The organism is Acidocella aromatica (genome assembly GCF_014201825.1).
GTDB lineage: Bacteria > Pseudomonadota > Alphaproteobacteria > Acetobacterales > Acetobacteraceae > Acidocella > Acidocella aromatica.
Genome location: NZ_JACHFJ010000009.1, coordinates 1 through 111,280 on the forward strand (window position 1 = coordinate 1; position 111,280 = coordinate 111,280).

The window sequence follows — 111,280 nt, forward strand, 5'->3', positions numbered from 1 at the left end:
GCCTTGTACGAGCACCGCATCTTCACCGAGGCCGCCATCTGGAACATCAACGCTTTCGACCAATGGGGCGTCGAGTTGGGTAAGGAACTGGCGACCCAGCTGAGTCCGGTGGTGGCGGGCAAGGTGGATGCCAGCGGGCAGGATTCGTCCACGGTGGCCATCATTAATTTTATGCAATCGGTGCGCTAGCTCTTCCATTGCTTCCCACCGAAGGGAATTTAGAACCTTCGGTAGAATGTAGAGTAATGGGGAGATTGCGTAGATGCCGCCGGATGTATCAGGTCAACCCGATCCTCTGGCACGGTTTGCCGGGCATGTCGCGCATGACCTCAACAATCTCCTCACGGCCATTCTCGGTAATTTGGAGCTTCTGCAAAGCCGCGCCCGGCGCAACGGCGTTTCGGAGTTCGATGGTTTTATCGAGAGTGCGAACCGCGCTGGAGGCCGCGCCGTGCAATTGGTGCATCGTCTGACGGTATTCTCCGGCGGCGATGCGCAGGAACCGTCACTGCAATTCCTTGGGCAGCTGATCCAAGGGCTGGAGGAACACGCGCGTAGCGGGAACATCAAAGTCACGTTCCGGGTCGCCAATACGGATGCGCTCCTCCTGTGTGATCCTGCCCGGGCTAATATTGCCTTGGTGGAACTGCTCAACAATGCCGCCGATGCGATTGCCGAGGGAGGAGAGATTTCCGTCGAGGCCGGCGCGCCGGATGGGCTGGTCTTCATCCGCGTGCGGGATACGGGCCGTGGCATGGCGCCTGAGACGCTGGCCAAAGCAGGGGAGGTGTTTTTCACCACCCAGCCCAGCCGGGCCGGCAGAGGGCTGGGGCTGCCGATCGTCGCGCGATTCGCGGCGGAGACCGGGGGCAGGATGGAGATTGCGAGTGAGCTTGGCCGGGGTTGTCAGGTAACGCTTAGCTTGCCGCGGGCGGGCGCGTAAATTTGGCTGGGACGGGAGGATTCGAACCTCCGTATGGCGGAATCAAAATCCGCTGCCTTACCGCTTGGCGACGTCCCAAAACGCTGGCGCACTCATAGGTCCGGTTGGGTCTGCTCGTAAAGCCCCCCACCCCAGCGCCACCAGCCGGGATGGCTGATTACCGCCGCAGCCGCAGCAGCTTCGGCCGGGGTGGCGAAGATGGCGAAGCAGGTGGCGCCCGAGCCGCTCATGCGGGCGAGCTTGGCGCCGGGCAGGGCGGTCAGCGTGTCCAGCACCTCGCCGATGACCGGCTGGATGCCGATCGCCGCCGTTTGGAGGTCGTTGGTGCAGTTCAGTAGGTCGGTCACCATGGCGTCCACGCTGGTCCAGGCCTTGGGCAGGTTGGCTGCGGGGGTGAAGCCGCCCTGGCGGGCCTTGAATACGGCGGGGGTTGGCACCGCCACGCCCGGATTGACCAGCACCATGCCGAATTCCGGCAGGCGCGGCACCGTGGCCAGGATCTCGCCGATGCCCTGCATGCGCGCGGGGCGGGAGGCGAGGCAGACGGGCACGTCGGCCCCCAGTTGCAGCGCCAAGGGCGGCAGCTCGGCGTTCAGGGCCCAAAGCTGGCTCAAGGCGCGCAGCGCCGCCGCGGCATCCGCCGAGCCGCCGCCGATGCCGGAGGCGACGGGCAGGTTTTTTTCCAGATGCAGCGCCGCTCCCCGCCCCGGCGCCAGAAGCCTGGCGGCGCGTAGCAGCAGATTGTCTGCTTCGGCTTGCAGCACGGCGCCGAACGGGCCGGAAATCTCCAGTGACAATGCGGCGGCGTCCTCGACCCGCACATTGTCTCCCACGGCGGGGAACACGGCTAGGCTGTCGAGCAGATGGTAGCCGTCTTCCCGTTTGGCGGTGACGTGCAGGTACAGATTGACCTTGGCCGGCGCGAACAGGCTGATCATCAGGGCGTGGTTCCGAAATGCTGCTGGATCTTGGCGTTCAGCTCGGCGGCGAGCTTGTCGTCCGGGTGCAGGGAAAGTGCCCGTTGCCACTGATAGGCCGCCTGCAACGGCTGGCCGTTCTGCCAGAAGGCGTCGCCCAGATGCCCGTTCACTTCCGGGTCATCGGCGGAGAGCTGCACGGCCTTGAGCAGCAGGGCCAGCGCGTCCTTGGTGTTGCCTTGCTTGAGTTCGATATAGCCGAGCGAGTCGATCAGCGCGCCGTCATTCGGGTCCAGGCTGAGGGCGCGTTGCAGCATCGCCTTGGCTTCGGGCAGCTTCTCGTTGTTCAGGGCCCAGCTATAGCCGACGTAATTCAGCACATAAGGCTGGTTGGGCGAGAGTTTCAGCGCCTGCAGCATGTCCGGCTCGGCGGAGGCCCAGCCGCTGGTTTCGTCTTCGCAGATGCCGCGGTCAAAGAACAAGCTCCAGGCGTCCGTTGGGGCTGGCTGGCCGACGGCGTTCAGTGCCTGATTGTAATAGGTCATCGCCGCCGGACATTGATCGGCGTTGCGCAGAATGTCGCCGGTGGCGCCGAGCAGTCCGGGATTACCGGGATTGGCTGCGATCAGCCCTTGCATCAGCGCCACGGCCTGGTCCGGCTGTTTGAGGGAGGAGAGCAGCGCCGCTTCCTGCACGGTCGCCGGGCCGTAGAGGGGATCGGTTTTCTGGATTGGCTGCAGCGTCGTCAGGGCGTTCCGCATCTGCACGGGTGTGGGGGTGAAGCTGGGATCGTCGCTGCCAGTCTGCGTGTTGGCCAGCAGCAGCCGGGCGGCGGCGAGGTCCGGGCGCAGTTGCAGGGCGAAGCGCAGCAGGATGGTGCGTAGGAAGGCCTCCTGCGGCTGGTTCAGCGAGCCGGCGAGGGTGAGGTATGCCTCGGCCATGCCATCGGCCGCCGTGGTGATAACGGGCTTGGAGATCTGCGCTTGGAGCTGCGGCAGGGCGATCTGCAAATCGGGGTGCGCCGAGATCAGCGTGTTCAGCGTGGTGTTGGCCTGGGCGAGTTGCCCCTGCCGCGCCTGCCAGCTGGCCAGGATCTGCGCGAGGCGCAGGTTCGGCTGCGAGGTATCGACATTAGCGTAAAGCTGGGCGGCGGATTTGGTGTCGCCCGCCGCATCGGCGATCAGCGCCGCGTTGAGCACATAGACCGGGCCGAAGGCGGGGTCGGTGAAATAGCCGCCGAGGCCGGTCAGCGCGGCCTGCTCGTTCCCTTCCCCCAGTTGGGCCCAGGCATAGAGCAGCGGCTTGATCAGCCCGGCCAGATTGTCCTGCGGCAGGGCGTGAAAAAGCTGCTTGGCCTGGTCGAAATTGCCCGAGAGCGCCGCCTGGTTGGCGAGCAGCAGCGTGGCCAATGTGTTGTTCGGCAGCTTCGGGGCGAGTTGGACGGCTTCGGGGTTGCCGGCGAGGAGGCCGGCGAGGAAGCCCTCGGCGATCAGTTCCTGGTTGTTGCCCTGATCCTGCAGGGCGCGGGCATAGAATTTGGAGGCCGAGGCAGGGTCGCTCTGCGCCGCGGCGTAGCGCGCGGCCAGAAAAGCGCCGTAGGTGCTGTTCACATCCGGGGAGTCGGTGGCGCCGCTTGGTCCGGCGGCGCAGGCCGAGAGCATAATGCACACGGCGACGGCGCCACGGCGGCCAAACAGCGAGGTCATCTTCATGCCTACCGTGTAGCAGCGCGTTTCAACCTCGGCAAAACCCAAAATTGGCCTTGCCCGGATGCGCTTGTGGCCCCTGCGGGGCTGCGTTACGCTCAGCCTTATGCGCCCAGGCTTTATGGCAACCACCCATGACATCACGGTTGAGGTCCAGGTTTTCTACCTGGCCGATCAATCCAAGCCGGATTCGGGCGAGTTCTTCTGGGCGTATCAGATCACTATCGTCAATAACGGCCGCTTCGCCGTGCAGCTTCTGCGCCGCAGCTGGCGGATTACCGACGCGCATGGCCGCCTGCAAACCGTGCATGGCGAGGGCGTGGTGGGCGAGCAGCCGGTGATTCAGCCAGGGGAGGCGTTTGAGTACACCTCCGGCGTGCCGCTTTCCACGCCGTCGGGCTTCATGGCCGGGCAGTACCATATGCGGGCCATACCGTCCGGCGCGCAGTTCGATATCGAGATTCCGGCCTTCAGCCTCGACAGCCCGTACCAGAACACAAGGCTGCATTAATTTTCTGAAAGGTTGCGGCGCGCGCCGCGTCACCCATATCAACCCGAAACAAGCCGCTTTGCCACGGAGACCGCTTTGAACGTTCACACCCCCGCCGACAAGCTCGCCAAGACCGAGAGCGGCCCCGAGAAGCCCAGCCGCGCCGAGGCCGAGGCCGCGATCCGCACCCTGCTGCTGTGGGCGGGCGAGGACCCGGAGCGCGAAGGGCTGAAGGATACCCCGGCCCGCGTCGCCCGCGCGTATGAGGAGTTCTTCAAGGGCTATGCCGAGGACCCGGTGGCGCTGCTGACCCGCACCTTCGAGGAGATCGAGGGTTATGACGAGATGGTGGTGCTGCGCGATATCCGAATCGAGAGCCATTGCGAGCATCACATGGTGCCCATCATCGGCCGGGCGCATGTGGCCTATCTGCCGGGCACGCGCGTCGTCGGCATCTCCAAGCTGGCCCGGGTGGTGGACGCCTATGCGCGGCGATTCCAGATCCAGGAGAAGCTGACCGCGCAGATCGCCAACACCATTCAGGACGTGCTGCAGCCGCGCGGCGTGGCGGTGGTCATCGAGGCCAACCACCAGTGCATGTCCACCCGCGGCGTGCATAAGCCCGGTGCCAGCATGGTGACGAGCCGCATGCTTGGCGCGTTCCGCGATGATCCCTCCACCCGTAAGGAGTTCCTGGCGATCATCTCGCCGCGCAATTGCGGCCCGGTCGAGGCGTGAGCGCACACGACGATTTCATGCGCCGGGCTATTGCCCTGGCGCGCCAGGGCATGGCGGGCGGGCATGGCGGGCCGTTCGGCGCGGTGATCGTGCGCGAGGGCAGGATCGTCGGCGAGGGGCATAACCGCGTGCTCTCCGCCTGCGACCCCACGGCCCATGCCGAGGTAACGGCGATCCGCGATGCGGCGGGCAAGGAGCAGACATTCGATCTCTCCGGCACCACGATCTACGTGAACGGCATGCCCTGCCCGATGTGCATGGCCGCGATTTTCTGGGCCCGCATCGACTGCGTGTACTATGCCTGCGGCCCGGAAGACGCCGAGGCGATTGGCTTCGATGACGATGAATTCTACCGCCAGCTGGCGAAGCCGCCCGGGGAGCGCTCGGTTCCGGCGATCCAGATGCCCGAATTCGTCGAGGAGGCGCGGGGCGCCTATGCCGCCTGGGCCGCGCTGCCGGCAAAGGTTCCTTACTGAGGGCGCTCTGGTGATTTTGCCCCAGCCGCTATATCCCCTCGGGCGATAGGAGCCAAAAATGCCGCAAAACACCGCTGCCAGCCCGCAGAACCGCAAGCTTGTCGCCACTTGGCTGTTTGTCCTGGCCGGGATGATCTGGGTCATGGTCGGCATTGGCGGCTATACGCGTGATTCCGGCTCGGGGCTGTCCATCATGGATTGGGACCCGATCATCGGCGCGCTGCCGCCGATGTCGGCCGATGCCTGGAACAAGCTGTTCGCGCTTTATAAGACCATCCCGCAATACCAGCTCCTGCACCAGGGCATGGACCTTGACGGGTTCAAGCAGCTTTTCTGGCCGGAATATATCCACCGGCTCTGGGGGCGGCTGATGGGCCTCGTGCTGCTGCTGCCGCTGGTTGGCTTCGCTCTCACCGGGCGCATTGAGAAGCGGCTGATCCCCTGGCTGGCGCTGCTTTTCGCGCTCGGCGGGCTGCAAGGGTTCATTGGCTGGTTCATGGTCTCCTCCGGCTTCTTCCCTAACTCCACCGCCGTGGAGCCGTGGCGCCTCAGCTTGCATTTCTTCGCCGCCATGTTCCTGCTCGGCGCGGTGCTGTGGACGGCTCTGACCGTGCAGGCCCCGGAACCGGCGCGCCCGGCTGGCTGCAAGGGGCTGAAGCGCCTGACGTTGGCAGCCTTCGTGCTGCTGCTGCTGGCCATGTTCGGTGGCACCTTCGTGTCGGGCATCCACGGCATCACGGCGTTCGATCCGGCGAATGGCATCGGCACCGGGCAGCCGCCCGCGGGCTGGCCGATGAGCGGCATCTTCACCGACACCGCGACCATCATCTTCGACCACCAGCTCCTGGCCACGCTGGCCACCATCGCCATCCTGGCCGTCACGGTGCAGACCATCCGCCACGAGCCCCCCGCCCCGGTGCGGGACGCGGCGGCGCTGATCGGGCTGCTGGTGATCCTGCAATTCGTGCTGGGAGTGACGGCGCTGGTCTCGCAAATGATCGACATTGGCGTCATCCACCAGATGAACGCGGTGCTGCTGCTGGGCGGGCTGCTCAACCTGCTGCACCGGCTGCGCGGGGCGACCGCATGAAGCCAGACAAGGCGCTCGGCACCTGGGTTCTCATCCTCGCCTGCATGGTGTTCGGCATGACGGTGGGGGGCGGACATGCCCGCACCATCGGGGCCGGGTTCACCATTCAGGTCTGGAAGCCGTTCACCGGCTGGATACCCCCGCACAGCGCCGCCGACTGGGCCTATCTCTTCGGCCTGTTCCAGAAGACCGCGCTCTACCAATCCCACCCGATCAGCCTGGACCAATACAAGGCCCTGTTCTGGCCGATGTTCCTCGACCGCTGCTGGGGGCGGTTGATGGCGCTGGTGTTCCTTATCCCCTTCACGGTGTTCCTCATCCAGGGGCGGCTGCGGGGGAAAAAGGCGCTGTGGATGGGGTTCATCTTCCTTTGCGGCGCGGGGCAGGCAGCCTTTGGCTGGTACATGGTGCAGACCGGCATGCAGCCGGGCGTGCTCTCGCCGCCGCCGCTCTGGGGTGGGCCGCATCTGGCCACCGCCATGCTCATCTTCGCCCTGCTGGTCTGGACCGGGCTGACCTTCCGCACACCCGAGCCTGTTGCCGTGCCGGGGGCGGCGCATCTGCGGAGCCTCGCCACCGCGAGCGTGGGGCTGATCTGGCTGACCATGGGCTTTGGCGCGCTGGTCGCCACCTCCAACGCCATCACCGTGTTCAACAGCTTTCCCACCATGGATGGCGCCTGGGTGCCGCCGGGGATGTTGGACCTGCACCCGCTGGCGCTGAACTTCGTGCAGAACAAGGCGACCGTGCAGTTCTGCCACCGCCTGCTGGCCACGGTGACGGCGCTGACCGTGCTGGCCACCGCCGCGACGGGCCTGCGCATGAAGCTCTCTCCCGCCTTACGAGATAATTTTCTGCTGCTCGCCGGTTTCGTGGCGTTGCAATACCTGCTGGGCATAACCACCATCGTGTTGGGCAGCGCCAATCTCGGCTATGTGCACGAGTTGAACGCCGTGCTGCTGTTTGCCACTGCCCTGGCGGCGCGGCACAAGCTGCGCGGCGCTTTGCCCGCGCCGGGGGCGCAGAGTCTACCCGCCGCGGCGGAATGAGGAGATGAGAGAGATGACCGAGGCTTTGCAGACCGCCAGCACGCTGTTCCATGGCGCCGAGGGCCTCGACCCGGATACCGCCGTGCGGCTGATGAGCCCGGCGCTGGACGGCACCGATGATGGCGAGCTGTTCCTGGAATATCGCGAGTCCGAGTCCGTCTCGCTCGATGACGGGCGCATCCGTGCCGCGAGCTTCGACACGCGCCGGGGCTTCGGCCTACGCGCCGTACTGGGCGAGGCGGCGTATTTCGCCCACGCCGGGGAGATTTCCGAGCCTGCTCTGGCCCGTGCGGCCGAGACCATCCGCGCCGCCAAGGCGTTGGAGCATTCCCTGACCGCCGCCGGCCCCGCCGTGGCGAGCAAGCCGCTTTACGCCGGGCTGAACCCGCTGGCCGAAGCGCCCTTCGCCGCGCGCGCCGAGCTGTTGCAGCAGATCGACGCCTTCGCCCGCGCCGCCGACCCGCGCGTGGTGCAGGTGATGGCGAGCATCGCCGGGGAGTGGCAGGTGATCGAGATCATCCGCGCCGATGGCTCCCGCGTGGCGGATCTGCGCCCGCTGGTGCGGCTGAATGTGTCGGTGGTGATGGAGCAGAATGGCCGCCGCGAGTCCGGTGGGCATGGCGCGGGCGGGCGTACGGGTTACGGGCCCATCGTCGCGTCGGAGTTCTGGCAGGCGGCGGTGCGCGAGGCGATCCGCCAAGCCGAGGTAAATCTGGAGAGCATCCCCGCCCCGGCGGGTGAGATGGAAGTAGTGCTGGGGCCGGGCTGGCCGGGTATTCTTCTGCATGAGGCGATCGGCCACGGGTTGGAAGGTGATTTCAACCGCAAGCAGACTTCCGCTTTCGCGGGGTTGATGGGCAGCCGCGTCGCGGCGAAGGGTGTTACCGTGGTCGATGACGGTACCATCCCCAATCGCCGTGGCTCGCTCACAATCGACGACGAGGGCACGCCAACCTCACGCACGACACTCATTGAGGATGGCATCCTCGTTGGTTTTCTGCAGGACCGGCAGAACGCGCGGCTGATGAACATGCGCGCGACCGGCAATGGCCGCCGCCAATCCTATGCCCACGCGCCGATGCCGCGCATGACCAATACCATTATGCTGGGCGGCGAGGCCTCGAAGGAGGACATGATCCGCTCGGTGAAGCGCGGGCTGTATGCGGTGAATTTCGGCGGCGGGCAGGTGGATATCACCTCCGGCAAGTTCGTCTTCACCGCCGCCGAGGCTTACCTGATCGAGGATGGCAAGGTCACCGCGCCGGTGAAGGGCGCGACGTTGATCGGCAACGGGCCGGATGCGCTGACCAAGGTGGAGATGATCGGCAATGATCTGGAACTTGACCCCGGCATCGGCACCTGTGGCAAGAACGGGCAAGGCGTGCCGGTGGGCGTCGGCCAGCCGACGATCAAGCTGTCCAGCCTGACCATCGGCGGGACTGCGGCGTAACCGCACAAAAGGAATGCCGCCTTTTTGGAAAAAGGCGGCACCCAAAAACGTTTAAAACGTGAGATCCGGGTAGGTTACTCGGACTTGAGGTGCGCGATGAGGCGCTCGATGGCGGTCGCCTTGTCGATCTGTTCGAGCGCCGCGTATTCCGCCGCCAGGCGGTCCAGGGCGGATTCATAGATCTGCCGCTCGGAGAAGCTCTGGTCGGGCTGGCCGGCATTGCGGTGCAGGTCGCGCACCACCTCGGCGATGGCCGCCGGGTCGCCGGAGTTGATCTTCGCCTCGTATTCCTGGGCGCGGCGGGACCACATGGTGCGCTTGATGCGCGCACGGCCCTTGAGCACGGCGAGCACGTCGTCGAACTGCTTCTTCGAGGCGAGTTTGCGCAGACCGGCGGTGCGGGCCTTGTTGGTCGGCACGCGCAGGGTCATGCGGTTTTCGTCGAAGGTGATGTGGATCAGTTCCAGCGTATGGCCCGCGATCTCCTCGACCGCGATGCGCTCCACCTTGCCCACTCCGTGGGTCGGGTAAACGACATAGTCGCCCTGCTGGAAGTTCTCCGCTTTGGCCGGGGCGCGGGGCGGGGAGAGCGGGCGGATCGGCCCGGCGGGGACGCCGCCATGCATCACCGGCGCGGGGGCTGCGGGGGCGGTTGCGGGTTCAACCTGCTCTTCACCTTCCGCGCGCTTGGGCTTTGGCGCTTTGTCGGTGGCTTTGGCCGTCAGGTTCGTCTCGTCTGCCGCCTCGGCCGCAGACTTGGCCGGCTTCTTCGCCACAACGGATTTCTGCTTCTCGCTCATCGCCACTCCAACCACCAAAAACCGGGTGCGGTCGATCCGCCCCCGGCTCATATAGGTGCTCTGTAACAGATTTTTCGCCCCCCGTCACCCAGGGGGCGGCCCAGCTCAGGGCTGGCCCGGCTCCAGGGAGAGCAGCGACTCCTTGCCGGGCTTGCCCTTCCACTCCTCGGCGTCGGCCGGCGGGGTACCCTTGCGGGTGATGTTCGGCCAGGACTTGGCGAGGTCGCGGTTGCGCTCGGCCCAGGCGGCGGCGCGGTCGTCGCTATCCGGGAAGATGGCTTCCGCCGGGCATTCCGGCTCGCAGACGCCGCAATCGATGCACTCGTCCGGGTTGATCACCAGAAAGTTCTCGCCAACATAGAAGCAGTCCACCGGGCAGACTTCCACGCAGTCCATAAATTTGCACTTGATGCAGTTTTCGGTGACCACGTAGGTCATCAGGCACTCCTAGATAAACAAGGCTGGATTCTTAGTTTCCCTATGCGCGCAAGGGCGAGTTTGTGCAAGTTATCCGGTACCGATCTCCCGGTAAAACGCTTGAGCTTCGGGCGCGGGGCCGCGTTTTGCGGGCAGGCCCAGAACCTCCACCACCCTTACCCCGCCGGATAAGGCGAGTGTCAGCACATCGCCAGGATGCAGCTTGGCGTGGGGCTTGTCCGTGCTCTGGCGGTTAATGCGCACGGCGCCTTTTTCCACCAGGGCGGTGGCGACTGAGCGGGTTTTGCAGAAACGCGCGAAGACGAGGAACTTATCCAGCCGCAGCCAGTCCTGCTCCTCGTCCGCCATGCGTCAGCGGCGCGCGGTTTTCTTCAGCGCTGCCAGGGCGGCGAAGGGGCTGTCCGCCAGCGCTGCGGGTTCCGGCTCCGGCGCCTGGGCGGCGGGGGCGTGGTGCGGGCGGTGCGGCTCCATCTTGCGCCGGGCCAGCATGGCGGGCGCTGCCGGGCCGTAATGCTTGGGCCCGAGCGTGCCAGTGGGGATGAGGCGAAAGCCCAGCACGTGCAGCGTGGGGGCGAGCTGGTCCGGCTTGAGCCCCATGCGCGAGCCGATATTCGGTGGCAGCAGGATGGGGTGCTTGCGCAGCAGGTAATGCAGCTCGCGGGCGACGCGCTCCACCACGTCCAGGCGGATCATCAGCTCACCGGCCTGGACCCAGCCCATGACCAGGGCAAAATCCGCCCCCCAGTTCTTGGGCATCGGCGCGCTCACCAACCCGGCGGCGGGCAGCGGGGGCGGGTTGCGGTCGTGCCAGACGCCCCAGAACAACGCGCGCAACCGGGCAGCGCCGGGCTTGAGGGCCGCGGGCAGGTAGATGGCGAAGCGACCGAGATCGATACCGAAGGTCTTGGCTTCCTGCCGTAGCTCCTGCGCCACGGGCTCGGGCGGCAGTACGCCGCCGGACTCGCTGAGCCGGTGCACGATGCCGCGCAGTGGGGCGGGTGGGTTTTCCATCGCCTTCAGCAGCGCGCCAAGGCGCTTTTCCGTCTCGGTGGCGAGCCATGTGGCGAGGCGGGCGCGCAGGCGCTCACGGGCCAGGCCGTCCAGAAACTCGGAATGGATGATATCCACGGCGGGTTTGAGGAAGGTCTCGCTCTTCTTCAGCTTGGCGATCTTCGCGCCTTCCCACTCGATGAAGCGGTCATCGGTGAGGGTGAAGGCGTCATCGGCGGCGGTTTCGGCGCGGATGATGCGCCGGGGCATCTCCTGCGCCAAAGCGCGGCGGGCGGCGCGCAGCACCAGCTTCTTCTCGGACCCCTGGGTTGAAGGATCGGGGTGGAACTGGAACCCCTCCACATGCCCGACCTCATGGCCTTCCACCAGTACTTGGCCGTTATTGGCCACGACCGCCTGCAGCTCTGCCGCCTCGGCGTCTTCCAATCGTCTCGTCAAATGTGCTGCCCTCTTATCAACAAACCGCGCCATCAGTTTTACGTGTAGCGTATCCGAAAGCCTATCCTCCACCGCGCGGGCCCGCATGGCCCAGGTGTCGGCGTCGCGCATCCAATCCGCTCTGGCGGTTATATACGCCCAAACGCGCACATCCGTCAGCCTTTGCATAAGCGTATCGATATCGCCGTCGATTTTGTCGAGGTTTTCGATCTCGCGGCGGACCCAATCCTCGGGCAGCTTCTCCGCCGCGCGCAGATGGTTGAACACCCGGCCGCAGAGTTTCACGTGCGCATCGGTGGCGAGCTTGCGGAAATCCGGGATCTGGCAGGCTTCCCAGAGCAGCTTCACCGCGTTGCGGCCCTGGGCGGCTTTGCGGATCTCGGAATCGTGGTTCAGCGCGGCCAGGGTAAGCACATCCGCCGCGTCCTGCCCGCGCACGAGGCCGGGGCGGTCTGGCGGCGCAGTCAGGCTGTCGAGCAGCGTGTCCACCGAGCGGAAATCAAGCGCCGCGTTGCGCCAGCAGAGCTGTTCCAGCGGCTCGAACTGGTGCGCTTCCACGGCCTCGGCCAGCTCTTCGCCCAGAGGTTGGCAATCCGCCGTCACACCAAACGTGCCATCGCGCATGCCGCGCCCCGCGCGCCCGGCGATCTGCCCGACCTCCGGCGCGTAGAGCAGGCGGGGCTTGTGGCCGTCGAATTTCTGCACCCCGGCGAAGGCGACATGGTTCACATCCATGTTCAGCCCCATGCCGATGGCGTCCGTTGCCACCAGGAAGTCCACTTCCTTGTCCTGGTACAGGGCCACCTGGGCGTTGCGGGTGCGGGGGCTCAGGCGGCCCATGACCACGGCGCAGCCGCCACGGCGGCGGCGCACGGCCTCGGCGATGGCATAGACCTCGGCGGCGGAGAAGGCGACGATGGCCGAGCGCGGCGGAAGGCGGGAGAGTTTCACCGGCCCGGCATAGGTGAGCTGGGAGAGGCGGGGGCGGGTCTCGATTTCCACGCCCGGCACCAGCCGCTTGAGCAGCGGCTTGATCGTTTCGGCCCCCAGGAACATGGTTTCCACCAAGCCGCGCGCGTTGAGCAGACGGTCGGTGAAGATATGGCCGCGATCCGGGTCGGCGCAGAGCTGGATCTCGTCCACGGCGAGGAATTCCACCTTGCGGTCGAGCGGCATGGCCTCCACCGTGCAGGAGAACCAGCGCGCCCCGGGGGGCACGATCTTCTCCTCGCCGGTGATGAGGGCGACGTTGCGGATGCCCTTGGCCGCCACCATGCGGTCGTAATTCTCGCGCGCCAGCAGCCGCAGCGGAAAGCCGATGATCCCGGAGGAATGGCTCAGCAGGCGCTCGATGGCGAGATGGGTTTTGCCCGTGTTGGTGGGGCCGAGAACGGCCTTCACCCGGGGCTGGAATGCTGACATGCTGCGGACTTAGGTGGGAACCGGCCTGTGCTTTACAAGCGCAGTGCCGCCAAAGCGGCGGTATGCAGGGCGGGGTTGGCGGAGGCGACGACGTCCCCCGCGGCGCCCAGGCGCAAAGGCTGCCCGGCCCAGTCCGTCACCACGCCGCCGGCGGCTTCCACCACCGGGGCCAGGGCGGCCCAGTCCCAGAGCTTGAGGCTGCATTCGGCCACCACGTCGATCTGCCCCAGGGCGAGCAGCCCGTAGGCATAGGCGTCGCCACCCCAATAGACGCGCTTGGCCGCTGCTTGCAGCTTGGCGAAGCGGGCCGCTTGTTCGGGGGAGAACATCTCCGGCGCGGTGGATGACAGCTCTGCTTCGGCCAGGGTGACGCTCTGGCGGGTGCCGATTGTGCCGCCGAAACCGCCCTTGAAGCGGGCGGGAACGCCGCGTCCGCCGATCCAGCGCTCGCCGGTGATCGGCTGGTCGATGAAGCCCAGCACCGGGGCGCCGTCTTCCAGCAGCCCGAGCAGGGTGCAGAAGGTGGTGCGGCCGGTGATGAAGGCGCGCGTGCCGTCGATGGGGTCGATCACCCAGGTATATTTGGCGTCCGGCCGGTGGGCGGGGAATTCCTCGCCGATGATCCCGAAATCGGGGAAGGCGGCCAGCAGATGCTCGCGCAGAGTCTCCTCGGCTTGGCGGTCGGCCACCGTGACGGGGCTTTCGTCGGATTTGTCGTCCGCCGAGAGGCCGACCCGGAAATGCGGGCGGATGGCGGCACCGGCGGCGTCGAGCGCCGCCTCGGCCGCGGCCACCAGGGCCTCAAGGGAGTTTGGCTGGAGAGTCGGAATTGTGGTTGAGGTAAGCAATGACATCAGCCCGTGTCTGGTCGTTCTTGATTCCGGCGAACGACATGGCCGTACCAGATGCGTAGCTGTTAGGCGCTTTCAGCCAGTCACTCAAGCTATCCGGGGTCCAGGGCTGGCCCGCCTTGGCCTGTACGGCGCTGGAATAGGTGAATCCTGGGGCCGAGAACGCCTTGGCGCCGACGATGCCGTACAGATCGGGGCCGACGCCATTGGGCCCACCTTTGGCGATGCTGTGGCAGGCACTGCATTGCTGCTGGAATACCGCCTGGCCCTTGGCTGTGTCCGCGCTGGCGAACAGGGCGTCGATACCCGGGGCGACAGCGGCGGCGGGGGCGGCAGCCTGGGCCGGCGCGGCGCTTGCGGGGGGCGCGGCGGGGATGGGCAGCGGGCTGGCGGCCAGGGTGCGCAGATAGGCAAGCACGTCGGCGCGGGTCTGGGGGTTATGGATCCCGGCATAGGACATGCCGGTGCCGGAGGCGAAGCTGCTAGGCGAGGTCAGCCAGGCGTTCATGCTGGCGTAATCCCAATTGCCTTTGGCCTTGGCCTTCACAGCATCGGAATAGGAGAAGCCGGCATGGGCGAACATCGGTCCGCCCAGAACGCCATAGAGATTGGGGCCGACGCCATTCGCCCCACCTTGGTTAAGGGTATGGCAGGCGGCGCATTGCTGCTGCACGAAGGCTTGGCCCTTGGCGGCGTCGGCGCTGGCGAGCAGGGGGATGATCGATTCCTGCCCGCCGCTGGGGGCGGCTATGGGGGCGGCGGGGGTTAGCCCGGCAAGTTGGATGGCCGGTTTTTCCGGCGCTTCGTCGGGGATGAAGATATGGGCGATGCGGTTCGCGCCCCAGAGGATGAGTCCCGCCGTTAACACGCCTGCGGCAATCTTGTTACCGAGCAGGCTGTCCTTGCCAGATTTGCCCATGGTTCCCCCAAACATCTTTAGTAATGTGATTGCACTGGACCCTAGAGCGTTTTAGGCAGGCGCGACAAGCAGGATAGAGGTCAGGCTTACGTGACACCGATTATTCTCATCCCCGCCCGGCTCGGTTCCACCCGTTTGCCGGGGAAGGTGCTGGCGGATATCGCCGGGCAGCCGATGATCGTGCATGTGCTGCGCCGCGCGCAGGAGGCGGCTCTTGGCCCCGTGGCCGTGGCCTGTTGCGAGGCCGAGGTGGCCGAGGCCGTGGAGCGCGCGGGTGGTATCGCCGTGATGACCGAGCCCGATTTGCCCTCCGGCTCCGACCGTATCCACGCCGCGCTGCATACGCTGGACCCGGCCGGCCGGCATGATGTGGTGATCAACCTGCAAGGCGATCTGCCGGCGATCGACCCGGCTTATCTCGACAAGGTTCTACGCCCGCTGGAGCTGGGTTATGATATCGGCACGCTCGTCGCCCCCGTGACCAGCGCGGAGGAGGCGCTTTCGCCATCCGTGGTCAAATGCGTGTGCGCCTTCCCCGAGGGGGTGGAGGTCGCTCCGGCGCTGTATTTCTCACGCAACCCGGTGCCTGGAGGCGAGGGGCCGTTGTGGCACCATATTGGCATCTATGCTTACCGGCGCGAGGCACTGGGGCAGTTCGTCTCGCTGCCGCCCTCGGCGTTGGAGCAGCGCGAGAAGCTGGAGCAGCTCCGCGCCCTGGAGGCGGGGATGCGCATCGGCGTGGTCCGCGTGCCGGGCGCGCCGTTTGGGGTGGATACGCCCGCCGACCTTGAACATGCCCGCCGCCTGCTGGGAACCACGCCATGACGATCATCGCCTTCCAGGGCCAGCCCGGCGCTTATTCCGACCTTGCCTGCCGCAACGCTTATCCCGGCGCGCAGACCCTGCCTTGCGAGACCTTCGAGGGGGCGATGGAGGCCGTGCGCGAGGGGCGGGCCGATCTGGCCATGCTGCCGCCGGAGAATTCCATCGCGGGGCGTGTGTCGGACATGCACGCTCTGCTGCCGGAGAGCGGGCTGTCGATCATCGGGGAGAAATTCCTGCGCATCGAACATTGCCTGCTCGCCCCGCCGGGGGCGACGATCGAGGGCATCAAGCGCATCCACTCCCACCCGGTGGCGCTGGGGCAGGTGCGTAAGCTGATCGCCGAACTTGGGGCGACGGCGGTGGTGGAGTACGATACGGCTGGTTCGGCTGAGATCGTCGAGAAGCTGAACAACCCGGAGGATGCGGCGGTGGCGTCGTCCTTGGCCGGGGAACTGCATCATTTGCAAATCCTGCGCCGCAATGTCGAGGATTTCGAGCACAACACCACGCGCTTCTACGTGATGGCGCGGGAGCCCCTGCATCTGGCCCCGGACACGCCGGACCTGATGACGACCTTCGTGTTCAATGTGCGCAACGTGCCGGCGGCGCTATACAAGGCGATGGGCGGGTTCGCGACCAATGGCGTGAACATGACCAAGCTGGAGAGCTACATGCTCAACGGCAGCTTCACCGCCACGCAGTTTCTGGCCGAGGTGGATGGGCACCCAGACCAGCCCGCGATGCGCCACGCCTTCGAGGAGCTGGCCTTCTTCTCCACCGAGATCAAGATCCTGGGTACCTATCCGGCGGATCCCTACCGGCTTAAGCAGCGCCGGAAGAACGGTTAAGCGCTCTCCCGCCGCAGGGCGGCGCCTATGCTGGCGCCGATGATGGAGGCTGCGAGCGTTACGGCGAAGCCCGCCACGTAGCGCAGCCACATTTTCTGCCATGCCAGGGCGAGCATGCCATTGACGAAGCCGCTCTGCCCGCCGATGGCGGCGGCGAAGGCGATGAAGCCCAGATAATACAGCACGTAGAAGCCATAGGGGGTCAAGGCGTTGAGCGTGCCGACCAGCGCGCCACGCCGCCTTGCGATGGCTCCGGCGACGAACCCTGAAACCAGCCCGACAGCCAGCGCCTTGCCGCCGCCCATCATTGTCAGCGTATGGTATTGGAAGCCCGGTGGTCTGTCCGGCAGGTCCTGGAAGGCCAGGAGCTGGATGAGGTGAAACAGTTTTACCCCGAGCTGCACCACCAGCCCGGCCAGAACGGCGGCGGTGAGGCGCCAAGCGGTATTTGTAGAGCGTAAATCCTGGGTCATGTGTGCGGTATAAACGCAAAGGGCCGGGAAATCTCCCGGCCCTATCCGATCAGGTGTTCATCGCGTCGAAGAAATCGGCGTTGCTCTTGGAGTATTTCAGCTTGTCCAGCAGGAACTCCATGGCGTCGGTCGTGCCCATCGGGTTGAGGATGCGGCGCAGCACCCACATCTTGGAGAGCACGGACTTGTCCACCAGCAGCTCCTCCTTACGGGTGCCGGACTTGGTGATGTCGATGGCCGGGAAGGTGCGCTTGTCGGAGAGCTTGCGGTCAAGGATCAGCTCGGCATTGCCGGTGCCCTTGAACTCTTCGAAGATCACCTCGTCCATGCGGCTGCCGGTATCGATCAGCGCCGTGGCGATGATGGTCAGCGAGCCGCCTTCCTCGATGTTACGCGCGGCGCCGAAGAAGCGCTTGGGGCGCTGCAGGGCGTTGGCGTCCACACCGCCGGTGAGCACCTTGCCGGACGACGGCACAACAGTGTTGTAGGCGCGGGCGAGGCGGGTGATGGAGTCGAGCAGGATCACCACGTCGCGCTTATGCTCGACGAGGCGCTTGGCCTTCTCCAGCACCATCTCGGTCACCTGCACATGGCGGGTTGCTGGTTCGTCGAAGGTGGAAGCCACGACCTCGCCGCGCACGGAGCGGGACATGTCGGTGACTTCCTCGGGGCGCTCGTCGATCAGCAGCACCATCAGGAACACTTCCGGGTGGTTGGCGGTGATCGAGGCGGCGATGTTCTGGAGCATCACCGTCTTGCCGGTACGCGGCGGGGCGACCACCAGGGCGCGCTGACCCTTGCCGATGGGGGCGACCAGATCGATGACGCGGGAGGTGTAGTCCTTCTGCTGGCCCTTCACGGTCGGCTCGGCGATCTCCACTTCCATCTTCAGGCGGGAGGTGGGGTAGAGCGGCGTGAGGTTGTCGAAGTTGATGCGGTGTTTCACCGCCTCGGGGGACTCGAAATTAATCTTGTCGACCATCACGAGGCTGAAATAGCGCTCGCCTTCCTTGGGCGCGCGGATCTCGCCATCGACCGTGTCGCCCGTGCGCAGGCCGTAGCGGCGCACCTGGGCGGGGGAGACGTAGATGTCCTCGGGGCCGGGGAGGAAGTTGGCTTCCGGGTTGCGCAGGAAGCCGAAGCCGTCGGGCAGGATTTCGAGCGTGCCATCGCCGTGGATGGCTTGGTCGTTCTCGGCGAAGGCCTTCAGGATGGCGAACATCATGTCCTGCTTGCGCAGCGAGGACGCGTTCTCAACCTCAAGCTCCTCGGCGAGGTTGAGCAGATCAGTCGGGGTTTTTGCCTTTAATTCGGCGAGATGCATGGGGATCCAATCGATGGATTCGCCGCGGCAGAACTGCCGCAACACGGATAGGAGTGTGAGAAAATGCGCCAACCCTGGACGATGGGCGGCACTCGGCACGGACGGCCTGACACTCTAATGGTGCTTTCCCTCAAAAACGTCAAGACGGGGTAGGGTTACAGTCAGTAAGGGAGGGGGCGTGCCCCCTCGGTTAGCTGGCGATGATGAACTCCGCTTGGGTCTGTTCGCGGATCTGCTCAATGGTCACATCCGGCGCGTGTTCCACCAGCACGAGGCCTGGTGAGCTGTCCTTCACCACGTCGAACACGGCGAGGTCGGTGATGATCTTGCTGACCACGCCCTTGCCGGTGAGCGGCAAGGTGCATTGCTTGAGGATTTTCGGCTCGCCCTTGGCGGTGTGCTCCATAAGCACCACCACGCGCGGCACGCCCGCCACGAGGTCCATGGCGCCGCCCATGCCCTTCACCATCTTGCCCGGAACCATCCAGTTGGCGAGGTCGCCGTTTTCGGCCACCTGCAGCGCGCCGAGGATGGAGATGTTGATATGCCCGCCGCGGATCATGGCGAAGCTGGCGGCGGAGTCGAAGAAGCTGGTGGTCGGCAGTTCCGTCACCGTCTGCTTGCCGGCGTTGATGAGGTCGGCATCCTCCTCGCCCTCATAGGGGAAGGGGCCCATGCCCAGCATGCCATTCTCGGACTGGAGCTGGATGGTCATGCCCGGGGGGATATGGTTGGCCACCAGCGTGGGAATGCCGATGCCGAGATTGACATAGAACCCGTCCTGCAGCTCGGCGGCGGCCTTGGCGGCCATCTGGTCGCGTGTCCAGGGCATGATTACGCCTCCTTCTTGCGCACGGTGCGCTGTTCAATGCGTTTCTCGACATGGTCGAGCTTGACGAGGCGTTTGACGAAGATGCCCGGGGTGATGATGTGATCCGGGTCGATCTCGCCCGGCTCGACCAGATGCTCGACCTCGGCGACCGTCATTTTCGCGGCGGTGGCCATCATCGGGTTAAAGTTGCGGGCAGTCTTGCGGTAGATCAGGTTGCCCTCGGTATCGGCCTTATAGGCGTGGACGATGGCGAGATCCGCGAACAGGCCGGTTTCCATCACGTAATGGCGGCCGTTGAACTCGCGGGTCTCCTTGCCCTCGGCGATGGCCGTGCCGTAGCCGGTGGCGGTGAAGAAGGCGGGGATACCCGCACCACCGGCGCGGATGCGCTCGGCCAGCGTGCCCTGCGGGTTGAACTCGATCTCCAACTCGCCGGAGAGGTATTGCTTGGCGAAGGTGGCGTTCTCGCCCACATAGGAGGAGATCATCTTGCGGATCTGCCTGGTTTCCAGCAGCACGCCAAGGCCAACGCCGTCGATGCCCGCATTGTTGGAGATGACGGTGAGGTCCTTCACGCCGGACTCCCTGATCGCGCCGATCAGCGTCTCGGGGATGCCGCATAGACCAAACCCGCCGGACATGATCGTCATGCCGTCGCGCAGCAGCCCGGAAAGGGCTGTAGTGGCGTTGGGGTAAACTTTACTTACGGCCATGTTTCCTCGCTTGTTGCGTGGTTTGCCTCAACGGATCGCCACGGCTTTCATCCCCGCGAAGGGGTGTGGCTGTCAAGCCGCCGCTACGGCAAAGAAAAAGCCCGGAACCGTTGCCGGTTCCGGGCTCAATCAGGCTAGAAGCGGCTTAGCGCTTAACTAGGCAGGCGAGCGTTACCGCTCGACGCACATGGCAACGCCCATGCCGCCGCCGATGCACAGCGTGGCGAGGCCCTTCTTGGCGTCGCGGCGCTTCATCTCGTGCAGCAGGGTGGTGAGGATGCGCGCGCCCGAGGCGCCGATCGGGTGGCCGATGGCGATGGCGCCGCCGTTCACGTTCACCTTCGCGGGGTCGAGGCCGAGATCCTTGTTCACGGCGCAGGCCTGGGCGGCGAAGGCCTCGTTGGCCTCGACCAGGTCGAGATCGGCGACCGACCAGCCAGCGCGGGCCAGGGCCTTCTTGGAGGACGGGATCGGGCCGGAGCCCATCACCGCCGGGTCCACGCCCGCGGTGGCGAAGCTGGCGATGCGGGCCAGCGGGGTGAGGCCGCGGGCGGCGGCTTCCTTGGCGCTCATCACCAGCAGCACGGCCGCGCCGTCGTTGATGCCGGAGGCGTTGCCGGCGGTCACGGTGCCGTCCTTGGTGAAGGCGGGCTTGAGCTTGGCCATGGTCTCGGTGGAGGCGTCGTGGCGGATGTACTCGTCCTGGTCCACCACGACATCACCCTTGCGGGTGGTCAGGGTCACCGGGGCGATCTCGTCCTTGAACTTGCCGGCCTTCTGCGCGGCGGAGGCCTTCTGCTGCGAGGCCAGGGCCAGGGCGTCCTGCTCATCGCGGCTGATCTGCCAGTGTTTGGCCACGTTCTCGGCGGTGACGCCCATGTGATAGCCGTTGAAAGCGTCCCACAGGCCGTCCTTGATCATGGTGTCGATCAGGTTGGTGTCGCCCATCTTGGTGCCGGAGCGCAGATAGGTGGCGTGCGGCGAGAGGCTCATGCTCTCCTGCCCACCGGCGGCGACGATCTTGGACTCGCCGGAGAGCACCTGCTGGGCCGCCAGCGCCACGGCGCGCAGGCCCGAGCCGCAAACCTGGTTGATGCCGAAGGCGGTCTTGTCGTCCGGGATGCCGGCGAGGCGGGCGGTCTGGCGGGCGGGGTTCTGGCCCTGGGCGGTGCTCAGCACCTGGCCGAGAATGACTTCGTCGATATCGGCGGGGGAAAGCCCGGCACGCTCGATGGCGGCCTTGAGCGCGACGCTGCCGAGGACATGCGCGGGGGTGGAGCCGAAGGCGCCGTTGAAGCTGCCGACGGCGGTGCGGGCAGCCGAGACGATGACGATGTCTTCCATTATTTGTTCCTTCTGGTTGGCACTCGTTGCGCGGGCACTCTTTGCGCTAGCGGATCATAGGCTGTGGACCCAGTCAGCGAAAGGTCGCCAGAGTGAAGTTTCCGATGCGGAGCCCGCGACCATGCCTATATGCCCAGCCTTGGGTTGGAGGATAGTGGCTTGGGGAAGCCGCGCCGCCAAGGCCTGGGCGGAGACGGCGGGAACCAGCCTGTCCCGCGCCGGAATGGCGCAAAAGGCGGGCAGGGCGAGCTGGGCAGGGTCCACCACCTGGCCGGCCACGCGCCATTGGTTGCGCACGGTGTTGTTGGCCACGTACCAGCCGCCAAGCGTCTCGCGCGCCACCGGGGCGGCCAGGGGCACGCCGTCGGCCAGCCAGTCCTCCATGGCCACGAAGCGCTGTGCCCGGGGCAGGGTTTTGTCCTGCGCGGCGAAGTCCCGGTATTTGTCGCCCACGCCGTAGGGATCGACCATGGCGAACAGGGTGTTCAGGGCGTCGATGGGCAGGGTGCTGGAGAATTGCAGCATCATCTCGATGGCGGGCATCGCCTCGCTGATGCGCTTGGGCAGGGTGGCGTCGGCGGCGTGGAAATCCCACGGCGTGGCGAGCAGGGCCAGCGCGCGGACTTTGCCGGTGCCGGATTGCTGGGCGCGGAGCGCCGAGGCCAGGGCCAGCAGCCCGCCCATGCAGTATCCGGCCAGAATGACCGGACCGGGAATGGCCGCCAAGGCGCGTTCAAGCCGTCCGGCGATGTAGTCGGTCAGGGAGAACTGGCGCTCGACTTGGCCTGGCCAGCCCCAGTCCAGCAGATAGGGGTGCAGGTTCTGGGTGCCGAGGAAGCGCAGCATGGAGCCGCCTTCCATCAGGTCCAGGATGTAGGCGCGGTTGATCAGGCTGGGGACGAACAGTACGGAGGGGCCTGTGCCGCCGTAATCCAGCAGCTGGGTTTCCTCCTCCTCCCAGATGGCCGGCGGGGGGCGCAGCTCACGCATATAAGGGGCGCTGCGATACGCGGCGATGCCCGCGATCAGCGCCCGGTCCCGGCGCAGGATCTCCTCAAGAGTTGTCTGCTGGGCCGCCGGGTTGGGGGGATTGTCTGGCCAGGAATTCGCCCAGACGCTGTTCCAGTTCAGCGACGCGGCGCTTGAGCTGCTCGACCTCATCCACGCCAGGCTGAGATGCAGCATCAGTGGCCGAGGCCCGCGCCGGCTGAGCGGCGCTGGGGCTTCCGGACGGCGAGTGGTCATGCGGCAAATACGCAGCGGCAGCGTTTGCCGCCTGCGCCCATAACGCCAAGGTCGAGGCCCAGGTCTCGCGCAGTTCCCGGTCCGCCGCCATGGCGGTTAGCTCGCTCTGCCATAGGACTATGAAATCCCTGGCAAGGTTGTCGTCCATCGTACATTCGGCCCCTGCATGCCCGCCGGCGACTCCTAGCGCGGCCTGGAAAAATCCGCCATAAGTGTAATGCGCCAGTACACTGTGCAACGCACAAATTTCGTGTTTGAATAAAAACGTCTCGCCGCAAACCGGCGAAAATGGGATGGAAGAAAAAAATTCATGACCGAAAGCGCCGATTCCAAGACACAGCCCGTGGTTGTTAAAAAATACGCCAATCGGCGGCTCTATAACACCGAAAGTTCAAGCTATATAACCTTGGACAATCTGGCGGAAATGGTCCGCAAGGACCGTGATTTCGTGGTTTACGACGCGAAATCCGGCGAGGATATCACCCGCAGCGTGCTGACTCAGATCATCGTGGAAGAAGAGGGTAAGGGCAACGCCCTGATGCCGACGAACTTCCTGCGCCAGCTGATCGGTGTTTACGGCAGCAACGTTCCCAACATGTTGCCACGCTATTTCGAGCAGGCGATGGAGAACCTCGCCCGCCAGCAGGAGAGCGTGCGCGCCACGGTGAGCAAGACCTTTGGGCCCTTCATGCCGCCGGGGATCGAGGAAGTCGGCCGCAAGAACATGGAGATGATGGAGCGCGCCATGGCGCTGTTCTCTCCGTTCTACCGGGAAGGCGAGGCAAAACAGGCCCAAACCCCGGCGGCGAAAGCCCCCCAGGAGGCGCAGGAGGAAATCACCAACCTGCGCGCCGAGGTGGAGCGGCTGCAGCAGGAATTGGCGGCCCTGCGCGGCCAGAACAAATAAGGTTTACCCTGGCCCCGGGGCCGCATGGACGGCCCTGGGAGCATCGGCTAGAGAATCTGAGTATGAGACATTTTCGTTCTACGGCCCTCGGTCTGGTCCTGTGTTTGGGGGCCGGACCTGCTTTGGCGCAGATATCGATGGGCGGCGGCGGCGCGCCTCAGCCGCAGGCTCGCACCCCGGATATCGCGCCCCCCGCAGTGCCGGGTGCCGGTGCCGGAGCGCCTCTGGCCACGGGGCCGAAAATGCAGCAGCCAGCCTCGGGCGACCCGACGGCCGCGCTGTTCACCGCGATCAACAAGGGCGACTATAGCGGCGCGCAGGATGCGCTGGGCCGTGGCGCGGACCTGAACGCGAAGAACCAGTTCGGGGAAACGCCGCTTGATCTGTCGATTTCTTTGAATCGTAATACGATCACCTTCCTCTTGCTGCAGACTCGCAACGAGATGGGCGGGATGTCTGGCCCGGTGGGGCCGACTTGGACCCTAGGCAACCCCGCGCCGGCGCCGGTGCATAAGGGGAAGACGAAGGAAGCGAACCCCGCTCCCGCCCCCCATGCCGTGGCGCCTAAGCCGGTGCCGCATCATGCGGCTCCCGCCGCGATAGGGAACAAGGGCACGCCCAATCCGCAGGCAGGCTTCCTGGGTTTCGACCCGAAGAACTGAGCCAACGGCTCAGCTTTCGGGTGTCCAGCGTGAGACCTCGATTTCGCCTTCCCGTATGGGAGGTGGGGTCGGCTTTGTGCCGCCCTGCGAGCGCCAGCGCTGCATGCGCCACACATAGGCCAGAACCTCGGCGCAGGCGCGGTACAGCGCCACCGGCACATGCTCGCCGGGTTCCACATGCCGGTACACGGCGCGGGCCAGAGGCGGAGCCTCCACCACCGGAATACCTAGCCCCCGGCCGCGTGAGACGATCTCTTGCGCCAGCAGCCCCACGCCCTTGGCAAGCAGCATCGGGGCTTTGTCCGACCCTCGGCGGTAGCGGATGGCGCAGGCGTAATGCGTGGGGTTGGTGACGATGACCGACGCCTCGGGGATGCGCTTCATCTGCCGGGCGCGGGCCATCTTCCGCGCCAGCTGGCGTTGGCGGCCCTTTACATGCGGGTTGCCAGCGGCTTCCTTCATTTCCTCGCGGATCTCGGTGTCCGACATCTTCAGCTTTTGCCGGTGCAGCCAGTATTGCAGCCCCAGATCGCCCGCCGCGAACAATGCCAGCACCATGCAGATGGCGGTGATAACCTGTAACGTGATGCCGATGACCGGCCCGGCATTGGGGAAGGGCAAAAAGCCGAGGCCGACGAAGTCATCCTCACGCAGCCAGATGGACAGCGCTCCCACCCCGCCGATGACAACAAATTTGACGATGGATTTGCCGGTTTCGACAAAGCTGGATTTGGAGATGATCTGACCCAGCCCGGTCTGGGGCATGAGCTTCGAGGCGTCGAACTTGAGCAATTGCAGCGCGAAGACCCAGCCGCCGGAGGCCAGGCTGGTGGCGAGCGCGATGGCGGCGATGAGCGCCAGCAGCGGGAAGATGGCGCTGAACATTTCGCCGCTCCAGCTGGCGGCGGCGGCGGGGCTGGAGGTGCCGGCACTAGCGAGCCAGGCAGCGCAGTCATCTTGCAGATGCGCGCCGATGTCCGCCGCGGCGCCCAGTGTCAGCAACGTGATGACGACGACCCCCGCGGCCTTGGGCAGATCCGCTGAGCGGCGGACGTCACCGCGTTCGGCGGCCTGGGCGAGGCGGCGCTCGGTTGGGGCGTGGTGTTTGTCGCCGCTGTCTTCAGCCATGGGGCAGCAGCGCGGTCACCGCGTCCATACAGGTGGTGGTGAGGTGCGCCGCCGCCGGGCCGATGGCCGGAAGGCTGGCGGTGGTGACCCAGAGCCCGGCTAGGATGAGCAGCGGGAAGCCGATGGAGAGCAGATTCATGCTCGGGGCGAAAATGGTGGTGAGGCCCACGGTGAGGTTGACGCAGAGCGATACAGCCACCACCGGCAGCGCCAGCCCCAGTGCCGCGCTGAACAATGTGCCCCCCAGCCCGGCGAGGCTGGCCCAGGAGGAGAGCGGCGCCACGCCGATGCCATGTGCGAAGGAATGGGCCAGGGCGGAGAACAGCCAGAGCGGACCACCCGCCGCCATGAAGCCGAGCAGCCCGGCCCAGAGCATGACGTCGTAAAGGACCGGCGTGATGCCGGAGGATTCGCGGAATTGAAGTTCGGCGAAGGAGAGACCCATGGAGAGGCCAGCGATTTCGCCCGCGCAGGCGATGGCGGTGACGACGATCTGCATCACCATGCCCAGTAGCGCGCCATAGGCGATCTGTACGATGCCCGCGTAAATTGCGCTGAACGGATCGGCCGGGAAGGGCGGCAGGTCGGGCAGCCACATGGCCAGAGCAGCGGCATATGCGGCGGCGAGGATGGACTTCACCATGGAGGGAATCATGGCAGAGCCGTACAGCGGTGCGGTGAGGAACAAGCCAGTGATACGCAAGAACGGCCACAGGAAATGGCCGAGCCAAAGCATGATCTGGGCTTGGTCTAGTACCATGACTGTCGCACCAGCGTCGGGGCGTGAGTGATGAAAAGCGTAGCCATGGTCTCGAATATATTGAGCGCACCAAAACCGCCGGTGAGTGCGAGGATGATTAAGGCAAAGGTTTTGGGCAGCAAGGCGAAGGTGGCGTCCTCGATCTGCAACGCGCCTTGCAGCAGCGAGGTGATAAGGCCCACCAACACTAGAATCAGGATGAGCGGCGCCGTGGCATTGAAGGCGGTGCCCATCGCCTCATGCAGCAGCTTAATGTAGAGCGGCATGGTTAATGCCCTCCCACGAAACTGTTGGCGAGTGTGCCCAGAACCAGAACCCAGCCATGGATGGAGACGAACATCAGCAGCTTCAGTGGCAGCGAGATTAGGGTCGGCGAGACCATGATCATGCCGAGCGACATGAGGATGGAGGCAACAGCAAGATCGATGAGGACGAAGGGGATGTAGATGAGGAAGGAAATCTGAAATGCGGTTTCCAGCTCGGAGGTGGCGAAGGCCGGAACCAGCACGGTGAACGGAACGGATTTCGGGTCCGCGTAATGCCCACCGGAAAGATCCACGAAAAGATGCAGCGGTGCCTTGCGGGTTTGCGCGAGCATGAAATCCTGGATCGGCGGTTCGGCAGCGGTAACAGCCTGGGAGAAGGTGATTTGCCCGGAGAGATAGGGGTTGAGTGCCTTATCCTGCTCCTGCTGAATAACGCCGCGCATCACGAAGACGGTCATCGCCAGCGCCAGCGCGGCCAACACCATGTTAGGCGGCGTGGTCTGCATCCCCAAGGCCTGACGGAGCACCGAGAGTACGATGATGATGCGGGTGAACGAGGTCATCAACAGGATCAGCCCCGGCAGAAAGGCCAGTGTGGTGATGACCAGTAGGCTCTGCACGTTGAGCGAGTAGGACTCGCCCCCGTTGGCGGCCAGGGCATTGACGATGGTGAGCGCGGCGGGGCTAGTCATGGCCACAGAGTCTCCCGATGGCGGTGATACCGCCGCGGCTGACACCGATGAGGAAGCGCTGCCCTTCGGCTTCGGCGATAACGAGGCTGTGCTGAGCGCCGAGCTGGCGGGTGGCCAGCACGCTGATGGGCTGGGTGGCCGCGTTGAGTTTTTGCCCCCATGCCGTACCGCGCAGCCGCCGCAGCAGGAACGCAGCCCCAACCAGCACGAAGAGGATGACGAGCAATGCCGCGATGCTGGAGGCGGCGCTGCTCAGGCTTGCCGTGTCCATCGGTTCAGTTCTGCTCGACCAAGTTGGTGATGTAGGCGGCGGTGAACGGGTTGGGCGGGGTGTAGTTGGCGGCGCTGTTCAGTACCGTATTGGCAATGTCGAGACAGTTTTTGCTCAACGCGTCATGCGTGCTGGGGTCGGTAAGAGATTTTGCCGTCTGCGACATGAGCAGGTTGATGACCTGCGCCTTGATGATGGGCTGCAGATTGGTGAAGGTGGTGACGGCATTCTGGTCGAAGGTTGAGAATTGCAGTGTGATCTGGATGTAGCTGCTGGCCGGATCATTGCTGTCTGCGGGAACGCTTACGACGACATCATTCAACTGAGCGAAATAGATCGGCTTGGGCGGTGCTGGGGCGGCTGGGGTTGCTGCGTTGTGATGGTGGCCTAGGGTAAGAAAGGCGACCGTGCCGCCAATACCTCCGGCCAGCAACACCACAGCCCCAGCAGCGATGAGGATGATTTTTTTCATGATGAAACCTTAGACGGATTGAAGCAGGGAATCGAACATCGTGCGCGCGGCGCTGATGACCTGGGCCGCGGCTTGGTAGGCTTGCTGGTAATTGGTCAGGGTTACGGCCTGTTGGTCTGTATTCACCCCGGCCACGGTCTGCAGGTTGGTGGTGGCGGTGGAAACTTGCGTGGAGGTGGCGGTAGCCAGATTCTGCGCGGCGGAGGCATTGGCGCCTAGCCCAGTGGATAGACCAACAAAGGCCTGCTCCAGCGTACCAGCGGTGGTGGCGCTCGGTGTACTCCAGAGTGTGGCCATGCGCTGGGCATTGCTGCCGCTGGAGCTGTCGCCGGGGGTAAGGGTAAGGGTGTCGCCGCTGGCGGGCGTGCCGGTGATGGGCAACTGCCAATACTGGCCCGATGCCGCGCCGGAGTTGGGGTAGGTGATGGCGATATTGCCGCCATTGCTGCCCAGCGTGCCGCTGGCGATGGCGGGGGTGGTATTGCCAGCGACGCTCACCGTGTAGCTGGTGGATGAGGTGAAGTTGAGTTGCAGATTCTGCCCGTAATAGCTGGCGGGAATCACTGCTGCGTTGCTGGCCGGGGTGCTGGTTACGGTGTCGGTGCCGGTGGTGATTGTGCCGGCATTGCTGTTGGTAATCGAGCCATCGCTTTGCAGCACGCCGGTCGTGGGCACATAGGGGTCGGCGGCGGCGATACCGCCGGCCTGGGTGGCGGCAACGCTGATGCCCGCGGCGGCATTGGGCGAGGGGTTGAGCGTGTATTGGTCGCCATTGGCTGGGGTGCCGGTGATGGTGAGAGCCATGCCGGCGAGCGTCGGCGGGGTGCCGCTGGCGCTGTAGCTCTGGCCGCTGGCTTGGTCGGTTGCCGCCCAGCCATTGGCCGTGGTGTAGCTGAGCAGGAAAGGCCCGCCATCGATGGGCAGGGCGCTGCTATCGCTGATGGCGGCGCTGACTGTGGCGGTGCCGGTGTTGCTGCTGCTGGCGGCCACGCTGGGGGCGGGAACCGAGAACAGCGCCTGGCCTTGCGCGCCGCTGGGCGTAAGGCCCTCGGCCTGCGAGGTGTTCACCTTACCGGCAAAGACGGCCGCCAGCGTGTCCAGGGATTGCAATGCCGCATTGCCGGACTGGATGTTGCCGATGGCGGCGCCTAGGCTGCCGTCATTTTCGGTGAGGGTGACGGGTACCGCATTGGTGCCGGCGGTAATGGTGGGCGTGCCGGAGTTTGTGGTGCTGGTGACTAAGGCCTGGGGGCCACTCTGGTCGAGCAGCACCGTGCCGCCGGTGGTGACGATCATCGAACCATTGCTTTGCGGCAAGGTAGTCACGGGCAGGAATTGCGAGAGTGAGTTCAGTGCCGATTGCTGCTGGTCGAGCAGGGAGGGATCATGGGGTGTCTGCGTCAGCCCTTTGTTGATGGTGGCAAGCTTGTTGAGCAGATTGTTGGCCGAGGTGACGCCGGTGGAGAGAGATTCGTTCGCCGATGCGTTGGCGGTGGCGATATTCTGCGCTGCGCTCTGGAAGGAGCTGGTCACGGTTTGGGCGTCGGAGAGTACGGTCTGGCGCTGCGCGGTGCTGGTGGGGTTGGAAGCCAGCGTGCTGACATTCTCGAAGAACTGGTTGGTGGCGGCTTGTACGTCGCCGTTATTGGTTAGCGCGTTGGAGAGGCTGGTGAGCGCCGTGGATTGCGACGAGGCGGCGGCATTGGCGCTGTTGGCGTTGCGCAGCTGCGCCGCGGCAAAGCCGCTGGCGGCGCGCACGATCTGTGCCGTCTGCACGCCGCTGCCCGGCTGATTGGGCGCGCCCACCGCGGTGGTGGCGTTCAAGCTCTCCGCCGCATAGCCGGAGGTGGTGGAATTGGCGATGTTGTTGGAGACCGTGGAAATGCCGGCCTCGAACAGATCGAGTCCCGAAAGGGCGGTGGAGATGGCGCTGTTGATGCCGGTCATGGTTTGCCTGCCGTGCTTGCGATTGAGGAAGTGCCGCCAATGGCTTGCAGAACCTGAGCCATGAGCGGGGATTGTGCGATGTTGACGATCTTGGAGGCGTAATTCGTGTCGGTCGCGTAGCCGCCGGATTGCAGCGCCTGGGCGAAGCCGGCGACCGTGTTTTGCCCAGTGGCGGTGGAGAAACCGGATTGGATGAGCCCGACATAATCGGAAATACTGTCGGCAAGGTCTGAATAATTACGGAAGCTAGCGGTTTGCGGTGTCAGCACGCCGTCGATCACCTCATGCGTGGCGCGCATGGTGCCGGACTCGCCACCGCTCGCCTTCACGCCGAAGATGTTGTTGCCCGGCGCGGCGGCACCCCAGCCGGTTTCCAGCGCCGTTTGCGCCAGCACCGCTACCGGCGGCACGCCCAGAGCCTGCGCCGCCTGGGTGATTTGCGGCCAAACGGATTTGGCGAAGTTCTTGGCTTGGGTCACCAGATCCGTGGCGGGCTGTGTGACTTCCGGTGCCGCTTCCAGGGCTTCCGTTTGGATGGTGGCGTTGACCGTTCCGGTTCCGGCGCTGGGCAGCGCGGTGGCAAGCGGCATGGGTGCGGCGGATACGGTGGCGGGAGCCTCGCTGGCGCCGCCGCCGATCTGGCGCGTGGTGGCGGTCAGCAGGCCGTTGTCGTATTTGCTGAAATCGTTCTGGGCGAGATTCCATAGGAACATGCTCTGGAAATCGCCACCGCCCGCGCCCAAGGCATCGGGCGACATGCCGTTCTCGTTCATGGAGGAGAGCATCTCGTACCACAGCATGCCAGCCACATGCTCCACCGTGGTGGAGAAGCTTGGCTTTTGCGGTGTGGCGTTGCCAAAAGCATGTGGTGCGGAGAGGAGCATCTCAGATTACCTTGATGTTGCCGTTGATCGCGCCAGCCTGCTTCAGCGCCTCGATGATGGCGATGAGATCGGACGGCGAGGCACCGACCGCGTTCAGTGCCGCCGCCACATCTTGCAGCGTGGCCGCATGCGGTAGGTTGATGACCTGGGCCTTGCCTTGCTTGGCACTAACCACGGTGTTCTGCACACCAACCGTGACGCCGTTGCTGAACGGCCCAGGCTGGCTCACGGCATTCTGCGTCTGGATGTTCACGGTCAGGTCGCCGTGGCTGACCACGGCGGGGCCGAGGCTCACGCCTGCGTTCATCACGATGGTGCCGCTCTGGGCATCCACGATGATGGTTGGCGGTTGCTGTGGCGTGGTGATCGGCAGGGACAGGACATTGGCCATGAAGCGCATAGGGTTTTGGCCATTGGCATTAATATCGACCTCGCCGGGCGAGGCCGCCGAGGCCGCATTGCCACCATAGGCAGCGTTGATGACATCGCTGATGCGCTGGGCTGTCTCGAAGCTTGGCGTATCCAGCAGCAGGGCCGAGTTGCCGTTGATATTGTAATTTGCCTGTATGGTATTGGAGAGAATCGCGCCGCCGGGCAGATTGCCTACCGTTGGTACGTTCACGCTGGTGGTATTGCCGCCAGCCGAGGTGGCGAAACCGCTGACCAGAAGAGGCCCCTGCGCTTGGGCATAGACTTGCCCATTGCCGCCCCGCAACGGCGTGGGCAGCAGCACGCCGCCGGCAATGGAGGTTGCGTTGCCGATGGCGGAGACCGTGACATCGACATGCTGTCCGGCATGGGCGAAGGCCGGAACCTCGGCCGTGACCATCACCGAGGCAACGTCATAGGGCTGCATGGTGGTCACGTTGGTCATGGAGATGCCCATGTTGCGCAGCATGTTCAGGATGGTCTGCTGCGTGTACGGCACCTGGGTTGTCTGGTCCCCCGTACCCGCCAGGCCCACGACGAGACCGTAGCCGTAAAGCTGGTTGGTGGGCGCACCCGCCACGGTGACGAGCTGGCCGATGGTGGTGCTGTCAGCCAAAGCCACTGGTGCCGCCAGGGCCAATCCGCAAAACGCCGCTGTGCAGGCAAGGAGGAGAATGTGCGGTTTCAAAATGGAGAGACCTTATTGAGGATCTGGTGAAGCCAGGGGACGTCGTGCGCACCGTTGATCGGCCCATTGCCGACATATTGCACGTTCATGTCGGCCACCTGATTTGAACTGATGGTGGCGTTGGCGGTGATGTCCTCGGGACTGGCATAGCCGGTGACGACAATGCTGATGACATTGCCATTGATGTTCACATTGGTCCTGCCCGAAAGCGCGAGTGTGCCGTTGGGATCAACCTGGGTGATGACGGCTTCCACTTGGCCGCTGATGTTGTTGGCGGCTGTGTTGGTCCCGGCACCGGTATATTCCTGGTCGGAATTGGCGTTGACCTCGGGCTCCAGGCTGCCGCCGTTGATATGGCCGAAGCTCATAGGCACGCCCATGAAGCTGGTCATGGAATCGGCGAGTTTGCCGGTGCGCTTCAGCGCGGCGTCATCAACATTATTGGCGGTACTGCTGGTGACGATGTTGATGGTGACGAGATTACCCACTCGCCAGTCGCGCCGGGGTTCGTAGAGCGAACCGGAGGTGGCGACCGGGAAAACCGACCCGTCGGTAACCTGCTGTTGTGGCTGTACGTCCACGGGGAACGAGGCCGGGGCCACCAGCGCTGGCGGACCCGGCGGCTTGGTGGCACAGGCGGCAAGTGCCAGCAGGGCGACGAGGGTGGGCAGGGGCTTCATGCGCCGGCGGCGGCCTGAGCCAGGTAGTTGAGCTGGTTGTCGATGGCGCTGGCGGCCTGCGTGCCAAGCTGATAGGCGCGCTCGGCCGAGATCATGTTCACCATGCTCTGTACCACGTCCACATTCGAGGATTCGAGATAGCTCTGGTTGACGGAGCCCAGCCCGTTGCTCTGCGGCGAACCGGTGATGGCGTTGCCGGAGGAGGTGGTGTAGGCGAACAGATTGCCGCCCAACGGTTGCAGGCCCTGCGGATTAACGAAGCTGGCGAGCTGGATCTGGCCGATCTGTGTAGCGGTGGAGGAGCCCGGCGTGGTGACGGAGACCGTGCCGTCGGTACCGATGGTGACCGAGGTGGCGTTGGATGGGACGGTAACGCCGGGGATAACCTGATAGCCAGAGGAGGTGACGAGCTGGCCGGACTGGTTGAGCTGGAAGGAGCCGTCGCGCGTATAGGCCGTCTGGCCATTGGGCTGTAGCACCTGGAAATAGCCGGTGCCGTTGATGGCGAGGTCCAGCGGGTTGCCGGTGCTGGTGAGCGTGCCCTGGGTCAGCGTGTCCTTGATCGAGGCGACCTTCACGCCGGTGCCGAGTTCCAGCCCCGAGGGATAAACGGTCTGGCTGGTGGAGTTGGCGCCGGGCTGGATTCCGTCCTGGTACAGCAGGGTCTGGAATTCCGGTGTCTCGGACTTGAAGCCCGTGGTGTTCACGTTCGAGAGGTTGTCGGCGATCGTGTCCATCATCGTCTGGCTCGCGGTCAGGCCGGTGGCGATCGTATCCAGCGCGTGGTTCATGCGGTTGCTCCGTTGGCAAAGATGGCGGGCATGGTTTTGGTCATCCCTGCGCCAGCAAGGTGTTCAGTCCTTGGGCTGCGCTGGACTGGGTTTTCATCATGTCCGTTTGCAGCTGGTAGGAGCGGCTAGAGTCGATCATTTCGATCATGCTCTGCGTTGGGTCGGCGTTGCTGTCGTTCAGATAGCCCTGATGCAGGGTACCGTTGGTCGAGGGCGTGAGCGTGACACCTGCGGGCGGGCTGTAGAGTGAGCCTGAGAGTGGGGTGAGCGTGCCGGACGGCGTGGAGACCAAGCCGATCTGCCCGTAAGTCTGCGCTGGGCCGGAGGGGTTGGAGAGCGGTACGCCGGACACGGTGCCATCCATGCCGATCTCCAGCTTGGAGAGTTGCGGTAGGCTGATGGGTTGCCCGCCGGTGCTAAGGATCGGGTTACCGGCGGAGTCGGTCAGGATACCGTCGGACGAGACTTGCATCGTGCCGTTGCGTGTCAGCGCCGTGCCGTTGCCGGTTTGCACCTGCAGCCAGGAATCGCCGCTGAGCGCCACGTTCATGGGGTCGCCTGTGCGGTTTAGTGCGCCTTGGGTGAGGTCTGGTCCGGGGGTGAGGGCGGTGGCGTCCCCGCCCGCCGGGGCATTTGTCCCCTGGTAGAGAGAGGCCTCCGTCATCGCCTGCACCGCGGCGTAACCGGGGGTTTGCGCGTTGGCCAGGTTGCTGGCCATCGCCTGCATGCGCGCGGTGATGGATTGCAGCCCGGCCATGCCGGTGTAGAGGGAGTCCGTCTGCATGGGTTAGATCTGCACCAGGCGCTGGGCGTCGCTCTGCTCGGTCTGGATAACCGAGGTATTGGCCTGGTACGCCTGCTGATACTGGATGAGAGACACGAGCAGCGAGGAGGTGGAGGCGTTGGAGGATTCCAACTCGCCGCCGGCAAGTGTGCCAGCCAGCCCGGTGCCCGGCGTGTTGACCACGGGCTGCCCCGAGGTGGAGGACGCCGTATACAGATTGCCGGTGGCCGGGGTCAGGCCCTCGGCATTGATGAAATTGGCGAGGGCCAGCTTGCCTGCACTCACCGTCTGGCCGTTGGAGTAGGTGGATTTGATCGAGCCGTTGCTGGAGATGGTGGTGCCGCTGTAGCTGCCGGCGGCGTAGCCGTCATTGGTCAGGCCGGCCACCGAGAAGCTTTGCGCCGCCAGCGTACTGCCAGTGAAGTTCATGTTGACGTTGGAGGCGGCGGAACCATTGCCCCAGTTCGCGCTGAGTGTCGCCGGGCTGCCGGAGGATAGCGCACCGGATGAGGTGAAGTTCAGGGTTGTCAGCGTCTGCGGTGTGCCAACACTGGTGCCGTTGGCCAGTTGGGGCTGAGCGTATACCGTCCACTGGTTGGAGCCGTTGTTTGCGAAATAAAGCTGCGTCTTGTTGGCGTTGCCGAGTGAGTCATATGTGACCACCGAAGTGGTTTCGTTATAGCTCGACGGGTCCGACGCGCTGAAGGGTGTGGTTGTGGGCGTGGTGTCCCCGGAGTTGAGGCTGAGCGTGACGCCCAGATTGCTCGTGGCGTTAGCGGCCATCGAGCCGGTGTTGATGGTGACGGGGCCCAGTGTGCCGGAAAGCGCACCGCCGGTGGTGGCGGCATAACCCTGCACGGTGGCGCCGTTCAGCGTCTCCAGCGTGCCGTTGGAGCTGAGCTGGAATGCACCGTCACGCGTGTATTGCTGCGTGCCGTTATTACTGACGATGAAATAACCATTGCCCTGGATCGCCGCATCCAGCGAGTTGCCAGTGGCGGTGAGATTGCCCTGGGTTAGGTCGGAGGAGATACCCTCGGTGGCAGTGCCGATGCCCGGCATGTTGGTGGCATTGGCGGGGTATACGTCCTCGAATAGAGCCGTCTGGCTCTTGAACGCGGTGGTGCTGGCATTGGCAAGGTCGTTGGAAACGGTGTTGAGGCCGGTTTGCGCGCCAAGCAGACCTGACAGGGCGGTTTGCATAGTCATGAGGAGGCTCCAAGAACGGTTTGAACAGAGGAAACGGGAATGGTGGTCGCGGAACCAGCCACGTTGAGCGTGGGCGAGGTGCTGGAGAGATTCACGCCCTGCACGGTGTAAACAGTATATGGCGTGGTGGTGACGGCGGCGCCGGTGCTGTCTGATGCCGTAACATTGTAGGTATAGCTGGTGCCAGCCGTGCCGCCGCTCCAAGAGAAATCCTGCTGTCCGGCGGAGAGCGCGCCAAGGTTCAGCGTGGTGGCGATGCTGCCATCGGAATTCATGATTGTGACGGTGGTGTTCTTGGTGGCGCCGGCTAGGTTGAACGCACCGTCGGCGGTACCATTCGTTCCGGAAATGAGTGTGTTGCCCGTAACCGCCACCTGTTTGCCCACCAGCGATGAGGCCTGCGCGATTTGGGCAGCGCCCGTGCTGGTGGAGAGGTTGGAAAGTTTGGTATTGAGCGAGTCGATGCCGTTGACCGTGGAGATGGCTGCGAATTCGGAGGCCATCTGCGTCGGGTCCGCCGGGGATGTGGGGGATTGATACTTCAACTGCGCAGTCAGCAATTGCAGGAAATCCGATTGCGTCAGGCTGGCCGCGGAGCCGGAGTTGGATGTGGAGGCGGTGGTTGAGGCTGCGACCGAAGCCGTTGTGGTAGCATTGGTTGTAGACAGATTGGTCATGTCACGACACCTGGAAGCTGGAGATCATTTGCTGGTCGATGCGGCTGGTTTGCTCCAGCATGGCTACCGAGGCTGAATAGGAGTTTGTGCTGTCGATCAGGTTGACCATTTCATCAACCTGCGAAACATTTGAGCCGGTGACGTAGCCTTGCGCATTTGCATACGGATTGCCGGGATCGTATTTCTGCACGGGGTTGGCGTTGCTCTGCACTGTGTTTGCCACCTGTACGCCGAGATCGGCGCTATCTGTTCCTTCGGCAAGGTCGGTGCCGGTGCCGTTATAGTCGCTACCTGCCAAGGGGGCGGCGGAGAATACCAGCTCGTGTGCGCGATAGGGCTGCTGCCCGGGCGGGGTGATGGAGTCGACATTGGCCAGGTTGGACGCAATGGCCCCCATGCGCATGTTCTGGGCATCAAGGGCGCTGCCGACGATGCTGAAAATATCTGAGCTCATGCGTTATGCCTTTGCGCGTTCAGATGCCGGAGGGGTTGGGGCGCAGCGCCATCACCAAGTCGGCTGTGGATTGGTGGAGAAAAGTGGAGGACGCCTGCATTGCCTCGCCATTGGCGGCGGCTTCAACACGTTCCGTATCCAGAGAGACATCGTTACCGTTCATCCCGACTACGCCATCTGTCCGGTATTGCGGGGCTGTGCTGTTGTCCTCGTGTCCCAGTTCGGCGTTCAGCGCTGAGTCGAAGGGAACGTCCACGGCCAGATAGTTCGGCGTGTCCGCATTGGCGATGTTATTGGCGATCAAATCTGAGCGCTCCTGCCGGACATTCAGTACGCCGCTGTAGAAATCCAGAAATCCGATCTGCATGACCACTCTACGCCTCTCGCTGCGGTCCCAGCCGCATTGTTTACATGTGGAGGTTGTAGAGTAGCGATGTTAAAAACTCGTAAATGAAAACATGAATAACTCGGCGGGAGTGGGAGAATTAAATTCATGCTTTTTGGCAGATTCTCAAGGGTTTCGACGGTGCCGCTGAGATGGAAGCTGATTAAAAACAAGTTCTAAGAGAAGTATTTTTACCACGCATTAACCATGTCGGATGTGAGGATATCTTTAAAAATGGACGCCAAAACTTAAGAGCTGCAATGTCGCGGTGATATCAAGAAAAGACAAGAATACCAACGCATATGAGCCCGGATACGTGGCGTATCGCGGGCTTGTGTACGGCGGTGTTATGGAAGCGCAGTTATAAGCGGTGTGGAACTTTAATTCTGCCTGCGCCTGATGGCGTCATCGTGCAGCTTGCCTTGTTCATCGCTCGTATAAAGCCAAGTCCGGTAAGGCAAGGAGCTTATCGATCCGCCTTCTACCGGGGGCAGAGTTGTTTGACGACGGAGAGAAGCTGGTTGGGCTCAGCCGGCTTGGTCAGCCAGCCGGAGGCGCCAGCGGCACGAGCCTCGTCGCGCTTGCGACCGCTGGCTTCCGTGGTGAGCACAATGATCGGTGTAGAGCGCATGGCAGGGATTTTACGGGCCTCCTTGATAAAGCCGATACCATCCAGCTCTGGCATGTTAAGGTCGGTGAGAACGACGGAAGGCTTCACGCCATCGGTTAGTTTGGTGATGCCCTCCCGGCCATTCGCACCAGTTTCGACGTCGTAGCCAGCGCCTTTCAGGACAAGCGACAGACTCATGACCATTGTGGGTGAGTCGTCGAGAACAAGGATGGTCGGCATTTATACAGGCTCCATTCGGCTAATTTTTGCGCGGGCTTCCTCTATGGTGCCGGGTAAAAGTTGAAATATGGTTAAAGTGACAAGATGGAGAGTATATCTCAACGATTTCCAGGGAGCGATTCTCATTTAATATATTAACATTGCGCCGCCCCCTGTCCGTTTTTAATGATTTGTTAGAGGCTGCCGCGTTATTCGTGGCTCATGCCGGAAGTTTTCCTCTGGCCGTAAGTTTTTTGAATTTTTTGTCCGAAAGCAAGGTACGGCGGCCTGTTTGGTAAACGGCATTAAAACTTTATTAACGGATGAATGGCAAATGAAAATGAGTCTGGTTGGAGGCGCAAAGTGTGAAAGCAGAAGCGCCGTGTTAATGGATACATCGGTATGTTAACGAATATGGCGGTGCAAGCGGCTGGTGTGGCTGCTGGCGCGGTGGTTGGCGCTGGGAATGCTTCTGCGACAACCGCGCCGAAAAGCAATTTTCTGGACTTGGTTAATACCGCTTTGCAGGGTGTCAGCGCTACGCAGAGCAGTGCCACCGCGGCCGAGGCCGGATATGCGGCTGGCGCGCCGGGTGCCACGCTGGGCAAGGCTCTGGTGGCGAGTGACAGGGCAGAAGTGGCGTGGAACGCAACCGTGGCTGTGCGTAACGAGGTTGTCTCGGCGTATCAGTCGATCATGAACATGCAGTTCTAAGATGCAGGACTGGCGGCAACATCTGGCCCGGCTGCGAGAGTGGGCGGCAAAGCTGCCCAAGATTCTTTGGGTGGCGGCGGCGGTTATCCTGGTTTCGCTCGGGGCGGTGTTGTGGCTGGAAATGTCCGGCCCGCCTTATGCCGTGCTGAGCGAAGGACTTTCTCCCGCCGATGGCGGCAAGGTGATCGCGCAGCTGCAGAAGCTCGGCATACCGTATCAGCTCCAGGCGGCGGGCAACATCATTCTCGTGCCCGCTCCGCAGCTGGCGCAGGCGAGGCTGCAACTGGGCCAAGCGCAGGTGCCGGGTTCGGATGTGCAGACTGCGTGGTCGCAGCTTGAGAACGCACCGATGACGGCGTCCGATTTGGCGCAGTCCACCATGGCGATGCAGGCGCTGCAATTATCATTGCAGCAATCCATACAAAGCATGAGCGGTATCCGCAGCGCCCAGGTGTTTCTCGCCATGCCGCCGGATACCCCCTTCCTGGCCGATCAGCCGAAACCCACCGGGTCTGTGGTTATCGACGCCGATGCAGCGACGGCGCAGGCCCAGGGGGAAGCCATCGCCAATCTTGTGGCGGGGGCCGTGCCCGGCTTGGCTGCCAATAGCGTGACGGTCGAGACAACCTCCGGCGTTACGGTATTCCCGGTGAGTGGCGCCATGGCCACTGGTGCACAGCTTGCGACCCAGGCACAGGTGGAGGCTCAGGCGACGGCACGTATCGCTGGTTTGCTGATTCCGTTGGTGGGCGCTGGTAATTTTCAGGCGAATGTGTCCGCGAACCTGGATTTCACCCAGGAGCATATTCACCAGATCGCCTATGGGCCGGGACATCTCGTCGAGCACCAGACGAGTTCGCAATCCACGCAATATGGCAGCCACAATGCCGCCATCGGGATTCCCGGCGCATTGTCGAACGAACCGCCGTCTCCCACCACGGCATCGGCCAGCGCCGCGCCGGCGCAACCCACCACGGGCTCCAGCACAGGCGGTAGTTCTCCCTCCGCGCCGCAGCAGCCCTCGCAGAGTAACTCCAACCTCGACCAGAGCTATGTTGTCGACCAGAGCGAGAATGACATCACGAATCCAGATTGGTCCGTGAAGTCCGTCGCCGTTTCGGTGGTGGTGAACAAGGCGGCGCTGGGAAATGCGGTAACTGTCGATCAGGTGAAGGCGGCTATCGCTGGGGCGTTCGCCTATCCCAACGTGACCGTGAACGTGCTTGAAGCCTCGTTCCAGAAACCGGCGACAGGCATCGCCAGTGCGCCCTTAGTCGCGGCGGCCAATCCGCTGACTCGTGCACTGCTTGAGGTAATGGCAGCCGCAGCCTTGCTCTTTGGTTTGGCGCTGCCCGTGGGTAGGCGGTTGGCGAATGTGAATATCCAGGAACTCCTGCCGCCGCCGCCCCCGCGCCCGATACCGGTGGTGCTGCCTCCGCGGGACTTCTCGGAGCTGCGTGATCAGGCGGCCGAAAACATCCCTGGTGTGGCTCGTTTGCTCCAGAGCTGGGTTGAAGAAAATGAGTGAGACGCAGAAGCAATTGCCAGCACCTGGTACGGGGCAGCTGAGCGGACCGGAACGGGCGGCGATGGTGCTGCGCGAACTGGGCGAGGAAACCGCTGCCGCCGTGCTGCGGGAGATGGATGAAGCCACCGTCAACCGTGTTTCGGCGGCGATGACCGCACTCAAAATCGTGCCGCCACAGGTGCGCGAGGATGTGATGCTGTCCTTCGCCAGCGACCTGGGGCTGACCGGCATTGGTGGTGACAGCATAAAATTCCTCAACCGCGTGCTGGTCTCGGCACTGGGCGAGACGCAGGCGAAGGAGATCCTCGATCGGCTGACCCGTGTGGAGCGCCGCTCGGCTTTTCAACTCCCGCCCAATACCGATGCCCGCACCCTGGCCATGCAGATGGCCAATGAGCGGCCACAAACCATTGCGCTGCTGCTGGCGCATATCCCGCACGAGCTGGGGGCGAATATGTTGACTTTTCTGCCTGAGACACTGGCGACCGAGGCGCTGTACCGCTTCTCCACGCTCGATGTTGTTTCACCCAATGTGGTAACCGAGCTGCGCGACATGCTGGAGGAAATGACCAGCGCCACCGGTACCACCGTGCGGCGTGTAACCAATCTTGGTGGCGCGAAGCAGGCAGCTGATATTCTCAACCATTTTCAGACTGGCATGTCCGATACGGTTCTCAGCGCGATCGATACGCGGGACGCCAAGACGGCGGAGAAAATCCGCGAGAATCTCTTCACCTTTATCGATCTGGGCAAGCTCACCGACCGCTCTCTGCAGATACTGCTGCGCGAGGTGCCGGGCGAGAAGCTGGCCCCGGCGCTGCGCCTGGTGGACGAAACGCTGCGCAACAGGTTCTTCCAGAACCTCTCCGCGCGGCAGGTGGAAATCCTCAAGGAGGAGCTACGTTCAGGCCCGCCTATTCGCCGTGCCGACGCGTTGGTGGCCCAGAGCGATATCGTCGATGTGGCGCTCAAGCTCTCCGGCGAAGGACGGATCACAATCAGCGCGACAGAGGAGATGGTCTGATGGCCCTTTCCGTAATCACTTCTGTTACGCAGGCGACCACTCCGAAAGCTAACAGCACCACGCAGCCCGATCCGGCGACATGGTCCAGCGCTATGGCCGCGGCCGATGCCCCGCCCCAGGCTCAGCAGATCAACGCGCCAGCCAGCGCCAAGACGGACGCCAGCGTTACTGACACGGGCGTGGCGTCCAACGCCACCAGCCAGGACAGCACCACCGCCGATACCACCACAGGAACATCGGCGGAGAAAAAGCCCGTAAAGCGCACGGGCTTGGTCGACGCTTCGCAGAGTGATGATGCGCCGCAGGCAGACGGCACCGGCAACAGCCAACAGAACGTAAGCCCGTTTGCCGCCATGCTGCTGAGTCAAGCCGCCAAGCCGGACCAAGCTGCGCCAGTCGTCACCACAGCTGGATCGGCACAGCTCGATACCCAGACGGGGAAAACTGCCAAGGCGCAAACGGTGACCAATGCCGTACCGGAGCCAACCAAGCCGCAGGTGGTGGCGATAGCCGCCGCTCAGCCCGCAACCGCGGATATTACCGCGACACCAGAGAGTTCGGCCGCGAATGGCGCTGCCACGGTCTCGGCCACCAGCATTAAAGCCAAGGCAACGGAAGCAGCCAGCACGCAGGACGCGGCGACATCAGTAGCGCCATCAGCCACCGCCCCGGCGCAGGTGGCAGGCATTACTATCCAGCCTGCCCAGGCTGAGGTAACTGGCACAGCCTCAGCCGCCAACAATGCCACCCAGGGCACGCAGGCATCGGCGGCGGTCGCGGCCTCGGGGGCTCCCGCATCGTCCAAAGCTACGTCCAGCACGGCGGCAAGCCTGCTGGCGCGCAACGCCGCGCAACAGGCTGTGGCGACGGAGGCCGGTAACGGCAGCAATAACACACGGGCTTCGCAACAGATTGATGTCTCGTCGATCAGCGCTGTTGCGCAGGTGAGTGCTGCCGCGCCAGCCAGCACCACGGCACCGGAGGCTTCCACGGGCACAGTGGCGGCAACGCCCGGTACGGTGGATAGCGGCAGCGTGACGGCCTGCTCGGCTTCGGCCCTGGCTGCTACCGTCACGGCCATGCATCAGGCTGGGCAGAGCGGCGCGGTGCTGCGGCTCGATCCGCCAGGGCTGGGCAATCTCTCGGTGCATGTGGGGCTGGGTCCGCAAGGCCAAGTGAATGTGTTGTTCGTGCCGGATTCGTCGCTTGGCGCGCAGGCGTTGCAATCCGGGCTGAGCGGGTTGTCGCAGGCCATGGCGCAGTCCGGGCTCACGCTAGGCCAGGCGCAGGTGGGCGGGCAGTTCGGCCATGGCGCCGGGCGGGGCGGCCAGCACTCCCAGGGCTGGAGCGGCGGCGGCACGAGCACGCCGCAGCGCAACACAACGGAAACCTTGCGCCAGGATAATAGCGGGGTGAGCGCTTATGCTTGAGGACCAGATGGAAGCGGAGGCACTTGACCTGCTCGACCCCATGCGCGCGCCCCAGCTGCGGTCGTTGCTCATGGAGAATCTGTCTGACCGCTTCATGCGGCAGATCGCCTTTGCGCTGTTCCAGCGTATGCGGCATTCAGTGCAGTTGCTCTCCTGCATTAACAACGTCATCAGCCACGAGGCCGCGATGTCCTCGCTGCCGGAGGTGATGCTGGCCGGTATTTCCGAGCTTGCCCCCTTGCGCGGGCGCATGTTGCTGGCCATCGACGGCGATCTCATCGGCGCGGTGGTGGATGCGCTGTGCGGCGCCACGACGGCGCAGCCATTCGAGCGCTACGAGCTTTCGATGCTGGAGACGCGCATCGGCAAGCAGATGATCGATCTCTCGCTCTCCACCATCGCCGAGACGCTGAATCCGCTGGCACAGCTCGATCTCACGCCCATCGCCTATGAGAACGCCACCGGCATGCTCGCCATCGCCGATGGCCAGGACTGGATGATCGCCGTTACCGGTATTTTCGAAACCGCGCTCGGCTCTGGCACCATCAAGCTCATCGCGCCTTATGCGGGGTTCGAGCCGCTGGAAGCCAAGGTTGCCTCGCAATCGGGCCTGCTCGGCGGGCGCGGCGAGGATACGGGCTGGATCACCGCCATCGAGTCCCTGGCCGAGACGACGCAGGTGGATCTGCGTTTCGAGGTCGCGCGCGCCGTGGTGCCGCTGGCGGTGTTCGAGGGCGTGACAACGGGCAGCATCCTGCCCCTGTCGCTATGGCCGGAGGCCGTGGCTGTTTCTGGCGAAGTGGATTTGTTCTGGGCCGATTACGGCCAGGACAGCGGTCATGTCTGCTGCCGTGTGAAGGCAATGGACGAGGAAGGAGATGCAAGCATGTCTGAACAGAAAACCCGCATCGGCGTGGCCGATAGGCTGGCGGAGCCGGAGCGCATCGAGCTGGAGCGCATCCAGGGCCAGCCGCGTGGCGTGCCGGTTCTCACAGCCCGTAATGTGCTGGACAAGGTGCAGGTCGCACTCTCGGTGGAGCTGGGCCGCACACAGATCGCCGTGAAAGACCTGCGCGCTTTGCGCCACGGGCAGATCCTGGCGCTGGACCAGGCGGTGGGCGATCCGCTGACCATCTTCGCCAATGGCCAGAAGATGGCCTATGGCGAAGTGGTGGCCGTGGCCAATGACCGTTACGGCGTGCGCGTGACGGCGCTGGTGGAGGATGCCGAACAGGAATCCGGAGGTGCCGCATGAGTCCGGCTGGGGTGAGCGTGGGCGCCTGGGTGGCGTTTGCCGAGCTCGCCGCGCCGGTCATGCTGCTCATGTTGGTCATCGGCCTGGCTGTTGGCATTTTGCAAACAGCCACGCAGGTGAAGGAAGCGTCCATCCCCTTCGTGCTGAAGCTGGCTGGGCTGGCGGCGCTCAGCACCGCCGCCGGGCGGCTGATGCTGGGCGGGGTGGAAAGCTACGCCACGCGCCTGTTCCTGGCCATTCCGGGGTTGATTCATGGCTGAAGCCGCCGCCTTGCCGCGCCCCGGCGCGCTCAGCCTCACGCAGCTCTCTGGCCCTATCGTCATCCTGCTGGTGTTGGTGATGCTGGTTATGCCGCTTCCCCCGGCATGCATCTCCTTTCTGTTCGCGCTCAACATCTCCGCCGGGCTCGTGATTCTTGGAGCGTCGCTCTACATCCCTTCACCGGCCGAGTTCTCCTCCTTTCCCTCTGTGCTGCTGGCCACCACGCTCATGCGTCTGGCTCTCAACGTCGCCACCGCGCGCGCCATTCTGCTCAACGGCTATGCCGGACCGGGAGCGGCGGGCAAGGTCATCGAATCCTTTGGCCAGTTCGCGGTTGGCGGCAATTATGTTGTCGGCGGCATCATCTTCGTTATCCTCATCATCATCAACTTCGTGGTGGTGACGAAGGGCGCCTCCCGCGTGGCCGAGGTGTCCGCGCGCTTCATGCTGGACAGTTTGCCAGGGCGGCAGATGGCTATTGATGCCGAGATCAATGCCGGCATCCTCTCGCCCCAGGCGGCGGAGCGGCGGCGCGACATGCTCCGGCGCGAGGCGGATTTTTTTGGCGCCATGGATGGTGCTTCCAAATTCGTGCGCGGCGACGTGGTGGCGGCGATGATCATCCTCGTTGTCAACATGCTGGGTGGGCTCATCATCGGCACGCTGCAATACGGCCTGCCGCTGGCCGATGCCGCGCGCACCTACACGCTGCTCACGGTGGGCGACGGTCTGGCCGCGCAGATCCCCTCGCTCACCATCTCCGTCGCCGCCGGTCTGGTGGTGACGCGCGTGGCCACGGGCGAGGATATCGGCGGGCAGATCAAGTCCCAGCTCTCCAAATATCCGCAGGCGCTGGCCATTGCCGCTGGGCTGACCGGTGCCATCGGGCTGATCCCCGAGATGGCGCATATCCCCTTCCTCGTGCTGGCTGCCGCGATGGGCACGGCTGCCTGGCGGCTCTCCCGTGCCGCCAACGCGTCCGAGGCCGCCACCGAGGCTGGCAAGGTAGCCGGAGCCGAGGGCAAGCCCGCCGAGCCGAAAGTGGATTCGCTGGTGGATGTCACCGGCGTCGATCCGCTGGGCATGAATATCGGCTTTGCCCTCACGCCGCTGGTGGGGGCAGGCGAGGGGCGTCTGCTCAACCGCCTGACAGCCGTGCGCCAGCGCTATGGCCGAGCCATGGGATTTCTGGTGCCCGCTGTGCATATCCGCGATTCATCGGAGCTGAGCGCCCATGGCTACCGCTTTACCCTGCGCGGAGCGGCCATTGGCGGCGGCGAGGCTTGGCCCGGCCAATGGCTTGCGATCGAGGGGCCCATGGTGGCCGAAAAGCTGACCGTGGGCCGGGCGGTGAAGGACCCTGCCTTCGGCCAGGCGGCGGTGTGGATTCCGCAGGGCGCGATCCCGGCCGCCGAGGAACTGGGCTACACGGTGGTGGACGCTCCCTCGGCCATTGCCACGCATTTTGCCGAGATCCTCAAGCGCCACGGCGCCGAGTTGCTTGGCCGCCCGCAGGTGGAGGGGTTGATGACCCGTCTGGCCGAGACCACGCCGCGTCTGGCCGAGGATCTGCGTACGAATCTGTCTATTGGGTTGGTGCGCCAGGTGTTGCAGGGGCTGCTGGCCGAGGAAGTCCCAATCCGCGACTTTGAGCGGATCGCCGAGGCGCTGGTGGAATCGGCCGATGGCGGCGTGAAGGACCCGGAGAAGCTGCTCGCCGCCACCCGTCTGCGGCTGGGGCGCTTTATCGTTAGCCAGCTTGTGGGCACTGAATCGACGCTGCGCGTGGCCGTGCTGCCGCCCAAGCTGGAGGAGTTGGTCGGCAAGTCCCTGCGCACCGCCAAGGATGGCGGCATCGGCGCCGAGGTGGAGGCCGAGACGGCGCAGCATCTGCGCGACGCGGCGGTACAGGCGGCGCGGACCATGCGCGCGAAGGGGGCAAAGCCGGTGCTGGTGGTGCAAGCCGCCATGCGCCGCGCCGTGGCACGCACCGTGCCGGGGATCATTCCAGTGATCGCGCTGGAGGAAATCCCGGAGACCACGCCGCTGCAAGTCATCACAACCGCCGAGCCGGGAGCCGCCAATGCTTGAGGTTGCCTCCCGCACCGATGACGCATCCCTGACCGCGCTCTATGGCAACTGGATCAAGCGCATGGCGCTGCTGCTTAGGGCGCGCATGCCATGGGCCGAGCTGGACGAGCTGCTGCAATGGGGCGCGATCGGCATGATGGAGGCGACACAGCGCTTCGACCCGAGCCTGGGGGTGGAGTTCCAGGCCTTCGCATCCCGGCGCATCCGCGGCGCGATGATCGACGGACTGCGGCGCGACGGTGCGCGCCGCCGGGGCGAGGCCTCGTTCGAGCCCGAGGACGTGGAGGTGGCGGCCCTGGAAAGCGGTCTCGCGCCCGAAGATCCGCTGGCAGTATTGCAGCGCGAGGATAACCGCACTCTTCTAGTGGCGGCGCTAAAAACCCTGCCGCAGCAGGAATACCAAGTGCTGGCCATGCATTTCTTCAACGACATGAATAATCGTGAGATCGCCGCGGTGCTGGAGATCAGCGAAGGGTATGCCTCGCGTATCCGCAAGCGCGCGTTGGAGAGCCTCGCCATCTACATCAAAACCGCAGCCAAGGGAGAAACAGTGCCATGACGAGTGTATTGGGCCTGGTGGCCGGGTTTCTGTGCATCATCGGTGGCGCGTTGGCGGATCATGTGCCGCTCAGTTCTCTAGTGAACCTCACCGCCTTCATCATCGTGCTGTGCGGGTCGTTCTCCGCCGTCACGCTGCAGTTTGGTTTGGGTAACATGGTCGCTGGCCTCAAGGCGTTCATGTGGTTGCTCAAGCCGCCTTCCATCGACCTGCATAAGTTTATCGATCAGGTCACCGAATGGTCGTCCCTGGCGCGCAGCCAGGGAACGCTGGCGCTGGAGAGCGTGCTGCCCGATGTCGCAGATCCGTTCCAGAAGCAGGGCCTGCAGATGATCGTGGACAATACCTCGCCCGAGGATTTCGCCATCATCTTGAGCGCCTCTGCCGAAAGCGCGGTACACCACCAGCATGTTCCGTCGGAGGTGTGGGAGGCGATCGGCGGTTATTCCCCCACCATTGGCGTGATGGGTGCGGTGCTGGGGTTGATCCATGTGATGATGCGGCTCGATCATCCAGATGAGCTTGGTGAAGGCATTGCCACCGCCTTTATTGCCACCGTGTATGGCGTGGGCTTCGCCAATCTCGTGGCGCTGCCCCTGGGCAACCGGCTGAAGCAGCTGGCCAAGCAGATGGAGCGCGAGCGCGACGTGGTGATGCAGGGCTTCTTGCTGCTGGCCGAGGGTAAGCCCGGTATCATAATTAGGCAGAATCTCAGCTCCTTCCTCGATGACCATGGCAAGAAGAAGAGCAAAGGCGGGGCCGAAGCCGAGCCGGCTGGCGCCACCGCCGTGGCGGAATAGAAAACATGGCAACCCTGCCGAAGAAAAAACCAAAGCCGCATAAGCCGGAGAACCATGAGCGCTGGGTTATCTCTTATGCCGACTTGCTGACCTTGCTGCTGGCCACCTTCGTGGTCCTGTACGCGTCATCGCAGCATGACAGGCACAAGGAGGACGAGGTCGCCCAGTCCTTCATCAAGGCTTTTCACGGTATGCCACCGCAGGTCATGACGCCCACGCCCACAGGCTCGCGAGGCGTGTTGCAGCATCAGGATTCCGCCGTGCCCAAGCCGGAGGAAACGCCTGCCGCCTCCAAATTGCCCAAGAGCATGGCGCACCAGCTCTCCGATTCGATGCAGACCCTGCAGGCGATGCAGCTGAAATTGTCCGCACTGTTTCAGCCGATGATCGAGAAGCACCAGGTAACGGTGACGAGTGAGCCGCTGACCCTCATCGTGCAGCTCGATGCTTCGGTGCTGTTCCCCTCGGGTGAGGCGGATTTGAAGCCGGAAGGTGCCGCGTTGCTGAAACAGGTGGCTGCGGGCTTCGTCAATCTGCCTGCAGGCTTCCGTATTGTGGTGCAGGGCTATACCGACAACCAGCCAATAGCCACGGCGCAATTCCCGTCTAACTGGTCGCTGTCGGCCGAACGCGCGGTTACGGTTGTTGCATTGTTTGTTTCGTCGGGCGTTGCGGGTAAGCAGCTTGCGGCTGAAGGCTTCGGCGAGTTCTCGCCACTGGCTGATAACGGTACTGATGCCGGACGCGCCCAGAACCGCCGCGTGGTTGTGGTGGTGCATGCACCGGATCCATCACAGAAATAAGGAGGGCGGTTAATGGCCAAAGCGGGAAAGACGCAGAAACTTCTCAAGCCAACGATGGTGACCATTGCCGCGGCGGCGGCCTGGGCGGCCACGCATGAGCCTGAGTCGTTAACTCCCGCCAGTGCTGGCGTGTGGGGGTTGGAGGTTCTGGCCGTGGCGCTGCTGGTGCGGGCCGTGCTGGCCCTGTTTACCCCGGCGGTTGCGCTGGGTATCGTGCTGCTCCGCGCCGCCATGCAGCAGGCGAGCGGCAAGGAAGCTGAATCGTGAGCTTTGTTACGGTTTCGGACGTTCGTAACAAGGCGTTCGTGCAAACGGTACTGGCCCAGGATACGGCCGATCTGGCGGCGCAGGAAGCCGAGATCGCCCGCCGGGTGCGCCAGGAAGTCACCAAGCTGCGCGAGAAGGCCGAGGTTGAGGCCCGCGAGGCGGGGCTGCTGGCGGCCCGCGCGGAAATGGCCCCGCTCAAGGATGCACTGGCCTCCGCCGAGACCGCATTGCAAACCGCCGCTGCTCAGCTGTCCGAGCCGTTGGCAAAGAAAGAGCGCGATCTGGCCGGGCTGGTAACGGAGCTGGCCTTTCTGCTGGCCCGGCACATCATCGGCGCCGAGGCGGGCAGCAATATAGAGGGCCTGCACATACTGGTGACCACGCTGCTGGAGGAAGCCGCCGCCGAGCGCGGTCCACGCCAAACTCTGCAACTGCGGCTCAATCCCGCTGACCACGCCCAGATCGCGCCGCTCATCGAGACACAGACCGTGCAGCTGATCGCGGACGAGAAGATTGCCCCTGGCGGTGCCGTGGCCGAACTCAGCAGCCCCGAAGGCGATCCGCTGAACAAGATCGAGTGGGACGCCACGCTACAGGGCCGGGCGGACGCCATCCGCGACGCGCTCGGCCTGCCCGAGGACATGCCGTGATCGACATGGACAATATCCGCGCCCAGGCGCGCGAGCGTGTCCGTGGCGCGTTGGCGGTGGACCCAGTGCGCCGCTTCGGTCGCATTGTGCGCACCAGCGGCGATGTGCTGCACGCCAGCGGCATACGTGCGCCCATCGGTGCGCGTTGCCTTATCGACATGGAGGATGCCGCCCCGCTGCCCGCTGAAATTGTAGGGTTCCAAGAGGGCGGATTGCTGCTGATGCCCGAACAAGGCGCACGCGGCGTGATGCGCGGTGCGCGCGTGCATGTGGAGGGCGGTACGCATGCCCCTCTGGTGGGGCCGGAACTGCTCGGCCGCGTGCTGGACGCACGGGGCGCGCCGCTCGACGGTCTGCCCCAGCCCGGGCTGTCGCAGTCCTGGCCGCTGATGGGCGTGAGCGTGAACCCTATGACCCGCGCCCGGCTGGAGCAGCCGTTTGACGTGGGCGTGCGCGCCATCAATGCCCTGGCCACGTTCGGGCGTGGCATGCGCGTGGGGCTGTTCGCGGGCTCGGGCGTGGGCAAGACCACGCTGATGGGCATGCTCTCCCGCCACGTCCAGGCCGATGTGGTGGTGGTGGCGATGATCGGCGAGCGCGGGCGCGAGATCCGCGAGTTCATCGAGGATCATCTGGGCCATGCCCGCGCGCGCAGCGTGGTGGTGGCCTCCCCTGCCGATGACACGGCCCTGAGCCGGGTGCACGGGGCCTACCGGGCGGCGGCCATTGCCGAATATTTCCGTGACCAGGGCAAGCATGTGCTGCTGGTGGTGGACAGCCTCACCCGCCTGGCCATGGCGCTGCGCGAGATCGGTCTGGCCGTGGGCGAGCCGCCCGCCACCAAGGGTTATCCGCCTTCGGTGTTCGGGGCCATCGCCGCCTATGTGGAGCGCGCGGGCAATGGCGCGGAAGGGCAGGGGAGCATCACCGCGCTCTACACCGTGCTGGTGGAGGGGGACGACCATGTGGGTGACCCGGTGGGCGACACCGCGCGCTCGGTGCTCGATGGCCATATCGTGCTCTCCCGCGCCTTGGTCGAGGCCGCCATCTACCCGCCCATCGACATCACCGCCTCGCTCTCCCGCCCCATGCCGGGGTTGGTGAACCCTGAGCATATGCGTCTGGCCTCGCGCTTCCGGGCGCTTTGGGCGCGTAAGCAGGAGAAGCAGGATTTCATCGATCTGGGCGCCTATGCCCCAGGGCGGGACAAGCTGCTGGACGAAGCCATCCAGCGCGCCCCGGCCATGGAGGCGCTACTACGCCAGGACAAGGATGCAGGCGTGACACTGGCCGAGAGCGTGGCGGCCCTTCGCGCGGCGTTGGGTGAGGCCGTGTGAAGCCTGAGACGCTCGCCCGGCTGGACCTGCTGGCGGCGCAGCGCGAGACCAAGCTGCTGGAAACCATACGCCGCCAGAACGCGGCCTTGGAGCAGGCGGCCTATCAACGCGGCATGCTGCTCTCGTACCGGGATCGTCTGGCCGCAAGCTGGCAGAGCGGCGTGGTGGTGAGTGCCGCGCAGGCGAGCCGGGCGGGGCAATTCGCCGCCGGGGCGCTGGGGGCGGAGAGCCAGATCGTCGAAACCGAAGCCCGGGCCAAGGAACAGCTGGAGTCGGCCATTTCCGATCTGGCCCGCCTCAAGGCGCACCGGCGCAAATTGGCGGAGCGGTTGCGCGTGACGCGGCGCCGTGCCCAGGCGACGGCGGAGCTGAAGGCAGCGCAGGATCTGCCCTGGCGCCGCCTTGTTAGCGACGTTTCGTAATCAAACGCTAAGATTTACCCCGCCATATGGTCTGAAAGGAGGCCAAAATGGACTTGTCGCTTTTTACCAGCTTCACCAACTCGCTTGCCGCGCAGGAAGCGCAGATCAACCAGCTGCAGCAGCAGATTTCCACCGGCCTGGCGGTGCAGACGCCGGATCAGAACCCTGCCGCTTACGAGACCGGTGTGCTGGGCACCAACATGGTGAACCAGTTGAATAACGACAACACCACCCAGGCCCAGGTCCAGACCCAGCTCGGCAGCGTGAGTAGCGCCTATACCTCGATGAGCACGTTGTTCGATAATGTGCAGAGTATCGTCGAACAGGCGCTGAATGGCACCACCAGTGCTGCGAACATGAATGCCCTGGCCGGGCAGGTTAAGTCGGCATCGCAACAATTGCTCAGTATCGGCAACACCACGGCCTCGAACGGCACGTATTTGTTCGGCGGTTCGCGCGGGGGGCTGACGCCGTTCCAGGCCAATGCCAATGGCGATATCGTCTATTTCGGCGATGGCGGAAATTCCCAGGCGACCATTGCTCCGGGCCAGACGGCCAGCACCATCGCCAATGGCGATGTGTTCGTTTCCAGCCTGAGCGGCGACGGCATTTCCAATGTCACCGCCAGTACCAGCAACACCGGCAGCGGGCAGATCCTGCAACAGGGCGTGGTCAACGCCGCCACAGCCAATGCATTCCAGCAGGGGAGTTCGGCCATCACCGTCAGCTTCGGCACCGGCAACACCTATACTGCCACGCAGGGGGGCAGCACCATCGCCAGCGGCACGCTGTCCACCAGTAGCAGCGGCACTTCGCTTCAGCTTGCCGGGGTGGATTACCAGATCACCGGCAGCCCGGCGAATGGCGACAGCTTCACCATCTCTCCCGCGCGTCCGCAATCGGCCTTTGCACTGCTGCAGAACGTCTATAACGCCCTGGCCAATGCCAACAGCACGCCCTCGCAGGTGGCGCAGACCAACCAGATCCTCAACCAGAGTCTCGCGGGTTTGGCGCAGTACCAGCAGGCCACTCTGACCGCGCAGGCCCAGAACGGCGTGACCTTGCAGGCCATTTCCGCCGCCTCGACCAGCAACACCGGCCAAGCCACCGAGGCGCAGACCAATGTGGACAACGCCACTGCCGTGAACACGCCGGTGGCCATCGCCAGCCTGACCCAGACCATGACCGCCTTGCAGGCCGCGATGAAAACTTTCGGTACCGTGCAGAGCCTCAGCCTGTTCAACTATCTCTAAGGACGCCGCAATGTCGGATACGATTTTCATCGTCGGTTATTACCGCAGCGGCACTTCGGCGCTTTCCGGCGCCCTGACCCGCGCGGGTGTAAAATTTTATAACGATGCCGACCCAAATGAGCATAACCCGCTAGGCTTCTACGAGATTCCAGAACTGATCCAGTACGACGTGGATTTGTTCGCGCGCCTGGGCGTGGATTGGACGGATGTGCGCGGCCTGCCCCCGGGCTGGACGGAGCGCGCCGATCTCAGCGCCTATTGGTCACGGCTGGAGGAAATCATCCGCCGCCGCTTTACCCAGGCGGATAAGCTCTGGGGCCTGAAGCACCCGCATTTGTGCCGTACCTTGCCAGCCTATGAGCGTGCCGCCCGCCAAGCCGGGCACAAGCCGCATGTGGTGCATATCTTCCGCGACCCATGGACAGCCGCCGCCAGCCAACAGCGCAAGAACGGGCTGAGCCGCGCTCACGCCTTGCTGTTGTGGATGACCTACGCCACCTCCGGCGAGCGATTGGCGCGGCATCTGCCGCGCAGTTGGACCACCTACCAGGATTTGCTGGGCGAACCCGAGGCGCAGCTGCGCCGGATCGTCGAGGAGCTGGACCTGCCCATCGCCGAGCGCGGGCTGAAGGATGCCGCAGGCTACCTCACCACCCAGCTCAACCGCAGCGAGCCGCTGCCGCGAGAAGGGCTGTGCCGCCCGCTGGACGACCTGGTCTCCCGCACCTGGGAGGCGATCTTGGCGCGGGATTTCTTGCCCGAAATCTGGGACGGTTTTGCCGAAAAGGCGGCGGATCTGGTTGGTTTCCTCACCGAGATCGGCGCCAGCCGTGGGCGGGCCTTCCCCGCCATGGGCGGCTCCTTCACCCAGGTGGTCGGGCAGGCCAAGGCTGGTGGGAGCGTTACCGCGCTCCGTCCGCCCGAACGCAGCGATGATGGCGCGCGGATCCGCCTCCAAAGCTTGAAGGAGGCGGCTGGTACATTGCCGCGTCTGGCCGTGGTTATCGCCGCGCCAAGCGGCCGCGCCCATGCGGTGAACGACACGCTGGCGGCGCTGGACGAACAATGGGAAAAGCCTGCCAGCATCGTCATTCTAGCCGCCGAGACGCTGGAGCTTGAGGGCCGCAGTGTGACCGCCGTGGCCCAGGAGCCGGAGGCGATGACCCGCGCCATCTGCGCCGCGTTGAACGAGGCGGCGGCCGATTACGTCGCCGTGCTCAATGCGGGTGATACAATCTCCCCCGATGCCTGCCTGCGCTTCGCCCTGCACGCCGCCGCCACGGGGGCGGAGATGCTGTATTGCGATGAGATCGTGCCCCGCGAGAACGGCCATTGGGTACGGCACAAGCCCAGCTGGGACATCACGCGCCTGCGTCAGGCCGCTTATCTGGGCGATTGGGTGTGGTACGGCGCCCGTACGGTGCAGCGCCTGGGCGGGTTCGACCCGGCGCGTGCCGGGGCGGAGGAGTTCGACTTCCAGCTCCGCATCGCCGAGGCCGGCGCCAAGGTGGAGCGCGTGCCGGAAGCCCTGTTCACCCGCAGTCCGCAGAGCCGGCGCGACGATATCCGCGCCGATGTGTTCTGCGCCCGCGCGGCCGCGGCGGTGCAGGAGCATCTGCAGCGCGCCGGGCTGCCTGCCGAGGTGCAGAACCGCCAGCATATGGGGCTGTTCCATCACATGCGCATGGTGGCCGACCCTGGCACCAGCATCATCATGCTGTGTGATGATGGAGAGATCCCGGCGCTCGACCGCTGGCTCACAACGCTGCTCAGCGGCCAGCCGCTCACCGGCCCGGTGATCCTAGCCGGAGCGGCGCTGAGTACCGGGCTGCAAACCTACCTCACCGAGGTATCCCGCCAGACCGAGGCGCTGGAGGGCAAGGTGCTGGCGGTGCCGCCCGTGCCCGGCCTCACCCAGGCCGAGGCGCTGCGCCAAGCTCTGGCCCTGGTGACCACGCCCCATGTGGCGGTGCTGGATGTGCGGGCAGAGACGGCAATGCCGCATTGGTTGTCGGCGTTGCGCATGCGTCTGGCCGACCCCGGCGTGGCGCTGGTGGCGGCGCGCTCGCTGATGCCGCTGGAGGGGGGAAATAAAGCCTTCGCCATGGTGCAGGGCCCCATCGTCATCGGCGCCGATACGCGGCTCGGTACCGGGCATATGGCGGAAGATCTGGGCCCTGGCGGTTGGCTGTTGGTGGACCAGGAGGCGAGCGCGCTCGCTCCGCCCGGCCTGCTGGTTCGCACCGCCGCTCTGGCTGCTTGTGAGTTTCCGGCCCTGAACGGCGATGCGCTGTGGATCGATCTTGGCGCACAGCTCCGCGCTCAGGGGGCGCGGCTGGTATGGACGCCTGATGTCTCCTTCGTCATGCCCACCGGCACGGTGCATGTGGATGCGGCATCGCAATTCCGCCAGGGCTCGGAGGTGGCGCGGGCGCTGCCCTGGGCCGACCCGTATCACCATCCGGCGCTCTCTCTGCATGGCGATCTGCTGGCCGATGAAGCCCGTGCCGGTCTGGTGCCCGCCACCCCCGCCGATCCGCTGGACCTGCTGGTGACCGGCGAGCCAGGGCCGGGTGCCGCGGTGCTGAATACGGCGCGGACGCTGCGGCGGGATGGCATGTGCTCGGCCGATTGGGCGCCCGAGCGGCCCAATGCCGCCGAGCTTGGCCGTCGTGCCCCAGCCGCCTGGGTGCGGGTGAACCCGGCCGTGCCGGCGGCCATTCATAGCCAAGCCTATACCGCGCTCTACACCGCCATGCCCGCGGATCTGGAAGCGGCAAGGCCGGTTCTGGCCGAAGCCGCTGGTGTTTATGCCACCTCTCCGGCGCTGGTGGCGCAGTTGCGCAGCCTGGGCCGCCCCGGTCAAACCGTGGAATTGTGGCGTCCGGCCTTGTCGCGCCATGTTTGGTCCGGCCTGCAACCCGCCACGGGCCTGAACACCAAGCCGCGCGTGCTGTGGGTGGATGAGGGCAACACCCCGCAATGGTTCCAGGAGCTGATTTCTTCCACGCTAGAGAACGCATCCTGGATCGTGGTCGAGCGCCCTGGCGAAACCTATGCCGGTGCCATGGCACGCCTGACACCGCCGGAAACCGAAGCCGCCTGGGCGAATGCCATGGTCGAGCTGGGACCGCAGATCATGGTCCGCCCGGCCAATACGGAGGCTTATGCCGACCATTATCCCGTACTGCTGGCGGCGGCGGCGGGATGCCATGTTCTGGCGGACGAGCGCTTCGACATTCCGCCCAGCCTCGGGGCGGCGCGGCTGAAGAACCGTCTGTCGGCGTGGAAGGAGGCGTTGAGTGGCGCCATTGCCGACCTGACGGCTACTCTGGAGCATGGCCGCAAGGCCCGCCAAGCGGCTTTGGCTCTTCCCGCGAGCGAGGATGCTCTGCCCCCCTGGGTGGATTTCAGCGCGGGCCTCCCTGAGCTGCGGAGTGCGGCGGAATGAGCCGCCCGGCGCGCCGCGCCATGGTTTGCGTGCTAGCCGCCTGGCCCGGTTTGGCTTTGCCGGGTTGGGCCTGGGCCGGGCAGGACCCGGATGCGGTAAGCGCCGCGGTGCGTCAGGCGGCGCAAATGGTAACGCCGCCCGACGCCACGATCAGCTTGGGGCCGGTGAACGGGGCGAAATACATGCAGGCCTGCACCGCTCCGCTTGGCGTGAACATCAGCGGTGTGGCCCCCTATGAGCAGGCGGCGGTGCATTGTCCCGCGCCGGGCTGGACGCTCTATGTCTCCGTCACCGTGGCGCAGAGCGAGGCTGTGGTGGTGACGGCGCATCCGGTGGTGGCGGGGCAAACCCTGGCCGCCGGAGACCTCGTCATGCGGCGCGAGCCGGTGCAACTCTTCGCCGGGCGGCAGATCTACGCGGACCCGGCCCAACTCGTGGGCGCCAGTGTGATGATGTCTCTGGCCGCGGGCATGGTCATCACCCAGGATTCGGTACAGGCTCCGCTCGTCATCAAGGCCGGGCAGACCGTGACGGTGCAGGTTATCAGCGGCGGCGTGCTGCTGTCCGTCAACGCCGTGGCGCAGCAAGCCGGGCGCATTGGCGATACGGTTCTGCTTACCAACCCCTCCTCCGGGCGGCGCTTCTCCGCTGAGGTTACGGCACATGGGCCGGTGGTGCAGCTGCAGTAAGGTGACATGATTTTTCGTGGTCTAAAATTTAAAGTTGCAAAAACAGGAAAACTTAGCGCGGCGGACGCGAATTAAGGGGTACGGCAACCCCAACCCAAGGAGATCACCATGTCGGCCGTAGGTTCCATTATGACCAATACCGGTGCACTGTCCGCGCTCAACTCCATCTCGAACACCACCACGACCAACAACAACCTGGAAAGCCAGCTTTCCAGCGGCCTGTCCATCAACTCTCCGTCTAACAACCCGGCCGGCTACATCACCGCGCAGGGCTTCACCTCCCAGCTGAACGGCCTGACGCAGGCTGTGTCCAACGCCAACCAGGGCGTCTCCCTGCTACAGACGGCGCAGGGCGCCATCACCCAGCAGGTCAGCGTTGTGCAGCAGCTCAACTCCATTTCCGTGCAGGCCGCCAACGGCACGCAGACCGCCGCTGAATCGCAGTCCCTGCAGACCCTGGCCAGCCAGCTGACCAGCCAAGTCTCCACCATCGCCAAGCAGACGCAGTTCAACAATATCAGCCTGCTCGACGGCTCTTTCCAGGGTGTGCAGTTCCAGGTTGGCGCCAATGAGGGGCAGACGATGAGCCTCTCTATTTCCAACACCAATGCCAGCGCCATCGGCATGTGGCATTCCTCGGCCGGTGCCAATTACAAGGGCACCAATGGCACGGCCACGAATGGTAAGACGGGCAGCGCCGCCATCACGCTGGGGGCGCCGGCTTCCACGCTGGGGGCTTTTACGGCGGGTACCGCCACCATCACCGGCGCCAATGGCCAGACCGAGGCGGTGACCTCCAAGGCTGGTGAATCCGCCGCGTCTTTGGCTTCGGCGATCAACAACCTGTCCAGCCAGGCTGGTGTGCAGGCTCAGGCTCATACCCAGGCCACCTTCCAGCTGAAAGCAGGCGGCAGCGGCCAGTATAAGTTCAGCATCCAGGCCGCGAGCAGCGGCGCCACCACGATCGGCGGCAAGCAGAACATCGTTGCCTCCTCGGCGGCGGGTGTGGTGTCCGAGATCAACAGCCAGTCCTCGACCAGCGGTATCGCCGCCTCGCTCGACAAGAACGGCAACCTCGTGCTGACTCAGTCCGCTGGCGAGAACATCAACATCACTGGCGCCAGCTCCGGCTCGCTGACGGCGGTGGATTCCACCGGCACCGCCACGGGTGCGGTGATCAAGACTGGCGCTGCTTCCGCGGTTATCCAGGGCCAGCTGCAGCTGCAGTCCTCTGGTGCGTTCTCGGTCACCAGTGGTTCGGCCATTGGTGTGAAGGGCACTTCGAGCCTCGCAGATCTGGGCGATATCAACGTGTCCAGCACCAGCGGCGCCAATGCCGCGATCAATGTCGTGAAGTACGCGCTGGCCACGCTGAACAACCAGGGCGGCACGCTGGGTGCCGTGCAGCAGAGCCTTACCGCCAACATTAACAACATGAACACCACCAGCCAGAATCTCACCACCGCCCTGGGCGTGGTGCAGGATGCCAACATCCCGGCTGTCAGCACTCAGCTGACCCAGTCGCAGATCCAGGCGCAGGCTGGTGTTGCGGCGCTCAAGGCTTCCACCCAGCTGCAGCAGTCGTACACCTCGCTGCTGCCGTAAATTCAACCATGAGGCCGGAGCATCAAGCTCCGGCCTTCCCATTCCGTCTTTGCAATAGGTGATCCATGACGTCCTCGGTTAGCTCGCTCAGTTCATCGGCTATTTCTTCCGAGATCAGCACCTATGCGACCAAGCTGCAGGCGCCGATCACTCCGTTGCAGTCCCAGGTTACGACCGAAAAGGCCCAGATTTCCGCCTGGGGCAGTATCAGCGGCGCGATCTCGACGCTGTCGCAATCGCTGTCGAACATCAAAGACCTGAGCACCATCAACAACAAAAGCACCAACAGCTCGGACAAGTCCGTGGCCACCATCACTGCCAGTAATTCGGCATCGTCGGGAACATATAATCTTACTAATGTCCAGTTGGCGAAACCGCAGGAAATCTATTCCTCTCTGCTTGGCTCTGGCAATTCTACGCTCTCGGGCGGCAAGGGTTCTCTTGTATTCACGCTGGGAGGCGGCAAAAGCGAGACTGTCTCCATCGGCTCCGGTAGCCTGACGCTGAACGATGTCGCGGCGGCCATTAATAAGGAGGCCGGCGGTGTTCAGGCCAGTGTCATCGGTACATCAGCCGGCGCCCGCCTGGTGCTGGAAAGCAGCGGGACCGGAAGTTCCGCGGCGTTCACGGTGTCAGGTACCGGCGCTCTGTCCCAGTTCGATTTCAACCCAAGTTCCAGCACGGCCAATAGCGGAGAAATCTTGGCGCAAACGGCAAAGGATGCCTCTTTCACACTCAATGGCGTGCCGATCGTCAGTGCCTCCAATACCCTTGCCAGTACCATCTCCGGCGTCACGATCACTCTTGCCGGTTCTGGCACAACATCGCTCTCGGTCAGCTCTTCCCCGGCTAATCTGTCCACTTCCGTGCAAGGCGTGGCCACAAGTCTTAATGCCGCCATTTCGGCAATTGCCGCGCAAACAAAATATGTTCCGGCCAGCTCAGCCGGTGGGTCCGCTCAGGCTGGTGTGCTGCTGGGGAATTTCTCAGCCACGGAGCTAAAGAGCGAGCTGATGACATCGGTCAGCAGCCTCGTCGCCAGCGGTGTGAGTGCGGGAGCCGCTGGCTTGTCCATTAGCAGCTCTGGTGTGATCAGCTTCAATTCAACCAGTTTTGCCAGCGAATATGCCAAGAACCCGACCGCCGTCGAAAAGCTGGTCGGCAACCTCTATCAAAAGCTCCATACAGTTTCCGTTGGTGCGATTGGCGGCTCCGCCAGTTCGGCGGCAAGCTCCGGGGGCACGGAAAAGACAACTGGCTTTATCTCGGCGCAGACAACGTCTCTTAACGGCATCATTACCTCGATCGACAGCCAGATCACGCAGTTCACCAAGCAAGGTTCGGCAGCGTTGAAGCGCATGGAAGCGCTTTATACAACGGCTGAAACCAAGGCCAGCTCGGCGTCGATTACCCAGTCCTACCTGAGCATCTTCAACAACTCATCCTCTTCAAGTAGCTAACCGGAAACGACGTTATGGATATGATCAACGAATACCGGGCATCGATCTTCGACGGTAAGGCGGATGTGAATTGGCTGCATCACGGATGGCGCGGGCTTCGTTTGTACGGCCGTAGGGCTAAAGCCGCCATTGAGGCCGAGGATATGGCCACCAAGGCCATAATGCTTGCCCGTGCGGACGAGCTGCTGACCCTGATGAGCGGGATTCTCGATACCAGCGATGGCAGCAAGCTCGGTCCGGCGCTCATGACCATCTACTCCGCCTTGCGTTTTACGCTGCTCCGGGCCAATACGGAGAACAGCAAACCGGCGCTCGACGATTTCGAAGCGGCGCTAGCGATTCTGGATCGCGACATGGCTAAAGTGTCTGAAGGTGCGTTAGTGGCATGACCAACACCATCCCCTCCCTGCCGACGGTATCTTCATCGGCTGTCATGAATGACTCTTCAACCGCGCCCACGAGCACCAAGCCGAATGCCGCGGCTGAGACCGCGCCACAAACCGAGGCCGTGACATTGAGCGACGCCGCACAGACCACCACCAAGCTGCTCTCCGCCGCACAGCAGTCGAACGGGGTGGACCAGACGACAGTTGCCCGCATTCGCAATGCGCTTGCCTCGGGCAGTTATAATGTGGCGCCGGAGGATTTGGCGCAGGCGATGGCCACAGTACTGAAGGCGACGGGCAAATGAGCATCACCGGCCAATTCCGTTCCCTGGATATTAAGCTGGAAGCGCAGCCGATTTCTGACATGCTGGCCCATGGCCTGGAACTGGCCGAGAACCTTGGCCGCAAGCTTCATAACCTTGACGATTTGATGCTCACTGGCAGGCCAAATGAAATCTCGGATGCCGCCGCCGCAGTGGAGTGGGCGCTCAAGGATGCTTCTCCCACCTTTGCGGAGATCGCCGAAACCGTGAGCAGGCTCGGTGCCTCCAACTTGATGACAGCGGCGGAACAGCTGCGGAGGATCCAGGAAGAGGATGCCGCCGGGCTGGCCGAGGCGCTGCGCGGCGCACTGGCCCGGTTCGCCAAGCGGTCGTTCAGCGCCAATAAGCGGGCGCAGCAATTCAACAGGGGGTTGAGTGCCGCGCTTCAATCCCTCCAGGCACTTGGCATGCAGGAGGGCGGCAGGCTGATCGCGGAAGCCTGAAAAGCTCTGCTGCGCCGCACAAAACCATTTCAGGGCAGGCAAAATCCCTCCTGAACAGACGAGGGCATTGCATTATGCTGCTTGTTTGTCTTATGGACAGCATCTCGGCTGTTGATAATATTCATCAGCATCATGTCGCCGGACAAAAAAGTATAAAACCTGAAGGGTTAAAACATGACTGCAATCACCCGGAGCGGAGAACGCCTCCAGAGGGATAGCCTCGGCCTCTCTCAGATCGTCGCCGCCACGCTGGCCAACATTGCGCCGGCCATGAGCTTCTTCTTTGGTTTTGGTCTCATCGCCTCGGGTGCTGGCGTCGGTGCGCCGCTCACCATTCTCACGGCGATGGTGGTTGTGCTCTTCCTCACGAACACCCTGGCGGAATTTTCCAAGTACCGCCCCAGCACGGGTTCCTTCGTGACCTTCATTGGCATGGGTTTCGGGCCGTCGGCCGGTGCTGCCGCCTCGCTCTTCGTTGTCACCGGCTACTGCATCGCCGCTGCCTCCGTGGTGGTCATTTCCGGTGGTTGGGCCGCGAGCACGCTGCAGATTTTCCTGGGCATCAATATCCCCTGGCAGGTGCTGAGCGTCGCCGTCACCGTCATCGTTGGCGTTCTGGTGTCACGCGGCATCAGCCTGTCCACCACCTGGGCGGCGATTTTCTTCTATTTCGAGTTGGGTCTGCTGCTCATCGGCGCCGTGATCATGCTCGTGGTTAATCGGCATGATATCTCCATGGCCCCGCTGATGCTTTCCAGCGTCACCGGCGGCTGGAAGGGCATCGGCCTTGGCTTCCCGCTGGCCATCTACCTCTTCATCGGCTGGGAAAACTCTGCGATGCTGGCTGAGGAAACCACCAACCCGCGCCGCAACGTTCCCCGCGCGCTTGTGATTGGCACTCTCTCTATCGGTATTCTCTACATGTTCCTGGCCTTCGCCACGGAAACCGCGTTCCACAACAATCTGCAGGCGATCACCTCGTCCTCCATCCCGTTTGTCGACGCGTTCAAGGTTTCCGCCGCGGGCCTGCTGCTCATCGCCTATCTTGCCGGTGTCACCAGCATTTTCTCCTCGCTCATCGGTCTGACGAATGCGCAAGCGCGCATCCTGTTCAGCTCCTCGCGCGAGGGCCTGCTGCCGCCGTTCTTTGGCAAGATCCATCCGCAGCACAAGACGCCGCATGCCGCGATGTGGGTTTACATCCTGGCCGCGCTCGCGATCGTCCTGGTGTTCGGCTACATCTACGACATCGACCCGGTGACCTTGTTCGGTGACACGGGCACCCTGGGCACCATCCCGGTCGTGGTGACGTACCTCCTCACCAACCTCGCGCTGCCTATCTACATGTACCGCTACCACCGTGAGGATTTCAGCGCTGTGCGCCATTTCATCGTGCCGCTGGTTGGTACAGGCCTGATGCTGTTCCCGCTCTGGGGCCTGGTTGAGCCCGGTCAGCCCTATCCGTTCAGCCTGTATCCTAAGCTGGCCATTGGTCTGTTCGTGTTCTCGCTGGTTTACGGCATCATCCTGGCCAAGCGTAACCCGGATCTGGTGCACCGCATCGGCTCCTACGTGGCCGACGAAGAGTACTAAGCCAAAACAGCAAGGGCGGCACTCCGGTGCCGCCCTTGGTCGTTTCAGGGGAGCATCAGCTCCTTCACCCGCCCTCCGGCCTGGATGTGCTTTTCCAGCACTTCATCCACGGCCTCAAACGAATCCAGCTTGTACCACACCCCCTCGGGGTACAGCACGGCGCAGGGGCCAAGCTCGCAGCGGTCCAGGCACCCGGCCTGATTCACCCGCACGCCCTCGATGCCCAGTTCCTTCACCCGCGCCTTCATGTAGTCGCGGATCTTCTCGCTGCCCTTGCTGGCGCAGCATCCGCGCTGATGCCCCTCAGGCCGCCGGTTTCCGCACACAAACACATGGGTGGAAAAATAAAGCGCCGGATCGTCGTCGTGCCTCGTGCCCAAGTCTGTTGCTCCTTGCCGTTTGTGCCTATCTAAGCTGCAAACTGGGGAGCAGGCAAAATGCGGAACATGCTGGACGAGGCCTCCTCGCCCTATTTGCTGCAGCACAAGGACAACCCTGTGCATTGGCAGCTTTGGTCGCCCGAGACGCTGGCTTTGGCCGCCCAGCTCAACCGCCCGATCTTGCTCTCCATCGGCTACGCCGCCTGCCATTGGTGCCATGTGATGGCGCATGAGAGCTTCGAGAACCCGGAAACAGCGGCGCTGATGAACAGCCATTTCATCAACATCAAACTGGACCGCGAGGAGCGCCCGGATCTCGACCAGATCTTCATGTCCGCCCTGCACGCCATGGGCGAGCAAGGCGGCTGGCCGCTGACCATGGTGCTTACCCCGCAGGGCGAGCCCTTCTGGGGCGGCACCTATTTCCCGCCCACCCCGCGCTTCGGCCGGCCGAGCTTCCGCCAGATTCTCACCGCTCTGGCCAATGCCTGGGCGACCGACCGTGAGCGCATCGGCCGCTCAGTCTCCGCCCTGCAACGCGCCTTGGTGGCGCAATCCGCGCCAAAGCCCGGCGACCCGCCAGGCCCGGCGACGCTGGACACGGTCCGCAGCGCCTTTCTGCGCGCCATGGACTGGCAGCTCGGCGGCATCGGCCATGCGCCGAAATTCCCCAACATTCCCATCTTCCGTTTCCTCTGGCAGGAGAGCTTCCGCACTGGCGATGCCCGCGCGGCCCAGGCGGTGGAGCTGCTGCTGGAGCGCATCTCCCAGGGCGGCATCTACGATCATCTCGGCGGCGGCTATGCCCGCTACGCCACCGACGATGCCTGGCTGATCCCGCATTTCGAGAAGATGCTCTACGACAACGCCCTGATCCTAGACTTGCTGGCCCTGGCTTATGCCCGTGTGCCCAACCCCCTTTACGCCGCCCGCGCGCGGGAGACGGTGGGCTGGCTGACGCGGGACATGAGGGCTGAAGGCGCCTTCGCCGCCGCCGAGGATGCGGATTCCGAGGGCGAGGAAGGCAAGTTCTACGTCTGGACCCGTGCCGAGCTGATTGAACTCTTGGGCCCTGAATCCGTTTATTTTTTTAATCACTACCCGGCACCCGAGGGCGGCAATTGGGAGGGTAAAATCATCCTCGAACGCCGCACGCCCTTCGGCGAGGAGGACCGTCTCGCCCCGCTGCGGTCCAAGCTGCTCGCCCGGCGCGATACCCGCATCCGTCCAGGCCGGGACGACAAGATCCTCGCCGATTGGAACGCCCTCACCATCACGGCCCTGGTCCGCGCCAGCGCGGTCTTCGCCGAGCCAAGCTGGCTGATCCTGGCCGAGGAAGTGTTCGCCACCATCCTCGCCGATCTCGCGGAGCCCGAGGGCAGTATCGCCCACGCCTACCGCCACGGCAAAATCTCCGCGCCGGGTCTTCTGGAGGATCAGGCCACCATGCTCCGCGCCGCCCTGGCGCTGTACCAAGCCACGGCCAAACCCGACTACCTCGCCACGGCACTGCGTTTGCTGACCGTCACCGAGCGTAAGTTTGGCGATGGCGCGGGGGCGTTCTTCATGTCCGCCGATGCGGCGCAGAACTTTGCCCCCCGCTTGCGCAATGTGCAGGATGGCCCGGCCCCTTCAGGTATTGGCGTGATGGCCGAAAACTACGCCCTGCTGCACGCCCTTACCGGCGAGGCCGAGCATCGCGCCAAGGCCGAGGCGCTGCTCGCCGCCTTCGCGGGCGGTACCGACCGCCTGACCGGATCTCCGGTGCTGCTGGCGGCGGCGGATTTGCTGGAAAACGCGGCTTGCGTCGTCATCACCGGCAATGCGGCGGATTTGGCCCGGGCCGCGCTCGCGGCGCCCGACCCGGCCGTGGTTGTACTGCACGCCGCGGCCGGCCTGCCCCCCGGCCATCCGGCTTACGGCCAAACAACCAACCAGCCAGCCGCCTTCATCTGCCGCGGCGGCGTGTGTTCCCTGCCCGTGGCAACGCCCGACGCGGTGCGTGCCGCGCTCCGCCGTGGCGGAGATCCCGCGCCATGACCCGCCGGGACCTGCTCGCCGCCAGCGCTCTCGCCCTGATCTCCCGGTCCGCCGCCGCATACGAGGTCTCGCATACCGATGCCGAGTGGCGGCATATCCTCACCCCGGCACAGTATTCCGTGCTGCGGCGGCAGGGTACCGAGGCGGCATTCTCTTCCCCGCTGCTGAACGAACATCGCAACGGCATCTTCGCCTGCGCTGGCTGTGCGCTGCCCCTGTTTTCCAGCAAGGCGAAATTCGACTCCGGCACTGGCTGGCCAAGCTTTTACGCCCCGCTGCCAAACGCCGTGCTCACCGCCGATGACCACTCCTTCGGCATGATACGCACCGAGGTGCATTGCCGCCGCTGTGGCGGCCATCTCGGCCATGTATTTCCGGACGGTCCACCGCCAACCGGGCTGCGCTATTGCATGAACGGCGTGGCGTTGACCTTCACTCCCGCCTGAAGCCGTTTCAGGCTTTTTCCCGGTGGTAGCAGAATGAGGCGTTGATCATGTCCAGCAGATGCTGCCCGGCGGTGGTCGGCTTGTATTTCGGCGTCTCGCCGGGGCGCAGGCAGGTTGGCAGGCACTCCACCGGCGCGTAGAAATCCGGGTCGAAGAAAAATGGAAGGGAATACCGCTCCCTGCCCGAGAGGTTGATCACCCGGTGCTGGTTGGACTGGAACACGCCATTGGTCCAGCGCTCCATCATGTCCCCGATATTCACCACAAAGCTTCCCGGCACGGGCGGCGCATCAATCCACACGCCGTCCCTCCGCCTTACCTGCAACCCGCCCGACATATCCTGGTGCAGCAGGGTCAGGCAGCCGTAATCGGTGTGTGCGCCCGCGCCGAGCTGCGCCTCGGTCACTCGCCCTTTCTGCGGCGGGTAGTGCAGGGGGCCGAGCGTCGTCATGGTGATGCCGAGCCAGGGGGCGAAGAAATCCTCATCCAACCCCAGCGCCAGAGCGAACGCGCCGATCATCTTTCGCCCCAGCTCCACCATCTCATCGTAATAGCCCTGCATCACCTCCCGCCAGCCGGGGAGGAAATCGGGCCACTGGTTCGGCCCGTGCAGCGGCACGCCCGCCAGCACGCGCGGATGGTCCAGAGGCAAATCCCGCCCGACCTTGTAGCCTTCCTTCAAATCGCCCTGTGCCTGCTTGGCGGGGGCGAGATTCTCGCCTCCCATGCGGAACCAGCCCCGATGGCAGGAGGAATGCTCGATCGCCACCTTCTCCTTCTCGGCCTCGGGCAGGGCGAAGAAGCGCTTCGCCTCGGCATAAACCCGCGCGATCATTTCCTCCTTCACGCCATGGTTCACGGCGTAGAAGAAGCCGATCTCCCGGCAGGCGCGGCTGATCTGCTCCACCATCTCCGCCTTGCCCGGCGCGCCGCGCAGGGGCGAGACGTCGATAATCGGGATCTGCGTCAGCGGCATTTGCGCGGTGCGCAGCGAAGGGGCGAGCTGTATGGTGTCCGGCATGGCGCGGATGCTAGTCTCGCCCAGCATTGGATTCCAGGGCAAAAACATTGGCAAAATACCTTCTCGGCATAGATCTCGGGGCCGGCAGCCTCAAAGCCACGATCATCGACGATGCCGGGCATATTTTGGGTGAGGCGAGCCATCCGGTCACAACCTCGGTGCGGCAATTCGGCTGGTCTGAGCAGGACCCGGCCGAGTGGTTTGCCGCCCTTTGCGCCGCCGTGCCCCGAGCCATCGAGGCGGCCAGGATCCCCGCCAGCGCCATCGCGGGCATTGGCGTTTCGGCGGGCGCGCATATCCCGGTACTCACCGATGCTGAAGACAATGTCCTCCGCCCGGCCATCATGTGGAACGACCAGCGCGCCGCCGCCGAGGCCGCCGCCCTGCATGAGCGCGCGGGCGAGCGGATCATCGCCACCTCGCTCAACCGGGTGAACCCGACCTGGACGCTCGCCATGCTTGCCTGGCTGAAGGACCACGAGCCGGAGGTGATGGCCAAAACCAAGCGCCTCTATCTGGCCAAGGATTACCTGCGCTCGCGCCTCACCGGCACGTGGGAGACGGATTTCTCCGACGCCATCGGCGCGCTGATGGCCGACAATGCCACCAAGAGCTGGTCCCCCGAGCTCTGCGCCCTGATCGGGCTGGACGAAGCCCTGCTCCCCCCGGTCAAACCCGCCGAGGCTGTGGTTGGCACGGTGACACCCGAAGCCGCCGCCCGCACCGGGCTGGCGGCGGGTACGCCGGTGGTCTGCGGCTCCAACGACACCACGGTGGAATTCTTCGGCGTCGGCGCCACCACGCCGGGTATCGGCGGCGTGAAGCTGGCCACGGCGGGGGTGCTGTACCTCGCCACCCAGGGGCCGAGCGTGAATCCGCCCATCTCCTGCTACCCGCACATCATGCCGGGCATGTATTACACCGCCACGGGCACCAATTCCTGCGCCTCTGCGCATCGCTGGCTGCGGGATTTGATGTTCACCGAGGACGGGTTCGAGGGCATGGACGCCCTGGCCGAAACCGCCCCGCGCGGCGCCCGTGGGCTGCTTTTCCACCCCTATCTGCAAGGCGAGCGCGCGCCTTACTGGGATCCGCTGCTGCGCGCCGATTTCATCGGCCTCACCATCTCCCACGGTAAGCCGGAGTTCGCCCGCGCTTTGTATGAAGGTCTCGCCTTCTCCATCCGCGACCTGCTCCAGGCCGCGCAGGGGCTGGGGCTGTCCTTCGGGCGCATCCGGCTGATGGGCGGCGGGGCGCGCAGCGCCTGCTGGCGGCAGATCATCGCCGACGCCACCGGCCTCACCGTGGAGCGTACCGAGTCGGCGGATGCGTCTTACGGCTCAGCGCTGGTGGCTGGCGTGGGGGCGGGAGTGTTCGCCAGCCCGGAAGACGCCGTGGCCCGCTGCGTGCGCTTGTTGGACACCACAACGCCCGATGCCGAGGCGCATGAATTCTACACCCAGCTTTTTGGTATTTATAAGGACGCGCAGGCGGCGCTGGCTGGGCTCAACCACCGCCTGCACGCGCTGTTCAGTTGAAGATGTAGGAGTCCATCCGCAGGAAGCCGAACTCCACCGAGCGGTGCAGCAGCTCGGCTTTCGGGGCCGGTCCCGCCGCGCCGATCGCCACATGCAGCGGCAGCAGGTGCTCGTCCGTGGGGTGCTCATCCTGGGCGTAAGGGGCGAGCTTGCGGTAATTCGCCAGCGCCGCCAGATCCCCGGCCATGATCTTCTGGTGCATCCAGTCGGAGAATTCCGTCACGTCTTTGGTTTCCGGCGCATCGAACACCCGCGCGCCGCGGAACCGGCGCAGATCATGCGTATAGCTGCCGCTGCCGATGATCAGCACGCCTTCCTCGCGCAGCGGGGCCAGCGCCGCGCCGAGCGCCAGATGATAGCCCGCGCCAAGCTGGGTCTGGATGGAAAGCTGCACCACGGGGATATCCATCTCAGGATAAGCCAGCAGCAGCGGCACCCAGGCGCCATGGTCCAACCCGCGCGAGGCATCCGTCTCGCACCCCAGCCCCGCCGCCCGCAGCAGAGCCGCCGTGCGCTCCGCCAGCCAGGGGGAGGCTGGTGCGTCGTAGCGCAGCTCGTAAAGCGGTCGGGGAAAGCCGTAGAAATCATGGATCGTCGTGTTCCGCGCCGGTGTGTTCACGGTCGGCAGGGCGGTTTCCCAATGCGCGGAGGCGATGAGAATGGCCTTCGGCCGGGGAACAAGGCCGCCCAGCGCGCGGAGGAAACGATGCGCCGGGGTGTCTTCCGCGGCGGTCATTGGCGAGCCGTGGCTCAGGAACAAGGTTGGCAGCATGCCCGAAGCTTGCCCGAGCAGCCCTTACCCCGCAAGCGGCTTCCCCTGGCCCCCTTGTCATACCGCGAAAAACAGCCAATTTAGGTGGGTTATCAGGACTGTTTTTGTCCGCTTTTGTGGGGAGCCACCATGTTTATCGAGACCGAGGGCACGCCGAACCCGGCGACGCTGAAATTCCTGCCGGGGCGGGACATTCTGGGCGACAAGACCGCCGACTTCGCCGATGCCGACGCGGCGCTGATCTCGCCTCTGGCCGAGGCGCTGTTCGGCCTGCCCGGCGTGGCCCGCGTGTTCCTGGGCGCGGATTTCGTGACCGTGACCAAGACCCCGGACACCGACTGGCAAGCGCTCAAGCCCCAGGTGCTGGGGCTGCTCATGGACCATCTGGTCAGCAACCGCCCCATCCTGCGCGAGAACGTGACGCTGGACGCCGAGGACGTGGACCCGGCCGATGCCGAAATCGTGGCGCAGATCAAGGAGCTGCTGGACACGCGCATTCGCCCCGCGGTGGCCGGCGATGGCGGGGACATCATCTTCCGCGGCTTCCGCGATGGCGTGGTCAGCCTGAAGATGCAGGGCTCCTGCGCGGGTTGCCCATCCTCCACCGCCACGCTCAAGCACGGCATCGAGAACATGCTGAAGCACTATATTCCCGAGGTGGTCTCGGTTACACAGGCGGCCTGAGCTTCAGGAGAGAGACCAGATGGCATTGGATGACGCGGCGCTCGACGTGTTGTTCCGCAACGCGCGGACACAGTGGGAGTTCGCCGACGAACCCGTCACCGATGACGATCTGAGGGCCATCTACGAGCTGGCGAAGTTGGGGCCGACCTCGGCCAATTCCTCGCCAGCCCGGTTTCTCTTCGTGCGCGGTCCGGAGGCCAAGGAGCGGCTGAAAGCCTCGCTGAGCCTGGGCAATATCGAGAAGGTGCTGGCCGCGCCGGTCACGGTGGTCATCGCCTACGATCCGCATTTCTATCTCAAGCTCCCGCAGCTTTACCCGGCGTCCGACGTGAAAGGCTGGTTCTCCGCCAACCCGGACCTCGCCGAGGAAACCGCCTTCCGCAATTCCACGCTGCAAGGCGCGTATTTCATGCAGGCGGCGCGGGCGCTGGGCTTCGCCTGCGGCCCGATGTCCGGCTTCGACCGCGCCAAGCTGGACCGGGCCTTCTTCTTCCAGAATAGCTGGAAGTCCAATTTTCTGCTCAATCTCGGCCGTCCCAAGGATGTTGAACTACCCCCGCGCCTGCCCCGGCTAGGCTTCGACGAGGCGGCGCAGTTCGCGTGAGCTGGCTGGCGATCGATGCGTCCGGCGGCCATGCCGGGCTTGCCGTGGTCGGCGAGGATGGCGCCACGCGGCACAAGATATTCGCGCCACTGCGTCCAGGGCTGATTGAAACCCTGCCGGTGCTGCTGGCCGAGGCGGTGCGGGGTGGCGGCATCACCCATGTCGCCGTCACCACCGGGCCGGGCAGCTTTACCGGGCTGCGCACCTCTATAGCCCTTGCCCAGGGCTATGCCGCCGCCGCCGGGCTGCCGCTCTGGGGCATTGGCGTGGCTCCGGCCTATCACGTCCCGTTCCCGCAACTGCATCATCCACTCTGGGTGGCGGTGCGCGCCCGCCGTGGCCGCGTCTTCCTGCTGCGCGACGGCGTGGCGGAGGCCTTCGCCGACGAGGACCTGCCGCTCCCCCGAACCCTGATTGCCCTGGCCGGTGACGCGGCGAATGATGCCGCCTCCCGCCTTGCCGCGCGCGGGGCGGATGTGCTGCTGACCAACGCCAAATCCATCGACCCGGTCTGGGTGGCCAAGGCCGCGATGGTCCAGCGTGCCGCCGGGCTTGCACCTGCTCCCGCCCAGCCGCTTTACGTGGACCCGCCGGAAGCCAAACTCCCCGCCGCCGGGTTGCGTCCGGCCCCGGTATGATCCGCGCCGGACTGCCTCACGCGGCGCTTCTGGCCGCGATGCACGCGCGGGCTTTCCCCCGGGACCCATGGGACGAGGCCAGCTTCGTCTCGCTGCTCGGCATGCCGGGCATCATCGGCCTCATCGACGAGCGCGGCGGCTTCCTGCTCCTGCGCATTGTGCTGGACGAAGCCGAGATCATCACCATCGGCGTGACAACGCCGCGCCAGGGCATCGGGCGGGACCTGATGCGCGAAGGGCTGGATCTTGCTACCGCCTATGCGGTGAAGGTGATGCATCTGGAAGTCGCCGCCACCAACACCCCGGCCCAGGCGCTCTACGCCAAGCTCGGCTTCACCCAAGTGGGCCGCCGCAAGGGCTATTACCCCGATGGCGACGACGCCCTGACATTGCATCTGGTTTTGGCCTAGAATGGCGCATGGATATTTTCACGGAAAATTATCTATCGCCCCAAATTCCTTCGGTGGAGAGTAGGCTATGGACCAGATGATCTCCTCGCCGACCCAACAGGCCCTGCGCCGCGCGGTTGTCGACCTGGGCTCCAACTCCGTCCGCCTCGTCATCTACGAGGGCGAGGGGCGCAACCCGCTGCAGATCTTTAACGAGAAGGCGGTGCTGCGTCTGGCCAGGGGCATGACCAAGACCGGCCGTCTCGATGACGCCGCCATGACCCAGACCGAGACGGTGCTGCACCGCTACGCCGCCATTGCCCGCGCCATGGGGGCCGTGCCGTTCGACGTTCTGGCCACCTCCGCCGTGCGTGACGCCGCGAATGGCGCCGAATTCGTGCAAAAGATGATGGCGCTCATCCCGGAGATGCGGATCAAGATTCTCTCCGGCGAGCAGGAGGCCGAACTCTCCGCCGAGGGCGTGCTCTGCGGCATCCCCGGCGCCGAGGGCATCCTGGCCGATCTCGGCGGCGGCTCGCTGGAGCTCATCCGCCTGGATGCCGGCAAGGTGGGGCGGGCGATAACCCTGCCCGTGGGCGTCATCCGCTTGGCTGACCGCTCGGGCGAGGATCTGGTGAAAGCCCGCGCCATCGTCACAGCGGAGCTGGAGACGGTTCCCTTCGCCAATGAGGCCGCGGGCAAGGATCTCTACGTGTCCGGTGGCGCCTTCCGCGCGCTCGCGCGCATCCACATCGCCCAGACGGGCTACCCGCTGAACATGGTGCATCACTACACCATTGGCCGGGAGGAAGCCCGCGATCTCGCCGGCGTGGTCAGCGAGGCTGGGCGCAAGCTGATCGAGCGCATGCCCGGCGTGCCGCGCCGGCGCATCGAGGATCTGCCCTTCGCCGCCGTTATCCTGCGCCGCCTGCTGCGCGCCACGGGGGCCGCGCGGGTGGTTTTCTCGGCCAATGGCCTGCGCGAGGGCTGGTTCATCCGCATGCTGCCCGAGCATATCCGTGCCGAGGACCCGCTGCTCGCCGCCGGGCGCGACCTGACCCGTGGCATCATCCGCGACGCCAACCTGCCCCCCGCCCTGGTGGACTGGACCGCACCGCTCTTCCCGGCCGAAACCTCAGCCCAGACCCGCCTGCGCGAGGCCGCCTGCTGGCTCTCCGATATCGGCAGCCACGAGCACCCGGAATACCGCGCCGAGCAGGCTTTCCTGCGCGTTCTGCGTCAGGCCGGGATCGGGTTGGATCACCATGCCCGCGCCTTCCTGGCCCTGACTATGGCGCTACGCTACGAGGCCCCGCCCGACGCCGCCTTCCTGGCCCCGGCCCGCACGCTGCTGGACATGCACGCCACCCGCCGGGCGGAAACGCTGGGGATCGCTTTGCGCCTCGCCTACACGCTCTCGGCGGGTACGCCGCATCTGCTGGCGGGTACCGCGCTGACCATTTCGGCTGAACGCCTCACTTTGAGCCTGGCCGAGACCAATGGCGTGTTCGCGGGCGAGGCTGTGTTGCGCCGCCTGGAGCGGCTGGCGCAGATGCTGGGGCTGGAGGCCGAGACGACGCTCCGGTAGGCGGCTATTGCGGCTGTCGGTGGAGGTGATGATACGCCCGGCCGTGATAGATCAGCCCGGATGTGCTGCTGCCCAGATGGATCGCCTGCACCGCGCAGAAGAACACGGTGTGGGTGCCCACCTCCACGGTTTGCTCCACCTTGCAGTCCAGGCTGGCTGCCGCACTTTCCAGCACTGGCGCGCCGGTTACCAGCCGGGTCCAGTGCGCGCGGGCGAAGCGCTCGGGCATGGGCAGGTTGTCCTTGCCCGCGAAGATTGGCGAAAGCTCCTCATCCTTATGCGACAGGATGTTCACGCACAGCACGCCGGTGGCCTTGAATATGTCGTGCTGGCGGCTGCTGCGGTTGATGCAGACAAGCACGGTGGCTGGATCGTCGGTGACGCTGCATACGGCGGAGACGGTGATGCCCACATCCCCCTCGGGGCCCTTGGTGGTGACGATATTCACCGCGGCGCCAAGGCGGGCCATGGCTTCACGGAACTGGGTACGGTCAATTGCGACTGATTCGCTCATAGCGATACTCTAGTCATCCGGTCATGATTTCCGCAAGCCTCGCCCCCGGCGCACGGCGTCATCGCCAAACTTGGCGCGCAATGCGTCGATGGCACTCTGCCGGGCCAAGCGGCGCGGTGTCAGTGTATCGGCAAGGTCGCCCTTGTCCGCCAGCGCTGCGTCCGCCAGCGGGCTGGCGCCAATGCCGATAAGCCTGAACTTGGTGCCGTCCGCCTCGCGCTTCAACAGCGGCAGCGCGGCTTCGAACAGCGTCTCGGGCAGTTGCGTTGGGTTGGGCAGGCGCTGGCTGCGGGTGCGCAAGGCAAACCCCGCCGTCTTCAGTTTCAGCACGATCCCGGCGGCGGCCTGATCCTCCCGCCGCAGCCGCCGCCCCAGTTTCTCGCAGAGTGGCCACAGCGCGTCCTCCAGCGCGGCCAGCTCCCGCAGATCGGTGGTGAAAGTGGTCTCCGCGCTGATGGATTTGCTCTCTCGCTCGGTACGGACGGGCCGGTTATCCAGCCCCTGCGCCCGCGCCACCAAAGAGGGGCCATCTTCCCCCAGCTCTGCGGCCCGCCGGGCATCCAGCGCCGCCAGTTGCCCCACCCGGGTGATGCCCATGGCGGCCAGCCGCTTGACCTGCACCGGCCCCACGCCGGGCAGAATCCCCACCGGCTCCGGCGCCAGCAGCGAAGCCGCCTCTGACCCGAACACGAAGAACCCCCTTGGCTTGCCCCGTTCCACGGCCAGCTTGGCCAGCAGCCGGTTCGGCGCCAGCCCGATGGACACGGTAATCCCCAACTCCTTCTCCACCTGCCTGGCGAAGCGGTTGAGCACCACGGCGGGCGGCGCGCCATGCAGCGCCTCGGTGCCGGAGAGGTCCAGCACGGCCTCGTCGATGGATTGCATCTGCACCAGTGGCGTCAGTGTCTCCAGTATCGCCCGCACCTGGCGCGAGACGGTGACGTATTTCGCGATGTCCGGCTTCAGCACGGCGGCGTTGGGGCAGAGCTGGCGGGCCTTGAACATTGGCATGGCCGAGCGCACGCCGGACAGTCGCGCGATATAGCAGCATGTACTGACCACGCCCCGCACCCCGCCGCCGACGATCAAGGGCACATCCCGCAGCTCCGGCCTGTCGCGCTTTTCCACGGTGGCGAAGAAGGCATCGCAATCCACATGGCCGATGGTATGCTCGAACAGCTCCTTGTGGCGCAGGATGCGCACCGACCCGCAGCGCGGGCATTGGCTGCCGGTTCCTACTTGCGCATCGCAGTCACGGCAGATTGCCGGCATCCGCTCTCCAAAATGTGATGTATTAAAACCAGACCAAGACTAACACGGCGCGGCTGAAAAATCCCGCTGTTTCGGCGCGGCAGATGTTTTTGTTGCAATAAAGAAACAACAACCTTGTTGTGAATTCCTGGCAGCTGCACTATCCATTCCGAAATCGAAAACGGCTCGAGTTCGGCCATATCCGTGGCTGCGGGGGCTTGTCGCCTTTTTTAACTTCACCCAGTTACAAGATACGCTCATGTCACCTTCCAAAGAGCAGATGCCCCGGTACGACCGCGCCATTATCATGCTGAAGCAGGCGCAGGCCGAGATCGACGGCGCCGCGAAGCTGGCCGATCTTTACACTCGTGTCTGTGAGGTTGTGGTGGGCCTGGGCGGCTATTGCATGGCGTGGATCGGCCTTGCCGAGAACGATGCCGCGAAGAGCGTCCATCCCGTGGCCTATACTGGCTACGAGAGCGGGTATCTTGAGGCCACCAACATCACCTGGTCCACTGAGGAAACCGGCCTCGGTCCCACCGGTACGGCCATTCGGGAAAGACGGATCCAGATCAACAACAGCACCAGCGAATCGCCGCGCATGGCTGTCTGGCGGGATGAGGCGTTGAAGCGCGGCTATGCGGCCAGTATCGCGCTGCCGTTGAAGGAGAAATTCGGCGAGGCGTTCGGCGCCCTGATGATCTACTCGCTCGAGGAGGATGCGTTCGGCCCCGAGGAGGTTCACATCCTCTCCCAGCTAGCCGACAAGCTCTCGGCGGCGGTGGTCAATCTGCGCTACAAGGCGCGCGAGGCGCTGGGCTTCCATCAGGGCTGAATCGAATCGTCGATCACATAGGCGGAGGTCAGCCCGCCATCGATGGTATAGGCCGAGCCGGTGATGAAGCTCGCCTCGTCGGACGCCAGGAAGGCAACGAGATTGGCGATCTCCGCTGGCTGGGCGAGACGGCCCATCGGCAGATAGCGCCGGCGCAGCTTCCAGGCTTCCTCATCGGCCAGAAAGGCCTGCACCAGCGGTGTGGCCGTCGGGCCGGGACAGATCGCCACCGCCCGCAGTTTCTTGCGCGCGTACATGATGGCGATCTCGCGCGTCATGGCCAGCACGCCACCCTTGGCCGCCGTATAGGCGATTTGCGGAAAGGCCGAGCCCACCAGCGCCACAATCGAGGCGTTGTTAATGATCACGCCGCTGCCCGATTTCAGCAGATACGGAATCCCCGCCTTGCAGCAGAGGAACACCGAGGTGAGGTTCGCCGCGATGGTCGCATCCCACACGGCGAGCGGGGTTTCCACCGGCCCGTCATCGCCCGGCGCGCAGATGCCCGCATTGTTGAACAGCGCGTCGATTCCTCCGAACGCTTCCGCGCCCTCCGCGAACATCGCCTCGCATGCATCCTTGTGGGTAAGGTTCCCGATCACCGCCACGGCTTGCCCGCCCGCCTCGCGGATCGCCGCGACGGTCGCCTCGGCGCTCACCGCATGCAGGTCGGCGCAGATCACCGCCGCCCCCTCGGCCGCGCATTTCTCCGCCGCGGCGCGGCCAATACCGCTGCCTGCCCCGGTGACGAAAACACGTTTGCCCTTCAGACGCATGCCAGAATCTCCCGTAACTGCGCGGCCACCCCACCCGCGCCGGGGGCGAAGCTGCCCTCGAACACGGCGGAGCCGATGGTGAAGCCATCCGCGCCTGCCGCCCGTAATGCCGCGATCCGCGCCGGGCTGTCGACACTCCCGGCGCAAATCAGCCTTCCGCCCCCGCAGCCGCGCCGCGCGGCGCGGACAAGGTCGAGCGGTTCGGCCTCGATGGCCCGGTACGCCAGCAGATCCACCCCCGCGCAGCCCTGGGCGAGGAACCGTGCCGCATCAGTCTCGATCCGTGCCGCATCTCCGCCCAGCCTTGTCGGGTGGCCGAAGGGGGCGCCGGGGAAGGGGTAGTATTCCACCTTGGTCCCGCGCAGAATCTCCAGCGTTTCGGCCACCAGCGTGCCACCCAGCAGCCGGTCCACCCCCAGCTCCACCCCGATGCGCGCCGAGTGCAGCGCCGCCTCGGGCGAGGTGGCGACCACCTCCAGATAGCTCACCGCCCCAATCGTCTTGATCCCGGCCTGCAAGCGCCGCAGCGTCTCGGTGTCAGCGCCGATGTCCTTGAAGCCGATATGCCCCAGGCCCAGCGGCGCGATTTCGGCTAGCACCTCCAGGCAATCCGGCACCGTGCGATCCTGCCGCGTGAGCATGAAGATGAAATCCATGCGCCATTAGTCTCACTCCGCCACGGCGGCGGCAATCGTTTCGCGCGGTAGCCGGTCATTTTGCCGCCGCATGAAGGGGCGCTCGATGGCATGGTGCAGCAGGGCCGCCAGCGCCAGGCTTAGCCCGAGGCTCAAAGGCAGGAAGGCGGTGGTGAAGCGTGCGGCATGGCCTTGCGCCAGCGGCCCGAGCAGCGGGGCCAAAGCGCGCTGCACCGGCTCGTTCACCAGATAAAGCGGATAGGAGATGGCCCCGAGATACTGCACCGCGCGGCCATCCAGCACCGCCCCCCAGGCTTGGCGCTGCGCCAGCATCGCCAGCCCCCAGGCCAGCGGCGTCACCGCTTTTTCAATCCCGCCCGGCAGAGCCAACGCACAGGCGCCAGCCAGACACAGCCAGAAAACCCGTGTGCCGCCACCGCGCAGCATCACAGCACTGGCCAGCCCCAGCGCGAAGAACGGCGCGGCATCGGGCAGAAAGGCGCGGCTGAATTCCCCTCCCAGAGGCAAGGTCCGGTACGCGCCCCCCAGAGCCAGCAGCACCAGGGCAAACCGTCCCAACCGGCGCGGGGCGATCAGCCCGATCAGCACATAGAACTGCCATTCCGTGGATAGGCTCCAGGCTGGCCCCAGCAGCGTGACATAAGCATAGGGCAGGGCGTTTTGCGGGATCAGCCCCTGTGTAAGCGTGAGATGCGCCGCTAAATGGAGGAACAGCGGTTGCGGCAGCGCCGCTGCCATGATGTGCCGGGCCTCATCCCCCACCCAGGGCAGGGCGGCGAGCGGGTCGCCCAGCGCGGTCAGCCCGATGCTGACGGCCAGCACCAGAAAATACACCGGCAGCAGCCGACGCGCCCGCGCAGCCATGAAGGGCGTGAACTGCCCGCCGAAGCGTTCGAGCGAATGGGCGATCACCAGCCCGCTCAGGGCGAAGAACAGATCCACTGCCGCCTCGCCATGACGGAAGGGCGTGGTGATCCAGCCGGGCAGGTTGGTCAGCGGCAGCGCGTGGCCGAGCATGACGTAAACCGCCAGCACGCCCCGCAAGCCATCCATCCGGCCCCAGCGCCTCATAACCGCAACCTAAAAGAGAATACTGGCCTATTAAACGGATTTTTAGATATATTTACAACTAAAAGTTGAAACCTGTACCCCGCGTCGCGGCGGGGTGCTGGTTGCGGGGGTCAGGCCTTGTCCAGCGCCTGGGCCAGATCCTCGATCAGGTCCTGCGCATCCTCCAGCCCCACCGAGAGGCGGATGCAGCCATCGGTGATACCCAGGCGCGCCCGCTCCTCGGCCCCGATGCGCATATGCGTCGTGGTCGCCGGATGCGTGGCCAGGGATTTGGTGTCGCCCAGATTGTTGGAGATGGTGATGATGCGGAACGCGTCCATCACGCGGAACGCCGCCTCCTTGCCGCCCTTCACCTCGAACGCCACCAGCGTGCCGCCGCCCGACATCTGGGACATGGCCAGCTCCCGCTGCGGGTGCGAGGCCAAGGTGGGGTAGAGTGCGCGGGCAATCTTCGGCGAAGCCTCCAGGAACTTCGCGATGGCCTCGGCCGACTGGGACTGCGCCGTGACGCGCAGATGCAGCGTCTCCAGCCCCTTCAGGATCACCCAGGCATTAAACGGCGACATGGACGGGCCGGTATTGCGGAAGAAGGGCTGGAACACCTCCTCCATCCACTGCTTGCGGCCCAGCACGGCGCCGCCCAGCACGCGGCCCTGGCCGTCCATATGCTTGGTGGCGGAATACACCACCACATCGGCGCCCAACTCCAGCGGCTTTTGCAGCAGCGGGGTGGCGAAGACATTGTCCACCACCACGATGGCCCCGGCCGCATGCGCGAGGGCGGAGACGGCGCGCAGATCAACGATGTCCAGCATCGGGTTGGAGGGGCTCTCCAGCAGCACCAGCGCGGTCGGCTTGCTCAGCGCTTCCTTCCACTCGTCCAGATCCGTGCCTTCCACGAACACGGTCTCGACGCCGTATTGCGGCAGCAGGGTGCTGACGATCCAGTGGCAGGAGCCGAACAAAGCGCGGGCCGCCACCACGCGCTGCCCGGCCCGGATGCCGCACAGCAGCGCCGAAGAGACCGCCGCCATGCCCGTGGCGGTGGCGCGGCAGACTTCCGCGCCCTCGATCTTCGCCAGCTTCTGTTCGAGCATCGTCACCGTGGGGTTGGCGAAGCGCGTGTACTGAAAATGGGGGATCTTGTTGTCGAACACGGCTTCCGCCATCTCGGCGCTCTCATAGGTGAAGCCGGAGGTGAGGAACAAAGCCTCGGCGTTTTCCTCGAGATTGGTGCGGATGCGACCGGCATGGATGAGGTCGGTGGCGAGACGGGTCTTCGGCGTGTCGGACATAATCGTGGCCTATCCAAAAAAACGTCCAGCCACGGGAGATTTGGGGCGCGGTTGCGCCTTAGCCTCTTTAGCGCGCTTGTTTTGCTTCTGGCGGGTGCCAGCCTCGCCGCAATCCGGCCGGACAAATCACGAGGTGTTAAAAGGCGTACCCCCCTCGGCTTGCGCGGTCAATGCTCTCGGGATATGTAGGCCCCAATGGGCGGGTATGATGTAATGGTAGCCTGCTAGCTTCCCAAGCTCGATGCGCGGGTTCGATTCCCGCTACCCGCTCCAGCTTCCTGTTCGGCGATGCCCGCCAAAGGTTGAAAAAACCCCTGATTTCAGCTACTTTTGAGCAGTCTCTGATTGTCAGCGGCTGCCCTCGTCTGCCAGCAGCCGCTGAAGATGGGGGCCTAATTTGGGGGCCTTATCAGGCCCCACGTAATACGAGGCCCCCAGATGGCGCTGACCGACACAGCCATCCGCAATTCTAAGCCCAAGGATAAGCCCTACAAGGTGGCTGATTCACAGGGGCTATATCTCCTCGTCAATCCGAAGGGGAGCAAGCTATGGCGCATCAAATACCGCATAAACGGGGTGGAGCGTAAGCTTGCTTTGGGGGCCTACCCCGAGATCACGCTTGCCGAGGCAAGGACGGCGCGGGATGTAGCCCGCAAGCATCTGGCCCATGCAGTCGATCCCAACGTCGCCAAACGGCAGGCTCGAATCGAGGCGAGCATTCGTGCCGGCAATAGCTTCGCGACCGTGGCTGACGAGCTGATCGAGAAAAAAGGCCGAGAGGGGAGAGCGGCTGCGACGCTGGAAAAGCAGCGCTGGCTGTTAAAATTGTTGGGGTCTGATTTGGGCAAGCGGCCGGTTGCCGACATCACTCCCCAAGAATTGCTCCACGAACTTAAAAAGCACGAACGGCGGGGCCGACTGGAGACCGCAAAGCAGCTCCGCTCCTTTGCGGGCCAGGTATTTCGCTATGCGGCAGCGACGGCACGCGCCGAGCGAGACCCCGCCCAACTCTTGCAGGGGGCGCTGACTTCGCCAACGGTCAAGCACTTCGCCGCAATCACCGACCCGGTTGAGTTTGGCGCCCTGCTGCGGGTGATAGACGATTATCAGGGTGATCCGTCCGTTATGTATGCCTTGAAGCTCACGCCGCACGTATTCCAGCGGCCTGGTGAGATACGCGAGATGGAGTGGGCGGAGGTTGACTTCGAAAAGGCCGTCTGGATGATACCGACGACCAGGATGAAGATGCGCGAGCCCCACACGGTTCCGCTGTCCAGGCAGGCCGTCGTTATCCTCTGTGAAATGCGCAGCTTGTCAGGATCAGGGCGCTACGTGTTCCCATCCGTACGCACAAGGGCGCGGCCAATCAGCGATAATACGGTCAATGCGGCTTTGCGGCGCATGGGATACTCCAAGGACCAGATGACCGCCCATGGATTCCGCACGTCAGCGTCATCGCTGCTCAACGAGTCAGGAAAATGGAACCCAGACGCTATCGAGCGCGCGCTGGCCCACATGGTGCCGGGGATTATCCGGCGGATTTATAACCAGTCTGCCTATTGGGCCGAGCGCGTCGAAATGGCTCAGTGGTGGAGCGACTATCTCGATGACTTACGGCGCGGAGGAAATAAGACACGCGATGGCGGAGATTGCCAATGAACCAAAATGGTCATGACGACGACCGCTCCATTCGCCGGATCGCCTTAAGAATTCTAAACGAAGACGAGGATGAGGCGCGAGAAGAGCTCAACAACATCATTTATAGCGTTGAGGACTCAGTTCAGCTGAGAACAGCCGTTTATAGTTGGTCGTTTCCGGTCTTTATAATCTTCCCGGCTTTGTTTTGGGTCCTGGCCATCTCAAGCTGGACGCTTTTGCGCACGCTTGGAAATATTTTCTTTCTAATGTCTGCCCTATGCGCTTTGCTGCCCCTCTATGCCGTATTGAGCTGGTATCGCTTCCAATACGGAGGCGGCAGGCTTCGGGGGCCGCGAGAGGCCATTTATATCAACGCCAGCGACGAATCGCGGGAGAAGCTGGAAAAGCTCTTTGCCTTCATGCAGCGAGACAGCGCCCCAAAGGCTTATTACCGGACCAAGAAGGGCCTCCCGCGTTATCTAGATCATAATTATACTTATGGCTCTCTTCGGGTCCTCCTTCTTTCAGCTTCTCCCTCAGTCAGGGCGCTTTACCTGCCCCCAAGCCGCCGCCGCCTTGCTGAGGCGATCAAAATTGATGCGGAGCCAGATGAGGTTATCAAGGCCCTGAATATCAAACCAACGCGCAGAGCTGGGCCAGGCACCAAAGCCAAATACCCCTATGTTGACGCAGCGCTTTGGCTCATCGACGAACCCCGCCTCAAAGAATTGGACCTGACAAACCGCGATGCGGCGATCGAGACGATCACCAAGTGGCTCTCGGAGTGGTTTAATTTGCATGCCGATGCTTCGGGTAACGTGCCCCGAGGCGATCTTTTGAAGCCTTCCGCCGAAAAAATTTACGAGAGACAGAAAAAAATCACATCACCAAAGGCAGGCTGACCACCCCTGCCCCTCGAAAATGCCTCATTATCTTTCTCGAAGGGCAGCTTTTTCATTCCTGAGCCAGGCGTCATGTTTTTCGTTTGGCGGATTTCTGCGGATTTTTGTTTGTTGGGCGACGCGCCAGCAATCATGTGCAATTTGAAGAGCCTCCCCACGATCACCTGGAGGCACAACTGTACATGGAACCTGTCGCAATATCAGTTAACAGCGCCGCCAAGGCGCTTGGCATCGGACGTTCGTCAATTTACGCCCTGATCAAAGGCGGCCAGCTTGAAGCCATCAAGATTGGCCGACGCACCTTGCTGACCACGGCATCGATCAAACGCTTGGTGCAGGCCGCGCCGATGCATTGAACCGCAGGCGCGCGGCCCCGGCCTCTTGAAGGGGCGGGCCGCCGCGCCTGCGGTTCCCCATCCTTGACCCACTTCACCAATCGCTTTGCGCGAAAGGATACCCCATGCCTTTTTTCCGAGATGCCGCTAGCATCATGGATGGCTGGCGGTGCGCGTGCCAACTGACAGGACCGTACCTCAGTCACTTCCCGCCACTTCCAGCCACATTTGATACTCGGCACCGACATGCCGGAGCCCGCCCACCCCACAGACAATGCCACGCCATCACGACCATGCCAGCCGCACGATTGGCGGGGCTTTTTGGCCTCGATGCTTCGCATCGGGCCAAGGAGAATAGAACACACCTCACGCACTGGCCTGCGGCTGATTTCCCTGACGTTTTGCGAGTGCGATCCGGGTGCGCTGTGCGGGCTGATTGCAGATGTCGCGCCATTCCTGGGCAAACCGCGAATACGCGCCGGATGCGGGGAGCGGACGAGCCATGAGGCATGTTCAGCACAGCGTCCGCCTTCCCCTGGCGCTGGATAAGGCGCTGCGACAGGTCGCCCAGAGCCGCCAAGTCACTGCCTATGCCCTGCTCCAGCAGTGTGTACGGGCGGGGATTGCCTCGCTCTCCGGCGAGCAGGCCGCGCCGCAATGCGCCGTCGAGCTTACCCAGGAGGTTGGCGCGATCAGTGCCCGGCTCGCCCATGTCGAGCGGTTGGCCGAGCGCAGCCTTTATGTCGCGTGCGCCGCGTACGCCTACGCCCGCGCCGCCGCCGGTCCCCGCGCCGACGAAACCAAACTCATCGCTGACATCAACGCCGCCTTCGCGCGGCAGCTTACCCTTGCAGGAGATCCGTAATGTCCAACACGAATAACCGCCGTGCCCATGCGCAAGCCCTGCGCGCCCGCGCGCGTGCCGATGGCCATGCCCAATTTCGCTTCGCCGCCGGGGCACTCCTCACCAGCGCCCTGGCGGGGGCGCTGGCCGTTGGCGGGGTCACCACCAGTGCCGAGCAGGCGCAGGGGGCAGGCAAATATGCAGTCGCCGATCTGATCAGCTCTCTTTTGGCTACTGTGCCCGCCGACCCGCCGCTGACGATCACCTGGCAGGGACAAGCCGATCGGACTGGCGTGAAGGAATGGGCAACCTTCCAGCCTTTGCGAGACGAAGCGGTCAGCTTTGCCGAATCTCTTGGTCTGGGCGGAGTTCTGGGGTTGGGATTGGGGACAGCCGGTTTGTGGCTGACCGCAGACCGCCGCCGCCGCAAGCAGGAGGAATTGCTGGCCGACCGGGTCATCGCGGGCACCCGCGTTGTCAGCGAAGCGGACCTCGCGCGCATGACCGCCACAGAGAGCAGCCGGCATGCCCTGCGGCTTGGCAGTGTTGCCATCCCCTATGGTTTGGAAACACGCCACATCGCCATGCCGGGTACAACCGGCGCCGGAAAGACCACAGCCCTGCGCCAGCTTCTGGACATAATCGAGGAGCGAGGAGACGCCGCGCTGGTTTACGACACATCGGGTGAGTTCATCGCCCATTATTATGACCCGGAACGTGGCGACGTGATCCTGAACCCGTTCGACAAGCGCGGGGTGTTTTGGGACCTCTTCGCGGAGTTGAAACATCCCGCAGACGCTGCCCGGCTTGCCCGCTACCTCATGAACGAAACCGGGGACCGTGACAAAGACGTATGGTTGGAGGCCGCGCGCAATCTCGTGGCCAACATTCTGCGCACGCTCTGGCAGGAGGGGCGGTGCACGCTTCAGGCCTTGTTGGACGCCCTGCAATCCATGCCGCGCGAAGAATTGGAGCGCTGGCTGGCCCATACCTCCTCGGCGCGCGCTTTCGAGAAGGATGCTGAGCGCGCCACGGCCAGTGTGCTGTTCATGCTCGCCAAGGCCGTCAACATGCTGATGTTCCTGCGCATCGCGCCACGGGAAGGGGAGACCAGCTTCTCCTTTGCCCGCTTCTTCGCGGAGATCGACCAGCACGAGGGCAGAAAACCCTGGATATTTGTGCCGAGGAAGGAGGATTACTTCGAGGCAGTGAAACCCTTGATGGCGTTGTGGCTGGAATGCGCGGCTTCCGCCGTCCTGGGGCTTGCCCCTTCTTCCGCCCGGCGCTTGTCATTTGTTCTGGACGAGGTGGCGGACCTGCCGCGTGTCGATAATCTGGCCCGGCTATTGCCGGAGGGGCGGAAGTTTGGGGCAAGCGTCATCCTCACCTTCCAGGCCATAGGCCAGATGTGGGAGCGCTATTGCCGTGAGGGGGCGGAGGCCTTGCTGGGCTGCTGCAACACCAAGCTATTCCTGCAACTGGTTGACCAGGCCAGCCGGGAATGGGCGTCTGAGACCATCGGCAGCGTCGAGGTGGAAATCTCAACCATGTCCGATGCAATCGACCCCAAGACCGGCAAGCCACAGCGGACATTAAGCGCCACGCGCCAGGTGCGAGCCGCCGTGTTGGAGAGCGAGCTGCGTCTGCCTAAGCACACCGCCTATCTGTTGCTGCCCGATGGTTTCCCGGTGGCGAAGATCAAGCTGACCGATGACCATATCCACGCCCGGGGTTCGGCCCGCCATCCTCGTTTTATACCGGCGGATGTCTCGGGAACACTCTGGGGTTCCACGCAGCCCAAGCGCGGGATGGGCAATGCTGCTTCCGAGGCAGTGTCCGACACCCAGGCCGGGCCGGGGCCGGTGTAATGGTTGCCACCATATCGGCGCTGACCAGCGCCGCCCAGGCGGCAAGCTATTACGAAGCTGACGACTACTATGCCGAGGGGGGCCTTGCCCCCTCGGAATGGTTTGGACAGGGCGCGCGGGCGCTGAGGCTGGCCGGGGCTGTTGACCGTGAGCGGTTTGCCCAGTTGCTGATAGGGCATGTCTCGGACCAGGAATTGGGTACGATGCGCGATGGTGAGTGGGAACACCGGCCTGGCTGGGACATGACGTTCAGCGCGCCCAAATCCGTGTCGATCATGGCCGAGGTGGCGGGGGATCGCCGCCTCATCGCGGCCCATGAGCGGGCGGTGCGGACGGCGCTGGAGCTGGCCGAGCAACATTTTGCCACCACCCGTATTCGGGAGGATGGCTCTGTCCGCCGGGAGGCGACCGGCAATCTGGTCATTGCCTCTTTCAGGCACGGCACCAGCCGGGCGCTGGACCCGCAGCTTCACAGTCATAACATCATCCTCAACATGACGCGGGACGAGGCGGGGCAATGGCGAAGCCTGGAGCCGCGTGCCTTCTATCAGATGCAAAAGCAGATGGGGGCGATTTACCGCCAGGAGCTGGCGAGCGAAGTGCAGCGCCTCGGCTATGCGATTGAACGCGGCAGGGACTCCACCTTCGAGATCGCCGGTATCGGCGAAGAAACCCTGGAGGCGTTCAGCCAACGCAGCGCGGCCATTGAGGCCCGGCTTGCCGAGCGGGGCAAGAGCCGGGCAGAGGCCAGCGCCGCTGAGAAGCAAATCGCGGCGCTGGATACGCGGCTGGCCAAGGAGGCCGTTCCCCATGCCGAGCTGATTGGCGAATGGCGGGAAGCCGCCAATGCCGCCGGGTGGGATGAACAGGCCAGGCGGCGGCTGATCGCCAAGGCCGAGGCGCGGGCGGAAGTGTTTGCCCTTGGTGCTGACCAAGAATTTGCCCGCGAGCTGGCGGCTGACCGCGCTCTGGCGCAAGGCGCGGCCATGCTGGGCGAACGGCAATCCGTGTTTTCCACCACCGCACTGCATGAGGCGGCGGGGCGGTTTGGCATGGGGCGCATTGGCCATGACGACATCGCCGCCGCCATTGCCCGCGCGGAAAAGATCGGCGCGTTGGAAGCGCGCGAGTGCCTTGACCGGCGCGGCGTGGCTTTCGAGGGCTTCACCACCGCCGCCAATATTGCCAACGAGACCACGATGTTGCGGTTGGAGGAACAAGCGCGCCAGCAGGTGGAGCCGATCTTGTCTCCGGTTGCCGCCGCCCGGGCCGTTGCCGAGGCCGAGCGGCGCAGCGCCATGCGCGGCCATGAGTGGACCGACGAGCAACGGGCCGGGACGGCGCAAATTCTCGCCAGCCCTAATCGCGTCGTCGGCTTGCAGGGGGCGGCGGGCACCGCCAAGACTTCAACCGTGTTGGCGACGATTGCGCGGGAGGCGGAAGCCCGGGGTATTCAGGTTACGGCCATTGCTCCTACCGCTTCGGCGGCGCAGGTTTTGGGCGAGGCGCTGGATAGCCGCGCCGACACGCTGGCGCGGCATTTATTGGCGCCAGGTCGACCAACACCAAAGGAACGCCTTTGGATTGTTGACGAAGCCTCGCTGATCTCGACCGCCGATGCTGCCAAGCTGCTCGCCTTGGCCGAATCCCACCGGGCGCGCGTGCTGCTGGTGGGTGACACGGCGCAGCTTGGTTCTGTCGAAGCGGGTGCCGCCTTTGCCCAGCTCCAGGGGGCAGGCATGGAAACCGCCCGTCTGACCAAAATTCTCCGCCAGACCAATGAGCAGGCCCGGGCGGCGGTGGAGGCAAGTCTGGCGGGCGATGCAAAGAAAGCTTTGGCAGCCCTGGATGCGGGCGGCGGGCGTATCATTGAGCACGACACCCGCAAGGCCCGCTTTGCCCAGATCGCCCAGGATTACGCCAAGTTGGACACCAAAGAGAGGCGCAAGGCCTTGGTGATCGAGCCCTCCCGCGAGGGGCGTGACGAGCTGACCAAGGAAATACGCCACCGCCTAGCGGAAAATGGCGCTCTGCATGGCCCCGCCGTTGAGACCACAAGGCTGGTGCCCCGCGACCTGACGCGTGCCGAGGCCAAAGACGCGCACAGCTACGTCATCGGCGACATGATCCGCTTTGCCAAGGATTATGCCGACAAGGGTGTGTCAAAGGCGCAGGCCTACCGAGTGGTAGGCATCGACACCAAAAAGGCTGCGGTCATGTTGGCTGGCCGGGATGACAGAACGATTGACTGGCGGCTGCGGCAATGGGGCGCATCACACGCCCAGGCCTTCACTACCGAGGCGATCGAGCTGCGGGCAGGGGACCAGGTGCAGTTTACCCGCAATGACCGCGCTTTGGGCCGGATCAACGGGCAACAGGGGGAGATCATCGCCGTTGACCCTGCCACGCGGGAAGCCAAAGTTCGGGTTGCCAGGGGCAAGATCGAGACGCTGACGTTGGATAGTCCCCGTGACCAGCACATTGCCCATGCCTATGTCGCTACTGCCTTCGCCGCCCAGGGGCGCACTGCCGAGCGCACCTTTATCCACGCCGACAGCGCCGCCACGCATCTTATCGACCAGAAGAGCTTCTACGTTGCGGTTTCGCGCGCCAAGGAAACCACCGCCATCTACACCAATGACCGGGCCAAGCTGGTGGGCGCCATCGCCGAACGGATCGGCGCGAAACAAGTTGCCCTCGCCGAATGGGCAACGCCAGGGCAGTCGGTGGCATCGGCCAACCGCACCGAAAAACACGAGAAAACGGCCAAGCTTAGCAACGGCATGATGCTGTGACCGGACAGGATGGAAAGAAGCTACACGCCTTGGCACGGAATCGAGGGCAGATTAAGGTCGAACTAATGACCGAGTTTGCTCTTTCGCGGGCACGCACTTCATCGAGGACTATCTCTCCGAAGGCACTCTCAAGTCGCCCGAGTATGTAGCTTTCCAACCCAAAATCTCATAGATTGAGACGGACCTAAAGACCTAGAAGAGGTATAAAAATATGCATATCGTAATGGCTTCTGATGCAAATTTTGCTCCTTGGCTTGGTGTCGCCTTGAGTTCCATTTTAAGGTTCAACAATGGGCCGGATGTAACTGTGCATATTCTATGCGATAATATTTTAAAAACAGACCTTGAAAAGCTCAGACTTCTTGCGGAAGAAAGAAATGTAGTTCTTGTCGAATATGACATATCCGGTGCACTCTCTAACGAAGGCACTTCGCTTCACACAAGGCCCGTTCCAAGCAATAGGCCTCCTCGCCTTAGGCTCCTGAGCAAGCATTTGTCTGTAGGTCATAAAGTTAGCCGGTCTGCATATTCTCGCCTCTTTATAGACAGGCTTTTGGACCCAACAATTGAGCGCGTTATTTACATCGACAGCGACGTCCTGTGCCGTGAAAGTCTTAAAGACCTTTCTAAAATCGACATTGGAGACGCAATCGTTGGTGCAGTAGCCGAGCTTCCTGAGGCAGCTAGTTTTAATGGAAATAAACTCAATTTACCTACTCCAGAACAGTACTTCAATTCGGGAATGCTTGTTATTGATTTGCAGCGATGGAGAGAAGCTGACGTAGGAGCCAATTGCTTAGAATGGCTCTCCAAAAATCAAGAAGCCACGTTATGGTGGGATCAGGATGCTCTAAATGCGACTTTGTTTGGGCATGTTTATTTTCTCAACAGAAAATGGAATTATATCAACTTTCAGCATGCTCCTGAAACACCTCCTGGGACTGCAATTTGGCATGCTGCTGGACCTCACAAACCTTGGCTGGATACAGCTATTGGTCCTGCGGCAGATGAGTGGCGTCGTTTTTACCACACCACGCATTGGAAAGACACGCCTAGCATAAAAGACCCAAACAAGATCAGGCAAATCCGAAAAAATCTTATAGCGATAACGCCTTTTGGAAATAAGATATACGAACTGCTTCGTGGCAATCCGAGATCAGCTTGGAATAAGGATAATAGCCTTTGAAGACTGTTATCCCCAATCTTGAAATCGCCATGGCCGTCTACGGTGGTGAACGCGGAGGCTATCTGGAACAGCAATTGGAGACGTTATTCGCACAGATGAACCAAGACTGGACACTTCTCGTCCGTGATGACGCTTCCCCCGACCGCACGCTTGATATTCTGCGCGAATGGCGGGCACGCTATCCGAACCGAATCATCATCATTGATGAGGACTGCCCCAGCCAGCTGGGCGTTTGTGGCAATTTCTCCAGGATACTCGAAACCAGCCGCGCCCCGCATGTGATGCTGTGCGACCATGACGATCTCTGGTATCCAGATAAGGTGGAACGAGCCGTAGCCGCCATGCAGCGCCTCGAAGCTAAGTTTGGTACCCAAACGCCGCTTCTCTCACATACCGACTTGCGGCCCGTGGATGGCAACTTGAACGTTATTGGCCCGTCTTTTTGGGGATTGTTCGGCTTCTCGCCCAAGCGCTGGCGGAGCTTTGGCAGTGTCTGCCTGAATGCGATCGTCACCGGACCATCGGCGATCATCAATCAAGCCTTGATCAAAAAGGCTGGAAAGATTCCCCCTGAGGCCGTCTATCAGGACAGGTGGTTTGAGATGACGGCAACCGCTTTCGGCCACATAGATGCGCGCAATGAAATCAGCATGGACTACCGGCGCCATACCGCAAACGCCTCGGCTGCGACGCCCAGCAAAACCGAAATGCTACTGAGAATACTCAAAAACCCGGTCGCCTGGCGCCAAGGATATTGGCAGCGGCGTGAGCCCCAGGTCGCATTATCGCGGGCTTTTCTGGAGAGATTCCGAATTGAATTGACCGATGAGCTGAGCGCCGCTGCAGAAGCCGTAGTGATGTTCCGCCAGTTGGGATTCTGGCAGCGCCGTCACGCCGTCATCAAGCACAAGCTGTATTATTCCTCCCCGCTCTACACGCTAGCCTTTCTAGTCATCGCGTAAGCTGACCTCACAAGGAATTCTGAATCCTGTTACTGCGCAACTCCCCGATCGGGCCACGCGACACTGGTTGCCCAAGCAGCGCACGTTTGAGCCAATGGAACCGCTTGTAAAGCCGCCTCACAAACATCTCGGCTTTTGAGAGGCCGTAATCTTCTGGCTTTTGCGCTTTCAATTCCACAGTCTTACGCGCAGGATAGTTAGTTTCGATGCAGAATAAATCCGCTCCTTTGGCAAGGCTTAACGCGCGGACGTTGAAGAATTGAAGCTTGCCGCCCTGAAGGTTGCGCCAGTAAACAACGCCGGGGTTGAAAACGCAGTTGCCGATCAGCTCTGCGACTGTCACGGGAACCTTGATGTCTTGAATCAGCAGCACCCAGTCCTTGGTGCGCGTCGCCTTGGCCAGCTCGGCCAGCGCGTCGGGGCCAGTAAAGAACGGCACGCCCGCCTCTTCAGCCACGGCGCGCTGCGCGGCGTCTTGTGAGACAACGGCATCGAGCTGCTTGGCCGCCTTCGCCTCATGCAGCAAGGTCTGGGCCTCCGCCGTGGAGAGACGGCCGGTCAGCCATACCACATGGGTAGTCTTCTGCGGCACCAGACGACCGCGGGTCTTGCCCATACGCTCATCCTGGTTTTCAATATAAGGTGTGACCTTCTGGTTGATCGAATGCTTGTCAGCCTGATAGGCGACGGGGTCGAACTCGTTTACCAGTCCCTTTTGCACTTTCGGGCTTCTGATCTCTTCGAGCTTCTTGGCCCAGACGGGCGAGACATCGTCGGTCTCGTCATTGGCATCGCGCGAGGGCATGGCGAGGCAGGCGCTGCACATCTCGCACCATTTCAGCTGGTCGCCAAACTCAGAGGGCTTGCGCTTCCACCAGCCGGGCTCAATGGGCCAGCCGCCGGGACCGCCCAGCGTCGCATCCATGGCCGCCGCAACCTCGCAGAAGAAGGCGCCCTTGGGGGTGATCGAGGCGCTCCAGAGATTCTGCACCCAGCAGCGGTCACGCATCTTCACCCATTCGTCATCGGGTACGCCCAGCTCTTGGCGAGTGACCATGAGTGTCTGGTGCATACTAGGATTGGAATGATCATTGAGCAGCTGATAGCCGAAGGTGTCCTGGATCAGCTCGAAATGCTCGTAATAACGGGGGGTGACAGAGGTCCAGAGACCGCGATGGTTGCTGTAATCAACATGCCAAGCATCGGCCAAGATATGGCGCATGAAGTCTTTTTGCGGCTCGTAACAGGCGGTTGAATAATCATCATACCCGACATTATCGCGGTAATATTCCATGAATTTCTTGAATTCTGGATGGATCGTTGGCTCTCCGCCCATGATACCGACAATGCCCCGGAAGCCCTTGAGAGAGTCGACTGCCTTCTTGAAGGTCTCGAAGTCCATGAAGAACGGCTCTTCATGGTGGCCGCAGAAACGGGTACAATTGGCGCATTTACGCGGGCAGGCGTTGGTGAGCTCAATCTGGATCACCTTCATATCCGCCGGAGACTTCATAGGCCCATACCCCTTGTAAACGTACCGTTTACGGTATTCATTGCCCTACGGTCCCGCCAGGAGCAAGAGTAGTTAATGTCCGACAACGCCACACGCAATTCCGCCTCTGAGGAGCTGATCGACGTGGTGCTACCCTGCTATAATGCAGCGGAGTGGATAGATGAGTTCGTGCAGGGGCTGCTGACTCACGACAACGTGAATTGGCGCCTCATAGCGCGCGATGATGGCTCGAAGGATGGCACTCTGGCGCTGCTGAAGGGTTGGCAGGAAAAGCTTGGGGCACGGATGCTTCTGCTGGACCCGGATGCCCCAAAAAACCTGGGGCTTATAGGAAATTACGATGCTGTGTTGGCAGCCACCACCGCCGACTGGGTGCTGACTGCCGATCCTGATGACGTTTGGCTGCCGGCACGTTTGCCGCTGACCGTGGCGGCGCTGAAACGGGTGGAGGCGGAATGCGGTGTGAACGTTCCGGTTGCCGTGTGTACCGACGCCATGGTGGTGGATGGCCAGCTAAATCCGGTGGCGCCGTCCTTCTGGCGTTGGTCGAAGGCAAGGCCGCTCGCCACGCCCAGCCTGCCGCGTATGGCCATGGACAGTGTCGCTCTTGGGTCGACCATGGCCGTCAACCGTGCGCTGCTGGAAAAGGCCCTGCCACTACCGACCGGCGCAGCCTATCAGGATTGGTGGATGGCTCTTGTAGCGGTGGCGTTCGGGCGGTTCGTCGCGTTGCCCGAGGTGACGATTAAATATCGTCGCCATGGAGAAAATGCGACGAAGGACCCCCTGTCGGTCACGCTTGGCAAGCGCCTGAGCAGGTTGAGCAACGCACCGGCGGCAGTACGGGCCCGGCTCGATTACTTGCTGCGCCAAGCCGGGCGGCAAGCCGGAACCTTTGCCACGCGCTATGAGGCCACACTGGATGAGGCAAACCTCGCCGCGCTGAAACGGCTGAGCGCCTTGCCCGATGCTCCAGTTCTTGCCAAACGGCTATGGATTCTGCGCCACGGACTCTGGTTCAGTTCGTATACAAAAAACATCGGCTTGTTGATGTTCATCTGAAGCTGCAGATTGCAAAGTTAAGACAGTTGGTATGAAGAAAATTCTTGTTACCGGCGGTGCCGGATTTTTGGGCTCGCATCTCTGTGAGAGGTTGCTCGCGCAGGGGCATGATGTGCTCTGTGTGGATAATTACTTTACGGGCACAAAGGGCAACATTGCCCATCTGTTGCAGAACCCACACTTTGAGGTGCTGCGTCACGATGTGACCTTCCCACTTTATGTCGAGGTGGACCAGATCTACAATCTCGCGTGTCCAGCCTCGCCAGTGCATTACCAGCATGATCCGGTGCAGACCACCAAGGTGAACGTGCACGGGGCCATCAATATGCTGGGTCTGGCCAAGCGGCTCCGGGCGCGGATTCTGCAAGCCTCGACCTCGGAGGTCTATGGCGACCCGGAGGTACACCCACAACCTGAAAGCTACTGGGGCAAGGTCAATCCGATCGGCATCAGAAGCTGCTATGATGAGGGCAAGCGCTGCGCGGAGACATTGTTTTTCGATTACTGGCGACAGCACCAGCTTGAAATCAAGGTCATGCGCATCTTTAACACCTATGGTCCGCGCATGCACCCGAATGACGGGCGGGTGGTCAGCAATTTCATCGTACAGGCGCTGAAAGGCGAGCCCATCACCATCTATGGCGACGGCACGCAAACCCGCAGCTTCTGTTATGTCGAAGACTTGATCGGGGGGATGATCAGACTGATGGAAAGTCCGGCCGAATTCATTGGGCCGGTAAATGTCGGTAACCCACAAGAAATGAGTATGATCGAACTGGCAGAGACGATCCTCACGCTTGTAGGTGGAACTTCAAAGATTGAATTCTGTCCATTGCCACAGGACGACCCCAAGCAACGTCAGCCCGATATTGCTTTGGCGAGGCAGGCATTGGACTGGGCTCCCCAAATCTCCCTAAGGGATGGATTGCGTGAAACAATATCATACTTTCGGCAAATCTGCGCTTAGAGAAGCTGCCCTTTCCCTTTAATGGGAGGCGACCATTATCTCAATTTTATATGCGGCATACAAAATTAGGGGCCTTATTGGGGGCTCTTATTGAGCCGATTCACATCTAGAGCTTTGTTTTTGATACCATAATTCGTTTTTATTCGATTCCCGCTACCGCTCCAGTTTCCCCTCTGGCGATGCATTCTTTTGCTACTGCCGCGCTTTCCATCTAGGCTGTGCTTAGCCGGACTGAATCTATCAATCGATTGGCTACTGGAGACGGGTCTGGCGCGGAAGCCTATCTCAACCAGCTACAGCATCGGAGGATATTTTCATGTCTACGGATTGGGCAGCTGACGTCAAAAAATACGACCCGCAGGCGGATGACAAGGTGATTGCCGGCATCGTCCATTATTGCGGCATTGCGCTACAGCACCGGGATTCTTCTCTGATCTCCTTCTCCGACCCGAAGGAGTTGGAGACGGTGAAGAGCCACTTCCTGAAGAAGAAGCTTGAACTGACCAATCCAGAACCGGAACTGGATGCGGCCCTGGCCGAAGTGGCCAAGATCATGAAGGCCGACCATACCCGCAACCGCGTGACGGTTTACTATCTGCTGGCCAAACATTTCGGAAAGATCTCGAAATTCGGCTGAAGCCGGACATTACGGGAATGGTGGCGGGCCAGGAGCCGGAGTAGCCCCTATTCAGTCCATGGCGTCTCTGGCCAGTCATGCTTGGGGTAGCGCCCGCGCATGTCTCGCCGCGCATCCGCCCAGCCGCCGCGCCAGAAGCCGGCGAGGTCCGCGGTGATGGCGATGGGCCGCCCGGCGGGTGAGAGCAGGGCCAGTTGCAACGGCACCTTGCCGCCTGCCAACTTCGGCGTGGCGTCCGTGCCGTAAAACACATGCGCCCGGGCCGAGGCCACGGGCACCGGGCCGCTATAATCGATCCGCACCGTGCCCCGCTTTAGCCGCAACTCCGCGGGCAGTTCCCGGTCCAGCCGCATGGCGCGCTCATGTCCCACCCAGTCGCGCAGCACGGCCAGCACGTCCACGTTTCTGGCGTCGCGCAGGCTGGTCATCCCGGCCAGATACGGCGCCAGCCATTCCTGCACGCTGGCGGCCAAAGCGGGGCGAGAGAGATCCGGGTAGTCGGGGTCGATGCCGCGCATCACAGCCACACGGGCGCAGAAATTCTCCGCCGCCTCTGTCCAGTCGAGTTGGTCCAGCCTTGTGGAGAGTGCGTTGGCCAGGGCCGCCTGCACTTCATCCGGCGTTGCCTGGGCGTTGCGGTCGGCCAGCACCAGCGCGCCAAGCCGCACGCGCTCGCGCACCGAGATGCTGTTGGACACCGGATCGAACCCGGTTTCGCGCGTCGTCTTGCAGCGGGCGCGCAGGCTTGGGGGCAGGGCCTCCAACTCCAACGGGGCCGCCAGCCGGATGCGATTGCCCTTGGCCTCCAGCGCCGAGACCACCAGCAGCCGCGCGCGGGCCAGCGGGTCGGTGGGCGAGAGATTGCCGGAACCGCCGCCCGAGAGCCGGTAGGAGCCGATCTCGCCCCGCGCCTGGCCGATCCGGTCAGGGAACGCCGCCGCCAGCAGTTGGCCCGGTTCGCCGGAAGCCGGAACCTGCCCAACGCCGAGGCGGTTGCGGTAAATCCTGGCGGCTTGGCGCACCCGCGAGACAATCGCCCTATCGCCTTCGCCTCGCCCGGCCAGAGCTTCCAGCCGCAGCCGCAAATCGGCCGAGGCATCGCGGGACAGAAAATCCCTCTCCTCCAGAATCGCCGCGATCTCCGCCGCCATCGCCCGCTCCGGCTTGGCGTCGCTGGCCAGCATCATCGCGGCCAGACGCGGTTCGGCGCGCAGCCGCGCCATCTCCCGCCCGAGCGGGGTAATCCGCCCGGATCCATCCACCGCGCCCAATTCTTCCAGCAACGCGCGGGCGGCCTTCACCGCGCCATCGGGCGGCGGATCGATGAAGGGCAGGGCGGCGGGTGCTTCGCCCCAGGCGGCGCAGGCCAGCACCAGCCCGGAGAGTTCCGCCGCCAGGATTTCAGGAGTTTCGAACAAAGCCAGCCCCCGGTGTAACGTCTCCGACCATAGCCGGATGGCCACGCCCGGCCCCAGACGCCCGGCACGGCCCGCACGCTGCGTGGCGGCGGCGCGGCTGATGCGCATGGTGGTCAGCCGGGTAAGCCCGGTGGCGCCGTCCAGCACTGGTGCGCGGCGGTAACCGCCATCAATGACGATGCGCACGCCCGGCACGGTGAGCGAGGTTTCGGCGATGGAGGTGGACAGCACCACGCGCCGCCCCTTGTGCTCGCGCAGCGCCGTGTCCTGCGCCTCGCGCGAGAGGTCGCCATGCAGCGGCAGCACCAGCGCCGGGCATTTCTCCAGCGCCGCCTGGGTGCGGCGGATTTCCGACATGCCGGGCAGAAACACGAGGATATCTCCCGGATGCGCCACGATCGCCTCCCGCACAGCTTTCGCCGCTGCTTCTGGCAGGTCGCGGGGGGACATGATGTCCCGCTTGGCATGCTGAACTTCCACCGGAAACATCTTCCCCGCGCTCTCGATCACCGGGGCATCCAGCAGGCGGGAGATCTTCTCCGCCTCGGCGGTGGCAGACATGGCGAGGATGCGCAATTCCGGGCGCAAATTACGCTGCAAATCCAGCACCAGGGCGAGCGCCAGATCAGCCTCCAGGCTGCGCTCATGCACCTCGTCGAAGATCACGAGATTCACCCCGGTCAGTCCCGGGTCGCTCAGCAGGCGGGAGGTCAGCAGCCCCTCGGTGATGACCTCCACCACCGTCTGGGGCCCTACCGCGCTTTCCAGGCGGGTACGGAACCCGATCCGCTGCCCCGCGCTTTCGCCCAGCAACTCCGCCATGCGCATCGCCGCCGCCCGCGCCGCCAGCCGCCGTGGCTCCAGCAGCAGGATTTTGCCCATGCCCGCCTGCATCGCCGCCAGCGGCACCAGCGTGGTTTTGCCAGCACCAGGCGGGGCGACCAGCACGGCATTGCGCGCCTCCTGGTTCAGCGTGCGCAGCAGCTCGGGCAGAATGTCTTTTACGGGCAGGTCGATCATCGCGCCCGGATACCAGAGAGCGCCGCGCCATGCGATATTGCCCCCATGCGCGCTTTATTAGCCCTGTTGCTGCTGCTCCCCCACCTTGCCTTCGCCGCGGCCAGCAATGTGTTTACGTCGCCGCGCGACACGGTGCGGCTGGTCTCGCAGAGCAACACCGCACAGAACGGGCAGGCTCAATTGGCGCTGGAGTTCTTGCTGCAACCCGGCTGGCATATCTACTGGCGGAACCCCGGCGATGCCGGCTATCCGCCCCGGCTCACGCCAGAGCCGCCGGCCAGCTTCGGCCCGCTCAGCTTTCCGCCCCCCGAGACCCTGGACCAAGGGGGGATGAAGGTGAACGTACTCTCGGGCCATGTGGTGCTGCCCTTCAGCGCCAGCGATGTTGGCGGCACTGTCTCTGCCCATGCCTCCTGGCTGGTCTGTTCGGATATCTGCGTTCCCGAGCGCGCCATCTTCTCTCTCAACTTTACGGGCGGTGCATCCACCGAGCAGGCGCTGTTCAAGCCGCCTGCCGACGCGCCAACGCATCCGCCCTACTGGCTGCTGGCCCTGCTAGCTCTGCTGGGCGGGCTGGTGCTCAACCTCATGCCCTGCGTGTTTCCCATCCTGGCGATGAAGGCCTTCGCCTTCGCCCGGCTTGGCGGTGCGGCGCATGGCCATATCAGGCGCGAAGCTTTGGGCTACGCCGTGGGTGTGCTGGCTTCCATGCTGGCCCTGGCCGTGCTGCTCCTGGCCCTGCGCGCGGCGGGAGCGGCTTCGTTCTGGGGGTTCCAGTTCCAGTCCCCGGTATTCGTGGCGTTGGCGGGATGGGTCATCCTCGCCGCCGGACTGAATCTCGCCGGACTGTTCCATCTCTCCGCTCCCGGCTTCATCCGGCATATCCCCGCGCAGCATAGCTTCCTCACAGGGCTGCTCGCCGTGCTGGTGGCCACGCCCTGCACCGCGCCGTTCATGGGCACGGCCATCGCCGCCGCGCTGGCGCTGCCCGCTTTGCCCGCCTTGGGAATCTTCGCCGCGCTGGGGCTGGGCATGGCGCTGCCGATCCTCATCCTCGCCTTCATCCCACAGCTCGCGGCGCGCCTGCCCCGGCCCGGCGCCTGGATGCTCTGGCTGCAACGCGCCCTCGCGCTACCGATGTTCGCCACCTTCGTCTGGCTCGCCTGGGTGCTGTTCCGCCAATCCGGCGGGGTGGGGCTGGCTCTCCTGTTGCTGGGCGCGGCACTGCTCGCCGTGGCGCTACGGCTGAAGCCCGCCGCCGCCCTGGCCGTGCTGGCGCTGCTGCCTTTTCTGCACACCGCCCCGGCCGCTTCGGCGCTGACCCTGCCCAATGCCCAGCCCTACACCGCCGAGCGCCTGGCCGCTTTGCGTGCCGCCAACCAGCCCGTGTTCGTAGACCTCACCGCCGCATGGTGCGTCACCTGCCTGGTCAACGAGACCACCACCCTTTCCGCGCCCGAGGTGCAGAGCGCTTTCGCCGCTCATCACGCCGCCCTGCTGGTCGGGGATTGGACGGACCGTAACCCCGCCATCACCGCCCTGCTGGCCGCGAATCAGCGCGCCGGGGTGCCGCTGTATCTCTACTATGCCCCTGGCGCGCCAGCTCAGGTTTTGCCTCAAATCCTTACGCCCGGACTGGTTATCACCACACTGGACCGGTGAGATTTGGGCGCCGCCCATTGCACCGGCACGGTATTCTGCGCCAAATGGGAAGTGACAATTCGATGACGTGGTGCGAGGGTTGCCTATGGGGCACGGATATGGTGCGGCGTTGAGGGAACGGCATTCGCCGATGGACGCGGATGCCATCCGTGCAGCCTATGAGCGTCAGGCCCGCACTTACGATAGCTTGTTCGGCTTTGTCTCCCGCCGGGCGCGGGACGAGGCGATCGCCGCGGTGAACCGGCTGCCCGGCGAAGCCGTGCTGGAGGTCGGCGTGGGCACTGGCCTCGCCTTGCCGCACTACAAGGCCGAGAAGCGTATCACCGGCATCGACCTTTCCCAGCACATGCTGGCCCAGGCCCGCGCCCGCGTGGTGGCGCTGGGCTTGCGCCATGTCGAGGCCCTGCTGGAGATGGACGCGCAGGCGACCAGCTTTGCCACCGGCAGTTTCGACATTGCCGTCGCCATGTTCGTCGCCTCCGTGGTGCCAGACCCGCACGCCTTGGTGCGGGAGCTGCGCCGCGTGGTGAAGCCGGGCGGGACCATCCTGTTCGTCAACCATTTCGCGCGGGAGAAAGGGCCGGTCTGGTGGATGGAGCGCGCCATGGCCCCGGCCTCATCCGCGCTTGGCTGGCACCCGGATTTCCGTTTGGGTCACATCTTCACCCATGCGGACCTCGCCCACGCCAAAATTCGTACGCTGCGCCCGCTCGGGCTGTTCCGCCTGGTCGAAATCCCCAACTAAGAGGTTGGGTTGACGCAGCGCCGTGCGCGGCTACGCTTCCCAGGCTGAAGGGGAGTGACCATGCGCTTTGAAGGTACGGATAGTTTCGTCGCCACCGAGGATCTGAAGGTCGCCGTCAACGCCGCCGTGGCGTTGCAGCGCCCGCTGCTCATCAAGGGCGAGCCGGGCACGGGCAAGACGGTGCTGGCCCAGGAAATCGCCAAGGCGCTGGGCAAGCCGCTCATCTCCTGGCATGTGAAATCCACCACCAAGGCGCAGCAGGGGCTGTACGAGTACGACGCCGTCTCCCGCCTGCGCGACTCTCAACTCGGCGACGCCCGGGTGCACGACATTTCCAACTACATCGTGAAGGGCAAGCTGTGGGAGGCCTTCGAGGCCGAAGCCGCCCCCGTGCTGCTCATCGACGAGATCGACAAGGCCGACATCGAATTCCCCAACGACCTGCTGCTCGAACTCGACCGCATGGAGTTCTACGTTTACGAAACAAGGCAGGTGGTGAAGGCAAGGCAGCGCCCGATCATCGTCATCACCTCGAACAACGAGAAGGAGCTGCCCGACGCCTTCCTGCGCCGCTGCTTCTTCCACTACATCAAATTCCCCGACCGCGAGACGATGCAGCGCATCGTGGACGTGCATTACCCCGGCCTCTCGCATCTGCTACTGCACGAGGCGCTGACCAGCTTCTTCGAGCTGCGCGAATTGCCGGGGTTGAAAAAGCGTCCCAGCACCTCGGAATTTCTGGACTGGCTGAAGCTGCTCCTGGCCGAGGATATCGGGCCTGAGTTGTTGCGCGAGCGCAACGCCGCCAAGCTGATCCCCCCGCTGCACGGCGCGCTGCTGAAGAACGAGCAGGACGTGCATCTGTTCGAGCGCATCGCCTTTCTGGCGCGCCGGGGCTAGCGTGTTCCTCGCCTTCTTCCTGGCTTTGCGCGCGGCGGGGGTGAAGGCGTCCTTGCGCGAGTTCCTCACGCTGCAAGAGGCCATGGCCCAGGGGCTGGCCGGGTTTGATGTCGAGCATTTCTACTACCTTGCCCGCGCCACGCTGGTGAAGGATGAGCGCTTCCTCGACAAGTTCGATGCCGTGTTCGCCGAGCACTTCAAGGGTGTGTTGCAACCGCAGCCCGAAGCAACAGGCGAGGTGATGCCCCACGACATCCCGCAGGAATGGCTGGAGAAGCTGGCCGAGAGGCTACTGACCGAGGAGGACAAAGCGCAGATCCAATCCCTCGGCGGTTTCGAGAAACTGATGGAAACCCTGCGCCAGCGCCTCGCCGAGCAGAAGGAGCGCCACCAGGGCGGCAATAAATGGATCGGCACCGCTGGCACCTCCCCCTTCGGCGCCTATGGCTACAACCCCGAGGGCGTGCGTATTGGCCAGGAGGGCAGCCGCCACAAATCGGCGGTGAAGGTGTGGGACAAGCGGGAGTTCCGCAATCTCGCCGGCGATGCCGAGCTGGGCACGCGCAACATGAAGGTGGCGCTGCGCCGCCTGCGCCGCTTCGCGCGTGAAGGTGCTGCCGAGGAGCTGGACCTCACCGGCACCATCCGCTCCACCGCCCGCAATGCCGGGTATCTCGACCTGCAAATGGTGCCCGAGCGTCATAACGCGGTGAAGCTATTGCTGCTCCTCGATATCGGCGGCTCAATGGACGAGTACGTGCATCTCTGCGAGCAGCTCTTCGCCGCCGCCAGTTCCGAGTTCAAGCACCTCAAGCATCTCTATTTCCACAACTGCCCCTATGAGACACTATGGACGGACGCGCGCATGCGCCGGGAGGATGCCATCTCCACCACGGACGTGCTGCACACCTACGACCACACATGGAAGCTCGTGATCGTTGGTGACGCGGCGATGAGCCCCTACGAGCTGATCTCGCCGGGCGGGGCCATCTCCTCCTGGAACCAGGAGAGCGGGCAGGTCTGGCTGAAGCGGATTCTCGATGCCTACCCCAAGGCCGCTTGGATCAACCCCGCGCCCGAGCGCCTGTGGAATTACACCCAGACCACAAGGCATATTGCAGAGCTGATGGAGCGGCGCATGTATGGCCTCACCCTTGAGGGGCTGGACCAAGCCATGCGCCGCCTGATGCAGTAGGTTAGGCGGTCTTCACCGTGATCTTCTTCGCCTTGTCGGCGGCGGAGGGTAGCTTGGGCAGTGTCACGGTCAGTACCCCCTTGGCCACGGTGGCGTCGATCGCGTCCGCATTCACCCCATCCGGCAGGTAGAAGCTGCGCTCGAACGCGCCATAGCTCCGCTCGGTGAGGTGGTAGTTCTTCTCCTCCGTCTTGGTTTCCTGCTGCTTCTCGCCCTTGATCACCAGCGTCCGTCCATCGAGGGACACGTCCACATCCTCGGCGGAGAGGCCGGGCAGTTCGGCGGTCAGGGTAAAGGTCTTGTCGTCCTCGGTAATATCCACCGAGGGAAGCTTCATGTTCTCTCCGCCCCACCAGGGCGAGAGTGTTTGCCCGAATTGCTCGAACACCCGGTCCAGCTCGTTGCGGAAGGACCGCCACGGATCATGCGGCTGCGGCGCGGGGGCATTCTTCTTCACGTCGACTTGTGTATTGGCCATGTGTGACTCCATTGCAGAAGCATCAACCACGCGGAAATGGCTGGACACCGGCTTTACAGATCTTCAGGACGGCAAAGCCACTCCCGCTCTCGACGGGCGCTGTTTTAGAAAAATGCCGCCCCGGACGCTTTGATCCGCATCAATTGGCCCCGGCGGTTGCCCGCCAGGGCCGGGAGTTACTCAGAAACCACCCTCGGAAACGAAGTCGGCCACCGGCTTGCGTGGGCTCGGCTCTTCGCGGGCTTGCAGAGCCTCGGGCAGCAGTGTCTTCGGGCCCTGACGGCCGATCACCGCGCCCGCCATCACCTGATAGCCCGCCGGTATGTTCAGCGCGGTATAGACCTGATCCCATTCGATGCCCGCGACGCCATGGGCATGCCAGCCCAGGTAAGCCGCCTGCAGGGCCAGATACCCCCAGGCGGCTCCGGTATCGAAGGCATGAGTGCGCGAGGGAACAGGCGTGTCCTTGCCCGGCACGGTCATGGTCTCGGAGGAGACGATGAACACGATGGCCGAGGCCGTCTTGGCCCAGGAGCGGTTGAACTCGTTCAGCAGGCCCAGGAACTTGTCCCAATGGGCGTTGTCGCGCCGGGCATAGATAAAGCGCCAAGGCTGGGAGTTGTAGGAGGAAGGTGCCCAGCGCGCGGCCTCGAACATGGTGCGCAGCGTGGCTTCGGAGATTTCCTCGCCGGTAAAGGCCCGTGGCGACCAGCGCTCCAGGAAGATCTTCTCGATAGGATGGTCGGCGGTACGGGAATTGGCAGTGGTCATGTCCTCGATGCTCCAGTCTGTAGCCCGGCTCAGACTAGGAGAGAATCAATGACTTGGCAAAAGCCAATCGGATTTGTCGAGTTAGCGCGGCTTCCCCGAAGGGAGGTGCGGTTTACTGCAGGTTCCGGTTCGGAGCCTCGTTGCTCACCTGGGTAGCCGCGGGAGCTTCCGCCACTTCGTTGCCCTGGCCGTTGGAGGCAACCACAACGCCGGTATCGGGCCGATTGTAGATGAAGCCATAGGTCGGGTAGGGCGCGCCCCAGTTGCTGCTGTCACCCAGCTCGACCTTCACCTGCGACCAGTCGTTATTCGCGGAGACGTCCTGCACGGTCACGTCGTTGGTGATGGTGCCGCGCACCCAGTTGGCCTGGGTGATGAGGATGGTGCGGCTATCCATCACGGCGGTGACCACGGCGACATGGCCCAGCGGCATGCGGCCGATGGAGCGGAAGTTCAGCACCGCGCCTTCTTGCGGCTGATTGCCGCGGGCGTAGCGGCCAGCGGCCTCGGCCCACCAAAGATAAGCATTGCCGGAAAGCTCGATATGCGAGACCTCGCGCGCATAGGGCACGCATTGCAGGCCGGAGTGGCGGTACTGCGCCAGCCGCACATGGCTGCTGTGGTAGGAGGCCGCCACGGTGTGGTTGTGGCTGGTCTTGTGGCTCGACGCCACGTGACGCGCATGGCCGGTGCTGGCCACGGCATGATGCGTGGTGTGGGCGCTGTGGCTGCTCTTGTGGTGAGTGGATGCCATCGCGGCGTTAGAGGACGCCAGACATGCAACGGAAACGGAAACGCCCATAAGGGCTTTGCGGGCCAAGCCCGAGAGACTGCAGGGTGTCGTCTTGCCGCCCATAAACTGCCTCATTCCCAGATCGTTAAACACATCAAAGTAGTATGTGTCGTGGCTAAGGGTGCGTTGCGTCTGACGCAACCCGCCACTGAGGCAAAAATACAACACCAGTAGGATATTGTGACTTTTACACAGAGCCTGCGAGGCAAGTTAAGACAAAGTTCCTATCTGCCTGAAGCGTAACATATTGCTATGCAGCAGACATGACTGCGCCGCCGTCGGACTTTGATTTCGAGTCCAGCGGCGGCGCGTAAGTGGCTTAATAAAAATGAAATATTTTGGAGAATCGGGCCTTAGCGGCAGGCCGTGACCATGATCTCCACGAGGTAGCGGGGGTCCGCCAGCTCGGCCTGGACGCAGGCGCGCACCGGGGCGGCGCCTTCGGGCAGCCAGGCGGTCCACACTTCATTCAGCGCGGCGCGGTCTGCAATATCTTTCAGCCAGATATGCGCCTGGAGCAGGCGGGTGTTGTCGGTGCCATGCGCTTCCAGCAGGGCATCAATCTGCGCAAGCACGTCCTTGGTCTGCGCGGTGACATCGGCGTCCGGGTTCGTGGCGACCACGCCCATGGTGTAAACGAAGCCATGGTACTCCACGGCCTTGGAGAGGACCGGGCTGGCTTCGGTGCGGATAATGCGGCTCATGAGATACTCCGTTAGTTAATGATGTGCGGGGCGACGACGGGAGTGCCGTTCACCATGGGCTGGCCGTTATTGTTGCCGGTCTTTTCGCAATTCTGGATCTGGCTGTCGCGCACATGCTCTGAGCCCATGATCTGGCCGTTGAAGGCAAGGGTGGGCATGGCGCCGTAGCGCAGCCCGTTCTGTGCCGTGCGGCCTTGCAGGTCGAGCGTGGACTGGTCGTATTGGGCGTTGGCCTGGGCGGTGCAGGCGGCGTCCTCGGCCTGCTGGGCTTGGCTTTCGGGGGCGGCGCAGGCGCTCAAGCCCAGGCAGGCAATAGCGGCCAATAGAAAATGCTTCATGGTACAGGGTCCCGGCTTCATGCCGCTCCGCAATAGCCCGTTTCGGCCAAAACTCAATCGGCCCAAGCTTAATCGGCGATGTGAAGCATGATCTTGCCGATATGCGCGCTGCTTTCCATCAGCGCATGGGCGGCGGCCGCGTCCTCCAGTTCGAACACCCGGTCGATGACCGGGGCCACCTTGCCGGTGGCGAGCAGAGGCCACACCTTCTGTTTCAACGCCTGGGCGATGGTGCCTTTCTCGGCGGTGGTGCGGGGGCGCATGGTCGAGCCTGTGACGGTCAGGCGGCGCACCATGATCAGCCCGAGATCGAACCGGTCGGCCTTGGCGCCCTCCATGATGGCCACCAGCACCAGCCGCCCGCCACGGGAGAGGCTGCGTAGATTGCGCGTGGCGTAGGAGGCGCCGACCATGTCCAGCACCACGTTCACGCCGCGCTTGTCGGTCTGCTTGGCGATGATCTCGGCGAAATCCTGCGTCCTATAATTAATGGCCGTGGCGCCGTAGCGCTCGATGACGGCGCATTTCTCGTCCGACCCGGCGGTGGCGAACACGCGCGAGCCCTGCGCGCGGGCAAGCTGGATGGCCGTGAGCCCAATGCCCGAGGTGCCGCCATGCACGAGCAGGCTCTCATTGGGCTTGAGCCCGGCGATGTCGAACAGATTGGCCCAGACGGTGAAGAAATTCTCCGGCAGGGCGGCGGCGCGGATGGCGTCATAGCCTTCCGGCCAGGGCAGGCATTGCGCGGCGGGCACGGCCACGTATTCGGCATAGCCACCGCCATTGCACAGGGCGGTCACGCGATGGCCGGGATAAAACCCGCTGGCGTTCGCGCCGAGCGCCACAACCTCGCCCGCCACTTCCAGGCCCAGGATCGGGCTGGCGTCGGGCGGGGGCGGGTACAGCCCCTTGCGCTGCTGCACGTCCGGGCGGTTCACCCCGGCGGCCAGAACGCGGATCAGCACCTCGTCATCCTTGGGGACGGGCAGGGCCGTCCGCTCCACTCGCATTACCTCCGGCTCGCCGGGGGTGGTGACATTCACGTAGCGCATCGTGTCTGGCAGCGTCATGGCGCTAGAACTCCGCCGTTAGGGCCGCGCCGTCAACCCTTGCTCCCGCGCGCCCCAGGTGCGAGTTAGGCGGCGCATGTCTCTCTCTCGCCGCCTTATGCTGGGCTTTGCCGGTGCCTGCGCGCTTGCGCCACGGGCGGGTGCCGCCACGGCCGTCGCCCCTGCCGCATCTTCGGCGCCGGTCACCGGCGTGGTGCTGCCGCTCTCTGGCAGCGCGGCGCTGCTGGGCGACGAGGTGCTGCGCGGCATCCTGCTGGCGGCCGATGCGGTGAACCAGGCGGGCGGCATCGCGGGCAAGCCGGTGGCTTTGGTTTCGGTGGACACGCCGAGCCAGTCCCAGGCGACGCAGGCGGTGAACAGCCTGATCTCCGGCGCCCATGCCGGGCTGATTCTGGGCAGCGGCATCTCGGCGTTGTCCTACCCGGCCTCCGCCGCCGCTGAACTGGCGCAGACGCCTTTTATAGAGCTGACCGCTGTGGCGGACGGCATCCTCACCCGCGGCTTTAAATATACGCTCCGCACCGGGCCGAGCGCTTCCATGGTGGGGCAGCTTGCCGCCTCCACCCTCCAGTCCCGCTTCGCGGGGCGCACGCTGGGGCTGCTATATAATACGGGCGCCGCCGGGGGCGCGCTGGCCTCTGCCATCACATCCGCGCTGAGCGCCGCGAGCCTGCCGCTGAAACTGTCCATCGGCTACCCCGAGGACGTGGCGGACCTGTACGACCAAGCCGGGCGGCTGATGCGCGCCAAGGTGGATGTGTTGCTGCATGCCGCCGGACTCGATGACGCTCTGGGTTTGGCATTGGCCATGCAGGCGCAGGGTTGGCGGCCGGGCACGTTGATTGGCTGCGGCCCCGGCTATCAGCTGCATGAGACGCAGGCGGCGCTGGGCAATGCCCTGGCGGGCACACTCGTCATCGGCGCGCCCTTCTACCCGGCCTCGGCGGCTGATGTGCAGGCGGCCTATGCCGCCAAATTCGGTGTCCAGCCGCGCTCGGCGGACAGCCTGACCGCCTATGCTGGGGCAAAACTGGTGTTCGAAACGCTGAACAAGGTCGGTGGGGACCCCTCCAAGCTCCTGGCCGCGCTGCGCGGCACGAACCTGCCCAAAGGCGCGCTGGTCAATGGTTTCGGCGTGAGTTTCGACCCCAGCGGGCAAAACACCGCCAGTTTTGTTGTGCTACAGCAATGGCATAGCGGCGTTCTGGCTCCGGCAAGCGCCTAGGCGCGGCCGCTTCATGGTCGGCCGGTTTGAGCTTTGCTCCTGCTGCAATGCAACAAGTTCGCAAGTAAACTTGATATTGCGAGGTCCGCCTTATATCATTTCCGACATACAAGGGCCGGTTTCACGGCCTGGATAATAAGAACGGGACACCAGAATGAAGCGGAGTATTGTATCGGCCTTGGGGGCAGCATGTTTGCTGGTCCTTCTGGGACATGTCGCACTGGCCCAAACCGCAGCGCCGGATCCTACCGCCGCGGCCAATAGCTATGTCAACGCGCCGTTCAACTGGCAGATGTGGTTTCCCGTCGCGGGCAGCCCCATGCAGGCTCAAATCGACTGGCTCATGCAATACGTGCTCTGGATCATGGCCGGGGTCGTGGGGTTCGTCGCCATCCTGCTGGCCTATGTGCTCACCCGCTTCCGCGCCAGCCGTAACCCCAAGCCCAGCCAGGTCACCCACAACACGCTCATCGAGGTTGTGTGGATCGTGGTGCCGGTGCTGCTCCTGGCCGTCATCATCATCCCCTCGATCAACCTGATCTATTACGAGGCCGATGACAGCAACCCGTACATGACCGTCACCGTCACCGGGCATCAATGGTATTGGGAATATAGTTACAACTCAGTGCCGGGGCTGGATTATACCAGCTACATGGTGCCGGACGACCAGCTCAAACCCGGCGAACTGCGCCGCCTCTCGGTGGACCACCCGATGGTGCTGCCGGTGGGCGAGAAGATCAAATTCGTTATTACCTCGGGTGACGTTCTGCACGGCTTTTACCTGCCCTCGCTCGGCGTGCAGAAATACGCCATCCCCGGCACCACGCTCACGAGTTGGACGACTATCACCAAGCCCGGCACCTATTTTGGCCAATGCAACCAGATCTGCGGCCTGAACCACGACGCCATGCCGATCGAGATCAAGGCCGTGCCGCTGGCCGACTATATCGCCTGGACCAAGACCGCCCTGGCCACCTACACCGATAACGCCGCGCCGCCGTCTTCGCCCATGCCCCGCAACCAATTGGCCGACGCCACGCGCTGAGGAGCCTGCACCATGTCCAGCACCACTCATGATCACGCCCACGAGGGTCATGCGCCTCACAAGCAGAGCTTCGTCAGCCGCTGGCTGATGAGCACCAACCACAAGGATATCGGTACCCTCTACATCGTGGCGGCGTTCTGCGGCGCGATGGTGGGGGGCGTGCTGTCCATGATCATGCGCCTGCAGCTGATGTATCCACACAACGGCATCATCACCAGCGGCAACACGTGGAACGCGATCATCACCGCTCACGGCCTCATCATGATCTTCTGGTTCGTGATGCCAGCACTCATCGGCGGCCTGGGCAACTGGTTCGTGCCGATCATGATCGGCGCGCCGGACATGGCCTTCCCGCGCCTGAACAATATGAGCTTCTGGTTCCTCGTCGCGGGCTTCGTCTTCGTCATGCTCGGCCTGTTCCTGGGCTCCGGCACGGGGGCGGGGTGGACGCTCTACCCCCCGCTGGACAACGCCCAATACTCCCCCGGCGTCGCCACGGATTTCTCGCTGTTCTCCATCCACCTCGTCGGTATTTCCTCGCTGCTGGGCGCGATCAACTTCATAGCCACCATCCTGAACATGCGCGCGCCGGGCCTGACCATGCACAAGATGCCGCTATTCTGCTGGTCCATTCTGGTCACGGCCTTCCTGCTGGTGCTGGCCATTCCGGTGCTGGCCGGTGCGGTCACCATGCTCATCATGGACCGCAATTTCGGCACCTCCTTCTTCGAGCCCGCCGGTGGCGGCGATCCGGTGCTGTTCCAGCATCTGTTCTGGTTCTTCGGCCACCCGGAAGTCTACATCATGATCCTGCCGGCCTTCGGCATCATCAGCCATGTGGTCTCGACCTTCTCCAAGAAGCCCATCTTCGGCTATCTCGGCATGGTCTACGCCATGGTGATCATCGGCTTCGTCGGCTTCGTGGTCTGGGCGCACCATATGTTCGTCTCGGCCATCAGCACGGACTCGAAGGTCTATTTCGAGGTCGCCACGCTGGTCATCGCCGTGCCCACCGGCATCAAGGTCTTCTCCTGGATCGCCACGATGTGGGGCGGTTCCATCGAGTTCAAAACCCCGATGCTCTGGGCAGTGGGCTTCATCTTCCTGTTCGTCATCGGCGGGGCCACGGGCGTGGTGCTGGCCAATGCCAGCCTCGACCAGGAGCTGCATAACGACTACTTCCTGATCGCGCATTTCCACTACGTGCTGTCCATGGGCGCGGCTTTCGCGATCTTCGCCGGGTTCTATTTCTGGATCGGCAAGATGTCCGGCCACCAATACCCGGAGTTCTGGGGCAAGGTGCATTTCTGGACCTTCTTCCTCGGCGTGAACCTCACCTTCTTCCCGATGCATTTCCTCGGCCTCGCCGGGATGCCGCGCCGCTACCCGGATTATGCCGACGCCTTCGCGGGGTGGAACTACGTCTCCTCAGTCGGCGCCATCATCTCCGGCCTGTCCACGCTCGTGTTCTTCTACGTGCTGTATTCGGTCTTCACCTCCAAGGAGAAGCTGGCCGATAATTACTGGGGCGAGGGCGCGACCACGCTGGAATGGGCCGTCCCCAGCCCGGCCCCGCACCACACGTTCGAAGATGTTCCGGTGATCCGCTAAAATGATGGCTACCAACGATACCGCAATTACCCCGCATCTGGGTGCCGAGCCGGGCGACTGGCTGGCCTTGCTCAAGCCGCGCGTCATCAGCCTCGTGGTCTTCACGGGGGCCATCGGGCTGTTCATCGCGCCTGGGCATATCAACCCGGTGCTGGCGGCGGTCGCCATCTTCTGCATCGCGCTCGGCGCGGGTGCTGCTGGTGCCATCAACATGTGGTACGACCGCGATATCGACGCGATGATGCGCCGCACCACCGACCGCCCGATCCCCGCCGGGCGCATCGAGGCCAGCGGCGCGCTGGGTTACGGCATCGTGCTTTCGGTCATCTCCGTGCTGCTGCTGGCCATGGCCACCAATCTCTGCGCGGCCGCCGTGCTGGCGTTTTCCATTTTCTATTACGCTGTCATCTACACCATGTGGCTCAAGCGCCGCACGCCGCAGAACATCGTCATCGGCGGCGGGGCAGGGGCGTTTCCGGCGGTCATCGGCTGGGCGGCGGTCACCGGGCATATCGGCCTGCTGCCGATGCTCCTGTTCGCCATCGTGTTCTTCTGGACCCCGCCGCATTTCTGGTCGCTCGCCCTCTACGCCGCCACGGATTACGAGAAAGCGGGCATCCCGATGCTCCCCGTGGTGAAGGGCGCCAAGCACACCCGCCTCAACGTGCTGGTCTATTCGCTGCTGCTGCTGCCGCTCACCGTCTCGCCCTGGGCTTTGGGGCTCACCGGATGGTTCTACGGGGTCTCGGCGCTCATCTCCGGCCTCGCCTTCGTCTATTTCTGCTGGGGCGTGTATGCCGATAAGCAAGACGCCGAGGGCAAGAGCCTGACCAAGGACAAACCCGCCCGCGCCGCCTTCAAGTTTTCCATCCTGTATCTGTTCGTCCTGTTCCTGGCCTGCGCCATCGACAAGTTGGTGTAACCATGGCCAAGCGCCCCATGCCCCGCCCCGAACTCACACAGCCAAACTGGACGGACGAACAGCGCGCCGAATTCATCCGCCGCCGCCGTGGGCGCAACTTCCTGCTGCTCGCGGCTCTCGCGGCGTTCTGCCTGATGATCTACGGCATCGCGATCGTAAAACTGCACGAATACGGCCAGATGTGGTAAGAAGCCGATAAATAAAAACTAGGGGGAAACGATATGAGCGGAACGATCCATACGGCCACGGACCAGATCAAATCGACCGTCCCGCATCCGTATCATATGGTCGAGCCGAGTTTCTGGCCGGTCTGCGGCGCCGTCTCCGCGATGATCACCTTCACCGGCGTCATCCTCGCCGCGCATTTCCATATCTTCTCGGTTCTGGCCATTGGCGTTCTTTGTGTTGCCGCCACCATGTTCGTCTGGTGGCGCGATGTCATCGCCGAATCCCGCACCCCCGGCCTGCACAAGCTCATCACCCAGATCGGCATGCGCTATGGCATGGCGCTGTTCATCTCGTCCGAGGTGATGTTCTTCGTCTCCTTCTTCTGGAATTACTTCAACTATTTCTTCTACCCTGACAAAATGGGCACGGCCTTCGCCCCGGTCTGGCCGCCGCAGGGCGTCACCACCATCGACCCCTTCGCCATCCCGCTCTTCAACACCATGACGCTGCTGCTCTCCGGCACCACCATCACCTGGGCGCATCACGCGCTGCTGGAGGATAACCGGCGCGATCTTGTGCGCGGGCTTGGCATCACCATCCTGCTCGGCCTGATGTTCCTTTGCGGCCAGGCCTGGGAATACACGCACTCGCCCTTCCCGTTTTATCACGGCGGCATCTACGCCTCGTCCTTCTTCATCGCCACCGGCTTCCACGGGTTGCATGTCGTCATCGGCACCGTGTTCCTTACCGTGTGCTTCTTCCGCGCTCGCGCCGGGCAGTTCACGCCGCAGCGGCATTTCGGGTTCGAGGCCGCGGCTTGGTACTGGCACTTCGTGGACGTGGTATGGCTGTTCCTCTTCGTCTGCATCTATTACCTCGGCCGCAGCGCCATCGTTGCCGGTTAAACGCCTCCTCGCGCCGGGCTTGGCGGCACTTGCCCTGTTTGCCGTGCTTATCGGCCTGGGCTGCTGGCAATTGCAGCGGCTGAAGTGGAAAGAGGGTATCATCGCCGAACTCCGCGCGGCGCAGAATGCCCCGCCCGTGCCGCTGCCCGCCACGCCCTCGCCCTATCAAAAAGTGCAGGTCACGGGCGTCTGGCTTCCCGGCAAAGCCGCCCTGTATGGCGACGAGATCCACGACACCCCCACCGGCCCCATCCCCGGCGGTGAGCTGATCATGGCGCTGCAACGGCCAAGCGGCGAGGTCGTACTTGTCGACCTCGGCTGGGTGCCGCAGCAAACCCCGGTGGCGCTGACGAACCTGCCGCCCAACCCGGTCGGCTACATCCACGCCCCGCTCCACGCCGGGTGGTTCTCAGGGCAGGACGATCCGGCCCATGGCCTGTATTACACGCTGGACCCAGCCAAGATCGGCGCGGGCATGGGGCTGGGCAACGTCGTCCCCTACATGCTCATCGCCATGGGCCAGTTGCCCCCGCCCGGCAGCGCGCTGCCGCAACCGGCGCAGGATCTCCCCACGCCGCCGAATAACCATTATCAATATGCGCTCACTTGGTTCGGCCTCGCCGCCGTGCTGGTGTTCGAGTTCATCTTCTTCGCCCGAAAGAGACTGCAATGACCTCCGCCTATGAGCGCCTGGAACAGAAATTCGCCCGCATCGCCGTGCTGAACGAGGCCTCCGCCATGTTGGGCTGGGACGCCGCCGCCATGATGCCCGATGGCGGGGCCGAGGCCCGTGGCGAGCAGCTCGCCACCCTCGCTGGACTGGCGCATGAGTTTCTCGCCTCCCCCGAGATCGGCGAGGACCTGGAAGCCGCCGCCCCGGAGACCGATTGGCAGGAAGCCAATGTCGGGCTGATGCGCGAGGCCTATATCCGTGCCACCGCTTTGCCGCGCGATCTGGTGGAGGCCAGCGTGCGCGCGGGCCGCGCCTGCGAGACCATCTGGCGCGCCGCGCGCAAGGAGAGTGATTTCGCCGCCGTCCAGGCCGCTTTGTCCGAGGTCGTCAGCCTCACCCGCGAATCCGCCCAAATCCTCGGCCAAGCGCTGGACCTCGCCCCCTACGATGCGCTGATGAGCCAGTACCAGCGCGGCATCACCGCCGCCGATGCATCCGCCATCTTCACCCGCTACGAAGCCTTCCTGAAAGACGCTCTGCCCCGCGCCGAAGCCCTGCAAGCCGCCCGCGAACACGAGAGCCTGCCCCCCGGCCCCTACCCGGAAGCGGTGCAGGAAGCCCTGGCCCGCCAGCTTGCGGCATCAGCCGGGCTGAAATTCTCCAACGCGCGGCTGGACCGTTCCGCCCACCCGTTCTGCGGCGGCACGCCCACCGATATCCGCATCACCACCCGTTACGACGAAGCTGATTTCGCCTCCGCCCTCACCGGCGTGCTGCACGAGACCGGCCATGCCTTGTACGAGCAGAACCTCCCCGCCGCCTTTGCCCG

General features: G+C 63.9%; 115 protein-coding genes, 2 tRNA genes and 1 pseudogene (1 of these 118 cut by a window edge). 68 read left to right on the forward strand and 50 right to left on the reverse strand.

Features of this window, described 5'->3' with window-relative positions:
• Nucleotides 1-189, forward strand: a pseudogene (locus tag HNP71_RS09710) (glucose-6-phosphate isomerase); the annotation flags it as partial.
• Nucleotides 190-262: 73 nt separating this feature from the next.
• A complete protein-coding gene (locus HNP71_RS09715; protein WP_183266725.1) occupies nt 263-943 on the forward strand; it encodes a sensor histidine kinase in 681 nt (226 codons plus the stop codon).
• 3 nt (nt 944-946) lie between these two features.
• On the opposite strand, the gene HNP71_RS09720 is transcribed toward HNP71_RS09715, so the two are convergent.
• The 3 genes from HNP71_RS09720 to HNP71_RS09730 form a co-directional block, all read right to left on the reverse strand.
• Nucleotides 947-1,021, reverse strand: a tRNA-Gln gene (locus HNP71_RS09720).
• 14 nt (nt 1,022-1,035) lie between these two features.
• The gene (locus tag HNP71_RS09725; RefSeq protein ID WP_183266726.1) at nt 1,036-1,881 is read right to left on the reverse strand and encodes a 4-(cytidine 5'-diphospho)-2-C-methyl-D-erythritol kinase; all 846 of its coding nucleotides are present in this window, start codon (nt 1,879-1,881) and stop codon (nt 1,036-1,038) included.
• Entirely contained in the window at nt 1,881-3,572 is a 1,692-nt protein-coding gene (locus HNP71_RS09730) for a tetratricopeptide repeat protein (RefSeq protein ID WP_183266727.1), read from the reverse strand. Before HNP71_RS09730 ends, HNP71_RS09725 begins: the two co-directional genes overlap by 1 nt.
• Nucleotides 3,573-3,687: 115 nt before the next feature.
• Here HNP71_RS09730 and apaG point away from each other — a divergent pair, with 115 nt between their 5' ends.
• The 6 genes from apaG to tldD all read left to right on the forward strand — a co-directional run bounded on the left by apaG (nt 3,688) and on the right by tldD (nt 8,859).
• Nucleotides 3,688-4,077 (forward strand): Co2+/Mg2+ efflux protein ApaG, encoded by a 390-nt coding sequence (gene apaG, locus HNP71_RS09735; protein ID WP_246344167.1) that lies wholly within the window; start codon nt 3,688-3,690, stop codon nt 4,075-4,077.
• Nucleotides 4,078-4,152: 75 nt separating this feature from the next.
• The gene (folE, locus tag HNP71_RS09740) at nt 4,153-4,794 is read left to right on the forward strand and encodes a GTP cyclohydrolase I FolE (RefSeq protein ID WP_183266729.1); all 642 of its coding nucleotides are present in this window, start codon (nt 4,153-4,155) and stop codon (nt 4,792-4,794) included.
• Nucleotides 4,791-5,270, forward strand: a complete 480-nt coding sequence (locus tag HNP71_RS09745) for a nucleoside deaminase (RefSeq protein ID WP_343062381.1) — start codon at nt 4,791-4,793, stop codon at nt 5,268-5,270. The genes folE and HNP71_RS09745 overlap by 4 nt, the downstream gene beginning before the upstream one ends.
• A gap of 58 nt (nt 5,271-5,328) precedes the next feature.
• Nucleotides 5,329-6,360 carry a COX15/CtaA family protein gene (locus tag HNP71_RS09750; RefSeq protein WP_183266730.1) on the forward strand — a complete coding sequence of 344 codons (1,032 nt, stop codon included), beginning with the start codon at nt 5,329-5,331 and terminating at the stop codon, nt 6,358-6,360.
• Entirely contained in the window at nt 6,357-7,409 is a 1,053-nt protein-coding gene (locus HNP71_RS09755) for a COX15/CtaA family protein (protein WP_183266731.1), read from the forward strand. The genes HNP71_RS09750 and HNP71_RS09755 overlap by 4 nt, the downstream gene beginning before the upstream one ends.
• Nucleotides 7,410-7,422: 13 nt before the next feature.
• Nucleotides 7,423-8,859: a metalloprotease TldD gene (tldD, locus tag HNP71_RS09760; protein WP_183266840.1), complete on the forward strand. Its 1,437-nt coding sequence runs from the start codon at nt 7,423-7,425 to the stop codon at nt 8,857-8,859.
• A 74-nt stretch (nt 8,860-8,933) separates the two neighbouring features.
• On the opposite strand, the gene HNP71_RS09765 is transcribed toward tldD, so the two are convergent.
• From HNP71_RS09765 to HNP71_RS09790, 6 genes are all read right to left on the reverse strand, one after another.
• Nucleotides 8,934-9,710, reverse strand: coding sequence for a CarD family transcriptional regulator (locus tag HNP71_RS09765; RefSeq protein WP_246344168.1), 777 nt, complete (start codon nt 9,708-9,710; stop codon nt 8,934-8,936).
• 54 nt (nt 9,711-9,764) lie between these two features.
• Nucleotides 9,765-10,097, reverse strand: a complete 333-nt coding sequence (gene fdxA / locus HNP71_RS09770) for a ferredoxin FdxA (protein ID WP_183266732.1) — start codon at nt 10,095-10,097, stop codon at nt 9,765-9,767.
• Nucleotides 10,098-10,166: 69 nt separating this feature from the next.
• Complete coding sequence (locus HNP71_RS09775) at nt 10,167-10,445, reverse strand: RNA-binding S4 domain-containing protein (RefSeq protein ID WP_183266733.1); 279 nt, start codon at nt 10,443-10,445, stop codon at nt 10,167-10,169.
• Between the two features lie 3 nt (nt 10,446-10,448).
• On the reverse strand, nt 10,449-12,968 hold the full coding sequence (locus HNP71_RS09780) for a helicase-related protein (RefSeq protein ID WP_183266734.1): 2,520 nt from the start codon (nt 12,966-12,968) through the stop codon (nt 10,449-10,451).
• Nucleotides 12,969-13,000: 32 nt separating this feature from the next.
• A complete protein-coding gene (locus HNP71_RS09785; protein ID WP_183266735.1) occupies nt 13,001-13,822 on the reverse strand; it encodes an inositol monophosphatase family protein in 822 nt (273 codons plus the stop codon).
• A complete protein-coding gene (locus HNP71_RS09790; RefSeq protein WP_221246776.1) occupies nt 13,770-14,738 on the reverse strand; it encodes a c-type cytochrome in 969 nt (322 codons plus the stop codon). The genes HNP71_RS09785 and HNP71_RS09790 overlap by 53 nt, the downstream gene beginning before the upstream one ends.
• Before the next feature lie 90 nt (nt 14,739-14,828).
• Here HNP71_RS09790 and HNP71_RS09795 point away from each other — a divergent pair, with 90 nt between their 5' ends.
• Both HNP71_RS09795 and HNP71_RS09800 read left to right on the forward strand, forming a co-directional pair.
• Nucleotides 14,829-15,563, forward strand: a complete 735-nt coding sequence (locus HNP71_RS09795) for a 3-deoxy-manno-octulosonate cytidylyltransferase (protein WP_183266737.1) — start codon at nt 14,829-14,831, stop codon at nt 15,561-15,563.
• Complete coding sequence (locus HNP71_RS09800) at nt 15,560-16,411, forward strand: prephenate dehydratase (protein WP_183266738.1); 852 nt, start codon at nt 15,560-15,562, stop codon at nt 16,409-16,411. The genes HNP71_RS09795 and HNP71_RS09800 overlap by 4 nt, the downstream gene beginning before the upstream one ends.
• Here HNP71_RS09800 and HNP71_RS09805 read toward each other — a convergent pair.
• From HNP71_RS09805 to HNP71_RS09830, 6 genes are all read right to left on the reverse strand, one after another.
• Complete coding sequence (locus HNP71_RS09805; protein ID WP_183266739.1) at nt 16,408-16,884, reverse strand: hypothetical protein; 477 nt, start codon at nt 16,882-16,884, stop codon at nt 16,408-16,410. The two genes, HNP71_RS09800 and HNP71_RS09805, sit on opposite strands and share 4 nt — an antisense overlap.
• 49 nt (nt 16,885-16,933) lie before the next feature.
• Nucleotides 16,934-18,208, reverse strand: coding sequence for a transcription termination factor Rho (rho, locus tag HNP71_RS09810; RefSeq protein ID WP_183266740.1), 1,275 nt, complete (start codon nt 18,206-18,208; stop codon nt 16,934-16,936).
• A gap of 190 nt (nt 18,209-18,398) precedes the next feature.
• Entirely contained in the window at nt 18,399-19,040 is a 642-nt protein-coding gene (locus tag HNP71_RS09815) for a CoA transferase subunit B (protein ID WP_183266741.1), read from the reverse strand.
• 2 nt (nt 19,041-19,042) lie between these two features.
• On the reverse strand, nt 19,043-19,753 hold the full coding sequence (locus HNP71_RS09820; protein ID WP_183266742.1) for a CoA transferase subunit A: 711 nt from the start codon (nt 19,751-19,753) through the stop codon (nt 19,043-19,045).
• 171 nt (nt 19,754-19,924) lie between these two features.
• Complete coding sequence (locus HNP71_RS09825) at nt 19,925-21,097, reverse strand: acetyl-CoA C-acetyltransferase (protein WP_183266743.1); 1,173 nt, start codon at nt 21,095-21,097, stop codon at nt 19,925-19,927.
• A 54-nt stretch (nt 21,098-21,151) separates the two neighbouring features.
• Nucleotides 21,152-22,342 carry an alpha/beta fold hydrolase gene (locus tag HNP71_RS09830; protein ID WP_183266744.1) on the reverse strand — a complete coding sequence of 397 codons (1,191 nt, stop codon included), beginning with the start codon at nt 22,340-22,342 and terminating at the stop codon, nt 21,152-21,154.
• Between the two features lie 310 nt (nt 22,343-22,652).
• On the opposite strand from HNP71_RS09830, the gene phaR reads away from it, so the two are divergent.
• Together phaR and HNP71_RS09840 are read left to right on the forward strand one after the other, a co-directional pair.
• Nucleotides 22,653-23,249 (forward strand): polyhydroxyalkanoate synthesis repressor PhaR, encoded by a 597-nt coding sequence (gene phaR / locus HNP71_RS09835; protein WP_183266745.1) that lies wholly within the window; start codon nt 22,653-22,655, stop codon nt 23,247-23,249.
• A gap of 122 nt (nt 23,250-23,371) precedes the next feature.
• Nucleotides 23,372-23,911, forward strand: a complete 540-nt coding sequence (locus HNP71_RS09840; protein WP_183266746.1) for an ankyrin repeat domain-containing protein — start codon at nt 23,372-23,374, stop codon at nt 23,909-23,911.
• Nucleotides 23,912-23,920: 9 nt separating this feature from the next.
• Here HNP71_RS09840 and HNP71_RS09845 read toward each other — a convergent pair whose 3' ends face one another.
• The 17 genes from HNP71_RS09845 to HNP71_RS09925 all read right to left on the reverse strand — a co-directional run bounded on the left by HNP71_RS09845 (nt 23,921) and on the right by HNP71_RS09925 (nt 37,278).
• Nucleotides 23,921-25,039, reverse strand: a complete 1,119-nt coding sequence (locus HNP71_RS09845) for an EscU/YscU/HrcU family type III secretion system export apparatus switch protein (protein WP_183266747.1) — start codon at nt 25,037-25,039, stop codon at nt 23,921-23,923.
• On the reverse strand, nt 25,032-25,799 hold the full coding sequence (locus HNP71_RS09850; protein ID WP_246344169.1) for a flagellar biosynthetic protein FliR: 768 nt from the start codon (nt 25,797-25,799) through the stop codon (nt 25,032-25,034). The genes HNP71_RS09845 and HNP71_RS09850 overlap by 8 nt, the downstream gene beginning before the upstream one ends.
• Nucleotides 25,790-26,065, reverse strand: a complete 276-nt coding sequence (locus HNP71_RS09855) for a flagellar biosynthetic protein FliQ (RefSeq protein WP_183266748.1) — start codon at nt 26,063-26,065, stop codon at nt 25,790-25,792. Before HNP71_RS09855 ends, HNP71_RS09850 begins: the two co-directional genes overlap by 10 nt.
• A 2-nt stretch (nt 26,066-26,067) precedes the next feature.
• A complete protein-coding gene (gene fliP / locus HNP71_RS09860; RefSeq protein ID WP_183266749.1) occupies nt 26,068-26,757 on the reverse strand; it encodes a flagellar type III secretion system pore protein FliP in 690 nt (229 codons plus the stop codon).
• Complete coding sequence (locus tag HNP71_RS09865) at nt 26,750-27,028, reverse strand: flagellar biosynthetic protein FliO (RefSeq protein WP_183266750.1); 279 nt, start codon at nt 27,026-27,028, stop codon at nt 26,750-26,752. Before HNP71_RS09865 ends, fliP begins: the two co-directional genes overlap by 8 nt.
• A gap of 4 nt (nt 27,029-27,032) precedes the next feature.
• A complete protein-coding gene (locus HNP71_RS09870; protein WP_183266751.1) occupies nt 27,033-27,500 on the reverse strand; it encodes a flagellar basal body-associated FliL family protein in 468 nt (155 codons plus the stop codon).
• 9 nt (nt 27,501-27,509) lie between these two features.
• Entirely contained in the window at nt 27,510-29,447 is a 1,938-nt protein-coding gene (locus HNP71_RS09875; protein ID WP_183266752.1) for a FlgK family flagellar hook-associated protein, read from the reverse strand.
• A complete protein-coding gene (locus HNP71_RS09880; protein WP_183266753.1) occupies nt 29,444-30,331 on the reverse strand; it encodes a glycoside hydrolase family 73 protein in 888 nt (295 codons plus the stop codon). Before HNP71_RS09880 ends, HNP71_RS09875 begins: the two co-directional genes overlap by 4 nt.
• Nucleotide 30,332: 1 nt before the next feature.
• Nucleotides 30,333-31,382, reverse strand: a complete 1,050-nt coding sequence (locus HNP71_RS09885; protein ID WP_343062384.1) for a flagellar basal body P-ring protein FlgI — start codon at nt 31,380-31,382, stop codon at nt 30,333-30,335.
• A gap of 62 nt (nt 31,383-31,444) precedes the next feature.
• Entirely contained in the window at nt 31,445-32,128 is a 684-nt protein-coding gene (locus HNP71_RS09890; protein WP_183266754.1) for a flagellar basal body L-ring protein FlgH, read from the reverse strand.
• On the reverse strand, nt 32,125-32,919 hold the full coding sequence (gene flgG / locus HNP71_RS09895; protein WP_183266755.1) for a flagellar basal-body rod protein FlgG: 795 nt from the start codon (nt 32,917-32,919) through the stop codon (nt 32,125-32,127). The genes HNP71_RS09890 and flgG overlap by 4 nt, the downstream gene beginning before the upstream one ends.
• Nucleotides 32,920-32,959: 40 nt before the next feature.
• The gene (locus HNP71_RS09900) at nt 32,960-33,703 is read right to left on the reverse strand and encodes a flagellar hook-basal body complex protein (RefSeq protein ID WP_183266756.1); all 744 of its coding nucleotides are present in this window, start codon (nt 33,701-33,703) and stop codon (nt 32,960-32,962) included.
• 3 nt (nt 33,704-33,706) lie between these two features.
• Nucleotides 33,707-34,912 carry a flagellar hook protein FlgE gene (locus tag HNP71_RS09905; RefSeq protein WP_183266757.1) on the reverse strand — a complete coding sequence of 402 codons (1,206 nt, stop codon included), beginning with the start codon at nt 34,910-34,912 and terminating at the stop codon, nt 33,707-33,709.
• Nucleotides 34,909-35,589 (reverse strand): flagellar hook assembly protein FlgD, encoded by a 681-nt coding sequence (locus tag HNP71_RS09910; protein WP_183266758.1) that lies wholly within the window; start codon nt 35,587-35,589, stop codon nt 34,909-34,911. The genes HNP71_RS09905 and HNP71_RS09910 overlap by 4 nt, the downstream gene beginning before the upstream one ends.
• 1 nt (nt 35,590) lies before the next feature.
• Nucleotides 35,591-36,043 carry a flagellar basal body rod protein FlgC gene (flgC, locus tag HNP71_RS09915; protein ID WP_183266759.1) on the reverse strand — a complete coding sequence of 151 codons (453 nt, stop codon included), beginning with the start codon at nt 36,041-36,043 and terminating at the stop codon, nt 35,591-35,593.
• A gap of 19 nt (nt 36,044-36,062) precedes the next feature.
• Nucleotides 36,063-36,410: a flagellar basal body rod protein FlgB gene (locus tag HNP71_RS09920; protein ID WP_183266760.1), complete on the reverse strand. Its 348-nt coding sequence runs from the start codon at nt 36,408-36,410 to the stop codon at nt 36,063-36,065.
• A gap of 499 nt (nt 36,411-36,909) precedes the next feature.
• Nucleotides 36,910-37,278, reverse strand: coding sequence for a response regulator (locus tag HNP71_RS09925; RefSeq protein ID WP_183266761.1), 369 nt, complete (start codon nt 37,276-37,278; stop codon nt 36,910-36,912).
• A 381-nt stretch (nt 37,279-37,659) separates the two neighbouring features.
• On the opposite strand from HNP71_RS09925, the gene fliE reads away from it, so the two are divergent.
• The 23 genes from fliE to HNP71_RS10040 all read left to right on the forward strand — a co-directional run bounded on the left by fliE (nt 37,660) and on the right by HNP71_RS10040 (nt 61,601).
• Entirely contained in the window at nt 37,660-37,971 is a 312-nt protein-coding gene (gene fliE / locus HNP71_RS09930; protein WP_183266762.1) for a flagellar hook-basal body complex protein FliE, read from the forward strand.
• A gap of 1 nt (nt 37,972) precedes the next feature.
• Nucleotides 37,973-39,499 carry a flagellar basal-body MS-ring/collar protein FliF gene (gene fliF / locus HNP71_RS09935; protein ID WP_183266763.1) on the forward strand — a complete coding sequence of 509 codons (1,527 nt, stop codon included), beginning with the start codon at nt 37,973-37,975 and terminating at the stop codon, nt 39,497-39,499.
• The gene (locus HNP71_RS09940; protein WP_183266764.1) at nt 39,492-40,523 is read left to right on the forward strand and encodes a flagellar motor switch protein FliG; all 1,032 of its coding nucleotides are present in this window, start codon (nt 39,492-39,494) and stop codon (nt 40,521-40,523) included. Before fliF ends, HNP71_RS09940 begins: the two co-directional genes overlap by 8 nt.
• Nucleotides 40,523-41,953 (forward strand): flagellar hook-length control protein FliK, encoded by a 1,431-nt coding sequence (locus HNP71_RS09945; RefSeq protein ID WP_183266765.1) that lies wholly within the window; start codon nt 40,523-40,525, stop codon nt 41,951-41,953. Before HNP71_RS09940 ends, HNP71_RS09945 begins: the two co-directional genes overlap by 1 nt.
• Entirely contained in the window at nt 41,946-43,208 is a 1,263-nt protein-coding gene (locus tag HNP71_RS09950) for a FliM/FliN family flagellar motor switch protein (RefSeq protein ID WP_183266766.1), read from the forward strand. The genes HNP71_RS09945 and HNP71_RS09950 overlap by 8 nt, the downstream gene beginning before the upstream one ends.
• A complete protein-coding gene (locus HNP71_RS09955; RefSeq protein WP_183266767.1) occupies nt 43,205-43,468 on the forward strand; it encodes a flagellar biosynthetic protein FliQ in 264 nt (87 codons plus the stop codon). The genes HNP71_RS09950 and HNP71_RS09955 overlap by 4 nt, the downstream gene beginning before the upstream one ends.
• A complete protein-coding gene (locus tag HNP71_RS09960; protein ID WP_183266768.1) occupies nt 43,461-45,560 on the forward strand; it encodes a flagellar biosynthesis protein FlhA in 2,100 nt (699 codons plus the stop codon). Before HNP71_RS09955 ends, HNP71_RS09960 begins: the two co-directional genes overlap by 8 nt.
• Nucleotides 45,553-46,119 carry a sigma-70 family RNA polymerase sigma factor gene (locus tag HNP71_RS09965; RefSeq protein ID WP_183266769.1) on the forward strand — a complete coding sequence of 189 codons (567 nt, stop codon included), beginning with the start codon at nt 45,553-45,555 and terminating at the stop codon, nt 46,117-46,119. Before HNP71_RS09960 ends, HNP71_RS09965 begins: the two co-directional genes overlap by 8 nt.
• Nucleotides 46,116-46,919, forward strand: a complete 804-nt coding sequence (locus HNP71_RS09970; protein WP_183266770.1) for a flagellar motor protein — start codon at nt 46,116-46,118, stop codon at nt 46,917-46,919. Before HNP71_RS09965 ends, HNP71_RS09970 begins: the two co-directional genes overlap by 4 nt.
• A gap of 5 nt (nt 46,920-46,924) precedes the next feature.
• Entirely contained in the window at nt 46,925-47,722 is a 798-nt protein-coding gene (locus tag HNP71_RS09975) for a flagellar motor protein MotB (RefSeq protein ID WP_183266771.1), read from the forward strand.
• Between the two features lie 12 nt (nt 47,723-47,734).
• Entirely contained in the window at nt 47,735-47,989 is a 255-nt protein-coding gene (locus HNP71_RS09980; protein ID WP_183266772.1) for a hypothetical protein, read from the forward strand.
• Nucleotides 47,986-48,639 (forward strand): FliH/SctL family protein, encoded by a 654-nt coding sequence (locus HNP71_RS09985; protein ID WP_183266773.1) that lies wholly within the window; start codon nt 47,986-47,988, stop codon nt 48,637-48,639. Before HNP71_RS09980 ends, HNP71_RS09985 begins: the two co-directional genes overlap by 4 nt.
• 5 nt (nt 48,640-48,644) lie before the next feature.
• A complete protein-coding gene (locus tag HNP71_RS09990; RefSeq protein ID WP_183266844.1) occupies nt 48,645-49,976 on the forward strand; it encodes a FliI/YscN family ATPase in 1,332 nt (443 codons plus the stop codon).
• The gene (locus tag HNP71_RS09995) at nt 49,973-50,398 is read left to right on the forward strand and encodes a hypothetical protein (RefSeq protein WP_183266774.1); all 426 of its coding nucleotides are present in this window, start codon (nt 49,973-49,975) and stop codon (nt 50,396-50,398) included. The genes HNP71_RS09990 and HNP71_RS09995 overlap by 4 nt, the downstream gene beginning before the upstream one ends.
• 47 nt (nt 50,399-50,445) lie before the next feature.
• Entirely contained in the window at nt 50,446-51,651 is a 1,206-nt protein-coding gene (gene flgL, locus HNP71_RS10000) for a flagellar hook-associated protein FlgL (protein WP_183266775.1), read from the forward strand.
• Between the two features lie 10 nt (nt 51,652-51,661).
• Entirely contained in the window at nt 51,662-55,102 is a 3,441-nt protein-coding gene (locus tag HNP71_RS10005; protein WP_183266776.1) for a sulfotransferase, read from the forward strand.
• Complete coding sequence (gene flgA, locus HNP71_RS10010; RefSeq protein WP_246344171.1) at nt 55,099-55,791, forward strand: flagellar basal body P-ring formation chaperone FlgA; 693 nt, start codon at nt 55,099-55,101, stop codon at nt 55,789-55,791. The genes HNP71_RS10005 and flgA overlap by 4 nt, the downstream gene beginning before the upstream one ends.
• 108 nt (nt 55,792-55,899) lie before the next feature.
• Nucleotides 55,900-57,396 carry a flagellin N-terminal helical domain-containing protein gene (locus tag HNP71_RS10015; protein WP_183266777.1) on the forward strand — a complete coding sequence of 499 codons (1,497 nt, stop codon included), beginning with the start codon at nt 55,900-55,902 and terminating at the stop codon, nt 57,394-57,396.
• A 65-nt stretch (nt 57,397-57,461) separates the two neighbouring features.
• Nucleotides 57,462-58,856: a flagellar filament capping protein FliD gene (gene fliD / locus HNP71_RS10020; protein WP_183266778.1), complete on the forward strand. Its 1,395-nt coding sequence runs from the start codon at nt 57,462-57,464 to the stop codon at nt 58,854-58,856.
• Between the two features lie 14 nt (nt 58,857-58,870).
• Nucleotides 58,871-59,245 carry a flagellar protein FliS gene (locus HNP71_RS10025; protein WP_183266779.1) on the forward strand — a complete coding sequence of 125 codons (375 nt, stop codon included), beginning with the start codon at nt 58,871-58,873 and terminating at the stop codon, nt 59,243-59,245.
• On the forward strand, nt 59,242-59,547 hold the full coding sequence (flgM, locus tag HNP71_RS10030; RefSeq protein ID WP_183266780.1) for a flagellar biosynthesis anti-sigma factor FlgM: 306 nt from the start codon (nt 59,242-59,244) through the stop codon (nt 59,545-59,547). The genes HNP71_RS10025 and flgM overlap by 4 nt, the downstream gene beginning before the upstream one ends.
• Nucleotides 59,544-60,008: a hypothetical protein gene (locus HNP71_RS10035; RefSeq protein ID WP_183266781.1), complete on the forward strand. Its 465-nt coding sequence runs from the start codon at nt 59,544-59,546 to the stop codon at nt 60,006-60,008. Before flgM ends, HNP71_RS10035 begins: the two co-directional genes overlap by 4 nt.
• A gap of 174 nt (nt 60,009-60,182) precedes the next feature.
• A complete protein-coding gene (locus tag HNP71_RS10040; protein WP_183266782.1) occupies nt 60,183-61,601 on the forward strand; it encodes an APC family permease in 1,419 nt (472 codons plus the stop codon).
• A gap of 44 nt (nt 61,602-61,645) precedes the next feature.
• Here HNP71_RS10040 and HNP71_RS10045 read toward each other — a convergent pair whose 3' ends face one another.
• Nucleotides 61,646-61,981 carry a (2Fe-2S) ferredoxin domain-containing protein gene (locus tag HNP71_RS10045; protein ID WP_183266783.1) on the reverse strand — a complete coding sequence of 112 codons (336 nt, stop codon included), beginning with the start codon at nt 61,979-61,981 and terminating at the stop codon, nt 61,646-61,648.
• A gap of 57 nt (nt 61,982-62,038) precedes the next feature.
• On the opposite strand from HNP71_RS10045, the gene HNP71_RS10050 reads away from it, so the two are divergent.
• Together HNP71_RS10050 and msrB are read left to right on the forward strand one after the other, a co-directional pair.
• The gene (locus tag HNP71_RS10050; RefSeq protein WP_183266784.1) at nt 62,039-64,021 is read left to right on the forward strand and encodes a thioredoxin domain-containing protein; all 1,983 of its coding nucleotides are present in this window, start codon (nt 62,039-62,041) and stop codon (nt 64,019-64,021) included.
• Nucleotides 64,018-64,467 carry a peptide-methionine (R)-S-oxide reductase MsrB gene (gene msrB / locus HNP71_RS10055; protein WP_183266785.1) on the forward strand — a complete coding sequence of 150 codons (450 nt, stop codon included), beginning with the start codon at nt 64,018-64,020 and terminating at the stop codon, nt 64,465-64,467. Before HNP71_RS10050 ends, msrB begins: the two co-directional genes overlap by 4 nt.
• 7 nt (nt 64,468-64,474) lie before the next feature.
• Here the strand turns inward: msrB and HNP71_RS10060 are convergent, their stop codons facing one another.
• Nucleotides 64,475-65,515 (reverse strand): isopenicillin N synthase family dioxygenase, encoded by a 1,041-nt coding sequence (locus tag HNP71_RS10060; RefSeq protein ID WP_183266786.1) that lies wholly within the window; start codon nt 65,513-65,515, stop codon nt 64,475-64,477.
• A gap of 20 nt (nt 65,516-65,535) precedes the next feature.
• On the opposite strand from HNP71_RS10060, the gene xylB reads away from it, so the two are divergent.
• Nucleotides 65,536-67,026: a xylulokinase gene (xylB, locus tag HNP71_RS10065; protein ID WP_183266787.1), complete on the forward strand. Its 1,491-nt coding sequence runs from the start codon at nt 65,536-65,538 to the stop codon at nt 67,024-67,026.
• Here the strand turns inward: xylB and HNP71_RS10070 are convergent.
• Nucleotides 67,019-67,798, reverse strand: coding sequence for a DODA-type extradiol aromatic ring-opening family dioxygenase (locus tag HNP71_RS10070; protein WP_183266788.1), 780 nt, complete (start codon nt 67,796-67,798; stop codon nt 67,019-67,021). The genes xylB and HNP71_RS10070 overlap by 8 nt on opposite strands.
• 129 nt (nt 67,799-67,927) lie before the next feature.
• Here HNP71_RS10070 and HNP71_RS10075 point away from each other — a divergent pair, with 129 nt between their 5' ends.
• The 5 genes from HNP71_RS10075 to HNP71_RS10095 all read left to right on the forward strand — a co-directional run bounded on the left by HNP71_RS10075 (nt 67,928) and on the right by HNP71_RS10095 (nt 71,701).
• Nucleotides 67,928-68,482 carry a NifU family protein gene (locus HNP71_RS10075; protein ID WP_183266789.1) on the forward strand — a complete coding sequence of 185 codons (555 nt, stop codon included), beginning with the start codon at nt 67,928-67,930 and terminating at the stop codon, nt 68,480-68,482.
• Nucleotides 68,483-68,501: 19 nt separating this feature from the next.
• Complete coding sequence (locus tag HNP71_RS10080; protein ID WP_183266790.1) at nt 68,502-69,086, forward strand: malonic semialdehyde reductase; 585 nt, start codon at nt 68,502-68,504, stop codon at nt 69,084-69,086.
• Nucleotides 69,083-69,724, forward strand: coding sequence for a tRNA (adenosine(37)-N6)-threonylcarbamoyltransferase complex dimerization subunit type 1 TsaB (locus HNP71_RS10085; protein ID WP_183266791.1), 642 nt, complete (start codon nt 69,083-69,085; stop codon nt 69,722-69,724). Before HNP71_RS10080 ends, HNP71_RS10085 begins: the two co-directional genes overlap by 4 nt.
• Entirely contained in the window at nt 69,721-70,134 is a 414-nt protein-coding gene (locus HNP71_RS10090; protein ID WP_183266792.1) for a GNAT family N-acetyltransferase, read from the forward strand. The genes HNP71_RS10085 and HNP71_RS10090 overlap by 4 nt, the downstream gene beginning before the upstream one ends.
• A 67-nt stretch (nt 70,135-70,201) precedes the next feature.
• The gene (locus HNP71_RS10095; RefSeq protein ID WP_183266793.1) at nt 70,202-71,701 is read left to right on the forward strand and encodes a Ppx/GppA family phosphatase; all 1,500 of its coding nucleotides are present in this window, start codon (nt 70,202-70,204) and stop codon (nt 71,699-71,701) included.
• A gap of 4 nt (nt 71,702-71,705) precedes the next feature.
• Here HNP71_RS10095 and HNP71_RS10100 read toward each other — a convergent pair whose 3' ends face one another.
• From HNP71_RS10100 to HNP71_RS10110, 3 genes are read right to left on the reverse strand one after another with little or no spacing between them, the layout of a single operon-like run.
• On the reverse strand, nt 71,706-72,215 hold the full coding sequence (locus HNP71_RS10100; RefSeq protein WP_183266794.1) for a flavin reductase: 510 nt from the start codon (nt 72,213-72,215) through the stop codon (nt 71,706-71,708).
• Nucleotides 72,216-72,236: 21 nt separating this feature from the next.
• Complete coding sequence (locus HNP71_RS10105; protein WP_183266795.1) at nt 72,237-73,487, reverse strand: DNA polymerase IV; 1,251 nt, start codon at nt 73,485-73,487, stop codon at nt 72,237-72,239.
• Entirely contained in the window at nt 73,451-73,666 is a 216-nt protein-coding gene (locus tag HNP71_RS10110) for a hypothetical protein (RefSeq protein ID WP_183266796.1), read from the reverse strand. The genes HNP71_RS10105 and HNP71_RS10110 overlap by 37 nt, the downstream gene beginning before the upstream one ends.
• A gap of 59 nt (nt 73,667-73,725) precedes the next feature.
• Here HNP71_RS10110 and HNP71_RS10115 point away from each other — a divergent pair, with 59 nt between their 5' ends.
• Nucleotides 73,726-74,301: a GAF domain-containing protein gene (locus HNP71_RS10115; protein WP_183266797.1), complete on the forward strand. Its 576-nt coding sequence runs from the start codon at nt 73,726-73,728 to the stop codon at nt 74,299-74,301.
• Here the strand turns inward: HNP71_RS10115 and HNP71_RS10120 are convergent.
• The 4 genes from HNP71_RS10120 to metZ form a co-directional block, all read right to left on the reverse strand.
• Nucleotides 74,292-75,077: an SDR family oxidoreductase gene (locus tag HNP71_RS10120; protein ID WP_183266798.1), complete on the reverse strand. Its 786-nt coding sequence runs from the start codon at nt 75,075-75,077 to the stop codon at nt 74,292-74,294. The genes HNP71_RS10115 and HNP71_RS10120 overlap by 10 nt on opposite strands.
• Complete coding sequence (locus tag HNP71_RS10125) at nt 75,068-75,733, reverse strand: hypothetical protein (protein ID WP_183266799.1); 666 nt, start codon at nt 75,731-75,733, stop codon at nt 75,068-75,070. Before HNP71_RS10125 ends, HNP71_RS10120 begins: the two co-directional genes overlap by 10 nt.
• Before the next feature lie 12 nt (nt 75,734-75,745).
• Entirely contained in the window at nt 75,746-76,804 is a 1,059-nt protein-coding gene (locus tag HNP71_RS10130) for an acyltransferase family protein (RefSeq protein ID WP_183266800.1), read from the reverse strand.
• A gap of 110 nt (nt 76,805-76,914) precedes the next feature.
• A complete protein-coding gene (gene metZ, locus HNP71_RS10135; protein WP_183266801.1) occupies nt 76,915-78,099 on the reverse strand; it encodes an O-succinylhomoserine sulfhydrylase in 1,185 nt (394 codons plus the stop codon).
• 199 nt (nt 78,100-78,298) lie between these two features.
• On the opposite strand from metZ, the gene HNP71_RS10140 reads away from it, so the two are divergent.
• The 9 genes from HNP71_RS10140 to HNP71_RS10180 all read left to right on the forward strand — a co-directional run bounded on the left by HNP71_RS10140 (nt 78,299) and on the right by HNP71_RS10180 (nt 88,629).
• Nucleotides 78,299-78,372 (forward strand) — tRNA-Gly (locus HNP71_RS10140).
• A gap of 165 nt (nt 78,373-78,537) precedes the next feature.
• On the forward strand, nt 78,538-79,758 hold the full coding sequence (locus HNP71_RS10145) for a tyrosine-type recombinase/integrase (RefSeq protein ID WP_183266802.1): 1,221 nt from the start codon (nt 78,538-78,540) through the stop codon (nt 79,756-79,758).
• A complete protein-coding gene (locus HNP71_RS10150; protein WP_183266803.1) occupies nt 79,755-80,639 on the forward strand; it encodes a hypothetical protein in 885 nt (294 codons plus the stop codon). Before HNP71_RS10145 ends, HNP71_RS10150 begins: the two co-directional genes overlap by 4 nt.
• Before the next feature lie 83 nt (nt 80,640-80,722).
• Nucleotides 80,723-80,995, forward strand: a complete 273-nt coding sequence (locus tag HNP71_RS14090) for a helix-turn-helix domain-containing protein (RefSeq protein WP_221246778.1) — start codon at nt 80,723-80,725, stop codon at nt 80,993-80,995.
• Nucleotides 80,996-81,476: 481 nt separating this feature from the next.
• Nucleotides 81,477-81,839 carry a hypothetical protein gene (locus tag HNP71_RS14095; protein WP_246344172.1) on the forward strand — a complete coding sequence of 121 codons (363 nt, stop codon included), beginning with the start codon at nt 81,477-81,479 and terminating at the stop codon, nt 81,837-81,839.
• Complete coding sequence (locus HNP71_RS10165) at nt 81,839-83,686, forward strand: type IV secretion system DNA-binding domain-containing protein (protein WP_183266804.1); 1,848 nt, start codon at nt 81,839-81,841, stop codon at nt 83,684-83,686. The genes HNP71_RS14095 and HNP71_RS10165 overlap by 1 nt, the downstream gene beginning before the upstream one ends.
• Nucleotides 83,686-86,481 (forward strand): MobF family relaxase, encoded by a 2,796-nt coding sequence (mobF, locus tag HNP71_RS10170; RefSeq protein ID WP_183266805.1) that lies wholly within the window; start codon nt 83,686-83,688, stop codon nt 86,479-86,481. The genes HNP71_RS10165 and mobF overlap by 1 nt, the downstream gene beginning before the upstream one ends.
• A 223-nt stretch (nt 86,482-86,704) precedes the next feature.
• Nucleotides 86,705-87,667 (forward strand): glycosyltransferase family 8 protein, encoded by a 963-nt coding sequence (locus HNP71_RS10175; RefSeq protein WP_183266806.1) that lies wholly within the window; start codon nt 86,705-86,707, stop codon nt 87,665-87,667.
• Nucleotides 87,664-88,629: a glycosyltransferase gene (locus HNP71_RS10180; RefSeq protein WP_183266807.1), complete on the forward strand. Its 966-nt coding sequence runs from the start codon at nt 87,664-87,666 to the stop codon at nt 88,627-88,629. Before HNP71_RS10175 ends, HNP71_RS10180 begins: the two co-directional genes overlap by 4 nt.
• Nucleotides 88,630-88,636: 7 nt before the next feature.
• Here HNP71_RS10180 and HNP71_RS10185 read toward each other — a convergent pair whose 3' ends face one another.
• Nucleotides 88,637-90,142 (reverse strand): radical SAM protein, encoded by a 1,506-nt coding sequence (locus HNP71_RS10185; protein WP_183266808.1) that lies wholly within the window; start codon nt 90,140-90,142, stop codon nt 88,637-88,639.
• A 75-nt stretch (nt 90,143-90,217) separates the two neighbouring features.
• Here HNP71_RS10185 and HNP71_RS10190 point away from each other — a divergent pair, with 75 nt between their 5' ends.
• The 3 genes from HNP71_RS10190 (at nt 90,218) to HNP71_RS10200 (ending at nt 92,808) form a co-directional block, all read left to right on the forward strand.
• On the forward strand, nt 90,218-91,204 hold the full coding sequence (locus tag HNP71_RS10190; RefSeq protein ID WP_183266809.1) for a glycosyltransferase: 987 nt from the start codon (nt 90,218-90,220) through the stop codon (nt 91,202-91,204).
• A gap of 31 nt (nt 91,205-91,235) precedes the next feature.
• Entirely contained in the window at nt 91,236-92,171 is a 936-nt protein-coding gene (locus HNP71_RS10195; RefSeq protein WP_183266810.1) for a UDP-glucuronic acid decarboxylase family protein, read from the forward strand.
• A 316-nt stretch (nt 92,172-92,487) separates the two neighbouring features.
• A complete protein-coding gene (locus tag HNP71_RS10200; protein ID WP_183266811.1) occupies nt 92,488-92,808 on the forward strand; it encodes a DUF2853 family protein in 321 nt (106 codons plus the stop codon).
• A 47-nt stretch (nt 92,809-92,855) separates the two neighbouring features.
• Here HNP71_RS10200 and hrpB read toward each other — a convergent pair whose 3' ends face one another.
• Nucleotides 92,856-95,246: an ATP-dependent helicase HrpB gene (hrpB, locus tag HNP71_RS10205; protein ID WP_183266812.1), complete on the reverse strand. Its 2,391-nt coding sequence runs from the start codon at nt 95,244-95,246 to the stop codon at nt 92,856-92,858.
• Nucleotides 95,247-95,291: 45 nt separating this feature from the next.
• On the opposite strand from hrpB, the gene HNP71_RS10210 reads away from it, so the two are divergent.
• The 4 genes from HNP71_RS10210 (at nt 95,292) to HNP71_RS10225 (ending at nt 99,748) form a co-directional block, all read left to right on the forward strand.
• Nucleotides 95,292-96,908 (forward strand): protein-disulfide reductase DsbD family protein, encoded by a 1,617-nt coding sequence (locus HNP71_RS10210; RefSeq protein WP_183266813.1) that lies wholly within the window; start codon nt 95,292-95,294, stop codon nt 96,906-96,908.
• Between the two features lie 130 nt (nt 96,909-97,038).
• The gene (locus tag HNP71_RS10215) at nt 97,039-97,653 is read left to right on the forward strand and encodes a class I SAM-dependent methyltransferase (protein ID WP_246344173.1); all 615 of its coding nucleotides are present in this window, start codon (nt 97,039-97,041) and stop codon (nt 97,651-97,653) included.
• A gap of 60 nt (nt 97,654-97,713) precedes the next feature.
• Complete coding sequence (locus HNP71_RS10220) at nt 97,714-98,553, forward strand: AAA family ATPase (protein ID WP_183266815.1); 840 nt, start codon at nt 97,714-97,716, stop codon at nt 98,551-98,553.
• A gap of 1 nt (nt 98,554) precedes the next feature.
• Nucleotides 98,555-99,748: a VWA domain-containing protein gene (locus tag HNP71_RS10225; RefSeq protein WP_183266816.1), complete on the forward strand. Its 1,194-nt coding sequence runs from the start codon at nt 98,555-98,557 to the stop codon at nt 99,746-99,748.
• 1 nt (nt 99,749) lies between these two features.
• Here the strand turns inward: HNP71_RS10225 and HNP71_RS10230 are convergent, their stop codons facing one another.
• The 6 genes from HNP71_RS10230 to HNP71_RS10255 all read right to left on the reverse strand — a co-directional run bounded on the left by HNP71_RS10230 (nt 99,750) and on the right by HNP71_RS10255 (nt 103,902).
• Complete coding sequence (locus tag HNP71_RS10230) at nt 99,750-100,226, reverse strand: Hsp20/alpha crystallin family protein (RefSeq protein ID WP_221246782.1); 477 nt, start codon at nt 100,224-100,226, stop codon at nt 99,750-99,752.
• 180 nt (nt 100,227-100,406) lie between these two features.
• A complete protein-coding gene (locus HNP71_RS10235; RefSeq protein WP_183266818.1) occupies nt 100,407-100,997 on the reverse strand; it encodes a nitroreductase family protein in 591 nt (196 codons plus the stop codon).
• Between the two features lie 112 nt (nt 100,998-101,109).
• The gene (locus tag HNP71_RS10240; protein ID WP_246344174.1) at nt 101,110-101,865 is read right to left on the reverse strand and encodes a CHAP domain-containing protein; all 756 of its coding nucleotides are present in this window, start codon (nt 101,863-101,865) and stop codon (nt 101,110-101,112) included.
• Between the two features lie 278 nt (nt 101,866-102,143).
• The gene (locus HNP71_RS10245) at nt 102,144-102,494 is read right to left on the reverse strand and encodes a RidA family protein (protein WP_183266819.1); all 351 of its coding nucleotides are present in this window, start codon (nt 102,492-102,494) and stop codon (nt 102,144-102,146) included.
• Between the two features lie 11 nt (nt 102,495-102,505).
• Nucleotides 102,506-102,832: a hypothetical protein gene (locus tag HNP71_RS10250; protein WP_183266820.1), complete on the reverse strand. Its 327-nt coding sequence runs from the start codon at nt 102,830-102,832 to the stop codon at nt 102,506-102,508.
• A 68-nt stretch (nt 102,833-102,900) separates the two neighbouring features.
• Nucleotides 102,901-103,902 (reverse strand): NAD(P)H-quinone oxidoreductase, encoded by a 1,002-nt coding sequence (locus HNP71_RS10255; protein ID WP_183266821.1) that lies wholly within the window; start codon nt 103,900-103,902, stop codon nt 102,901-102,903.
• Between the two features lie 76 nt (nt 103,903-103,978).
• Between HNP71_RS10255 and HNP71_RS10260 the strand changes: the two genes are divergently transcribed.
• The 8 genes from HNP71_RS10260 to HNP71_RS10295 form a co-directional block, all read left to right on the forward strand.
• A complete protein-coding gene (locus tag HNP71_RS10260) occupies nt 103,979-105,127 on the forward strand; it encodes an ABC transporter substrate-binding protein (protein WP_183266822.1) in 1,149 nt (382 codons plus the stop codon).
• Nucleotides 105,128-105,281: 154 nt separating this feature from the next.
• Nucleotides 105,282-106,172, forward strand: a complete 891-nt coding sequence (coxB, locus tag HNP71_RS10265) for a cytochrome c oxidase subunit II (protein WP_183266823.1) — start codon at nt 105,282-105,284, stop codon at nt 106,170-106,172.
• A 12-nt stretch (nt 106,173-106,184) separates the two neighbouring features.
• Nucleotides 106,185-107,783: a cytochrome c oxidase subunit I gene (gene ctaD, locus HNP71_RS10270; protein ID WP_183266824.1), complete on the forward strand. Its 1,599-nt coding sequence runs from the start codon at nt 106,185-106,187 to the stop codon at nt 107,781-107,783.
• A gap of 1 nt (nt 107,784) precedes the next feature.
• Nucleotides 107,785-108,705 (forward strand): heme o synthase, encoded by a 921-nt coding sequence (locus tag HNP71_RS10275; RefSeq protein ID WP_183266825.1) that lies wholly within the window; start codon nt 107,785-107,787, stop codon nt 108,703-108,705.
• A 2-nt stretch (nt 108,706-108,707) separates the two neighbouring features.
• Nucleotides 108,708-108,893: a hypothetical protein gene (locus tag HNP71_RS10280; protein WP_183266826.1), complete on the forward strand. Its 186-nt coding sequence runs from the start codon at nt 108,708-108,710 to the stop codon at nt 108,891-108,893.
• 33 nt (nt 108,894-108,926) lie between these two features.
• A complete protein-coding gene (locus HNP71_RS10285; RefSeq protein ID WP_183266827.1) occupies nt 108,927-109,778 on the forward strand; it encodes a cytochrome c oxidase subunit 3 in 852 nt (283 codons plus the stop codon).
• On the forward strand, nt 109,768-110,451 hold the full coding sequence (locus tag HNP71_RS10290; protein ID WP_221246783.1) for an SURF1 family protein: 684 nt from the start codon (nt 109,768-109,770) through the stop codon (nt 110,449-110,451). Before HNP71_RS10285 ends, HNP71_RS10290 begins: the two co-directional genes overlap by 11 nt.
• Nucleotides 110,448-111,280: the 5' portion of a carboxypeptidase M32 gene (locus HNP71_RS10295; protein ID WP_183266828.1), read on the forward strand. Its footprint extends 640 nt past the window's final position; 833 of the gene's 1,473 nt are visible here — the first part of the coding sequence; the start codon lies at nt 110,448-110,450; its stop codon lies off the right edge, out of view. The genes HNP71_RS10290 and HNP71_RS10295 overlap by 4 nt, the downstream gene beginning before the upstream one ends.

Coding starts and splice junctions, on each gene's coding strand:
- HNP71_RS09715 (WP_183266725.1), top strand. CDS start 263: ATGCCGCCGGATGTATCAGGTCAACCCGATCCTCTGGCACGGTTTGCC.
- HNP71_RS09725 (WP_183266726.1), bottom strand. CDS start 1,881: ATGATCAGCCTGTTCGCGCCGGCCAAGGTCAATCTGTACCTGCACGTC.
- HNP71_RS09730 (WP_183266727.1), bottom strand. CDS start 3,572: ATGAAGATGACCTCGCTGTTTGGCCGCCGTGGCGCCGTCGCCGTGTGC.
- apaG (WP_246344167.1), top strand. CDS start 3,688: ATGGCAACCACCCATGACATCACGGTTGAGGTCCAGGTTTTCTACCTG.
- HNP71_RS09750 (WP_183266730.1), top strand. CDS start 5,329: ATGCCGCAAAACACCGCTGCCAGCCCGCAGAACCGCAAGCTTGTCGCC.
- HNP71_RS09755 (WP_183266731.1), top strand. CDS start 6,357: ATGAAGCCAGACAAGGCGCTCGGCACCTGGGTTCTCATCCTCGCCTGC.
- tldD (WP_183266840.1), top strand. CDS start 7,423: ATGACCGAGGCTTTGCAGACCGCCAGCACGCTGTTCCATGGCGCCGAG.
- HNP71_RS09765 (WP_246344168.1), bottom strand. CDS start 9,710: ATGAGCCGGGGGCGGATCGACCGCACCCGGTTTTTGGTGGTTGGAGTG.
- fdxA (WP_183266732.1), bottom strand. CDS start 10,097: ATGACCTACGTGGTCACCGAAAACTGCATCAAGTGCAAATTTATGGAC.
- HNP71_RS09775 (WP_183266733.1), bottom strand. CDS start 10,445: ATGGCGGACGAGGAGCAGGACTGGCTGCGGCTGGATAAGTTCCTCGTC.
- HNP71_RS09780 (WP_183266734.1), bottom strand. CDS start 12,968: ATGTCAGCATTCCAGCCCCGGGTGAAGGCCGTTCTCGGCCCCACCAAC.
- HNP71_RS09785 (WP_183266735.1), bottom strand. CDS start 13,822: ATGTCATTGCTTACCTCAACCACAATTCCGACTCTCCAGCCAAACTCC.
- HNP71_RS09790 (WP_221246776.1), bottom strand. CDS start 14,738: ATGGGCAAATCTGGCAAGGACAGCCTGCTCGGTAACAAGATTGCCGCA.
- HNP71_RS09800 (WP_183266738.1), top strand. CDS start 15,560: ATGACGATCATCGCCTTCCAGGGCCAGCCCGGCGCTTATTCCGACCTT.
- HNP71_RS09805 (WP_183266739.1), bottom strand. CDS start 16,884: ATGACCCAGGATTTACGCTCTACAAATACCGCTTGGCGCCTCACCGCC.
- rho (WP_183266740.1), bottom strand. CDS start 18,208: ATGCATCTCGCCGAATTAAAGGCAAAAACCCCGACTGATCTGCTCAAC.
- HNP71_RS09815 (WP_183266741.1), bottom strand. CDS start 19,040: ATGCCCTGGACACGCGACCAGATGGCCGCCAAGGCCGCCGCCGAGCTG.
- HNP71_RS09820 (WP_183266742.1), bottom strand. CDS start 19,753: ATGGCCGTAAGTAAAGTTTACCCCAACGCCACTACAGCCCTTTCCGGG.
- HNP71_RS09825 (WP_183266743.1), bottom strand. CDS start 21,097: ATGGAAGACATCGTCATCGTCTCGGCTGCCCGCACCGCCGTCGGCAGC.
- HNP71_RS09830 (WP_183266744.1), bottom strand. CDS start 22,342: ATGACCACTCGCCGTCCGGAAGCCCCAGCGCCGCTCAGCCGGCGCGGG.
- phaR (WP_183266745.1), top strand. CDS start 22,653: ATGACCGAAAGCGCCGATTCCAAGACACAGCCCGTGGTTGTTAAAAAA.
- HNP71_RS09845 (WP_183266747.1), bottom strand. CDS start 25,039: ATGGCTGAAGACAGCGGCGACAAACACCACGCCCCAACCGAGCGCCGC.
- HNP71_RS09850 (WP_246344169.1), bottom strand. CDS start 25,799: ATGGTACTAGACCAAGCCCAGATCATGCTTTGGCTCGGCCATTTCCTG.
- HNP71_RS09855 (WP_183266748.1), bottom strand. CDS start 26,065: ATGCCGCTCTACATTAAGCTGCTGCATGAGGCGATGGGCACCGCCTTC.
- fliP (WP_183266749.1), bottom strand. CDS start 26,757: ATGACTAGCCCCGCCGCGCTCACCATCGTCAATGCCCTGGCCGCCAAC.
- HNP71_RS09865 (WP_183266750.1), bottom strand. CDS start 27,028: ATGGACACGGCAAGCCTGAGCAGCGCCGCCTCCAGCATCGCGGCATTG.
- HNP71_RS09870 (WP_183266751.1), bottom strand. CDS start 27,500: ATGAAAAAAATCATCCTCATCGCTGCTGGGGCTGTGGTGTTGCTGGCC.
- HNP71_RS09875 (WP_183266752.1), bottom strand. CDS start 29,447: ATGACCGGCATCAACAGCGCCATCTCCACCGCCCTTTCGGGACTCGAT.
- HNP71_RS09880 (WP_183266753.1), bottom strand. CDS start 30,331: ATGCTCCTCTCCGCACCACATGCTTTTGGCAACGCCACACCGCAAAAG.
- HNP71_RS09890 (WP_183266754.1), bottom strand. CDS start 32,128: ATGAAGCCCCTGCCCACCCTCGTCGCCCTGCTGGCACTTGCCGCCTGT.
- flgG (WP_183266755.1), bottom strand. CDS start 32,919: ATGAACCACGCGCTGGATACGATCGCCACCGGCCTGACCGCGAGCCAG.
- HNP71_RS09900 (WP_183266756.1), bottom strand. CDS start 33,703: ATGCAGACGGACTCCCTCTACACCGGCATGGCCGGGCTGCAATCCATC.
- HNP71_RS09905 (WP_183266757.1), bottom strand. CDS start 34,912: ATGACTATGCAAACCGCCCTGTCAGGTCTGCTTGGCGCGCAAACCGGC.
- HNP71_RS09910 (WP_183266758.1), bottom strand. CDS start 35,589: ATGACCAATCTGTCTACAACCAATGCTACCACAACGGCTTCGGTCGCA.
- flgC (WP_183266759.1), bottom strand. CDS start 36,043: ATGAGCTCAGATATTTTCAGCATCGTCGGCAGCGCCCTTGATGCCCAG.
- HNP71_RS09920 (WP_183266760.1), bottom strand. CDS start 36,410: ATGCAGATCGGATTTCTGGATTTCTACAGCGGCGTACTGAATGTCCGG.
- HNP71_RS09925 (WP_183266761.1), bottom strand. CDS start 37,278: ATGCCGACCATCCTTGTTCTCGACGACTCACCCACAATGGTCATGAGT.
- fliE (WP_183266762.1), top strand. CDS start 37,660: ATGTTAACGAATATGGCGGTGCAAGCGGCTGGTGTGGCTGCTGGCGCG.
- fliF (WP_183266763.1), top strand. CDS start 37,973: ATGCAGGACTGGCGGCAACATCTGGCCCGGCTGCGAGAGTGGGCGGCA.
- HNP71_RS09940 (WP_183266764.1), top strand. CDS start 39,492: ATGAGTGAGACGCAGAAGCAATTGCCAGCACCTGGTACGGGGCAGCTG.
- HNP71_RS09945 (WP_183266765.1), top strand. CDS start 40,523: ATGGCCCTTTCCGTAATCACTTCTGTTACGCAGGCGACCACTCCGAAA.
- HNP71_RS09950 (WP_183266766.1), top strand. CDS start 41,946: ATGCTTGAGGACCAGATGGAAGCGGAGGCACTTGACCTGCTCGACCCC.
- HNP71_RS09955 (WP_183266767.1), top strand. CDS start 43,205: ATGAGTCCGGCTGGGGTGAGCGTGGGCGCCTGGGTGGCGTTTGCCGAG.
- HNP71_RS09960 (WP_183266768.1), top strand. CDS start 43,461: ATGGCTGAAGCCGCCGCCTTGCCGCGCCCCGGCGCGCTCAGCCTCACG.
- HNP71_RS09965 (WP_183266769.1), top strand. CDS start 45,553: ATGCTTGAGGTTGCCTCCCGCACCGATGACGCATCCCTGACCGCGCTC.
- HNP71_RS09970 (WP_183266770.1), top strand. CDS start 46,116: ATGACGAGTGTATTGGGCCTGGTGGCCGGGTTTCTGTGCATCATCGGT.
- HNP71_RS09975 (WP_183266771.1), top strand. CDS start 46,925: ATGGCAACCCTGCCGAAGAAAAAACCAAAGCCGCATAAGCCGGAGAAC.
- HNP71_RS09980 (WP_183266772.1), top strand. CDS start 47,735: ATGGCCAAAGCGGGAAAGACGCAGAAACTTCTCAAGCCAACGATGGTG.
- HNP71_RS09990 (WP_183266844.1), top strand. CDS start 48,645: ATGGACAATATCCGCGCCCAGGCGCGCGAGCGTGTCCGTGGCGCGTTG.
- flgL (WP_183266775.1), top strand. CDS start 50,446: ATGGACTTGTCGCTTTTTACCAGCTTCACCAACTCGCTTGCCGCGCAG.
- HNP71_RS10005 (WP_183266776.1), top strand. CDS start 51,662: ATGTCGGATACGATTTTCATCGTCGGTTATTACCGCAGCGGCACTTCG.
- flgA (WP_246344171.1), top strand. CDS start 55,099: ATGAGCCGCCCGGCGCGCCGCGCCATGGTTTGCGTGCTAGCCGCCTGG.
- HNP71_RS10015 (WP_183266777.1), top strand. CDS start 55,900: ATGTCGGCCGTAGGTTCCATTATGACCAATACCGGTGCACTGTCCGCG.
- fliD (WP_183266778.1), top strand. CDS start 57,462: ATGACGTCCTCGGTTAGCTCGCTCAGTTCATCGGCTATTTCTTCCGAG.
- HNP71_RS10025 (WP_183266779.1), top strand. CDS start 58,871: ATGGATATGATCAACGAATACCGGGCATCGATCTTCGACGGTAAGGCG.
- flgM (WP_183266780.1), top strand. CDS start 59,242: ATGACCAACACCATCCCCTCCCTGCCGACGGTATCTTCATCGGCTGTC.
- HNP71_RS10035 (WP_183266781.1), top strand. CDS start 59,544: ATGAGCATCACCGGCCAATTCCGTTCCCTGGATATTAAGCTGGAAGCG.
- HNP71_RS10040 (WP_183266782.1), top strand. CDS start 60,183: ATGACTGCAATCACCCGGAGCGGAGAACGCCTCCAGAGGGATAGCCTC.
- HNP71_RS10050 (WP_183266784.1), top strand. CDS start 62,039: ATGCGGAACATGCTGGACGAGGCCTCCTCGCCCTATTTGCTGCAGCAC.
- msrB (WP_183266785.1), top strand. CDS start 64,018: ATGACCCGCCGGGACCTGCTCGCCGCCAGCGCTCTCGCCCTGATCTCC.
- HNP71_RS10060 (WP_183266786.1), bottom strand. CDS start 65,515: ATGCTGGGCGAGACTAGCATCCGCGCCATGCCGGACACCATACAGCTC.
- HNP71_RS10070 (WP_183266788.1), bottom strand. CDS start 67,798: ATGCTGCCAACCTTGTTCCTGAGCCACGGCTCGCCAATGACCGCCGCG.
- HNP71_RS10075 (WP_183266789.1), top strand. CDS start 67,928: ATGTTTATCGAGACCGAGGGCACGCCGAACCCGGCGACGCTGAAATTC.
- HNP71_RS10080 (WP_183266790.1), top strand. CDS start 68,502: ATGGCATTGGATGACGCGGCGCTCGACGTGTTGTTCCGCAACGCGCGG.
- HNP71_RS10090 (WP_183266792.1), top strand. CDS start 69,721: ATGATCCGCGCCGGACTGCCTCACGCGGCGCTTCTGGCCGCGATGCAC.
- HNP71_RS10095 (WP_183266793.1), top strand. CDS start 70,202: ATGGACCAGATGATCTCCTCGCCGACCCAACAGGCCCTGCGCCGCGCG.
- HNP71_RS10100 (WP_183266794.1), bottom strand. CDS start 72,215: ATGAGCGAATCAGTCGCAATTGACCGTACCCAGTTCCGTGAAGCCATG.
- HNP71_RS10105 (WP_183266795.1), bottom strand. CDS start 73,487: ATGCCGGCAATCTGCCGTGACTGCGATGCGCAAGTAGGAACCGGCAGC.
- HNP71_RS10110 (WP_183266796.1), bottom strand. CDS start 73,666: ATGGCCGAACTCGAGCCGTTTTCGATTTCGGAATGGATAGTGCAGCTG.
- HNP71_RS10115 (WP_183266797.1), top strand. CDS start 73,726: ATGTCACCTTCCAAAGAGCAGATGCCCCGGTACGACCGCGCCATTATC.
- HNP71_RS10120 (WP_183266798.1), bottom strand. CDS start 75,077: ATGCGTCTGAAGGGCAAACGTGTTTTCGTCACCGGGGCAGGCAGCGGT.
- HNP71_RS10125 (WP_183266799.1), bottom strand. CDS start 75,733: ATGGATTTCATCTTCATGCTCACGCGGCAGGATCGCACGGTGCCGGAT.
- HNP71_RS10130 (WP_183266800.1), bottom strand. CDS start 76,804: ATGAGGCGCTGGGGCCGGATGGATGGCTTGCGGGGCGTGCTGGCGGTT.
- metZ (WP_183266801.1), bottom strand. CDS start 78,099: ATGTCCGACACGCCGAAGACCCGTCTCGCCACCGACCTCATCCATGCC.
- HNP71_RS10145 (WP_183266802.1), top strand. CDS start 78,538: ATGGCGCTGACCGACACAGCCATCCGCAATTCTAAGCCCAAGGATAAG.
- HNP71_RS10150 (WP_183266803.1), top strand. CDS start 79,755: ATGAACCAAAATGGTCATGACGACGACCGCTCCATTCGCCGGATCGCC.
- HNP71_RS14095 (WP_246344172.1), top strand. CDS start 81,477: ATGAGGCATGTTCAGCACAGCGTCCGCCTTCCCCTGGCGCTGGATAAG.
- HNP71_RS10165 (WP_183266804.1), top strand. CDS start 81,839: ATGTCCAACACGAATAACCGCCGTGCCCATGCGCAAGCCCTGCGCGCC.
- mobF (WP_183266805.1), top strand. CDS start 83,686: ATGGTTGCCACCATATCGGCGCTGACCAGCGCCGCCCAGGCGGCAAGC.
- HNP71_RS10175 (WP_183266806.1), top strand. CDS start 86,705: ATGGCTTCTGATGCAAATTTTGCTCCTTGGCTTGGTGTCGCCTTGAGT.
- HNP71_RS10185 (WP_183266808.1), bottom strand. CDS start 90,142: ATGAAGTCTCCGGCGGATATGAAGGTGATCCAGATTGAGCTCACCAAC.
- HNP71_RS10190 (WP_183266809.1), top strand. CDS start 90,218: ATGTCCGACAACGCCACACGCAATTCCGCCTCTGAGGAGCTGATCGAC.
- HNP71_RS10195 (WP_183266810.1), top strand. CDS start 91,236: ATGAAGAAAATTCTTGTTACCGGCGGTGCCGGATTTTTGGGCTCGCAT.
- HNP71_RS10200 (WP_183266811.1), top strand. CDS start 92,488: ATGTCTACGGATTGGGCAGCTGACGTCAAAAAATACGACCCGCAGGCG.
- hrpB (WP_183266812.1), bottom strand. CDS start 95,246: ATGATCGACCTGCCCGTAAAAGACATTCTGCCCGAGCTGCTGCGCACG.
- HNP71_RS10210 (WP_183266813.1), top strand. CDS start 95,292: ATGCGCGCTTTATTAGCCCTGTTGCTGCTGCTCCCCCACCTTGCCTTC.
- HNP71_RS10215 (WP_246344173.1), top strand. CDS start 97,039: ATGGACGCGGATGCCATCCGTGCAGCCTATGAGCGTCAGGCCCGCACT.
- HNP71_RS10220 (WP_183266815.1), top strand. CDS start 97,714: ATGCGCTTTGAAGGTACGGATAGTTTCGTCGCCACCGAGGATCTGAAG.
- HNP71_RS10230 (WP_221246782.1), bottom strand. CDS start 100,226: ATGGCCAATACACAAGTCGACGTGAAGAAGAATGCCCCCGCGCCGCAG.
- HNP71_RS10235 (WP_183266818.1), bottom strand. CDS start 100,997: ATGACCACTGCCAATTCCCGTACCGCCGACCATCCTATCGAGAAGATC.
- HNP71_RS10240 (WP_246344174.1), bottom strand. CDS start 101,865: ATGAGGCAGTTTATGGGCGGCAAGACGACACCCTGCAGTCTCTCGGGC.
- HNP71_RS10245 (WP_183266819.1), bottom strand. CDS start 102,494: ATGAGCCGCATTATCCGCACCGAAGCCAGCCCGGTCCTCTCCAAGGCC.
- HNP71_RS10250 (WP_183266820.1), bottom strand. CDS start 102,832: ATGAAGCATTTTCTATTGGCCGCTATTGCCTGCCTGGGCTTGAGCGCC.
- HNP71_RS10255 (WP_183266821.1), bottom strand. CDS start 103,902: ATGACGCTGCCAGACACGATGCGCTACGTGAATGTCACCACCCCCGGC.
- HNP71_RS10260 (WP_183266822.1), top strand. CDS start 103,979: ATGTCTCTCTCTCGCCGCCTTATGCTGGGCTTTGCCGGTGCCTGCGCG.
- coxB (WP_183266823.1), top strand. CDS start 105,282: ATGAAGCGGAGTATTGTATCGGCCTTGGGGGCAGCATGTTTGCTGGTC.
- ctaD (WP_183266824.1), top strand. CDS start 106,185: ATGTCCAGCACCACTCATGATCACGCCCACGAGGGTCATGCGCCTCAC.
- HNP71_RS10275 (WP_183266825.1), top strand. CDS start 107,785: ATGATGGCTACCAACGATACCGCAATTACCCCGCATCTGGGTGCCGAG.
- HNP71_RS10280 (WP_183266826.1), top strand. CDS start 108,708: ATGGCCAAGCGCCCCATGCCCCGCCCCGAACTCACACAGCCAAACTGG.
- HNP71_RS10285 (WP_183266827.1), top strand. CDS start 108,927: ATGAGCGGAACGATCCATACGGCCACGGACCAGATCAAATCGACCGTC.